Origin of the sequence: Corallococcus sp. bb12-1, assembly GCF_026626765.1 — a bacterium.
Taxonomy (GTDB): Bacteria; Myxococcota; Myxococcia; order Myxococcales; family Myxococcaceae; genus Corallococcus; species Corallococcus terminator.
Window position 1 is genome coordinate 57,672 of record NZ_JAPNJZ010000005.1, and the last position, 114,997, is coordinate 172,668.

Consider the following 114,997-nt stretch of genomic DNA (forward strand, 5'->3'; position numbering starts at 1 on the left):
TCGACGATGAGCCGGTTCAGGTGGACCCAGACGAACGAGAGCGCCGGGCTCGCGCCCCAGTGGCCGAGCAGCCGATGCTTCACGTCCGCAGGCACCAGGGGCCTGTGCAGCAGCGGGTTGTCCTGGAGGTAGATCATCCCCACCGCGAGGTAGTTGCACGCGCGCCAGTACGCGTCCATCAACTCCACTTCCCTGGCGGTGAGCGGTCCCCCCCCCTGGGTCCGCTCCCTGGCTGGCGTGGAGGGCCCCTGGCCGTGCTCCCTGGCGGACAATGACGGCCCAGACTCTTCGGATGCTCCCGTCCCTATCGGGTGTGCCATGACATGTCTCCCATCAGTGTTGGGTATGGAGTGTTGAGTCGGGTTGGCCGTGGATGGAGGGAGGCTCCGCTGCCCGGGCGAAGCCCGCTTCGCCCTCCATGTCGCCGCTGTAGCTGCCCAGGGCCGCCGCGCTGTCGCACCCGGCGCGGCGGTGGAACATCTGCTGGGCGGCGGGCACGTGCTCGCGCCGGCCCCGCCAGACCTCCATCGCCTCGTCCTGCAGCGCGCGTCCGTAGGAGAAGCTCAGCTTCCAGGGCTTCGGGCCGCCAAGCGCATTGATGGCGTTGAGGTGCTCGGTGGCCAGGACAGCGTCTTGTCCACCGGACAGGAAGACGACCCCGGGGACCGCGGGCGGCACATGGCGCGTCAGGGCGCGCAACGTCGCCTCCGCCACCTCGTCCACCGAGCCCTGTTTCGCGCAACGGAGGCCCGCGGTGACCATGTTCGGCTTGAGCAACATCCCTTCCAGCGACACCTGCGCGTCGAAGAGTTCGTTGAAGACCGCTTGCAGCACGCGCCCCGTCACGTCCTCACACTGCTCGAGCGCGTGCGCTCCCTCCATCAGGACCTCAGGCTCCACGATGGGCACCATGCCCTGCTCCTGGCAGAGGGCGGCGTAGCGCGCGAGCGCGTGCGCATTCGCGTGGATGCACTTCGCGGTCGGCAGCCCGTCGCGGAGGGTGAAGACCGCGCGCCACTTGGCGAAGCGCGCACCGAGCTCGCGGTACTCCTCGAGCCGATCGCGGAGCCCGTCGAGCCCTTCGGCGACGGACTCTCCCGGCGCGCCAGCCAGAGGGTGGACGCCGGTGTCCACCTTGATGCCAGGGATGATGCCGCGGCCAACCAGCAGCTCCAGCAGCGGGATGCCTGTCGAGCTCTCCTGCCGGATCGTCTCGTCCTGCAGGATGACACCGCCGATGAACGCGGCGATGTCGGGCGTACTGAAGAGCATCTCGCGGTAGGCGCGGCGGCTGTCCGAGGTCGACTCGATCGCGCGCGCGGTCAGGCGCTTCGTGATCGTGGAGACTGTCTCGTCCGCCGCCAGGATGCCCTTTCCATCAGCAACGATGGCTCGCGCGGTCTGGTCGAGCCCTGGCGTCGTCGGCATGTGTTCCTCCCATCCATCGCAAGTGAACCTGAGGGCGCCCTGATGCGCCGACAACTGGCGGGACGGCGCTCGGCCATGGGACTGCCTTGGAGCGCCGGGAAGGATGGTGCCGCTCCGTTGCGATGCCATCTTGAACCCTGGACCCAGCCGTCACCGACAACGCCCGGCGCGCGGCTGCCGCAGCGAGCGGGCGGATGCTGGAGACAGCCATGACCATCAAGTTGCTCATCGCGGACATCGACGGGACCCTGGTGACGCGGGACAAGGCCGTCACCGAGCGAACCCGCGAGGCTGTCGCCCGGCTGCGCGCCAGCGGCATCCTGTTCACCGTCACGAGCGGGCGACCGCCGCGCGGGATGGCAGGGCTGGTGGCCGCATTGAAGCTCACCGACCCCGTGGCCGCCTTCAACGGCGGCGTGTATGTCAAATCCGATCTCACGACGGTGCTGGAGCAGAAGACCCTTCCTCCCGCCATCGCCAGACAGGCCGTCGACTTCATGCTCCAGGCGGGCCTGGATGTCTGGGTATACCAGGGGGCGGATTGGTTCCTCCGCGGCCCCGAGGCATTCCGCGTGGCGAGAGAGAGGCGCAACGTCGGGTTCGATCCGGTCGTCATCGCGGACCTGCACGGCGTGCTCGACGCCCCCATCAAGATCGTCGGGGTGAGCGAGGACACCGAGCGGGTCGCGCGCTGCGAGGCCGAACTTTCCCGGCGACTGGGCACCGAGGCGTCGGCGGCACGTTCGACGCCCTACTATGTCGACGTCACGCATCCCGAAGCGAACAAGGGAATGGTCGTGCGTGAGGCCGCGCGCCTCCTCGGGCTTCCCCTCGAGCAGATCGCGGCCATCGGGGACATGGCCAACGATCTGCCCATGTTGACCACCGCCGGCCTTGGTCTCGCCATGGGCAATGCCAGCGCGGAGGTCCAACGCCTCGCACGCCACGTCACGCGCACCAACGAGGAGGACGGGTTCGCCTATGCGGTCGACGCCTTCATCCTGGGCCAGCCGCCCTTCGCCCGGACGAAGCTGGGGCTTCCGCCCCGCACGCGGGCCTGCCTCTTCGGTCTTGATGGCGTCCTCGCCCAGACCTCCAGCCTCCACGCCAGGGCCTGGAAGCAGCTGTGCGACTACTACCTGCGGCGGCGTGCGCGAGCCTCGGGGCAGCCCTTCATCCCCTTCGACCTGGTGCGCGACACCAGCCACTACTTCGACGGCAAGCCGCCCCTGGAAGGACTCCGCGCGTTTCTAGACGCCCGCGGCATCGCGTTGCCGGAGAGCACGGTTCATGCGCTGAACGACCGCAAGGCGGAGCTCCTGGTCGAACTGCTCCGGCAGGAGCAGGTGGAGACGTATGAGGGAACGGTCCGCTACGTCCAGGCGGCGCGCGCCGCTGGACTTCGGACCGCTGTCGTCTCCGCGAGCAGGCACTGCGCGGAGCTGCTCCAGTCCGCCGGCATCTCGGATCTCTTCGACGCGCGGCTCGGCGCCACGCCGCCCCCCGAGGTCTACCCCGAGGTCTACCTCGAGGCCGCACGGGCCCTCGGTGTCGAGTCCGAGGAAGCGGTCGTCTTCGAGGACACGCCTGCTGGCGTCGCGGCCGCACGGGCCGCCCATTTCGCCTATGTCATCGGCGTCGACCGGCTGGGTCGGCCCGCCGAGCTGCGCCGCCATGGCGCGGACCTCGTGGTGACGGATCCAGCCGCGCTCCTCGCTCAGGACGGCACCCCGCACTGAGGGGCGTGCGGCCCTATGACGCGTGCAATGCTTGCCTTCGAGGACGCGTCAGACATTCGAAGCGCCAACCTTGTGCGACGGGCGATATCCACATCGCCCTCGGGTCGGTGTCAGGCCTGGGGGAATGGACATCACCGTCAGCCCCGAGGGGCATTCGGACAGCTCGTACTTCCGCGCGTTCCCCGAAGTGCGGACCATCCCCATCCATCGAGGTGTCTTGAATGCTGGGGACGGGCAGCACCAGGCAGGGGATGAATCCGGGGCGTGCATCCTTCGTCGGCGCGTGGCCGCTGCTCGGCGTCCTGACGGCGCTCTCCGGATGCACGGTAGGGCCCAACTTCACGAAGCCCGAGGCCGTGGTGGCCAAGGAGTGGCGCACCCAGGGCGACCCACGACTCTCGACGCAGGCAGCGGTCGACACCCAATGGTGGAAGTCGTTTGGCGATCCGGCGCTTGATCGCCTCGTCGAGATCGCCTACCGGCAGAACCTGCCGCTGCAGATCGCGGGTCTGAGGATCGTGGAGGCGCGCGCCCAGTTGGGCATCCTCACCGGTCGGCAGTATCCGCAGCTCCAGGTGGCCACCGGCAGCGCCGCCGCGGTGGGACGCAGTGAGAACTCCGCCGCGGCCAACCTGGTGGATCTGGCCAATGTCGGCCCCATCGACCGCCACTACCTGGAATACCAACTGGGCTTCGACGCGCTGTGGGAGGTGGATTTCTGGGGCAAGTACCGGCGGGGCGTGGAGTCGGGGGCCGCCGGCCTGCTCGCGTCGGTCGCGGACTACCAATCCTCGCTCGTCGCGATCACCGCGGAGGTGGCGCGAACCTATGTCCTGGTCCGGACGTTCGAGATGCTCATCGATCAGGGCCGGGAGAACGTCAGGATTCAGGAGGAGGGCTTCCGGATCGCCCAGTCGCGCTTCAGCAACGGTGTCACCTCGGAGCTTGATGTGGCGCAGGCCGCGACCCTGCTGGAGAGCACCCGGGCCACCATCCCCCAATTGGAAGGCGGGCTGGAGCAGGCCCGCAACGCCCTGAGCACGCTCCTGGGCCAGCCCACGGGCGCCGTGGAGACCTTGCTGGCGGGACCCAGGCAGGTTCCGCTGGCGCCCGCGACGGTGGCCGTCGGCATGCCGGCTGAAATCCTGCGGCGGCGTCCGGATGTCCGCAGCGCCGAGCTGTTCGCCGCCGCGCAGTGTGCCCGGATCGGCATCGCCGAGGCGGAGCTCTATCCGAGCTTCTCCCTCTTCGGGACGATCGGGCTGGAGGCGAGCACCAGCGGCACGTCCTCCGGCAATCTCTTCTCCCTTGGCAGCCTGGCGTATTCCATTGGCCCCCGGATTGTCTTTCCCTTCCTGAACTACGGCCGCCTGAAGAATGGTGTGCGTGTCGAAGACGCGCGGTTCCAGCAACTGCTCGTCAACTACCGCAACACGGTGCTCAAGGCGGCCCAGGAGGTGGCGGACGCCCTGACGGGCTTCGTCAATGCCCAGAAGGCCATGGTGTTCCAGCAAGCCGCCGTGAAGGCCGCGCAGCGGTCAGTGGAGCTCGCCCTGGTGCAGTACCGGGAAGGCGCCGTGGACTACCAGCGCGTGCTGGACGCGCAACGCTCGCTCTTGCAGCAGCAGAACAACCTGGTCCAGACGAGCTCCTCCATCGCCACGAACCTGGTCGCCCTCTACAAGGCGCTGGGCGGGGGCTGGGAGGTCCGCCGGGATCAGCCCGTCGTGCCGGAACCCATGCAAAGCGAGATGGAGAAACGGACCGACTGGGGCGACATGTTGTCGAAGCCGCGGACGCAGGAAGTCAAGCACAGCTCGCAGCCCGGAAAGCAATAGAGAGTCCGCCATGCCCAAGTACCCGAAAGGGAAGATCAAGTGGGTCATTGGGTTGATCGCCATCGCGATCGCCGTGTTCATTGGCTTCAAGTACTGGAAGGGGAAGAAATCCGCGCTGCCGGAGGGAATCGTCTCAGGCAATGGCCGCATCGAGGCGAAGCTGGCGGATGTCGCCGCCAAGGAACCCCTGCGGGTGAAGGAAATCCTTGTCAACGAGGGCGACCTCGTCAGGCCGGGTCAGGTGCTGGTGCGGTTGGACACCACCACGCTGGAGTCCAGCCTGGCGGAAGCCAACGCGAACCTCGCGGCCACGCAGGAGAAGCTGGCGGTGGCCCAGGCGGGGATCGTCAAACAGAAGAGTGAGATAGAGCTTGCCACCATTGAAGCCGAGCGCGCTCGAAGGCTGGTGGCGCAGGGGGCCGGTTCGCAGCGGGATCTGGACGTTCGAGCGAGCCAGGTGGAGACCACCCGGGCCGCCCTGGCGGAAGCGGAAGCCACGCTGAAGACCTCCAGGGAGGAGATCGAGGTCGCGCGAGCCAATGCGGCGACGATCCAGACGCGCATCGCCGACGCGACGCTCAAGTCACCCGTGACGGGACGCGTCCTCTATCGCCTCGCCGAACCCGGCGAGGTGCTCGCGCCCGGCGGACCGGCGCTGACGCTGGTGAACCTGGAAGACGTCTACATGGAGATCTTCCTCCCGGCGAGCGAGGCCGCCCGCGTGAAGCTTGGCTCCGAAGCGCGCCTCACCGCCGACTTCGAGCCCGACCGTTCCATCCCCGGGTATGTCTCCTTCGTGTCCCCGGAGGCACAGTTCACGCCCAAGCAGGTGGAGACCAAGAGCGAGCGGGAGAAGCTGGTGTTCCGACTGAAGCTCCAGGTCCCCCGGGAGCTGGCCAGCCGCTACGTCGAGCGCATCAAGACAGGCATTCGCGGCGTCGGCTACGTGAAGGTGGACCCTTCCGCCACCTGGCCTACCAAATTGCAGAACGTCATCACGGCTGAATCCGAATCCCATTAGCCCGGTGACCCGGGAGGGCTCAGCCATGGTTTCATCCGCGTCTCCAGAATCGCCGGGCGGCTCCTCCAGGCTCGTGGTCTCCATCCAGGACGTGACCCACCGCTACGGCAAGGTGGTCGCGCTCGACGGCATCTCGCTCGACGTTCCCACCGGTATCATGGTGGGCATCGTGGGGCCGGACGGCGTCGGCAAGTCCACGCTGATGGCCCTGGTCGCCGGCTCCAAGAAGATGCAGCAGGGAAGGGTGAGGGTCCTGGACGGGGACATCGCCGACGCCCGGCACCGGCGCGCGGTGGGGCCGCGGATCGCGTACATGCCTCAGGGGCTGGGGAAGAACCTCTATCTGGAGCTCAGCGTCTACGACAACGTCGACTTCATGGCCCGGCTCTTCGGGCTGTCACCCGCGGAGCGCAAGGTGCGCGTCCCGGAGCTGCTTGAAGCCACGGGTCTGGGGAAGTTCGCGGAGCGCCCCGCCGGCAAGCTCTCCGGCGGAATGAAGCAGAAGGTGGGGCTGTGCGGCGCGCTGGTGCACGACCCGGACCTGCTCATCCTCGACGAGCCCACCACCGGCGTGGACCCGCTCTCCCGGCGGCAGTTCTGGAGCCTCATCGACGAGATTCGCGCCGGGCGCCCCGGCATGAGCGTCATCATCTCCACGGCCTACATGGACGAAGCGCAGCAGTGGGATTGGATTGTTGCCATGGACGCGGGGCGCGTGCTGGCGACAGGGACGCCCGCGGAGCTGATGGAGCGCACGGGGACCCAGGACCTGGAGCGATGCTTCATCGCGCTGCTGCCCGAGGAGAAGCGCAGGGGGCACAAGGAGATCACCATCCCGCCCCGTCCACCGGGCAAGGCGGAGCTGGCCATCGAGGCGGACGGGCTGACGTGCCGCTTCGGCACCTTCACCGCCGTCGACCACGTCACCTTGTCGATTGAGCGCGGTGAGATCTTCGGCTTCCTGGGCTCCAACGGCTGCGGCAAGTCCACGACCATGAAGATGCTGACGGGCCTGCTTCCCCCCACGGAGGGGACGGCGAAGCTCTTCGGCAGCTCCGTGGATGCCGGGAGCATGGAGGTGCGCAAGAACCTGGGCTACATGACGCAGGCGTTCTCGCTCTACGGCGAGCTGAGCGTCCAGCAGAACCTGGTCCTGCATGCCCGGCTCTACCATCTGCCGCCTGACAAGGCGAAGGCGCGCATCGAGGAGCTGGTCGAGCGGTTCGGACTGCGCGCGCACCTGGAGGCGTTGGCCGGGGACCTGCCCATGGGCCTGCGCCAGCGGCTCTCGCTGGCCGTCGCCGTGCTGCACGGGCCGCAGATCCTCATCCTGGACGAGCCCACGTCGGGGGTTGATCCGGTCGCCCGGGACAGCTTCTGGGAGCTGTTGATCGATCTGTCGCGCAAGCAGGGCGTCACCATCTTCGTGACGACGCACTTCATGAACGAGGGGATGCGCTGCGACCGCATCTCCCTCATGAACGCGGGGAGGGTGCTGGCGGCGGACTCCCCCCAGAAGCTCATCGAGGCGCGGAAGGCAGACAGCCTGGAGACCGCCTTCATCGGCTACATGGAGGATGCCATCGCCGAAAAGGCACGCACCGAGGGCAAGGACACGCCGCCCAAGGACGCGACGCCCGCCCGCGCGCCCGAAGCCTCGCCACCCCAGCAGCCCTCGGCCGCGCGACGCGTGGACCGGGCCGGCCTCCGGCTGCGTCTTGGCCGGATGCTCGCATACGCCCACAATGAGACCATCCAGATCCTCCGCGACAGGGTCCGGCTGGCGTTTGCCTTCGTCGGCTCGGCGGTGTTGATGCTCGTCTTCGGCTTCGGAATCACGACCGACGTCGAAAACATCCGCTACGCCGCGCTGGACATGGACCAGTCATCCGAGAGTCGCGCGTATCTTGAACAGTTCAGCGCGGCGAGACCCTATTTCGCGCTGACGCCGCCAGCCCAATCCTCGGACGAGGCGCTGCGCCGGCTCCAGTCGGACGATGTCTCGATGGTGTTGGAGATTCCGCCGCGCTTCGGTCTGGATTTCCGCCGGGGCTCCGGGCCGGAGGTGCTGGCGCAGGTGGACGGCGCCATGACCTTCCGTGGTGACACCGTCGAGCAATATGTGCAGGGGGTCCACAACCGGATGCTGCGGGATCCCGCGAGCGGCTTCCATTCGGCCAGCGCGCAGAAGTACACGGCCAACATTGAAGAGCGCTTCTTGTACAACCCAACGTTCGAGAGCGTCTATTCCATCGTGCCGAGTGTCCCGGCGCTGCTGCTGCTCCTGATACCGGCGATTCTCATGACGGTCAGCATCGTGCGTGAGAAGGAGCTGGGGTCGATCATCAACTTCTATGTCACGCCCACGGGCAGGCTGGAGTACCTGCTTGGAAAGCAGTTGCCCTACGTCGTCATCGGCATGGCCAACTTCTTCATCCTGACCGCCCTGGCGCTGACTGTCTTCGGTGTTCCCATCAAGGGCAGCTTCCTGATGTTGATGCTCTGCACGCTGTTCTATGTCGCGGCGACGACAGGCATCGGGATGGTGACGTCGACCTTCACGGGCAGCCAGGTCGCGGCCGTCTTCGTCACGGCCATCCTGACCATCGTGCCGACCATCCAGTTCTCCGGCCTGTTGCAGCCCGTCTCCACGCTGCAGGGCGGGGCCGGTCTCGTCGGTTCCATCTGGCCGGCCTCCTATTACATGCACGCCAGCCTGGGCGCCTTCACCAAGGGACTGGGGGCGGGCCTCCTCATGCGGGATGTCGCCTTCCTGGCCGCGTGCGTCCCCGTCCTCCTGGCCATCAGTGTCATTGGCTTGAGAAAGCAGGAGAAATAGAGGTGAACTCACTGCTGAACATTCTGTGGCTCGGGCTCAAGGAGCTTCGCAGCCTGTTGAGCGACGCGGTGCTGGTCGTGTTCGTCGTCTATGCGTTCACCCTGGCCATCTATGTCCAGGCCACGGGGACGTCGAGCGAGGTGAACAACGCATCGATTGCCTTCGCTGACGAGGACGGGTCCGCGTTGTCCAAGGAACTGCTCAACGCCTTCTATCCGCCCCGCTTCAAGCTGCCGGAGCTCATCTCCCCCGATGAGGTGCAGGCGAACATGGACAGGGGCCGGTTCATGTTCGTCGTCGTGATTCCGCCCCGCTTCGAGCATGACCTCCGCGCGGGGCGCAGCCCGGACATCCAGGTGAACATCGACGCGACCGCCATGCAGCAGGCGGGCATCGGCTCTGGCTACATCAAGAATATCGTCAACGACCGGATCTCCTCCTTTCTCAGGCGCACGGAGGCGACAGGACCGAAGCCCGTCAACCTGGTCATTCGCAAGCTCTTCAACCCCAACGGGGTCTCGTCCTGGTTCAAGAGCGTGGTGGCCATCATCAACCAGATAACCCTGCTGACCGTCGTCCTGACGGGGGCCGCGGTGATCCGCGAGCGCGAGCACGGAACGCTGGAGCACCTGCTGGTGATGCCGCTGACCTCGTTCGAGATCGCGATGGCGAAGGTCTGGGCCAACGGCCTGGTGATCCTCGTCGCGACCGGGGCCTCGCTCCTCCTGATCGTGCACATGGTGCTGAAGGTGCCGTTCGCCGGCTCGGTGGTGCTGTGGTTCGTCGGCGTCGTGCTCTACCTGTTCTTCGCCACGGCGCTCGGCATCTTCCTGGGGACGATTTCACGTTCGATGGCGCAGTTCGCGCTGCTCATCATCCTCGTGGTCCTCGTGCTGATGCTGCTTTCGGGCGGGAGCACGCCCGTCGAGAGCCAGCCGAAGTGGTTGCAGTATGTGACGTACCTGCTGCCTGCCCGGCACTTCGTCAGCTTCTCGCAGGTCATCATCTACCGCGGCGGGGGGCTGGAGGCCGTCTGGCGTCAGTTCCTGATGGTGAGCGCGGTGGGTGTGGGGTTCTTCGCCTACAGCCTGGCGCTCTTCCGGAAGTCCATCGCGGCGAGCAAGTAGGAAGGGGGCGCGCCGGAGCGGGCTGGAGCCGAACGCCCCCGCCCGCCCCCGTCGCTCTCAGCAGTCGATCGTGTACTGCCTGGTGTTATCGCTCGGCGTGGTGACGTCGATGGTGTTGGAGCCGTTGAATGACGTGGTGAACGTCCCTTCGGTCGACTCCACCGTCACGGTTCCCGCCGAGGGGCACTGGTTGTCGCAGCGCTGGTAGCCCGAGACGGTCGCGGTCGCGCTGAAGTTGTTCCGCGTGGACCTCGACTGACCGTTCAAGGTGAAGCACCCGCTGCCCTCCACCCACGTGACCGTGCTCTCCGACGAGCGCGTGTCGAAGCGTTCCGGCGAGAAGCTGGTGGAGGTGATGGTCACCTTGCGCTGGCCCGCTTCGGGAGGGGAGCCGACGATCTGCAGGGAGAGGTTGTACGGCGCTCCGTTGATGGAGAGGTCGGTGGAGGTGGCCGCGATGGCGAGCTGCCCCTGGTTGTCCGAGAGCACCAACTGGACGTTGCCGGAGAGCTGATCGAGCCCGATGGGCGCTGTGCAGTTATCGAGGGCGTAGTTCACCGTCGCGCCCGTCGAAGTGGCGGTGGCACACCCGGCGGGCGTGAAGGTGGAGGAGGCGCTCGCCGCGAGCTGGGCGGCCGCCGCGTTCACGTCGACAGAGGTCTGAAGCTGCCCTCCGCCGATGCTTCGAGGCTGCACCGGGAGGCTGTAATACCAAGAGCCGTAGACCGGATCGACCCAGGCGTAGCTCCACGCCGCGTCGTACGCCCCGTAGTTCGGATCGTAGTAGGCGGTGTCGTAGTAGTAGGGATCGTAGTAGGTGTCGGCGCAGCCAGCGCTTGCGAGCAGCGACAGGAACCCCAGCGCCCGTTTCGTCTTCTTCATCTCGCCCCCCATCATGTTTGTCTTCAGAACGCGTGCTCACCCCAAGGTGGATGGACACGGGCAGCCGATGCACCGAGTCCTCTCGGGAAGTCGGAAGCGAGAGAAGGTGGAGCCCGGGGGCCAGCGGAAGAATTGAACGGCGGAATGGCCCGAGTGCGGGCTGGCGGTCATCCGCGTCACGTGCCTCACTCGCTCGAAGTCGAGGACACAGGTGACGAGGAGGCGAGCGCGGGGCTTGAGGGGAATGGGGCTGGGCAGGCGTGCCCAGCGCAGCGCACGGGTCAGGCCACTGGCCGGTCCGTGCGGGGCACGGACCGGCGGGTCCTCCGGAACGCGCAGGCTAGTACTTGAAGCCCAACTGGAGCGACAGGCCGGGGTACTGATCCACGGCGCCACCGGCGATGTACGGATCGCCCACGTCTGGGTTGAACTTGAAGAAGTAACGGCGCAGGTCCGCCTTGAGCCGCACGTCCAGGAAGCTGTTGAGCCGGTAGGCCACGCTGGCGCTGCCGGTGACGGCGCCCATGGACGCGTTGGGGAACCACGTGTCGGAGTTCAGCTCGCCCGCGCTCAGCGGGTGCAGGTAGCCCAGGCGGAAGTTGAAATCGAGCTTCTGCGTGAGCTCCGCGCGCAGGCCCAGCGTCAGGCCCGCGGTCTGGTACTCCACGTTGGGCAGGTCCAACGGCCGCTCGTCGTTCACCGGATCGATGCGGAAGGTGTTCATCCCGTAGGTGCCGGTGACCTCGAAGCCGTAGCGCTCCGCCTGGCCGAAGGGCATCACGTAGCGCAGGCCCGCCTGCCACTCGCGCGCGACGGTGGGATAGGACACGGCCCCCGTGCTGCCGGTGGACTTCAGGCCGAACGACTGGTCGATGGAGCCCGTGAGGCCCAGCCGCGCCAGGGCGCCCTGCTTGAAGCGCGCGAGCGGGTAGACCGTGAGGTCACCGGTCACCTGCGGCGCGCCCGGCAGCGCGAAGCCGCCCACGTCCAGGCCCAGCGTGTAGGGCCGCAGCACGCCGAACACGTCGTCCTTGTAGCGCAGCGAACGGCCGAAGAGCTTCAGGCCCACCGCGCCCTCCACGAGGGGCGGACGGCGCTCGGTGCCGGCGTACGTCTGCGGCTCCTCCGGCGCCTTCTCCTCGGGCTTCGGCGTGACAGCCACCGGCTTGCGCGGGGGCGTCCTGTCCTCGGTGACGGGCGTCTTCGCGGGCGGGGTGGCCGGCGTCGCGGGCGTCGTCTCCGCGATGGGCGTCGCGGGCTTCAGCGGGGGCTCGGGCTCCACGGGCTTGGGCGGGGCGACGACGGCTTCCGGGGCGCGGCTCTTCTGGAGGCCCTTCTCCAGCGCCGTCCACTGGCGCTTCACGGACGCGGGCACCAGCTTCGCCGTCGCAGGACGGGCCGCGGCGGGCGAGGCCAGGGCCTTGCCATCCTTGCCGTTGCGCACGGTGAGGCGCACCTGCTGCTTCTTGCCCGTGGTGGACGTGTCCGCGACCAGGAGGGCGCTCAGGCCCAGCTCGCTGGCCACGGCGGAGGCGCCGGCGGTCATGGTGGGGTCCTGCCCCAGGCGCGAAGCGGCGCTGCGCACGGCGGACTCGGGCACGATTTCATAACGGGCCGGGCGGCGGGCCAGCTCCGCTTCCAGCGCATCCCGCGCGGCTTCCGCGTGCGGACCGGAGGCGACCACCGCGACGCGGCGCACGTCGGCCTGCTTCGCGGACTTCTTCTTCGCGGACTGCGTCGTCTTCGCCGGCTTCTTCGGCGCGGCGTGGGCGACAGGCCCCAGGAGGAGGGCGGCGCCCAGCAGGGCGGTGATGGAGCCGAAACGGGTGCGCGTCTTCAAGGCGAGCTCGGCTTTCCGTTGACCAGCCACTCTTTGAGGCAGGCGGACTCCGCCTCGCTGAGCGGGTTGCCCTGCGGCATCTGCGTTCCGCAGCCGGGGGTGGGCGTCAGCTTCTTCAGGAAGAGCGAATTGGCCGGATTGGCGCTGTCCGCCATCGGCACCGCGCCGCACGCCGCGCTGGAGGTCGTCGTGTACAGGCGCCCCGGCAGACCGGGAGCCTGCAGGTCCAGACCCGCGCCAATCTCCTTGCTGGAGGTGGAGTGACACGCGAAGCACTGCGCCTGGATGATGCCCGTGGCGGTGGTGCTGGTCGCGCAGGCACCGCCTGTGCCCCCGGTGAAGCGATCGGGATCATCGAGCCCGCCAGCACAGCCGGCGGAGGTGGCGAGGAGCGCGACCGCGAACAGCGAGGCCAGCGGGGCGCGGTACGGACGACGGGCGGCGGATGGGTTCGCGAACAAGACGACCACGTGGGCAAGAGGGGGAGCCAACAAGCGCCGCAGCCTAACCGGCCCGAGCGTGACTGTGCACCCCTCAACGGATCCGTTCTCGCTCCCGTGACACCCGCTCCCCGGCCTGCCTGCCCGACCCGGGTGGGCCGGTGTCACACCCACCTCACCACGAGGGCGCTCCAGACTCCGTAAGGCCCCGGTGCTACCGGCGCTTCTTCAGGAAGCGGGAGAGGCGCACCTTCCCGAAGCGGCCACCGAACAGGTACCAAGTGAGCACCGCGCCGAAGAGCGCCGCCGCCACCGCGATGCCCACGATGCCCAGCACCGGCACGTTGCCGTACATGGGCGGCCGGGGCGCGAAGGCGATGAAGGCGCCCACGATGAAGCCGCACGCGCACAGGCCCAGGAAGGCGATGACGGCCACGCTGCGCAGGTTCTCGTTGAGCTTGTCGAACTGTTCGGCGCGCACGGTGACGCTGAACTTGCCCGTCTCCAGGTCCAGGAGGATCTGCGACAGCTGCGTGGGCAGGTCCTGCGCCATGGACTGGAAGCGCAACAGCGTGCGCATCAATCCGCCCTGGAGCTGGCTCGGGTCATAGCGCCCGGCGAGCAGCTCCTTCGCGTACGGCAGCGCGACCTCCAGGATGTTCATCTCCGGGTAGAGGCTTCGCAGCATGCCCTCCGTGGAGATGGAGGCGCGCGACAAGAGCGCGTACTCCTTGGGGATGCGGATGCGGTACTTCACCGCCAGGTCCAGCAGGTCCCTGAGCAGCGTGCGCGCGTCCACCTGGCCCAGGGTGGTGGGCAGGTGCTGGCCGAGGATGGACTCGATGTCGTTGCGAAAGCCCATCAGGTTGGCGCGGGCGTCGGGCACGCCCACCCGGTAGAGGATGCGCGCCACGGAGTCGCTGTCCTTGAGCGCCACCGCGAGGCACAGCATCACCAGCGTCTCCTGCATGGGGCGCGTGAGCCGGCCCACCACGCCGAAGTCCAGCAGCGCCAGCCGGTGGCCCTCCATGAGCAGCAGGTTCCCGGGGTGCGGGTCGCCGTGGAAGAGGCCGTCGTCGAAGAGCTGGCGGAAGCTGGCCTCCAGGATGTTCTGCGCCAGCTGCTTGCGCTCCGCCTCCGTCAGCACCGCCGGGTTGATCTTCTCCCCCCGGATGAACTCCAGCGTGAGCACGGTGCGGCTGGAGAGCGCCGCGTGCACGCGGGGGATCTTCATGTACGGGCGGTCCTGGTGGGTCTCCAGGAACGCGCGGATGTTGGAGGCCTCGTTGACGAAGTCCAGCTCCTCGTGGATGGCCCGGTCGAACTCGTCCACGATGCCGGAGGGCGTGTAGATGCCCGTCTCCTCCACCACGGCCTCCAGGAGGCGCGCCAGCGAGCGCAGCACGCCCAGGTCCGCGTCGATGCGCTCGGCGATGCCCGGCCGCTGCACCTTCACGACGACCTCCTCGCCGTCCAACGTCACCGCGCGGTGCACCTGGGCGATGGACGCGGCGGCGAGCGGCTCCGGGTCCACCTGCGCGAACAGTTCGTGCACGTCCTTGCCCAGCGCGTCGCGGATCTGCGCGTGGATGGCCTCCAGGGGGATGGCCTCCACGTGGTCCTGGAGCGTGGCCAATTCCTCCACGAACTCCGCGGGCAGCAGGTCCGCGCGGGTGGACATCACCTGGCCCAGCTTGATGAACGTGGGGCCCAGCTCCGCCAGGAAGAGGCGGAAGCGGCGCGCGGTGGACTCGCGCTGGGTCTCCGGGGAGACCTCCACCTTCTCCTTGCGGCCCAGCATGCGCCACACGCCCGCGCGCTCGGCCACCTCGCCGAAACCATGGCGGGCGGCGATGACGGTGATCTGCCGGATGCGGTTGAGGTCCTGGAGGTTCATGGCGAGCGGTCTGGCGCGACCGAGGGTCGGGCCACGTAGCGCAATAGCACGTACCCCACCACGGCGGAGAGCAGCGAGCCGGTGAGGATGCCCAGCTTGGCCTCCGCGAGCAGCGCCGGCTGTCCACTGAATGCCAGTCCGCCCACGAACAGGGCCACCGTGAAGCCGATGCCGGCCACCACCGCCACGCCGTACAGTTGCGCGAGGCTCGCGCCCGCGGGCAGGGGGGAGACGCCCGCCTTCACCGCCGCCCAGGTGAAGAGGAAGATGCCCACCTGCTTGCCCACGAAGAGGCCGGCGATGATGCCCAGGGGCAGGGGATTGAGCAGATCCGACAGGCCCATGCCGGACACGTCCACGCCGGAGTTGGCCAGCGCGAACAGCGGCACGATGCCGAACGCCACGAAGCCGTGCCACAGGTGGACGAAGCGGTTGAGCGGCGGCTCGATGTCCTCCAGCGCCTCCTCGATGTGCAGCAATTGCGCGCCGCGCTGACCTTCGTCATCCGGCTGCGCCACGAGCCCCTTGATGTAGTCCGCAAGTTCCTCCAGCACCTCGCGTCCCGGGCGGGTGGGCCGCGCGGGGATGAAGAGGCCCAGCACCACGCCGGACAGCGTCGCGTGGATGCCCCCGTGGTGCATGGCGTACCAGAGCGCCACGCCCGCGAGCGCGTAGGCCAGGCCGTTGCGCACGTAGAAGCGGTTGAGCGCCCACAGCACCGCGCACACGCCCACGCTTGCCGCGAGCCACTCCACATGGAGGCCGGTGCCGTAGAACACCGCGATGACGAGGATGCCGCCGATGTCGTCGAAGATGGCCAGCGCGGTGAGGAACACCACCAGCCCGTGGCCCACGCGCGCCTTCACCAGCGTGAGGCACCCGATGGCGAACGCGATGTCGGTGGCCATGGGGATGGCCCAGCCGCCCTGCGCGGGGGTGCCGTGGGTGAAGGCCAGATAGAGGGCGGCGGGCACCACCATGCCGCCCAGCGCGGCGATGAGGGGCAGGAGCGCTCGGGAGAAGGTGCGCAGCTCGCCCGAGGACAGCTCGCGTTTGATCTCCATCCCGACGAGGAAGAAGAACAGCGTCATCAGCCCGTCGTTGATGAGTTCACGGAAGGTGAACCCCCCTCCGTGGCCCGCGGCCTCCAGGCGCAGGGGCGCGTCGAACACGGCCGCGTAGGAGCCGGCCCAGGGGGAGTTGGCCCACGCGAGCGCCGCCACCGCGCAGAGCGCCAGGAGGATGCCGCTGCTGGCCTCCAGGCGGAAGAACGCCTGCACGGGGGCGAGCGCGACCTGGAAGAGCGCGGGAACGGGCGGGCGGTTCGGCTTCGAAGAGGAGGTCGCCATGTCGGCGGGCAGCCTGCCGGGGGATGGTGGGGCTGCAAACCGTTTTCGGAGCAGGGCGTCTGGAAATGTCGGACAGGGGTGGTAGGCAGACTCCCCAGGTAGGGGCTCCGGTTCGTTGATCCGGGCGTAGGGTCGTGGGAGAAGGTCGGGGATGGCGGTGACACAGCAGATGAAGACAGGCAAGGCGGCGGAGGTGGTGCTCGCCGAGGACGAAACGACCCCGGACGTCGGGACGAATGAAGCACCCGCTGGGGCGCGGGAGATCGCGTCCCTGACGCCGATGATGCGCCAGTACCTGGAGGTGAAGGCGCTGCATCCGGACACGGTGCTGTTCTTCCGGATGGGCGACTTCTACGAGATGTTCTTCGAGGACGCGGTGAAGGCCTCGGAGCTGCTCCAGATCACCCTGACGGCGCGGTCCAAGGGCGCGGACAAGGTCCCGATGTGCGGGTTCCCGTACCACTCGGCGCGCCGGTACATCGCGAAGCTGATTGAACATGGCCTGAAGGTGGCCATCTGCGAACAGGTGACGGAGCCGGGCGCGGGGCCGGGCATCGTGCAGCGGGAGGTGACGCGGGTCATCACGCCCGGCATGGTGCTGGACGACGAGGTGCTGGAGCCGCAGGCCAGCAACTTCCTGGCGGCCGTGTGCTGGAGCGAGGGTGGTTTCGGCGCGGCGCTGCTGGAGGCGTCCACCGGCGAGTTCTACACCTTCGAGGCGGCCAGCCTGTCGGAGCTGGTGGAGGGCCTGTCGCGCGTGGAGCCGCGCGAACTGCTGGTGCCGCAGGGCCAGCGCGAGGCGCCGGAGGTGGTGCAGGTGTGCCAGCGGCTGTCGCGCGCGCCGGCGGTGGCGGAAGGGGAGGGCGCGGCCTTCGAGCACACCCGGGCGGCGGCCTTCCTGCGCACGCACTTCAACGTGCAGTCGCTGGCCGCGTTCGGGCTGGACGGCTCAGCGCTTGCCACCGGGGCGGCGGGGGCGGCGCTGCGCTACCTGAAGGACACGCAGAAGACGGCCGCCGCGCACGTGGACCGGCTGTCGCGGCAGGAGAAGTCCGCGTGCCTGGTGCTGGACGAGTCCTCGCGGGGCAACCTGGAGGTGCTCAAGAGCCTGCGCGACGGTGGGCGCAAGGGGTCGCTCCTGGGCGTGTTGGACCGGACCGCGACGGGGCTGGGGGCGCGGAAGCTTTCGCGCTGGCTGTCCGCGCCGCTGTGCTCGCTGCCGGAGATCACCGCGCGGCTGGATGCGGTGGAGGAGCTGGCTGGCAAGAGCGTGTGGCGCGAGGAACTGGTGGCCACGCTCAAGGAGGTGGGCGACCTGGAGCGGCTGTGCGGCCGGCTGTCGCTGGGCGCGGGCAACGCGCGCGACTTGCGCGCGCTGGGGTTGTCGCTGTCGCAGCTTCCCCGGCTGGGCGCGGCGCTGGCGCGGTGTGACGCGGGGCTGCTGAAGTCCCTGGCAGGGCCGCTGGGGGCGCTGCCGGAGCTGGCGGACGTGCTGCTGCGGGCGGTGACGGATGAGCCGCCGGTGGTCCTCCGCGACGGTGGGTTCATCCGGCCGGGCTTCCACGCGGAGCTGGATGAGGTGGTGGCGCTGTCCACGTCCGGCAAGGACGTGCTGCTGCGCATCGAGCAGCGGGAGAAGGAGCGCACCGGCATCAGCTCGCTGAAGATCCGCTACAACAAGGTCTTCGGGTACTACCTGGAGGTGACGAAGGCGAACCTGCACGCGGTGCCCAAGGACTACATCCGCAAGCAGACGACGGTGGGCTCGGAGCGCTTCGTCACCGAGGAGCTGAAGGAGTACGAGGAGAAGGTCCTCACGGCGGAGGAGCGCCGCACGGTGCTGGAGTTGCAGCTCTTCGAGGAGCTGCGCGCGCGGGTGATTACCTGGGCGCCGGCCATCCGTTCCGCGGCGGAGGCGGTGGCCACGGCGGACGCGCTGGTGTCCTTCGCCCGGTGCGCGGCGGAGTACGGCTACACGCGGCCCCAGGTGGACGACACGGAGGGCCTGAGCATCACGGGCGGCCGGCACCCGGTGGTGGAGCGGATGCTGGGCGCGGGCGAGTCCTTCGTGCCCAACGACGTGCGGTTGGATCCGGAGGACGCGCAGCTGTTGATCATCACGGGCCCGAACATGGCGGGCAAGAGCACGGTGATGCGGCAGGTGGCGCTGACGGCGCTGATGGCGCAGGCGGGCTCGTTCGTGCCGGCGAAGTCAGCGCGCATCGGGTTGTGCGACCGGATCTTCACGCGCGTGGGCGCGGCGGACAACCTGGCGCGAGGGCAGTCCACGTTCATGGTGGAGATGACGGAGACGAGCCACATCCTCCACCACGCGACGCGCCGCAGCCTGGTCATCCTGGATGAGATTGGGCGTGGCACGTCCACGTATGACGGTCTGTCCATTGCGTGGGCGGTCGCGGAGCACATCCACGACAAGGTGGGGGCGCGCTCGCTGTTCGCGACGCACTACCATGAACTGGTGGACTTGGCGCGCGAGCGGCCCCGGGTGAAGAACCTGTGCATCGCGGTGAAGGAGCAGGGCGGCAGGGTCATCTTCCTGCGCAAGCTGATTCCGGGTGGGGCCAGCCGCTCCTACGGCATCGACGTCGCGAAGCTGGCGGGCCTGCCGCCGGAGGTGGTGTCGCGGGCGCGGGAGCTGTTGCAAAACCTGGAGTCCGGCGAGCTGGATGAGGCGGGGCGGCCCCGGGTGGCGGTGCGGTCGTCGCCTAAGCGCTCGCCCGTGAACGCGGGGCAGCTGGGGCTGTTCGGAGGCGTGGCGCCGGTGGCCGTGCCTCCTGCGCCTCCCGTGCACTCGGAGGTGCTGGAGGCGCTGCGGGCAGCGTCGGTGGACCGGATGACTCCGCTGGACGCGCTCAACCTGCTGGCGAAGTTGCAGCGGGAGCTGGGCTCTTCCTGAGTCGTGACGCACGCAGCAGCCTTTGGGGCTGCTGCGTGTGGGACTTCGTGCTCAGGGGAAGGCCTGTTGCCTTCATGTCTCCGCGAGAATGGGCTGCAACAGTCCCGCATGGTCCAACAGTTTCCGGACCTGTGCGGCGAGCGCGACATGCTCCGGATTGGTGACCGTGAAGCGCTCGGGGGTCAGGATGATGAGCGTCCCCAGCGCCTCCACGGGTTCAACGCGTACGGGAGCCGGCAGCGGGGGCACCGAGCCCCTCTGCGTTCGCGAGCTGCCGCGTCCAGCGTGCCTTTCCACGCCAGAGCAGCCTGTGACGACCAGGGTCAGACACAACAACATGAGGCTCGCGCGCATTGTTCACCCAGGCCTTCCCTCAACGGAGAGGGAAGGTTCGTGACGCACGCAGCAGCCTTTGGGGCTGCTGCGTGTGGAGCTTCATGGGTTCTTGATCAGAACTCGTAGCCGCTCATGGTCACGCTTCCGCTCACGCCATAGGCATGCGCGCCGACCCGCTCTCCCGACTCGAACCGGATGCCCCCCTGGAGTGAGATGCCGCACGGCACGCTCACATAGGATGAACCGGGTGTCAGCGAACAGCCGGGAACCATCGCCCGGGTGGCGCTCAAATCCTGATAGATGTAGGGGCTGATGGGCCCCACCCGCAAGCCGATGGCGGTGCTATTCGAAATCACGATGATGTCGGTGATGACGAGGGTCTTTCCCGCGGGCACCGTATAGAGCGGTGTGATGTTGGTGGTGTTGCCGTTGAATGAACCGGAGAACGACTTGACGGAGCTTCCCCTGCCCGAGGACTCCGCCACCGCACCGGCAGGTCCCTGGGGGCCCTGTGCTCCCTGGACGCCGGTATCGCCCTTGAGCCCCTGAGGGCCCTGGGCCCCGGTGTCCCCCTTGGGGCCCGGTGCGCCCTGCGCCCCTGAAGGCCCGACCGGACCCGGGGCCCCAGCGGCGCCGTCCGCGCCCGCTGCGCCAGCGGGCCCTTGAGGACCTGCGGCTCCGGGAGCACCCGCAGGCCCCGTGTCTCCCTTTGGCCCCGCAGGGCCTCCCGTTCCGATGCTGACATTGAAGCGGTCGTAGCCAGACGCCGAGGGGTCCAGGGCCGTCACCGTCAGGAGATAGGTGCCGGGAATGACCGCCACCGGCGCCGGCAGCTTCGCCACGACCGTCGTCGTGCCGTGGCTCAGGATGATGAGCCCGGAGCCAGAGAGGTTGACCCCTGGCGCCGTGTTGCCGAAGTCCTGGCCGAAGATGGTGATCTCCTGGTTCTCCAGATCGACGGTGACGCTCTTGATGACGAGCGGTGGCGTCTGCGCGCTACCGGTGCGTGGGAATACGGTCAGGGCTGTCAGCAGGCACAACATCGCCAATCGGGCGGCTCGCATGGTGTCTCCGGGATGAGCGGGGAAAACCAGTTGTCGCGCGTATGCACGGAAAGTTGCCCTGATTCTGGAATGCTTGTGATTGTGGGGTGATTCCGACCCGAGCCCTGCCGCGTCGAGGCGCCGCGCTACGGAAGGGGCTGGCAGGAGCTCAGCACGGGGGTTGTTGGCGCATCGCCGGTGAACTGTTGCTTCAACCAGGCCAGGGTGCCGGGGATGTCATCGCCCAGCACCCCGAAGTGATCCGCCACCGGGCATCCGACGTAGTCGATCGTCGCGCCCTGTCGGGCGAGCCCCAACTTCACGAGCACCGTCTGGGCCGGGTTGACGCGCTCGTCCTGCGCTCCCTGGACGAGCCGCACGGGCACGGTGATCTGAAGCGTGCTGGGGTCCATGGCTTCCAGTTGCGCGTTCAGCTCTGTGAATACGGGTGACTCCTTCATCACGAAGTCCTTTGGAACAATGCCTCCCCAGGACGTCTCCTCACTGAGCTCCACGCGGCACTCGGTGTCGACCCGCTCGTAGAGTTTCACGGCGTCCTCGGAGAGGAAGTCCGTCAGCTTCACCTTGGAGGGATTGCCCTCGACGGCACCGGTCAGGAACAGGGGCATGAACGCGGAGTCGGGGCTCTTCTCCTCCCGGCCGGCACCCGCGTGGAACAAGAGCCGCATGGCGGAGGCGGGCGCGTAGGCAATCACGCCCACCAGCTCCAGGCCTTCCTCCTGGGTCAAACGCGTGGGTGCCCGCGCCGCCGCGAACAGCGCGGCCTGTCCTCCCTGGGAGTGCCCGACGATGGCGAACTTCGTCGACAGCTTGTTCCCGTGAAGCTTCTTCGCGGCGCGCACGATGTCGAGCGTCCCGTACGCCTCGGAGTTGCCCAGGACATAGGGATGACGGCCCGGCGTCCCCAGCCCCTCGTAGTCCGTCATCACGACGGCCCAGCCCTTCTTGAGGAACTGGTTGAGCAGTCGGTGCGGCGCCTGGTTGAAGTAGTGGGCGGACGCGCCGATGGCGTCTCGCGAGGGTGCGCACTTGTCCGCGATGCCCAGCGTGCCGTGGGCCCAGGTGACGATGGGCCAGCCCCCCGTGGGCGCGGGGCCGTCCGGCAGCGCGATGATGCCCGACACCGCGACGGGCGCCTCCCCGACGCTTCCGCTGTTGGACAGATAGAGCACGCGCTCATTGGAGCCCGCGGACTCCAGCGCCGCGGGGCCGGTGAGCTTCTCATGCGCGATGACGTAGCCCGCCGGCTCCGTGGGAAGGGGGGAGGGCGGTTGGTAGAAACTGGGAAGCTCGTCGCTGGAGTGGGGACCCTGGTGCGATGGGGGCGCCTTGACGCAGGCAGAAGGCGTGAGTGCGAGTGTGGCGAGAATCCAAAGCGACCGCTGAAACCGAGACATCATGACTCCACGGTGGGGCCGCGTATCGAAGAGGTCGGACAGGGAAGGCGGGCGGCAGGAAGTGCGTGGAGTAGCAGGGGGCATGGGGAGTCAGCCAGCAGTCATGGCGGCGCGTCCCCTTCTTCGAGAAGAACGGGGGTGGGGTCGAGCCGGCCCTCCCTGTCCCGAGGAGGGCTCCCATGATTCCAGACCCGCCTGAATAAGGGCGCCGAGGGGCCGGTCGGTGTTGAGGAAGAGCAACGACGCTCTTTCAGGCAAAGGCAGATCTGATGAGTCTTCTGAGACATCTTGCTGTATCCAGGTGGTATCCCCCTTCGGTGTCGACACTGCTGGCGCTGGCGGTCGTGGGGTGCGGACCGGCTCCCTCGGCGGAACAGCCTTCGCCTGAAGGCAGCGCTCCTCTTTCGACCCGCGCCTCGGCGCTCAACACCGGCAGCGTGACGCTCACGCCCGTGGCGGACGCGTACGTCACACCCGATGCGCCGGACAGCAACTTCGGGCTCAATACGGCGTGGATCGTGAATCGCCAGTACGCCCAGGCGTACCTGAAGTTCGACCTGAGCAGCCTCCCCGCGAACGCGCGCATCACGTCCGTCAGCCTCACCGCGCAGGCCTACGATGGCTACGCCTACGGTGGGGATGGCAACGTCTACACGAGCTTCGTCGCCGACGATTCGTGGTCGGAGACGGGCATCACCTGGAACAACAAGCCCGCGGCCTCGGGCACCCCGTCGGGCGAGTGGTTCCTCTGGTACAATCTCACGCCCGAGGACAAGCTGGGCGTCAACTCCAACCCGGCGCTCATCCCCGTCGTGCAGGGCGAACTGGACGGCGACAAGTCGTTGAGCTTCCGGCTGCACTCGCCGGGATACAAGACGCGCTACCGCTCGCGTGAGTATTCCAATGCCAGCCAGCGTCCGAAGCTCGTCATCCAGTACGAGCTCGCGGATGTCGTCACGGTGCTCGAACCGGAGGCGGACGCCTGGGTCAGCGGGAGCTCCTGGCAGCGCACCACCAACTTCGGCGGCACGGACGAGCTGGGCGTCTACTACGGCTGGCCCGAATTCTCGTTCCTGCGCTTCAACCTGGGCAGCATTCCCTCGGGCGCGGTCATCAAGTCCGTGAAGTTCTCCGCCACCGCGCGGCGTGGAGCGTCTCCCGGGGGCGACGGCAACACCTACGCGTACCTCGTGCCCGACAACTCCTGGGCTGAATACAGTGTGACCTTCGACACCCAGCCGTCCATCTCCGGCTCGCCCCTGGGCGCGTGGTTCCTCTGGTTCCCTGGGAACGCCTCCGAGCCGTACGAGCAGGTGGGCGTCAATGACAGTCCGGAGTTGATCCCCGCGGTGCAGGGGGCGTCGGACGCCACCGACCGGCGCATCTCCTTCCGCATCTCCAGCCCCGGCTACATCAGCTACTACCACTCCCGCGAGAGCGGGGACGCCTCCAAGCGTCCGCACCTTGAAGTGACGTACACGCCGTGATTCACGGGCGGGCTCCGGACGCGGTGAGGGTTTGCGTCCGGTGCCTTGCCTGGCCCTGGGAGTTCAACGGATGGGGAGCCGTCCATCCCCGCTGTCGGTCATTTCAATCAACGGGTAGGCTCCACGCACCCATGCAATTCGCCATTCCCCATGCGCCCCGCCGTGTCCGTCTGGCCCAGGTTCCCGGGGCGGTGTCTCGGCTGGTGCACGGGGTGCTCGTGGCCCTGGGGGTGATGGCGTTCCTGGGGCTGGGCATCGGGTGGGCGGGGCGCTTCTTCGTGGAGGAGCAGCGCTTCGCGGCCCGCGCGGAGGAGGTGGCGGCGCTGGTGGCTCGCAGCCACGCACCGCCGGTGTCGGATCGCGAGGACGCGGAGGGCACGCTGGATGTGCTCTACACGTACGCGAACGTGGAGCACTCCGTGTCGGGTGTTCGCACCCGCGCGGACTTCGCGGCGGGCATGGGACACGGCTCGCAGGTGATGCTGCTGGTGGATCCGGAGCACCCGGGGGCACCTCGCGAGGCCGCTCATGCGCGTGCGCGTGCGTCCCGCATGGGGTGGCTGTCCTGGGGCCTCGCCCTGGGCGCCCTGGTGGCCGCCGCCGGCTTCGGCTGGGAGGTGCGGCGGTTGTGGCGCAAGGAGGTGGTGCCCCTGCGCCTGGGCGCCCTGGTGTGGCTCACCCCGGATGACGGCTCCCTGCCGGAGGGCAAGGGCGAGGCGGAGTTCCCCGCGCACTACTTCCGCCAGGACGTGAAGCAGCCTGTGCGCGCGCGCTGCCGCCCCCAGCGGGCCCCCGTGCGCAACGGCGGCAAGGTGCTGGCGGCCGTCGTCCCGAGCGAGCCCGGGTGGTGTCGGGTCATCGACGAAGAGCTGGCGCGTCAGTTGGGCTGGGTGCGCTGAAGCACGCGCGGACAGGGCCGAAAAGTTGCCGGGCTCCAGGCGCCGTGTGACACACGCCTGTAGCTGCAACGTCTGGAGGCCTTCATGCGCGTACGCTTCTCCCACCTCGTGCTGCCCGTGCTGATGCTCATGGCGCCGAACGCCGTCGGAGCCAGCAAACGCAACGAGGCCGAGGAGGCGTACCAGCAGGCCCGCCGCGCCTACTACGCGCTCAAGGACGACGCCTCCCGCCGCAAGCTGCGCCACCACTGGCTCAACGTGGTGCACCGCTTCGAGGCCGTTGCCAGCCACTACCCCAAGAGCGACCGCGCCCCGGATGCCCTCTTCACCGCGGGCGACCTGCTCCAGGAGCTGAGCCGCATCTCCTTCGTGGAGGGGGACCTCCAGTCCGCCATCAGCGACTACTCGAAGCTGCTGGAGGCGCACCCCAAGCACCGGCTCGCGGATGACGCGGCGCTGGCGCTGGCGCGCATCCACGTCAACCGCCTGGACAAGCCGGACGCCGCGCGCAAGGTCCTCACGGAGTCGCTGGCCACCAACCCCAAGGGCGACCAGGGCAAGGAGCTCAAGGCGCTGCTGGCCTCGCTGCCCGCGTCCAACAAGGCACCTTCCGTCAAGCCGACCGTGAAGCCGCTGCCCCCGACGAAGGGCCCCCAGGGCACCGCCGTCGCCGAGGCCACGGCGCAGGATCGCTCCGCCCTGGTGGACGCCATCACGAAGCTGGCTCGCGAGCCGTCGCCCGTGCTGACGCGCGTGGATCCGGTTGCCCCCGCGAAGGAGCCGGCGGTGGTCATCGCGGATGCGCCCACCGTCGCGGACAAGGCCATGGACGCGAAGGACGCCGCGAAGGCGCCCTCCGACGTGAAGGCCCCCGAGGCCGTGGCCTCCCTTCGCGGCACCGTGCTCCAGCCCCTGAAGCCCGACGTCCGCGCCGAGTCCCCGTCCGTGGCCACGAAGCTTCCGGCTCCGTCGACTTCGACGGACAGCGCCCAGGTGGCGACCGCGTCCCGGCCGGAGTCGAAGCATGTCGAGCCGGAGGTCGTCTCGTCGAAGCCACCTCGCGCCGTGACGGTGTCGCCCATGCCGGAGGCTCCGCGTCCGGTGACGGCGCCGGTGGACGCGCAGGTGGCGCAGGCCCGGCTCCGGGCGGTGGCGAAGCAGTCCCGCAACTCGGAGCTGACGCTGGCGGAGCAGTTGGGTCTCAAGGTGCGCCGCGTGGTCATCGATCCGGGCCACGGCGGGCACGACTCGGGCGCGGTGGGCAAGGAAGGGACGTTGGAGAAGGAGGTGGCGCTGGCCATCTCCAAGAAGGTCGCGGACGGCCTGCGTGAGAAGGGCCTGGAGGTGGTGCTCACCCGCGACGACGACACCTTCATCCGCCTGGAGGACCGCGCGAAGCTGGCGAACGAGGCGCACGGCGACCTGTTCATCTCGGTGCACTGCAACTCGGCGGCGACGCACAAGCTGCGCGGCATCGAGACGTACACGCTCAACACGTCCGCGGACCGCTACTCCATCCGCCTGGCCGCTCGGGAGAACGCTTCCTCCGAGAAGGGCATCAGCGACCTGCAGTTCATCCTGGCGGACCTGGCCACGAAGGCGAACACCGAGGAGTCGTCGCGGCTGGCGAAGTCCGTGCAACACAGCATGGTGACGGGCCTGTCCACGAAGTACGACGGCATCAAGGACCTGGGCCACAAGGAGGCGCTGTTCTACGTGCTGCTGGGCGCGAAGATGCCGGCCATCCTGGTGGAGACGTCCTTCCTGTCGCACGTGGAGGAAGAGAAGCGCCTGGCGTCCGAGCGCTACCAGGACGAAGTGGCGAAGAACATCGTGCTCGGAGTGGAAGAGTTCCTCGGAGACCGTCGCCGCGTGGCCAAGGTAGACTGACGCTCGCGTCGTCACCATGGCCGAGCAGTCTCCCCCGTCCGTCCCCCGTCCCTCGCAGGACCCGAATGCGCCCCCGTTCCAGACGGAGGCGGACCTGCGCGCGTGGCTGCGGGCGGAAGGACTGGAGCACCTCTCCCGTCTGAGCCTCGCGCTGCTCACCCCGCGCGTGGAGGCCGCGTACCTGCCGCAGGTGCGCGCCGTCATCTCCCGCCGCCGGCTGGTGGAGCTGCTGGCCTCGGATTCGCTCGACCGGTGGACGGCGGAGATGCTGCCCACGCCGCGCATGCGGGACCTGCTACCCAGGCTCGCCTGGCGCTACGTGGAGGATGAGCGGGCGGGCTTGGCCGAAGCGCGCGCCTCGCTGCCTGAACGCCTGGCGCCTCCCGCGGAGCCCCGCACGCACCGGGTCCACGGGATGTTGATCGCGTGGCGGGCCCTGGTGCCGCCGAGCGTGGCGCCGCGTCCGTCGCGGGCCCTGACGCTGGACGCGCTGGTGGAGGAGCCGGAGCCGCCGGGCTTCCGCCTCAAGGAGACGCGCATCTCCGAGCTGCCGGTGGGCCCGGCCCCCAGCGTCTTCATCCTTCCGGACACGCGGTTGGTGTTCAGTCCCACGGCGCTCGCGGTGGACTGCTCGTGTGGCGCGACGTTCTGCGTGCACCAGCTGGCGGCGGTGGACACCACGCTCCTCTGGTTGCGACAGCGCTGGACGGAGGCCTTCGGCGAGACGCTGGAGGAGCTGGTGCGTCCCCCGTGGGCGCGGACGCTGCGCGCGCTGGAGCGGGCGGTGGAGGAGAGCCCGGGCGGTTCGGGCGGGGTGGAGATCTCCTGGCGCGTGGACGTCATCGACGGCTACGGCGTGGAGGTGGCGCCCTACGTGCACCGGCGCACGAAGAAGGGGCAGCGCACGCTGGGCGCGAAGCTGGGCCGGCGCAAGCTGTTGCAGGAGTACGGCTCGCAGCTCACCGCGTCGGATTCGCGCATCGCCGCGCTAATGGCGGACAACGAGGCTCCGGCGTCTCGCGCGCTGTTGTTCGAGCTCATCGACCATCCGCGCATCTACCTGGAGGGGCTGGATCCGGACCTGCTCGTGCGCATCGAGCGCCAGAAGGTGGGGCTCGTCGCCGAGGACCGGGGCGGCACCGTCGTGGTGAACGCGGGCGTGGACGGCACGGCACTGCCTGCGGCGATGCTGGAGCGCGTGCGCAAGTCGCGGCCGGAGGAGGCGGTGTTCCTCTGGGATGAGGGACAGCGCCTGCTCACCGTGCTGGACGTGAGCCCGGAGGTGCGCGCGCTCACCACGGTGTTGCTGCGCCACGGCAACGCGTTCCCCCCGGAGAGTCACGGCGCGCTGTTGGAGCAGCTTTCGAAGTTCTCCATGCGCCTGCCGGTGGCCATGCCCCGCAGCGTGATGGGCGAATCCGTGGCACCCGGGCAGCTTCCGGTGCTTCGTTTGGAAGGACAGTACGGCGGTGCGGTGCGTCTGGAATTGCGCCTGCGCGCGCTGCCGGACGGGCCCGCGTTCCTTCCCGGCGAGGGCCCCCGTGACGTGCACGTGCGGCGCGGCACCGCGTCCTTCCATGCGGTGCGCGACTTCGTGAAGGAGCTGGCGGCGGCCACGGCGCTCCAGGCCCGACTGCCATTGCACTCGGCGGAGCCGCAGGAGCAGCCGTTCTGCTTCCTCTTCCACAGCGCGCAGGGCGGGCTGGCGGTGCTGGCCGCGTGCGCGGACTTCGAACCCCGGCCGGAGCTGGAGTGGGTGGGCGCCTCCATGCGGCTCGTGGAGAAGCGGGGCGCGCAGGACCTGAAGGTCGTGCTCCAGCGCAAGCGCGACTGGTTCGGCGTGCTGGGCGGGCTGGCGGTGGAGGGCGAACGGGTGGAGCTGGCGCGGCTGCTGGACGCCGCCCGGCGCAAGGAGCGCTTCGTCCAGGTGGATGCGAACACCTGGGTGGAGATCGAAGCGGCGCTGCGCGAGCACCTGGAGAAGCTGTCGGATCACACCTATGCGTCCCGCCACGGGCTGGAGGTGGGCCCGTCCGCGGCGGAGGCATTGGCGGGCCTGGGCTCCGCGGGCGCGGAGATCGAAGCCGATGCGTCGTGGAAGACGCTGGTGGAGCGCATCTTCGCGGCCAGGGAGCTGAAGCCCAAGGTGCCGACGTCGCTCAAGACGGAGCTGCGCGACTACCAGCACGAAGGCTTCCGCTGGCTCACGCGGCTGGCGTCGTGGAACGCGGGCGGGGTGCTCGCGGACGACATGGGCCTGGGCAAGACGGTGCAGGCGCTGGCGGTGCTGCTGGAGCGCGCGAAGCAGGGGCCCGCGCTGGTGCTGGCGCCCACGTCGGTGGCCTTCAACTGGCGGGACGAGGCGAAGCGCTTCGCGCCGTCGCTCAAGGTGACGCTCTTCTCCGAGACGGAGGACCGGGGCGGCACGCTGGAGCGGATGGGCCCCCGCGACGTGCTGGTGCTCAGCTACGGCCTGCTCACGCGCGACGTGGAGCGGCTGGCCGCGCAGCGCTTCGCCACCATCGTCTTCGACGAGGCGCAGACGCTGAAGAACGCGGCCACGCATCGCTTCCGCGCGGCCCGGGCGCTCCAGGGTGACTTCAAGTTCGCGCTGTCCGGCACGCCCCTGGAGAACAACCTGGGTGAGCTCTGGGCGCTCTTCGCCGTCGTCTTCCCGGGCCTGCTGGGCAGCCTGGAGGCGTTCCGCGCCCGCTTCGCCGCGCCGATTGAGCGGCAGGTGGACCCCACGGCCGCGCCCGCGCTGGCCCGGGTGCTCCAGCCGTTCCTCCTGCGTCGCACCAAGGCGCAGGTGGAGGCCCAGCTTCCGCCGCGCACGGACGTGCACGTGCCCGTAGTCCTGTCCGCCCCGGAGTGGACGCTCTACGAGGACGCGCGGCTGGCGGCCCTGTCGGACCTGGAGACGCGCAAGCCGAAGCTCAAGGAGCAGGAGCGGCGCATCGAGGTGCTGGCGGCCCTGACACGGCTGCGGCTGCTCGCGTCGCACCCCCGGCTGTATGACGCGGCGTCCAAGCTGGAGTCCTCCAAGCTGGAGCGCTTCATGGAGCTCATCCAGGAGCTGCGCGAGGAGGGGCACCGTGCACTCGTGTTCAGCCAGTTCACGTCCCACCTGGCGCTGGTGCGCGAGGTGCTGGATGCGCAGGGCATCGCCTACGAGTACCTGGACGGGCAGACGCCCGCCGGTTCCCGGGCCGACCGCGTGCGCGCCTTCCAGGAGGGCGACGCACCCCTGTTCCTGATCTCCCTCAAGGCGGGAGGCTTCGGTCTCAACCTGACGGCCGCCACCAGCGTCATCCACCTGGACCCCTGGTGGAATCCGGCCGTGGAGGACCAGGCGTCCGACCGCGCCCACCGCATCGGGCAGCAACGGCCCGTCACGGTGTACCGGCTGGTGGCTCGCGGGACGATTGAAGAGCAGATGCTGGCGCTCCATGAGCACAAGCGCGCGCTCGTGGCCGGCGTGTTGGAGGGCAAGGATGCCGCAGGGCGCCTGTCGACCCAGCAGCTGCTGGGACTGCTCGCGCAGCGGCTGCCGGCCATCGACGTGGAGTCCGACGCTTCGAAGCACTGAGCCGGTTTCCGGAAGACGCTTCCCTGGGTTTTTCCCGGGGCTTTCGCGCACCTGAACCGACACTGAACAAATATCGAGGTAGTTTCGGCCTTCCTTCGGACTGAACGGTCGAGCAGTCCTGGAGTTCTGATCGCGCCTGCCTACATGAAACAGTGATCAGGTGGGGAAGGGTGCCGCTTTCCAGCGAGCATCAAGATGTAGGGAAAACCATGTAAACACGCGCACGGCATTGGCAGTACCTACATGCTCGGATTACCAGTGAGTCGGCACCAACACCAAGACATGTCAAATTCAAACACATATCAGCAATGGTCGATTTTTGCGTGCCGCCTGCCTGTGTTTATTGCAATTGATTGCATTTAAATGCGTGAAACAAAATGTATCAATGTTTCATTGCGTATTCAGCGGGAAGAAGTGTCCGATGGGGCCGTTCCCATGGCCCACGGCGAGCGGGTAGCGCAGCGCGGCCGTGACGTACTCCTTGGCGAGCCGCACGGCCTCCAGCGGCGCACTGCCCAGCGCGAGCCGCGCGGCGATCGCCGCGGACAACGTGCACCCGGTGCCGTGCGTGTTCGGCGTCTCCACGGGCTCGACGGCGAGCGTCTCCAGGTGCGCTCCGTCGAACCACACGTCGGTGCCTCGCAGCGCGCCCTGCATGCCGCCGCCCTTCACCAGCACGGCCCGGGGGCCCAGGGCGTGGATGCGCCGGGCCGCTTCGCGCATGTCCTCCAGCGTTTCGATGTCCATCCCCGCGAGCAGCCGCGCCTCATGGCGGTTGGGCGTGAGGATCGCGGACAGGGGCAGCATCCGCGAGCGCAGCGCCGCGACGGCCGCGTCGTCGATGAGCTGCGAGCCCGCGCGCGACACCATCACCGGGTCCACCACGACGGGCCCCACCGGAAGGCTGCCCAGTTGATCCGCCACGGCGTCGATGATGCCCCGCTGGGCCAGCATGCCCACCTTGACCGCGTCCACGCGCATGTCCGACGCCACTGCGGACACCTGCGCGGTGACGGACTCGGGGGGCAGCAGGTCCACGCGGGTCACCCCGCGCGTGTTCTGCGCGGTGATGGCGGTGAGCGCGCTGGTGCCGTGGACCCGGTGGAAGGAGAAGGTGCGCAGGTCCGCCTGGATCCCCGCGCCACCGCCGCTGTCCGAGCCGGCGATGGTGAGGGCGATGGGGACAGGGAAGGGCGTCATGGCGCGGCATCCTACCGGGGCCCGCCAGCTTCGCGTCCCGGAAGAAGCGCACGCCGCGCCTCAGTGCTTCAGAACTGACCCTGGCGCGCCTGCTCGAAGCCCACGCGGTGCTTGAGGTACAGCGTGTCCAGCATGTGGTTGCTGATGGGGTTCGCGTTGCCGTCGGTGAAGCGGTGCACCACCGCGCCCTTGCCCGCGTCCTTGAGGAACGCCAGCGGATCCACGGAGCCGCCCAGGCCGGTGAGCGTGGGCACGGGGTCCGCGTTGTTGACGTAGTGCACGTACTTGGGGCCGTCCGGATACGTCGTGGACGCGGCGCCGAAGGTCTCCACGCTCAGGTGGCCCATCTTCGCCTCGACCTGCGCGGGGGACAGCCCGTCTTCAATGCGCAGCCGCTTCGCCACGTCGTTGAGCGCGCGCGCGGTGATGAGCCCGCCCTGGCTGTAGCCCACCAGGTGCACGTCGCGGCCGGCCTTCAGCTCCGAGTAGAGCGTGTCCGCCAGCGTGTCCACGGCGGGGTTCTTGCCCTTGTCCAGCTTGTCCGTCACGCACTGGCCCAGGTCCTTCACCAGGCCTTCGGTCGCATTGTGGATGCCCACGACCTTCGCGCCGGACGAGTCCGCCAGCGCCTGCATCTCGTTCACCTGACCCGGCGTCGTCGTCATGATGCCGTTGACGTAGAGGATCGTCTTGTCCGGGTTCGGGTTGTTCTTCGGCGTCACGCCGGGCACGTCACCCAGGTTCGTGCTGGCGGGCAGCGTCTTGCCACCCGCGCCCACGAACATGCCGTCCTGCGCGCGGTCCGGCTTGGGGCCACCGAAGAGGCTGGTGACTTCCCGAACCGTGGTGGCCTCGAAGACGCCCAGGCCCATCTCGACGAAGCGGGGGATGTCCTTGATGCCACCCACCACCGCGTCGATGACCCCACCCAGCAGGCCCTGGGGGCCCGCGGGCGCGGCGCCCGACAGCTTCGCGGCGGACTGCGGGGCCACGGTGTTCTGCCGGGACGGGGACGATTCAAACGAGGACTTCTGGAAGGCGGGCTGGTGGGGCGCGGGCTTCGTCGCCGTCAGCGGCTCCGCGGGCTTCCGGGTGGCGGGGGGCACGGCGAGAGGACGGGTGCGGTCGATCGTGCTCATGAAAACCTCCAGCCACCGGGGGGGACGTGGGCTCAGGTAGGTTATCCGCGCCTGCCTCAGGAAGTTGCGTGGCGTTGGCCCGGCCCCCTGGATTCCATGTCAGGCCAATAATGCGCTGTGTCAGGAATGGGTGCGCCGGGTGACGTGGATGTTGAAGTCGCCGGTGCCCAGGGTGCCCCACAACCGGAGCCAGAGCGGCAGGAGGGCCTCGGTGCCCCGGGCGGTGGTGATGTCTCCCAGGTCGATGACGTGCTTCCAGCCGAAGCCCTCCGTGAGGAGCTGCTTCACGCGGGCCTTGGCGTCCGCGTCGTTGCCGGACATGAAGACGTCGTGGTCTCCGGGCACGCGCGAGGGCTCCACCATCACGTGGCAGTTCATGGTGTTGAGCGCCTTGACCACCTTGAGGGAGGGGAAGGCGCGCTGAAGCTGTTCGCCCAGCGAATCGGTGGGGGCGGTGGACAGCACGGGCGGCATGCCCTTCGTGAAGTCGAGCGGATTGGAGACGTCCACCAGCACCTTGCCGCGCAGGGCCTCCTCGCCCGCGGCCTTCAGCACGTCCAGCGAGGCATTGCCCAGCGTGCAGTTGAAGAGCAGCTCCGAGAACGCGGCCGCATCCGCGAACGTCCCCTGCGACGCCTTGCCCCCGGCCTTCGCCACCCACGCGGCGGCCTTCGGGTTGTCCGCGGTGCGCGAGCCCATCCGCACCTCGTGGCCCAGTGCCACCAGCTTGCTGCCCAGCGCTTCACCCACCATGCCCGTGCCCAGGATCGCGATCCGCATGTCGACTTCCTCCGTGTGGCCAGAACGTTAATCGTCAACCCGGACGCGGGGTAAGCACATGGAGGTTGAATCATCATCAACTCCAGGTTGACGATGCCGCCCATGGACCTGTTCACCGGGGTGTTGCCGTTCCTCCACGTCGCGGAGGAGCGGAGCTTCCGCAAGGCGGCGGAGCGGCTGGGCGTCACCGTGGCGGCGGTGAGCAAGGCGGTGCGGCGGCTGGAGGCGGAGCTGGGCGCGCGGCTGTTGGAGCGCACCTCCCGGCACGTGGCCCTCACGTCCGAGGGCGCGGTGTTCCTGGAGCGCGCGAAGGAAGCCGTGGCCCAGTTGCGCGCGGCGCGGGAGACGGTGGCCCAGGCCCACCTGGCGCCCCAGGGGCCGCTGACGGTGTCGCTGCCGTTCATCCTGGGGCCGGTGCTGCTGCCGCGACTGGCGAGGCTCCAGGCCCGTCATCCCCAGCTCACGTTGCACGTGCGCATGAGCGACCGGCTGAGCCGACTGGTGGAGGAACAGGTCGACGTGGCCATCCGACTGGGGGACCTGGAGGACTCCAGCCTCGTGGCGCGGCGGTTGTCGAGCACGCGCTGGATGACGCTCGCGTCACCGACCTATCTGGCGCGGCACGGCACCCCTGAGCGCCCTGCGGACCTGGAGCGCCATGCGTGTCTGAAGTTCGTGGATCCGCGAGGGCTCACGCGCGAGTGGCGCTTCCTGGAGGCGCCGGGCGGCGCGGAGGTCACCCTGCGCACGAAGGCCGCCATCGACGTGGATCACGGCCCCGCGCTGCTGGAGCTGGCCGCCGCCGGGGCCGGGCTCTGCCAGGTGTTGGACTTCATGAGCGATGCGCGGATGCGGGAGGGCACCCTGGTGGAGGTGCTCGCGGATCACGCGGCCCAAGGCCCGCCGGTCCACGCGCTGTGCCTGCCGGGACGTCAGTCCGTGCCCCGCGTCCGCGCGCTGCTCCAATTGCTCACGGAGGAGCTGCGGCTCACGGCGTGGTGAGCGGGACCTTGGAGGCGGCAAGCCTCGGGGCGGCCGCCGCGTCGCCGACCTCCGCCTCTGGAATGGGAGCCTCCACGGCGGCTTCGTTGACCTCCTTGTAGAACCGGCGGCCGAAGACGACGCCCAGCACCAGCGACACGACCATGCCGACCGCGGCCACGGCGGTCATCACCGTACGCCCCTGCGCCAGGCCACTGCCGAACTGCGCGGTGAGGAAGGTGCCGGGGATGGTGCCCAGCACCACGCCCGCCACGGAGGGCCAGAAGCGCGCGCCGCTCGCCGCGCCCGCCGCCAGCATGATGTCCGTGGGGCACAGCGGGTTGATGCACGCGAGGAACGTGAACTGGAAGTCGTGGCGCTTCGCCGCCCGGGCGATCGCCGGGTACTTGCTGCCGGCCAGACGCTGCATCGGCCGGGTCCCCAGTTTCCGGGCGAGGAAGTAGAGCAGGGTGGCGGACAGGAAGCTGCCCGTTAGTGAATAGAGGGTCGCTGCGAGCGTTCCGAACATCATCCCACCCACCGCGGTGAGGACCTGTCCGGGCAGCAGCGTCAGGGGCCGGATCGCCAGGAAGCCCACGTACGCCACGGGCGCATAGTCGCCCAGGGGCAACAGCAGCTCGCGGATGGTGCGCTGATCGATGAAGTCCGGCCCCAGGAGCCGGAGCATCACCAGACCGCCGATGGACACGACCATGGGTGCGAGGATCCGCAGCCACGTCGACACCGCACTCCTGCCACTCGCCACCGCGACCTCCACCAAGAGCGCCGGACCGATGTGTCAGGCGTTGCGCACAAGGTGGGAACCGAGCAGGGAATCGGCAACGTGATCCGAATTGTTGTGAACATTGAGAGCGTCCTGCCGGGCAATCACCCGTCCAGTCCGGATGCTCAGCGTCCTCGACAAGCGCGCGGAATCCTTGGGGATTATGCATGCAATGTCAGGACAGAACGGCTGGCGGTGTACGGAGCTTGCTTGCATCGGGGCGCTTCCGTCCCAAGGTTTCAGGCAAGGGACACCGAGGCGCGGACGGGGTTGGTAGTCACCGAGAGGAGATACGGACATGTCGGACAAGGACAACAAGGGCAGCATGACGGTGGCCGAGGCGGGGCGTAAGGGCGGCGAGACTGTCCGCAACGAGCGCGGTCGCGAGTTCTACGAGACCATCGGCCGCAAGGGCGGCGCCACGGTGAAGGCCGAGCGCGGTCGCTCCTTCTACGAGGAGATCGGTCGCAAGGGCGGAGAGACCGTCAAGGCCGAGCGCGGTGCCAAGTTCTACGAGGAGATCGGCAAGAAGGGTGGCGACCGCGTCAAGGCCACCCGGGGACCGAACTTCTACGAGGAGATTGGCCGCAAGGGCGGTCAGAAGGTGAAGAAGCTGATCGAGGAGGGCAAGCGCGCGGCGCTGGCGGCCAAGATGGCGCAGGAGGCCGCCGCCGCGGGCGGAGCCGCACCCCAGCAGGAGGGTGCCGCCCCCGTCGTCGCCACCCCGCCGCCGGAGCCGACCACGCCCGGCAACGAGTAACGGGGGACAGGACGCGCGCTCTTCCGGTATGAGGGTCGCGTGTACCTGGTCATCACGTTCCTCGAGCAGGTGGAGACGACCGAGCGGGCGATCGGTCGGCTCCGGGAGTTTGGCATCCCGGAGCCGCTGGTCATCCGGGCGCGCAGCGCGGCTGCCGCCCTGTCCGCGGAGGTGCCGGTGTTCGCCGGCCTGCGCAGCCTCGCGCTGGGCGCGGACGAGGACCGCATCGTGCTGGTGAGCGTGCTGCCCCCCATCCCCGCGGAGGAGATGGAGCGGCTGATCCAGCGCGTGCAGTTGGAAATGGACGCGGACGATCCGCCCATGGGTCGCCTGGTGGCCTTGCCCGTGCTGGCGGCCCCCACCCACCGGCGTTGATGACGCGCGGGGGCGCGTGGGTGTAAGCACCCCTGGTGCAAGCGCTGCTCGTCTTCCTCATCGTCGCGGCGTTGTCGCTGCTCGCGTCGAGCCGTTCGCTGTTGGATCCAGCCCGCTTCCCGGCGCTGGCGCAGCTTGCGGCGAGCGGCCTCTTGTTCCTCATCTTCGGAGCCCTGCTGGGGCCGTCCGTGCTGGGCGTGCTCACGCCGGGCAACCTGGACTCGCTCCGGCCCCTGGTGGCGCTGGGGTTGGGGACGGCCGGCGTGCTCCTGGGACTCAACCTGGAGCCCCGGCTCTTGCGCCTGTTGCCCCGGCCCGTCTACGCGGCGGCGCTGGCGCACGCGGGCACGGCGTTCCTGTTCGTGGCGCTGCCGCTGTCGGTGCCGCTGCTGCTGTCCATGGGCCTGCGCCCCCTGGTGGCGGTGGGCGCGGCGGCGCTGCTGGGCGCGGCGGCGAGCCTGTCCTCGGGACACTTCGCGGTCCTGGGCTACCGCAACGGACGGCTGGAGCGTTCGCGCGGGCTGGGCGTCGCGCTGCTCACGATGATGGACGACGCGGTGGGGCTGGGCGTGCTCGCGTTGGGGCTCGTGCTGGGCGCCACCGGCAACGCGGCCGAAGGGCTGGGCCTGCTGGGGCTGGCGCTGCTGCTGGGCGTGGCGTGCGGCGCGCTCCTGGCGTTCCTCACCCATTCGCTGAAGGATCCGGCGGAGCAGACCACGGTGACGCTGGGCATGGTGGCGCTGGTGGGCGGCGCGGCGGCGTACCTGCGGCTGTCGGCGCTCCTGGCCGGCGTGGCGTGCGGCGCGACGCTGGCGCTGATGGGTGGACGCACGGCGGAGCGGGTGGCGCGGGCGCTGTCGCGGGTGGAGCGGCCCACGTACCTGGTGCTGGTGTTCATCGTGGGCTGTCACCTGCACGCGCGCGACCTGGCGGCCTGGGCGCTCCTGCCCGCGTTCGTGGGCCTGCGCTTCGTGGGCAAGGTGCTGGGAGGACGCTTCGCGCAGCGGCTCACGCAGGGCGTGCTCGATCTGCCTCCGCAGTTCGGCTACGCGCTCATCGCCCAGGGCGGCCTGGCGCTGTGCATCGTCGCGGAGTACGTGCTGCTGGTTCCGGGCTCGCTGTCGCAGCGGGTGCTGGACGTGGTGGCGGTGGGCGCGGTCATCAACGAGATGCTCGCGCACGGGGCCTTCCGGCACGTGCTGGCCGCGGAGGATCCGCCGCGCGAGGCCGGGCCTCCGTCCGCGACTCCAGGGGATGCACCGCCCGGGGATCCGCCCGTGGCGCCGGGAGCTGGCGCGGGGGTGGTGGCGTGAAGGGGTCCGTCTTCCGGCTGCTGCTGCTGATGGCGCTGCTCGCGGCCATCACCCAGGCGCAGGTGATGCGCGCGGACGCGGGCACGCCGGTGTTGCTGGCGGCGGGCGCGCTGCTGCTCTGTGGCCTGTTCGCGGGCAAGGTGGCCAAGGGCCTGGGCCTGCCCCGGCTCACCGGCTACCTGCTGGTGGGCGTGGCGGTGGGGCCCTACGCGCTGGGCTTCATCCCGGGCGCGGGCGTGAAGGGGCTGGAGTTGGTGAAGGGGCTGGCGGTGAGCCTCATCGCGCTGGTGGCGGGCACGGAGCTGCACCTGGGCCTCCTGCGGCGCGTGGGCGCGCGCGTGGCCGTGCTCTGCGCGGCGGTGTGCGGGGTCACGTTCCTCGTGTGCTTCGGGGCGACGTTCGCGCTCAAGCCCTTCCTGCCGTTCCTCGCGCCCATGACGCTGCCGCAGGCGCTGGCGGTGAGCGCGCTCTTGTCCACGGTGGTCGTGTCGTTCTCTCCCACGGTCACCATCGCCATCGTGCAGGAGACGGCCGCCAAGGGCTCGTTCACGGAGTTCCTGATGGCGCTGGTCATCATCGGGGACCTGTTCGTGATGGTGGCCTTCGGCCTGGCGGCGGGCATCACCCGGGCCACGTTCGGCGACGGGCTGGACGTGGCGGCGCTGGTGGGCGGAGTGGGGTGGGAGCTGTTCGGCTCGGTGGCGGTGGGCTGTCTGCTGGCGGTGGCCATGCTGCTGTACATGCGAGGCGTCAACCGCGAGCTGCCCCTGTTCCTCGTCGGCCTGTCGTTCGCGGCGGCGGAGGGCGGGGCGCGGCTGCACCTGTCGCCGCTCTTGGTGTCGCTGGCGGCGGGCGCGCTTATCGCGAACCTGGACGAGCGCGAGGGGCGGCGCATCCACCATGCCATCCAGCAGGCGGGCCTGCCGGTGTTCGCGCTCTTCTTCGCCGCGGCGGGGGCGGGCTTGAAGTTGGACGCGCTGGTGACGGTGGGGCCGGCGGCGCTGCTGCTCGTGGCCCTCAGGGGCCTGGCCATCTGGGCCGCGTGCAGGAAGTTCGCTCCCGCAGGGGATCCGCGCCTCAAGCGCTACCTGTGGATGGGGCTCATCTCCCAGGCGGGGGTGACGTTCGGGCTGGCGGCCCTGGTGTCGCGCACCTTCCCCACGTTCGGGCCGCAGGTGGAGGTGCTCATCATCGCGATGATCACCGCGCACGAGCTGGTGGGCCCGGTGCTCACCCGGCGCGCGCTGCTGGGCAGTGGCGAAATCCGTGCGGAAGAAGCGGGCGGCGGCGCATAGTTGGGGTTCGCCGCCGTCAGCCTGTCCCTGCCAGGAGTCGCGCCCGTCATGCCCCCCGCCGTCGCTCCCATCCTCGAGGTGGACGTGGACCACCCCTCGCCGCGCCACATCGCTCGCGCGGTGGAGGTGCTGGAGAAGGGCGGCCTCATCGCCTATCCCACGGATACCTATTACGGCCTCGGTTGTGACTTGAATGCGAAGAAGGCCATCGAACGGCTGTACCAGCTCAAGGGCCGCGACAAGAAGAAGCCCCTGTCGCTCTTGTGCCCGGACCTGTCCGACGTCGCCCGCTACGCGCACGTGAGCAACTTCGCCTACCGCGCGATGAAGGGCCTCACCCCGGGCGCCTTCACCTTCATCCTGGAGGCCACACGCCTGGTGCCGGAGGTGATGATGACGAAGCAGAAGCAGGTAGGACTGCGCGTGCCGGACGCCGCGCTGCCTCGCGAGCTGGCGAAGGCGCTTGGCCGCCCGCTCATCACCACGTCGGCAACACATACCGATGGTACGGTTTTGTCAGACGCCCGGGACATCAAGGCCGCACTGGGACACGGATTGGAGCTCATCCTTGACGGCGGCGTGACATTGAACGAGCCGTCCACGGTGGTTTCACTCATAGGCGATACGCTTGAAATTCTCAGGCAAGGCAAGGGTAGGCTGGAAGCCTGAAACCGAACCAGAGGGGGGAGCCTTGGCCGAGGGGGACCGTCCAGAAGCGCCAGTGATTGTCGACGTACCGGAGCGGGTGCCTGGGGCGCTCGCGCTGCTAGGGCTGTTGATGCTGCGGCCCATTGATCTGCATTACCGCCTGCGCGAGGCGGGCATCCGTTCGCCGGCGGGGCGCATTGGTCAGTTGTGGCGCGAGCAGGCGGAAGGAGGCCGCGCGGCCGGGGCCTTCGTCGGGCGGATGCTGCTCCTGCTGGTGGTGCTGTCGCCGGGCCTCACGGTGCTGGCCGGGCTGGGCCTGCATGTGATGGGCGTGCCGATGCGGGGCGTGTGGTTCATCTCCGCGGCGCTGTGTTCCGCGGTGGGGCTGGTGGTAGCGCTGGTGTCGGGGCTCGCGTCGGGCGTGCTGTTGGGGTCGCTGGCGAGCATGTCGATGCTGGCGGGGCTGCATGCCACGGCGGGCGGAGCTTTTGGACCGGAGTCCGGGGGCCTGGCGGCGATGGCGGTGGGCGTGTGCCTGGGCATCGTGTCCGGCCTGTCGGCGGGGAGCATCGGGGGGCTGGCGAATGGGCGCGGGCCCTCCGTGCGCAACGTGCAGGTGGCGGCGATCGCGACGAGCGTCGTGCCCATGTTCGTGTGGAGCGGCGCGGCGTCGGTGTCCTTCGCGGGCGCGGTGGCGGCGAGCGCGCTGGTGGCCTTCCTGGCGTGTGCCTTCCGGTTGCCGTTCTACGCGCTGGAGGTGCTGGCGCAGGCGGTGGCCTACGCGGTGGAGCGCTTCACGGGCCGGCCCACGCTGCGGTGGGTGCCGGTGCGGCACCACAACCTGAGCTACCTGCCGCACCCGTTCCTGGGCCGGCACCTGGCGTTGGCGGTGCGCTCCAGGCCCGCGGAGGTGCTGGCGGTGGCGGATGCGTGCCTGCGCTCGCCGGGCAACATCCTGGTGGGCTGGCCGTGGGTGGTGGAGGCGCTGGAGCGCGCGCATGCGCAGGAGGCCGCCGTCGAACCCCAGGCGTGAGGCCCTGGGGCCGACGGTGTCGTGCTACGGGGTCGCGGACTGGAGCTTCTCGACCTGGCTGACGACCTTCGCGCCCACGGCATTCGGGGCGTAGGTGACGCGCACGGTGTCGCCGGGCTTGATGGCGTCCAGGGTCGCCTTGAGCTCCTGCTTCGGGTTTTCGATGACGTAGGTCAACGGCGGGGCGGAGTTGGTGGCGCCCGACAGTTGGATTGACGTCTCCGACTTGCTCTTCACGGTGCCCTCCTTCGTCTTCGCGGACGTCGTCTGGGGAGCAGGCTGGGCCAGCGCTGACGTGCCCATGCTTCCCAGCGTCAGTACCGCCATCCACAGCCATCCTTGTGCGCGCATCATTCCTGCTCCTTGTCTTGGGTGGACGGAGGCAGGTCTTGTCATTGGCCCGCTCCGGTTGCAGCCAACGTTGCCCTGAAGCTCTGACAATTCCATCGTCGTCCGGTCGTGCGGTCCCCTCACGCAGGGACGAGGACCGCTCCGGACTGTATGAGACGATGCGCGGATTCCAGACGCCCCAGGGGTGAAGGTCGTGACGGTGGGAGGGCCGGGGAGTTGCTCGCGGGTGTTCCTTCGCTACCCTGTGGGGCATGGAAGGACTGCTCGACGCGTTCATCGCCTTCATCCGCGCGGAGCGGGGGTTGTCCGGCAAGACAGTGGACGCCTACGCCGCGGACCTCACCGTGTACTTCGCGGACCTGCGCGCGCGGGGCAAGGCGGACGCGGTCCGTGTCACCCAGGAGGACGTGCTCGCGCACCTGACGACGCTGGGCAAGCAGGGCCTGAGCCGCCGCAGCCAGGCGCGGCACCTGGCCGCCATCCGCGTCTTCCACCGCTTCCTCGTCGCGGAGCGGCTGGCGGACAAGGACCCCACCGAGGACGTGGACACGCCGAAGTCGCCTCGCAAGCTGCCCATCTTCCTCACGCTGGAGGAGGTGGAGCAGCTGCTGGCCGCGCCCGACGAGCGCACCGTCACCGGCATGCGCGACAAGGCGATGCTGGAGGTGCTCTACGCCACGGGCCTGCGCGTGACGGAGCTGTGCACGCTGGAGCTCAACAACGTGCAGCTCACCGCGGGCTACCTCATCGCGAGGGGCAAGGGCTCCAAGGAGCGCATCGTCCCGCTGGGTCGCGTGGCGATTGAGAAGGTCCAGACGTTCCTGTCGCTGTCGCGGCCGGAGCTGCTGGGCAAGCGCGACGCGAAGGCGCTGTTCGTCACCCCGCGCGGCGGAGGCTTCACGCGGCAGGGCTTCTGGAAGCTGCTCAAGCGCTACGCGCTGAAGGCCGGCATCCTGAAGCCGCTGTCACCGCACAAGCTGCGGCACTCGTTCGCCACGCACCTGGTGGAGAGGGGCGCGGACCTGCGGGCGGTGCAGCAGATGCTGGGCCACGCGGACCTGGCGACGACGCAGATCTACACGCACGTCAACGGCGCCCGCCTGCGCAAGGTCTACGACGAATTCCACCCGCGCAGCGACGCCTTCAAGCCGAAGCCCGCCGCGCGCAAGCGCCCGCCCACGGCGTGACGGATGCAGCGCGAGGGCGCGGTGGGATTCAAGGCCCGCGCCCCTTCAGCCTCGGAGGCACCGGCGGATCAGCAGGTCCCTGGTCGCGTGCCGTCGGAGCGACGAGCTCCTCCGTCACCTCCCGGACTTCGCGCTGGCTCAGCGCGGGGCCTCGGCGCCCGCCATAGGGCTCCACACGCAGCGCCACTTCGGGGACCTCGGTGACCGGGGCGCGCAGTGCGCTCGGTGCCGGGTGGGTGGGGAGCACGTCCGTCTGCCCACGTTCGAGGAGATCACAGACGGCGCGCGCCACTCGCGAGTTGTTCGGCAGCGCCCCGTGGCTCTCGGCGATGTAGTAGTGCGCCTTCACCCCGCTCATCTGGGCGAACTCCAGTGGCACCGTGCCATCCCCCTGACGGGAGGTCTGGTAGACGAACCGTCCCTGCGCGTCGTGGCGCAGGCCCACGGTCGTTTCCTGGTCCTCGCCGCAGATGATGAAGAAGTCCTCGCGCGCGCCCGCGAGCCCCTCACGCATCGGCGCCACCCCCTTGAGAAGGGCGTCTTGGGGGTGGAGGTCGTCGGGAGGCCATTGGGAGAGATCGTAGAGGTCCACCTCCGCCCAACGCTCCGGGGCAGGGAGCATCTGGGTCAGCCCCGGGAAGGTGGTGAAGAGGTCACGCGAGAGCTGTTCGGGGGTGTGCCGCAGGTCGAGCGCGCCAAGCTTGCGGACCACCGGATGGGTGGCACGCAGGGCCATCACCGAATCAAAGGATCCGAAGTTCGGGGTGCCGAGCATGACGAGCCGCGCATACGGCGCGCCCTGGCCAATGGCCGCGCGTGCGACGAGCCCGCCCATGCTGTGCGCCACCAGGTGCACCTTCTCTCCCGCGCGCTGTTGGAGCACGGCGGTCAGTTCAGCACCCAGTTCGGTGATGCTCCTGCGCCAGTCGAAGGCGTGAAAGCGCGCATCAAAGCCTGCCTGACAGAGCCGGAACTTGAGCGCGAGGTAGGCGAACAGCATCACCCCGAGCGCGGAGAGGCCATTGCCCGGAGTGGGAAGCTCCAACTGGGTCAGCCTGCCGGCGCCGATATCCACGGGGTCGAACCAGAAGACGTCATCGAAGGGGCCAAGCTTCCGCTCGCGGCCAATCTTCGAGCCCAGGAGGCCCGGAAGGATGAGGACCGGTGGGCCTCCGCGCAGCGTGCGGGAGGCGGTCACCTCGCGGGCGAGTCGGGTCAATTCGGCGTACTGCTCCGGTCCGAAGTAGTCCTCGAGCAGTTCCTGGTGGGCGCCGGTGACGAGCGCTTCTTCCACCTCCTCGTCGCGCAGCTCGAATCCGGACTGGCGGGTTGTGGCCATGTCTTCCTCCCCTGGCACCGCGCCAGCGCGATGACAGGGGAGGCTAGGGATTCCGGGCGGTGGGTGCAGGCCGCGCGCCGGGAATGTGCGGCAGTCACACCGGAAGCTGTCCCCAGGGGCGATCCGCTGTGTCAGCTTCGCGTCAGCCGCCGAGGACTCCGTGGCGCACCGCTACAGCCCGGTGCTCTTCAGGAGCAGGCGCGCGGGGCCGGGGAAGAACCCAGGCGTGTAGATGTTCGCGTCGGTGACGAACGCCGTGTTGCCACTGACGACCAGCTTGGGCCCGGTGGTGGGGCGGATGAAGAGGGGCAGGGTGAGCTGCGTCTCCGGCCAGCGCACCACGCCGCCCGTCCCGAACGCCGTGTCCAGATCTCCATTGGCCAGGAAGCGGAACAGCGCGGGTTTCGCGCGCACGTTGGCGTAGACGAGGATCTTCCCGTCGGCCTGGAGGGCCAGGCCACTGACGTCCACCACGTCGAGCACGTCCTCGGGGGCGGTGTATTCGCGCACGCCCTCAGGGCCGAAGGTGACGTCGGGCTTGCCCTCGGCCGTGTAGGCCACGAGCTTCATCACGCCGTAGCCGGTGCCGCCAATCTTCACGTCCTGCCGCTCGCCCGCGAGCAGGAAGCCGCCGCCCGGACGGGCCACCATCGCGTGGGCCCGGCCGCCCACGCTCTTCGCGAGCCCCGACGTGCCGAACGTCAGGTCCTGGTTGCCGGCGGGACGGATGCGCACCGTCGCGAAGTCGTCACCGCCGCCGATGACGATGCTCGTGCCCTGGATCACGATGCCCTGCGCGGACTCACCGTTCGTGTACGCGCCGCCGATCCAGCTTCCCGCGGGGCTGCCCGCGGACGTGAAGGAGGTGTCGAGCGAACCGTCCGCCTTGTAGCGGATCAGCGCGAAGTCCTCGTCCAGGCCGTCCGACTTCGTCAGGAAGCCGCCCACGTAGAAGCGCCCGTCCGCGAGCGGCAACAGGCTGTGCACCGCGCCCCGGAAGTCGACGCTGCCCTCTCCTCCGAAGTGCAGCCGGGAGCGGCCCGTCTTGTTGAAGCTGGTGTCCAACTGCCCGTTGGCGGTGAGCTTCACCACGGCGAAGTCGCGCGAGTCGGACTTCGCGCCGCCCTGGGCGAAGCCCGCGACCAGCAGGCTGCCATCCGGGAACACCGCCACGGTGTCCGCGCGGTCGTCCTGTTCGCGCTGCCCGGGTGCCAGCGTCCGTGCCGGCATCCGCCTGGGTGCCAGCGTCTGGCTTCGTGCCCGGATCCGGGTCGCCGTCGTCGCCGCCACAACCTCCGCTGCCCGCGACCAGGGCGCCCGCCGCCAACGCCAACACGAGACTCCAACCACTTCGCACGTCGCGCTTCATTCGAGATGTCCCTTCCGGGGTGACAGGGACTCATCTGGGCACCCCCCGCACCTGGGGGGCAAGTGGGCCCTGGGGCTGGGATGCAGGGCCTGCACTCAGGCGTTCGCGCTCGTCACCACGGCGCGCTCCAGCCGTCCCGCCGCCAGGTCTTCCGGGTGGATCAGGACGTAGACCCAGTTTGTTCCCCAATGGAAGCCCGCGGGGTTGTCGTAGTTGATGCGCCAGAGCTGCATGTAGGGGGTGTGCCCGGAAGGTGGAAGGGGGTCCTCCTGCTCATCCAGCACCGCGCTTCGGTGTCCGCCCAGCCGGTGCACCCCCGCTCCCAGCTCATCCATGAGGAAGCCATCAGGATCCCAGTCGCTCCAGTGCTCCTGGAGCTCCGCGTCCTCCGCCAGGAGCGGTGCATCCCAGGCCCTTCCCCCTGGCAGTGACCAGCCTGACTCGAACGACATCCGCGCTTCCCAGGGCCCCACACTCCGGGGAAGGGGGAAGGAACGGGCGCGGGCCTCGGAGGGAGCCGGATACCACCGGACGCGAAACGCCTGGGAGAAAGGCCCTCTGTTTTTCAGGTCGAGCGCGAAGAGGCCGTGGCGCGGCAGCTCCGGAGGCAGGTCCTGGATTCGCGCGAAGTGAAGCTGCCCGAGGAAGCGGAAGCCTTCCCACCGAAGGTCCGCCTCTTCCGCGTACGGAGCTCCGCCAAACTTGCTGTCGAGAATCCCGAGCACCGGCTGCGCGGCACGTTGCCCCAACATCCGTCGCAACCAGGAAGTCCGCAGGGGCTGTTTTGAAACCCGCTCCGTTCGGACGTACGTGCACCTGCGCGGGGCGTCGTCGAGGAACCGCTCGACGCGGTCCAACAAACCCCGCGAGCGAGCGCGGAGCAACCGTCGCAGGTCTTCCGGAAGTTCAGGGCGCATGTCGTTCCACGGGCCTGGCCGGTGGGCGCTCCGCGGGTCGGAGGCACGCAGCCGTCAATGGCGAGAAATCTGCCCCAGCTGGCTCCGAGGCCGCAAGGCGAAGGAGATGACGGTGGATGCCGCATCGGGTGATGCGAACACCTTGGGCTCACGTACTCACCCGGTCAGGACTGCTTCGCTTCAGCGCCCTGGAGCTTTGGCTGCTCCAGGAGCCCCAGCGCCTGCTCCGCCCCCATCGCCAGTGCGACGGCGCGCTCGCCCAGCGCCTCGGGAAGTTCGGGCTCCGAGGGATTGATGCGGATCAGTCGCGCACCGGGATGCTGTTGCACCAGGTGCTCCATCCGCCAGCGCACCACGGAAGGCGTGTTGAAGCCGGCTCCGATTTCGATCACGAGGATCCGCGACTTGGCTCCTTCATGCAGCCACTGGCGAAAACGCTGTGCCTGTTCGACGTACGGCGCTTCCACGAAGCCCGCGTCGAGGCGCACGTTCATGAAGACAGCCCCTCCACAGCGGGGACAGCGTGGGATGGCCTCCGCACCGTGAGGAGCGCTCGCAGCCAGGCCCGAGCGTCCATCGCATGCGATGCGCGCGCCCCCAATTCCTCGCGCAGCCGAGCCTCGGTGCCGTCGAGCCGGAGCTGTTCGCCCAGGTCCCGCAGCAGGGTCGGGTGTTCCTCCGGCGGGGCAGGGGAGGGAGGCGTGAAGGGCGTGTCGAGCGACACGAGCGCGCGATAGGCCTCGAGGGCCAGTGCTGGGACGGGAGAAGACACGATCACCTGGATGGAAAGGGGGAGGGCCCGACGGTCAGAACTTGCCGTTCGCGTTCTTCCACTGGTCGCGAGCGGGCACGGGTTCGATGACGTCCCAGTGTTCAGCGATCTTGCCGTTCTCGACGCGGAACAGGTCGTAGAACGTCGTGGGCTTGCCCCCGAAGCCGCCCTCGCTCAGCACCAGCACGAAGTTGCCTTCGCCCAGTACCTTGTGGACGCGGTCGTACTTCATGGTGACGCCCGCCTGGGCCATGGCCTGGAGCGCCTGTCCCAGTCCGGAGAGTCCGTCCGCGATCGCGGGGTTGTGCTGCACGTAGCGGTCCCCGTCGAAGTAACCCGCGAGCTTCTCCATCCGACCGTGGACCAGGATGTCGTCCACGAAGCCCGCCACGAGCTGCTTGTTGGCCTCGGTCTTGTCCAGATCGGTGGCCTCGGTGGGGCCGTCCAACATCGTGTGGCCACTCGGGTTCGGCTGGGCCGGCTTCTCCTGGAGGTTGTCCCAGTGTTCGACGATCTTCCCGTCCTCGAAGCGGAAGAGGTCGAAGCCAATTTTGGGACCGAAGAAGTCGTAGTCGGTGTGGGCGAAGACGATGTCGCCGTCCTGGAACACCCGCACGGTGTTCACCCTGGCGGAGCCCTTGGGCAGCGCCTGCAGGAGCGCGCCGAAGCCGGCGAGTCCGTCCGCGGCACCCAGGTTGTGCTGGCGGTACTTGTCCGGATGGATGACGGCGACGGGCGCCGCCTCCCCGGTCTCGATGGCCTTGAGGAGCGCGACGACCTGCTGCTTCTGTTGCCCTGAGGCGCTCGTCGCGGCAGGTCCGTCATCACGGGTCGGAGCGGTGGCGCAGGCGCTGATCGAGAGCGCCGCCAGCGTCAGGGTGGAGGTGAACGACTTCTTGAGGAGGGAGGACATGCGCTTCTCCAGGGGACCGCGAGGTTGAATTGAAACCAATGCTGTTACGAATAGGGGCAAAAAAAGCGCCCGCGCCCCGGTGCTAGGGGGCGAGTGCCTGGACTTCCTTGACGAGGTCCGCGACGGTCGTGCGTTCGAGGTCCTTCTCCAGCGCCAGTTGCGCCTCCTCGAAGTGGCCGCCGAGCGCGGACTGGATGGTGCTCCCCACGGGACAACGGGGATTCGGCGTGTTGCTGTGGAGCGGGAAGAGGGTGCTTCCTTCCACGGCGCGGTAGATGTCGCGCAGGGTGATGCCCTTGGGGGCGCGTGCGAGCAGCCAGCCCCCGCCCACGCCCACCTGCGCGGTGACCAGCCTGGCATCCCGCAGCAGTGACAGCAGCCGCCGGATGACGACCGGGTTGGTGTTCACGCTCCCCGCGATGTGCTCCGACGTCATCTGCTCTCCGCCTCCGTGGGCGAGCAGGGTGAGGATGTGGATGGCGACAGTGAAGCGGCTGCTGGTGTTCATCGACGGCCTCGAACTGTAACCAAGGTAGTTTCCAATCGGGCGGCGGTCAAGGCCCCCCTTCGACTAGGTCTGAGCGAGTGCCTCGCTGACGAGTGGCCGGGCCTGCTCACGGATATGCGCGGACAGACTCTCCTCTCCGGCAGGGTCCAAGGCCTGACACGCTGAAGGGAAGGTCAGTTCGAGGTCGACCCGGACATCCAGCTCCACCTCGCCCACCAGCAGGTCCGCGTCGCTCCTTCCGCACTTCGAGAGCGCGCTGGCGATCCGCGCCGGGTTCACCAGTCGCGAGGCCCAGTCCTTCAGCTCCGACAGGGACAACCGCTGCTGGGGATCCCACGGGGCGCTCTCATCGAAGCGGGCCTCGTTGAACTCCTCGATCTTCCGCTTCACGGCGGCGCGTTGGCTGGGCGACGACCGCTGTTCGCTCTTGATGACCAGGCCCTCGGCCCAGTTGTCAGGGATGGGCGGAAGGCCCAGCAGTGCTGGGAGACGGGACAGGGAGCGCGTGGGCACGGCCTCCATCTCCGAACGCGTTCCCCGGCGGACGACAGGTGGCGTCACCACTCCTGCCTTGCGGGCCACCTCTTCCACGTCCCGGTGGGGCAGGAACTCCCCCTCATCCTCGTCGGAGCGGGCGACCAGGATGTCGAAGAGGATCCACTGGAGATCGGGCGCATACCAGATGCCTGTCTGCACGGGGGCCATGCCGGGCACGGCAGGCACTTCCGGGTGGGGATAGCGACCGCCCACCAGTTCTCCGTAGAGGTAGAGCCGCTCGCCCTGAGCACAGACCGTCTGCGCAAGCGCCCGCGCCGCGCTGCTCAAGGGGAGGCGTAGCAACTGCCATCCGAAGAAGGGCTCTTCTTCGGTGAGCCAGGCCTTGCGCTTGCCGAAGTGGACCTGCTCATCCTGGACCCCCAGAACGAGCTGGGCCCCATGGAGCTTCTCCAGGGCCACCCAGCTTCCCGAAGCCCCTGTCTGGCCCCGGTTGTGACCCACCGCGGCCATCTTCAAATAGGGACGAAAGAGCATGGGCTCCACTACCGCCCATCAGGTCTCCCGGATTCAAGCCCGGTGGGAGGGGCGGGAGTCGTATCGTGCCCGGCTGCATCCAGCGCGGGCATCCCTGCCTGCGTCCAGGAACCGAGGTCCCCCGCCATGAAGTGGACTGTCCTGCTCTGTCCCGCCGTCCTTGTCCTGAGCGCCTGCTCGGAAACGCCCGACCCCGTGCCTGTCGAGCGGCGTCCGCTCAAGGCGGTCCTGTTCCCCTACATCCCGGATTCGGCGGGGGACCAGTTCGCGAGCCTCAAGCAGCGGCTCGAGTCCGACTTCGAGCGGGCCCACGAGGACATCGACCTGGAGGTGGTGTTCGACGCGAACCTGGATGTCTATGACCTGGACGAGGGGGGCACGTTGAACCAGCTCCTGGGCACGGGGACGGGGGCCGCGCAGTTGGTGGAGGTGGACACGCTGGTGTTGGGCTCGCTCGTGTCGAAGGGGTGGATCCAGTCCGTCACACAGGAGGCGGGCGTCGTGCATTCCGCGGCCGAGGAGGCCGTCCGCGTGTCCGGTGAGAGCTACGGCGCGCCCACGTACCTGTGCACCAACGTCGTGTACTCGCGGAGCACGAACATCCGGTCCGCCACCGACAGCGCCTCGCTGGTGCGAATCCTCCGGGAGGTCTCCGCCGGCAAGCGCCCGCTGGCGACGAACTTCGACGGAAGCTGGACGCTGCCGTCCTCGTACATCGACGCCTGGGCGGACACGCATCCCGGGGATGCGCTCGCCAGCGCCATCTCCCTGCCACTGGACGCGAAGACGGTGGGGGCCTTCGAGGAGGTCGTCGACAGCTGCGCGAGCGAGACGGGCGCCAATCCGTGCCTGGATGGCACCTACGCGGACAACACGGTAGCGGAAGAGGCCTTCGCCCAGGAGCAGGCCAACGGCTTCATGGGCTACACCGAGCGCCTGTTCTACATCCTCCAGGCCCAGCCCAACATGCCGCTGCCGGAGGTCATCTCGGTGCCGCTCGGCACGGGCTCGGCCCCGGCGGTGTTCGTGGACGCGCTGGTGCTGAATGCGAACTGCACCGGGACGTGCGCGGAGGACGCGCGGGCCGTCACCCGGTTCATGCAGGCCCCGGAGACGCGCAGCCTCATCGCCTTCAGCAAGGATGGCCCCGAGGGCACCCGGCCCCGCTACCTGCTCCAGGCCAACCGCGCCTTCTACCAGCAGGAGCCCGCGCGCTCCGACCCGATGTACCAGAAGTACGAGCCCATCCTGGGGGGCGCAAGGTCCTATCCCAACCAGCGCTTCCCCGAGAACCGCAAGGCGCTCCAGGCCGCGCTGCTCGAAGACCTGCAGTAACAAGGCGGGGCGGGTTCAGCTCATCAGGTCGAGGGCGTCAGCGGCTCCCATCGCCAGCGCGATGGCGCGCCTGCCCAACGCGTAGGGAGGCTCGGGCTCCGAGAGGTTGATGCCGAGGACCGGGTGTTCCTCCGTTGGAGCAGGGGAGGGCCGGCGCGACGGTCAGAACTTGCCGTTCGCGTTCCTCCACTGGTCGCGAGCGGGCACGGGTTCGATGACGTCCCTGCGTTCAGCGATCCTGCCGTTCTGGACGCGGAATAGGTCGTAGAACGTCGTGGGCTTGCCGGCGAAGCCGCCCTCGCTCAGCACATTGTGGACGCGGTCGTACTTCATGGTGACGCCCGCATGGGCCATGGCCTGGAGTGCCTGTCCCAGCCCGGAGAGGCCGTCCGCGATCGCCGGGTTGTGCTGCACGTAGCGGTCCCCGTAGAAGTAGCCCGCGAGCTTCTTCATTCGGCCGTGGACCAGGATGTCGTCCACGAAGCCAGCCACGAGCTGCTTGTTGGCCTCGGTCTTGTCCAGGTCGGTGGCCTCGGTGGGGCCGTCCAGCATCGTGTGGCCACTCGGGTTCGGCTGGGTCGGCTTCTCCTGGAGGTTGTCCTAGAGCACCGAACAGGTTAGGTCACGCCGCGAGCTGGTAGCGCGCGGCGACCTCGAGGTTTTGGACGACCGCGAGTCGCCTGAGGTCAAAGAGGTTGCGGCGCGTGCCTCGATAACGGGCCTTCGGGCCCTGGCGGTTGGCGAGATGTGCCAGGCAATGCTCGACGCCGACACGTTCGCGGAGTTGTGCGCGGCCCGCGCGCGACTGGAGACGTGAGCGAAGACGCTTCTGGAGCCGCTCGTCGTCACCCATCGTGACGTTGCGCCCCCTTCCGGACGCGGCCTGGGTACAACTCGAGCGCAGCTTGCACGGCCCGCTGGCTTCCGGGTCGTAGTGCACGACGGCGCCGGGCTCGAAGGGCTCCACCTCGCCAGCAGGGCACGTGAGGGTGCCGTCGCGGATGTTCACTTTGAAGTCGCGCCTGCCGAAGAGTCCGGGCCTCGCGCTGGCTCCTCGCCACGGCCGGCAGACGACGTCGCCGCCGCTCTCCAGCACGTCTTCGGCCATGGTGCTGTTGAGGTACGCCCTGTCGATGAGGAGGACATCGGGGAAGAGCTCCTGGTGGGCCATGTCTTCCTGCAGTGCAAGGGTCGCCTCCTCTTCGGGGCGGTTGGCTGGCGTCACGGCGCAGGCGACCACGAGGTCGGTGTCGAGGTCGGTGCCGACGTGCTGCTTGTAGCCATTGAATCGCTTGCTCTTGCTCTTGCGCCCGTGGCGCATGTCGGCGTCCTCGATGGAGATGCGCCTGTCGGCCGCCACGCCCTGTCGAATCTGAACGCCGCCCTCGGGGCGCGGCTCAAGGTCCTGCGCCTTCACCTGCGCGAGCGCTTCGATGTAGCGAGTCAGCGGAGCCGCGACGCACGACTTCGACTGCTTCGCCACCCAGGCCATGAGACGGTCGAGCTGCCGGCCCAGGCGATTGAGTGCGTCGAGCTTCGCGTCGGGCGCGCTCCAGTCGATATCGAGGCCGGCCTTGATGCTGCTCGCCAGCAGCAACGGCGCATCGGCCTGCTGACACACCTCCTCGACGTCGGTTCCGAGCGCGAGCGCCATGCCCTCGGCCACCTTGCGGCCTGCGTGGCCGAGAAGGTTGAGGGTGTCCTCAACCCGCCCGGCCCCTTCTAAAGGGCGGCTATCCACCCCCACTCGCAGCGTCTTCGGCGTCTTCTTCGGGTCGAACCCCTTCGTCCGCTTCGCTACCTCGACGGTGCGCTCCAGCAGCCGGCGGTCCATCTCTGTCGCGATGAGTCGCTCCCTGAATTGCTGCAGCCCGCCCTGGGAGAAGGCTGGCTCGTCCTCGTCCGCACCGAGTCGGTCCAACACCATTCGCCACCGGCTGTCGGTGCCCGAGAGGCACACGGCTTCGGCGTCCGAGGTCTGCGTGTAGGCCTGCACCAGCAGCGCCATGCACATCATCGCGGGCGACTGCGGCGTTTGCCCCTGGCCCGTCTGTCGGTACATCGCTTCGAGCTCGTCCTGAAAGGCCTCGTCGAACAACTCGTGCCGATGCTCGCGCAGGAAGACGAAGAGCTTCCTGCTCTTCCCCGCGAGCTTCAGCAGGCGCTGCTCCCGGGCGCTCTGCTCCACAGTCGGCTTCCAGCGTTCCATGAGCCACCTCCGTGAGGTGGCGACCTGATCACGCGGCGCCAGCCCACGTCGATCGCTCGCGCAAGTACTCGACTTTCCTCGGGCGGAAACCTGATCGGCGCTCTAGTGCTCGACGATCTTCCCGTCCTCGAAGCGGAAGAGGTCGAAGCCAATCTTGGGACCGAAGAAGTCGTAGTCGGTATGGGCGAAGACGAAGTCGCCGTCCTGGAACACCCGCATGGTGTTCACCCTGGCGGAGCCCTTGGGCAGCGCCTGCAGGAGCGCGCCGAAGCCGGCGAGTCCGTCCGCGGCACCCAGGTTGTGCTGGGTTGAGTGTACTTGTCCGGGTGGATGACGCGCGAGCGGCGCCTGGCTCGCGACTACGAGCGTCACGAGCACTCATCCGAAACCTTCATCCACATCGCGATGACTGGCCTCATGTTGCGCCGCCTTGCATAGCAGCCCAATTCAACAGCACTAAAGGCCGACACGCCGAATGGAAGGCCTGCTCACGGTTGACCCGGACTTCCTCGGTCAGAGCAGACAGAATCGGGTGAGCCCTGGCCAGGACCCCATGGTGCATGAGCTTGAATGTGTCTAAGATGGAGGGTGGGGAGGAGATGATGGCGGACCCCTCAAGGGGCATGCTCGGAGGTGCCGCATCATGGCTTCGCACTGACCTATGTGGGCGCTGAAGAACCACACGGCGTATGCCGCTGAACGCAACTGGACGCGCGACAAGGATGGATTGCATTGGTGGCTCGTCGCTGTCAGGGCAACGTTCGACATCGCGCCCGGGGGGCGACTCGTCCTCGCGGATGCGCAGCCAGTTCCCGTGATGATGCCGGAATACTTCGGCGAGTTCGGCCAATCGAGCCTGCGCCATGACTCGGACCTCCTGGCCATGAAGCCAGGCACGGACGTGCTGGTCCATGCGCATGCGCACGCTCCGAAAGGCAGGCCCGCCGAGACGGTGCCCGTGTCGTTGCGTCTGGGGCAGCTCCACAAGGTACTGGTCGTGCATGGAGAGCGCACCTTCGTCAGGGGAATACTCGGGGTGGTGCAGAGTAGACCCCAGCCATTCAAGACCCGTCCGATTCGATATGAGTTCGCGTTCGGTGGTCACGATGTGTCCGACCCCGACCCCGGCAAACATCGCCTTGACGAGCGAAACCCAATCGGCTGCGGATTCGGAACCCGAGATGGCCATCTCGTCGGCAAGCCGGCCTGCACTCTTGAGTATCCAGCGGGGGACCCGGCAAAGATGGGCCCGGCGGGATTCGGACCCATCGACTCTTCCTGGCTGCCGCGGCGCAAGCTCGCGGGAACCTACGACGTACGGTGGGCACGGACGAAAAAGCCACTGCTGCCGGATGACCATGAACCCGCCTTCGCGCTGAGTGCTCCCGCAGACCAGCGGACAGGGAGACCTTTGGTGGGCGGAGAGCGTGTCGAACTCACGAACATGACACATGAGGGAGTGCTGCGCTTCGAACTTCCCAGCATCTTGATCGGCCTCACCACGCACATAGGCAGCCGGCGCCAGGAGCACGGTGCACGCCTGACCACGGTCCTCGTCGAGCCTGAAGAGCGGCGGCTCAGCCTGGTGTGGCAGGGGGCGCTGCACGTTCCAGCCCCGGACGCGGACTACCTCGACACGACGGAGATTGCCGAGCGGAAGGGCACGACATGACCGCCGAGGTCGAGGTGGTGGCCGTCGGTGCGCGCACTCCCGTCGGATATACTGCTGAGAGTAGTGCGGCGGCCGTGCGCGCAGGCATCTCCCGGTACGCCGAGTACCCCTTCCTCAGTGCACAGGGTGAGCCGGTCGTGGTCGCTTCTGACGGTCTGCTCGACCGGAAGCTGGAAGGGCGAGAACGGCTCGCGCCCCTGTTAGAAAGTGTGCTCGGACAGGTGGAGGAAAAGCTGGGCCCAGACGTCGTCCAGGGGTGCCGGATCCGGCTGTTGCTCGCGCTGCCCGAGGCGCGTCCCGGATTCTCCGAGGACGACGCGGTGTGGATTGCCAGCGCCATGAAGGCCCGATTCCGAGGGATGGACGCTCACACGAATGTCATGACGATCGGACGTGGGCACGCCGGAGCGATGCTCGCCATCGAGCAGGTGGCGAGAGAGAGCTCTAATGGAAGGGATGCCCTGTTCCTGGTGGCCGGCGCCGACAGCTACCACCACGCAGAGACGTTCATCTGGCTGGAGCGGGGCCGCCGGTTCGCGCAGCCGGGGGTTCGCGGCGGCTTCACCCCTGGCGAGGGAGCCGGGTGCCTCGCGCTGATGAGTGCGGGGCTGCGCCGCAGATTGCGGCTCCCCCGGCTGGCTGTCGTGCGTGGAGTGAGCACCGCTCAGGAACGCCAGCTGCGCGATAGCAGCACGGGCTCGTTTGGCGTCGGAATGGCACAGGCCGTGGAAGGTGCCATGGCGGGACTCGACCTGCCTCGCGAAGGCATCGACGACCTGTACACGGACATCAATGGCGAGCGATATCGCAGCGAGGAGTGGGGCTTCGCAGCGTTGCGGACGCCGTCAGTTTGGAAGTCCGCCGGCTACAGGGCCCCGAGCGACTGCTGGGGCGACGTGGGCGCTGCGTCTGGAGTGCTCGGAGGTATCCTGGCTGTCCGGGCTTTCGCACGAGGCTACGCGCGTGGCCCTCGGGCCATGGTGCTGGCAGGTTCTGATGGCGGGCTGCGCGGCGCGCTGGCCTTGCAATCACCGCAAGTGGAGTGAAGAGGAGGGAGCGATGACGAAGGTCTCAGTGAATGCGCCCAAGACTCCGGTCACCGAAAGCAGTAGTGGGGTTGCCGCAGCGACACTGCCCAACGTGTGCAAGATGCCCGGCCCCCCGGCACCCTTCGTGCCGACGCCGCTTCCCAACATCGGCAAGAGCGGAACGGACCCCAAGAAGTATTCGAAGACCGTGACGATAGATGGAAAGAAGGTGGCGATCCGGGGATCCACCTTCGGCTCCATGGGCGACGTGGCCAGCAAGGGGACGGGGGGCGGCATCGTCTCCGCCAACGTGGAGGGCCCGACGAGCTTCGTAGGCCCCGGGTCGATGGATACGAAGATCGAGGGAAAGAACGTCCAGTTGCTGGGCGACCCCATGCTCAACAACTGTGGGCCGGGCGGAAGCCCAGCCAACGCGGCGACAATGATGGGTGTGATCCAGGTGAGTGGACTCGTCACGATCGTCGACGGAAAGGACGTCTGCCCTGTCTGCAGGAAGACCCATGGCGCACTGGAAGAGACCCCCACGACGACCCTGGACGCCGCGCAACTGGCCCGGAAGCTCGGGCAGAAGGTGCGGACCAGTAACTCCTCCTTTCCTCCGACCATGCTCGGCGTGGTTCAGTGCAAATGCGGCAAGAAACAGAAGTACGCCGACCAGTCGGGCAGTACGCACTGGCAGCTCTACCAAAGCGTGAAGGAACTCGGCTGGGGCGCACCTGCCAGGGAGTCCGTGATCGATCCCGCGACTGGAAAGCCTGAAAAAAGCCAGAAGAACCGGGTCCGCGACTTCCTCCTGGAACGACACAGAAGCCAGGAGAAGGTGGTTCAGAACGCATGGGCAAGGGCCCATGTGCGCTTCGATAAATACACGAAGCGCGAGGCGTCGAACGCTTCCTATCCGCCGGGGTCCTGTGCTGCCCCCAAGGCGCTCATGCTCGTGTTGCAGGACAACGCCCATCCTGGGGCCATTACCGAGCGCTGGTTCCACCCCGAGAAGCTTTCGACAAGCGGGGAGATCAAGTACCTGGATGCAAAGAGCGGCAAACCGAACGAGCGGAAATTCGCCCATGGGGAAACCGTCCCCCCGTGTGGTGCGTGCGAGCTCATCATTCCCCTGCTGCTCTGCCCCGGAGATGAGAAAAAGCAATGTCAGCACACGTGAAAGAGTCTGAACTGGAGTCGCTGCTCCTGAGAGTCGTACCGGGGCTCGCGGATCAGTGGCAGGGGGCTACACCCGACGAAATCGAGCAGATTGAGCACCTCGCCGGGCGCCCCCTGCCTTCATTCTATCGGTGGTTCCTGTCCCGCATGGGCAACAGCATGGGGCGCCTGGCCTATCCGACCCTGGACTTCTCGGCGCAGCGTGCACTCGCCTGTCACGCGGAGAAGTGGGTTGCGTCCGAGCCACGGTTCCTCTTCATCGCGTACAGCTCCGACGAGGTGATGCCTCTGCATGCCTTCTATGACCTGGAGGCACCAGCGCGTGCGGATGCGCTGGTGACGGTGCGGGACGCCCTGGGCAATGAACAGCACGACCGATTCGAGACCTTCCGCGAGATGCTGGCGTGGGGCGCCTTCCTGCAGTTTCGGGTCGGCATCATGCCGCAGCAGTGTGAGGGCATGATCACCGGAGAGCCCGCTGGACTTCTCTCTCGGCTCGACCCCGTGATGAACCGCCTCGGCTTCACGCAGCCGGTGCCTACGGGCACCTATTGCAGGCTGTATGAACGGGCCGATGCCGCCATGATCTGTAGCAGCCCTCCGAGCGCGGATTTCGAGGGGAGCCAGGTCTTCACGCTCGGCGGCGGCGATGAGGGGACACTTCGGAGGATCTTGGGTGAGATCGCCACCGAGCCCTCTCTGGAGGTCGAAGTCGACGAGTGGACGCCGAAGCTCGGGTGAACGGCTCATCTCCCGCTGGGTGCCGTCACCTACGGCGGCACAGCTCAGCCCCCGCCCATCAAATCCCCCAGGTTCAGCCCGTACGGATCCGTCGTGGTGCGCCGGGGGGAAGAAGGCTCCACGGCCCCGTCCGCCAGGGGCGCCACGCGGATGAGCCCCGCCTCCATCAGCCGGTACACCGACCGCGACGCGGCCAGCTCTCCCATCGCCGCCGTGCGCAGCGCCTGGCGGATGCTCCGGCTGCCTCGCAGCTTCGAATACAGATACAGATCATCCGCCGTCAGGTCCGCCGGGGCAGGGCGGGGGATGGGTTCGAACACCAGCCTCCCATCCAGCGCGAACAGCTCATCACTCAACGCCAGCGTCAGCCCCACCTCCGCCTCGCGGTACAGCGCGTGCGCCTCCGGCACCGGGCCCCGCTCCAACACCTGCGCCGCCAGCGCCACCGCGTGGTCGTACTTGCGCGACGACAGGAACGCCCGCACCAGCGCCAGCAGCTCCGTGAACTCCGTGGACTCACCCACCTGCGGACCCTTCGCCCGGTGCGGCGCCAGCGCGCCCCGCCGGTACAGGTGCAGCACCCACCGCGCGGCGAACAGCGGGGCTTCCCTCGCGCTCGCCAGCAGCTCACCCAGCGTGGCCCCTCCAGCCGCCAGATCCAGCAGCACGTCCTCCTCCTCGGAGAAGGTCTCCACCGCGAACTCGCGGAACACGCGGAACGTCGTGTCCAGTCGGGGGAAGATCTCCCGGAACACCGCCCACTCGCGCAGGCGCGCCACCGCGTCCCGGTGCAGCGTCCCCATGGGCAACCGCAGCCCCACCGCCCGAGCAGACAGCGGCAGCCCCGGCGTGAACTCCACCTCGCCCGACTCCCAGGCGTAGCAGTCGAACAACGCCTCGCGCGCCTTGTGCTCCATCGCCTCGATGAGCTGCGACAGCTCCACGAAACAGCGCTGCACCAGGAAGGTGCCGTAGGGCAGGTTCGCCCCCTCCGCCGCCTCGAACGCCGCCGCCGCCCGGGGCGCGTCCAGGATGCGCAGGTTCACCAGCACCTGCGCCAGATGCTCTCTTGGCTCCGTGGAGGCCACCCCCACCAGGTGCCCGTCCCGCAGGTAGAACTCCCGGCGGACCGCGCCTCGCTCCACCCGCAGCGTCCCCTCCAACCCTGGCGCCGTGTAGAGCGGCGGCAACACCAACTGGAGCCGGTAGCTGGCCAGGTTTCCTGTGAACGCTTCCATCCGTGGGCGCCCTCCAAGGCGGGCTGATGCATCCGTCACCCACAGGGTAGCGACAGACCCGAGCCCTCTCAACCCCCCGGAACTGCTCGCATTTTCCTGGCCGGCGGCATTATTCCAGTGAAGGACCCGGCTTGGATGTCGGGCGTTCGCCACAGGGCGCCGCCGTCAACGGAAGGTTGCAGGGGCGCGGCGGGTATGCGAACGAGCCGTGTCCTCCACCCGTCAAAGGAATCGCAATCCCCATGCGCATTCTCTCAGGTGTCCAGTCGTCCGGAAGGCTGCACATTGGCAACTATTACGGGGCCATGCGGCAGTTCGTGCAGCTCCAGGATCAGGGCGAGGCCTACTACTTCATCGCCAACTACCACGCGCTCAACACCGTGCGGGAGCCGAAGCTCGCGCAGGAGCTGACGCGCGAAGCGGCGCTCACGTACCTGTCGCTGGGCCTGGATCCGAAGAAGGCCGTCCTCTTCCGCCAGAGCGACGTGAAGGAAGTCGCGGAGCTCTACTGGATCCTCGGCACCGTGGTGCCGCAGTCGAACCTGGAGCGCGCCACCAGCTACAAGGACAAGGTCGCGCAGGGCATCAGCCCGGACTTCGGCCTCTTCGCCTACCCGGTGCTGATGGCCGCGGACATCCTGCTCTACAGCGCGGACGCCGTGCCGGTGGGCAAGGATCAGATCCAGCACATCGAGTTCGCGCGCGACTGGGCCGTGAAGTTCAACACCCAGTACGTCCCCGGCTACGACCCGGCGGATCCGGACGGCAAGGAGCGGGGCCACTCGCCCGGCATCCTCAAACTGCCCGCCGCCTACATCCAGGAGTCCGCCGCGACGGTGCCCGGCATCGACGGGCGCAAGATGTCCAAGTCCTACGGCAACACGCTGGAGCTCTTCGGCGACGAGAAGGACCTCAAGAAGCGCATCATGTCCATCAAGACGGACTCCACTCCGGTGGAGGCGCCCAAGCCCACCACGGACGCGCCGCTCTATGACCTGCTCAAGCTGATGCTCCCGGCCTCCGAGTTCGCGGAGGTGGACGCGACCTGGAAGGCCGGCGGCAAGGGCTACGGCGACTACAAGAAGAAGCTGCTGGAGGCGTTCCACACCACCTTCGGCCCCGCCCGCCAGCGCCGCTCGGAGCTGCTCGCGGACCCGGGGGAGCTGGAGCGCATCCTCCAGGACGGCGCCCAGCGCGCCCGCGCCGAGGCCACCCGCCTGATGGACCAGATCCGCAGGGCCGTGGGAATCCCCTGAACACGCGTTCCTGTTCGAATGTTTGACCCACCTGGAAGGCACTGTTAAGGAGGTCTGTCCCCCCCGGCACGCGCTAAAGGCCGGAAATTCGGGCCCTTGCGAGATGACGAAGCCCCTCCCAACCCCCCCGAAGGACGCCGTCCGGTGAGCGAAGGTCGTAAGCCACCACCGCCTGACGACCTCCCACCGGACCCGGACGGGGAGGGGACGCCGCGCACACCCGCCGATGCCTTCCGGGTGGCGCTGCCCAATTTCGAGGGGCCCCTCGACCTGCTGCTCCATCTCATCAAGGAGCATCGGGTCGACATCTTCGACATCCCGCTGGCGCTCATCACGGGGAAGTACCTGGAGTACCTGGAGCGGATGCGGGAGCTGAACCTGGACATCGCCGGGGAGTTCCTGGTGATGGCCTCCACCCTGGCGCACCTGAAGAGCCGCATGCTCCTGCCCCGGCAGGACGCGGCCCAGGTGCCCGAAGGGGCGGACGCGCTCGCGGCGGTGGAGGAGGCGCAGGACCCCCGCGCGGAGCTGGTGCGCAGGCTCCTGGAGTACCAGAAGTACAAGGACGCCGCCGAGCACATGGCCAAGCAGGACATCCTGGACCGGGATGTCTTCACGCGCCGGGTGCCGGTGGAGGCCGTGCCCATCCCGGACGATGAAATCGGGCTCCAGGAGATCTCGGTCCTGAAGCTGGTGGAGGCGCTCGACCGGGTGCTGGAGCGCCTGACGCCCAAGGTGCAGCACGAGGTGGTGCTGGAGCGGGTGAGCCTGTCCGAGGCCATCCTCCGGCTGGCCGACCGGCTGCGCAAGGACGGGCAGGTGGTGTTCGAGGCGCTGTTCACGGAGGCGGCCACGCGCCAGGAGGTGGTCATCACCTTCATCGCCATGCTGGAGATGGTGAAGCGCCGCCTCATCAAGATTTCCCAGGCGGAGCCCCTGGGTCCCATCCAGGTGATTCCCAACGGGGACGCGCTGGAACAGCTGCGCCCCACGGAGGTTGACGAGAGTGACTACCGGTAACGGTCCCGACGACGGTGACGAGACGCCCGCCCCCGGCACGCCCGGAGGCCCCGGCCAGTTCTCCGAGGAGGAGATCGCCGCCGTCACCGGCCCCGGTCCCGACGACGCGGAGCTGGACGGGGTGGAGCCCGCCGCCATCGAGGAGGACTCGGACGACAACGTCCCGGACCTCCAGAGCTCCTTCGAAAAGCTCGTCTCCAAGAGCCGCAACCTGTCCGCGGACCGCATCCGCACGGTGCTGGAGAGCGTGCTTTTCGTCGCCGAACGGCCCCTGTCCGTGGACGAGCTGTACCAGGCGACCGGCATCCACCGGGAAGCCATCACCCAGGCGCTGGATCAGCTCTCCGGGATCCACAGGGAGGGCATCAGCGGCATCGTGCTGTACGAGGTGGCGGGCGGCTGGCAGTTCCGCACGGACCCCCATTCCGCCGAGTACGTCCGGCGCTACCTCCGGGTGAAGCCGCAGCGTCTGACGCGGGCCGCCGTGGAGACCCTGGCCATCATCGCCTACCGGCAGCCTGTCACCCGGCCGGAGCTGGAGGACATCCGCGGCGTGGACTGCGGCGCCGTCTTGAAGGCCCTGATGGACCGCAAGCTGGTGAAAATCCTGGGCAAGCGGGAAGAAGTCGGCCGCCCCATTCTTTATGGAACCACGCGCGAGTTCCTGGAGTTCTTCGCGCTGAAAGACCTGTCAGCGCTCCCCACGCTGCGGGAATTCCATGAATTGACCCAGGAGCACCGGGACATCGTGGAGAAGGAAGTGGCGCCGCCAGTACCCGTGGCGTTGGGGACGGTCCAGGCGCTGTCGGACCCGGGTTTCACGAAGCGGATGGAGAAGAACGAGGCGGCCAGTGAGGCCGCCCTGGAGGAGCTGGAAGAGGCCATGGCCGCCGCGGAGCGGACCCAGAAGGTCAGTTCCAGCGCCCTGGAAAGCCCCCCATCACCCTTGAAGGGTGATAGCGAGGGCCCCAAGCCCGAGTGACGGGCCGAATTGGAATGGAAGAAGGCTAAGGCATGGCGGCGGAACGTTTGCAGAAGTACCTGGCTCGCGCGGGAGTGGCATCGCGCCGGCACGCAGAGGAACTCATCACCAGCGGTCGGGTGGGAGTCAACAACGAGACGGTGACGGAGCTGGGCAGTCGTGTGACGCCGGGCGAGGACCTGGTCACCGTGGATGGGAAGCTCGTCACGCCGCCGGAAGAATCGTCGTACTACCTGCTCTACAAGCCCATCGGCGTCGTGACGACGCTGTCGGATCCGCAGGGCCGTCCGACCGTCGCCAACTACGTGGAGGAGACGGGCCGTCGCCTGTTCCCCGTGGGCCGCCTGGACTACGACGCGGAGGGCGCGCTGCTCTTCACGGACGACGGAGCGCTGGCGCACAAGCTCACGCACCCCAGCTTCCAGGTGCCGCGCACGTACCTGGCGAAGGTGAAGGGCGTGCCGGACATGCCCACGATTGAAAAGCTGCGCGGCGGCGTGCGTCTGGAAGACGGCATGGCGACGCCCGTGTACGTGGGCATCTTCGAGAAGGTCGAGCGCAACACCTGGCTGAAGATCGTCGTGGCCGAAGGCCGGCCGCACCTCATCAAGCGCCTGTGCGCGGCGGTGGGCCACCCGGTGGTGCGCCTGTTCCGTCCGGCCTACGCGGGCATCGGCGTGGAAGGCCTGCGTCCCGGCCAGCTGCGGCAGTTGAAGCTCGCGGAGGTGACGCAGCTCAACGAGGTCGCGGAAGGTCGCGCGCAGCCCGCGGAAGCGGAGATGAAGCTGCCGCCGCGCCGCCACGGCCGTGCCGCGCCGGGCTTCGACGGTCCGGACGACGACGATGTCGAGCTGTCCATGGACGACGAGCTGCCGCCGCCTCCGCGCAAGTCCGCGGCCAAGGCTGCCAAGGCGGACCGCGGGGACAAGAAGGCCCCCACGGGTCCGAAGACCCGCGAGGCCCGTCCGGAGCGCAAGGAGTGGAAGGGCGTGCAGGACGGTGGCACGCGTCCGCCGAAGTTCGCGGTGCGCGGTGCGACGCTGCCCTCCGAGGGCGAGGACATGGAGGAGGGCTTCGATGACTCCGACGTGCCGACGTTCGACGATGAGGGCGAGGAAGTGACGGAGCCGAAGGCCGCTGCGGGCCGGGGTGCTCGCGCTTCCGAAGGCAAGCCCGCGGGGGCTCGCGGCGCTGGTGGTGGTTTCGGCAAGCCGGCCGGTGCGGGTCGTGGCGGGGACGAGGGTGCTCCTCGGGGCCGCTTCGCGAAGTCGGACGGTGAGCGCGCGCCTCGTGCGGGTGGCTTCGGCAAGCCGGCCGGTGATCGCGCGCCTCGGACGGGTGGCTTTGGCAAGCCGGACGGTGAGCGGGCTCCTCGTGCGGGTGGCTTTGGCAAGCCTGCCGGTGGCAGCCGCTTCGGCGGTGACGAGGGTGGTGCTCCTCGCGGCCGTTTCGCGAAGTCGGACGGCGATCGCGCGCCTCGGGCCGGTGGCTTCGGTAAGCCGGCGGGTCGCTTCGGCAAGCCGGACGGTGAGCGGGCTCCTCGTGCTGGTGGGTTCGGCAAGCCCGCGGGTGGCAGCCGCTTCGGTGGCGACGAGGGTAGTGCTCCTCGCGGCCGTTTCGCGAAGTCGGACGGTGATCGCGCTCCCCGGTCCGGTGGTTTCGGCAAGCCGGCGGGTGATCGCCCGCCTCGTGCAGGTGGCTTCGGTAAGCCGGCCAGTGGCAGCCGCTTCGGTGGTGACGAGGGCGGCGCTCCTCGCGGCCGTTTTGCCAAGCCGGACGGTGATCGCGCTCCCCGGTCCGGTGGCTTCGGCAAGCCGGCCGGTGATCGTCCGCCTCGCGCGGGCGGCTTCGGCAAGCCGGCCGGTGGCAGCCGCTTCGGTGGTGGCGAGGGTGGTGCTCCTCGCGGCCGTTTCGCGAAGTCGGACGGTGATCGTGCGCCTCGGGCCGGCGGCTTCGGTAAGCCGGCGGGTCGCTTCGGCAAGCCGGACGGTGATCGTGCGCCTCGGGCCGGCGGCTTCGGTAAGCCGGCGGGTCGCTTCGGCAAGCCGGACGGTGATCGTGCGCCTCGGGCCGGTGGCTTCGGCAAGCCGGCGGGTCGCTTCGGCAAGCCGGACGGTGATCGCGCGCCGCGCGCTGGTGGGTTCGGCAAGCCGGCGGGTCGCTTCAGCCGTGACGAGGGCGGTGCTCCCCGTGGCGGCGCCCGGTTCGGCAAGCCGGCCGGTGGGGCTCGCTTCAGCAAGCCCGCGGGTGGCAGCCGCTTCGGTGGTGGTGAAGGCGGTGCTCCTCGCGGCGGTGCCCGGTTCGGCAAGCCGGCCGGTGGGGCTCGCTTCGGCAAGCCCGCGGGGGCTGGCGCGTCGCGCGGCGAAGGCCGTCCCGAGCGTCGTGAGTGGAAGCCCCGTGGCGAGGACTCCGGCAGCCGGGGTCCCCCGCGCGCCAGCCGTGGTGGCGTGGGCCGTACGCCCCGTTCCCCGAGTGCGAGCGCGAGCCGCTCCGGCGACTCCGCCCGGCCCACCGGCGAGCGCATCGTGCGCGCCGGCATCCGCAAGGGTCCTCCGGGCGAGGGGGGCGGCGCCAGCAAGGGCGCCGGCTTCTCCAAGGGTCCCCGCCGTCCTCGCTAGGACATCCATCCTCCCGGGTCGTGCCGTCGGTGGGCGGCCCGGGGGGGCGTTGATATAACCGCCGCCTACCTCCACCGTCCGCCTCTCCGGGAGAACGATGCGACCCAGCGTGCGCCCCCTTTTCCTCGCCCTGGCCCTGCTCGCCGGGTGCAACGGCAACAGGGATCAGCTCCTCGCGGAGATCCAGGACTCCCGTCCGGAGATCCGCGCCGCGGCCGTGAAGAAACTGGCCGACCAGAACAACGCGGACGACCTGGTCCTCTTCACGCGCGCGGCCAAGGACCTCTCCGCCATCGTCCGCGGTGAGGCCGCGGGCGCGCTCGGCGAAAGCCAGGACCCCCGCGTGGTGGACCTGCTCGGCGAACTGCTCGAGGACGCGGACGAGTCCGTGCAGGGCAAGGCAGCCCTGGCGCTCGCCAAGGTGAAGAGCGACAAGGCCAAGGCCTACCTCACGCTCCAGTACGGACGCCGGGGCCGCGCCACGCGGCAGATCATCGTCCAGGCCCTCAAGAGCGCGAACGTCCCTGGCGCCATGGCGACCGTCGTCGCCGCGGAATCCAAGGGCCTCTGGGAGCGCAACCTCCTGGCCCTCACCGAAGGCGCGCTCCCGGAACGCGTGGGCGCCGCGGAAGAGCTGGGCAAGAGCGGCCGTTCGGAGGCCATCAACCGGCTGCTGCCCATGGTGCGCGACAGCCAGGTCATCCTCGCCGCCGCCGCCGTGCGCGGACTGGGCGACGCGGGCGATCCCCGCGCCGTGGCGCCCATCGCGCTGCTGCTCGACGAAAGCTTCCCGGAGCTGCGCGAGTCCGCCATCAGCGCGCTGATGAAGCTGCAGGATCCGACCTCCGCCACGCGGCTCCAGGCGGTGGCGGTGGAGAAGAGCGCGGTGAGTCCGCTCGCCACCGACGCCATCCTGACCTTCCAGCGCACGCCGGCCACGGACGCCGCGCTGTGCGCCATCGCGCTCGACGGCGCGCGGGCGGAGGCCGAGGAAGCAGGCCGCGCCATGCGTTCGCGCGGCGGCTGCCCGGCGGATCCCATCGCGGACCGCCTCTCCCGGCCGGCCTCCGCGGCGTCGGGACTCCAGGCGGTGGTGGGCCTGGGCCCAACGGCGAAGGCGCTGCTGCCCAAGGTGACGCCGTGGCTCAACCAGCCGGACGTCGCGCTGCGCACGCTCGCGGTGGAGGCGGTGACGAGCGTGGGCGATGCCTCCGTGGCCCCCGCGCTCCAGAAGCTCTACGAGCAGGAGGTCGCCGGGCTCGCGACGCTGCGCGCGGACTGGGTGCCGACCGCGCTGCCCCTGAAGTACAGCGCGGAGCTGGATCCGGCCGCCCCGCGTCCTGCGTCGAAGAAGGAGGACAGCAAGGCGGGCAAGCACGCGCAGCTCTTCGACCGGCTCCAGGCGCTCAACGTGGCGCGGGCGAAGGGGGCAGGGCGCGCGGTGGTGGCTCCGCGCGTGCCTTCCGAGCTGAGCGACGACGTGGATCCCTCGAAGCTCGAACCGTTGGCCAGGCTGCTGACGGGGCTGGGCGCGGTCAAGGCTCCCGGCGCGCTGGAGGTGCTCAAGGGCTACACGAACGACGCCAGCCCCGTGCTGCGCGCGGCGGCCCTGGTGGGACTCGCGTACGTGGGGCCGGAGGGCGTGGAGATCACGCGCACGGCGCTGCTGGAGCCCGACCGCGAGCTGCAGAAGACGCTGGCGTTGGCGCTGGCGGAGCAGGGCGAGAGCGGACAGGTGGCGCTGGTCGCGGCGCTGCCGAAGATGGGCAGTGAGAAGCTGGTCGTCCTGGATGCGCTGACGCGCGCGGGCCCGCCGCCGGCCTCCACGTCGGAGATGCTCCAGGTGGTGGTGAAGGAGGGTGGGGCGGAGGCGGCGCTCGCGGCGATCCTGCTGGGCCGGATGGGCGCGAAGGACGCGGTGCCCACGCTGCTCAAGTCGCTCGACGACTCCAACAGCGTGGCCCGGCGCGACGTGCTGCTGGCCCTGGGCGCCATCGGCGACGCGAAGTCAGCGGAGAAGGTGGGACGCGACCTGTACCACGACCTGCCGGAGATCCGCGCCGCGGCGGCCACGGCGCTGCGCAAGATGAACACGGGCGCGGAGGCCGAGCCGCTGGATGCGCTCAAGGGTGACTACTTCCGCGAGGTGCGGAACGCCGTGGGCGCGACCCCGACGAAGGACGACAAGGTCGCTGGCGGAGCGCGGTGAATGGAGCTGCGCGCGCTCAAGGACAAGGCGACCGAGGCCTTCACCAAGGGCCGCTTCTCCAAGGCCGCGGAGCTGTACGAGGACTACTGCCGCGCTGAGCCGAAGGACCACCAGAGCCGGCTGCGCATGGGGGACGCCTGGTCCAAGGCCGGTCAGCGCGACCGCGCCGTCACCGCGTACCAGTCCGCCGCGGAGGGCTTCGCGAAAGAGGGCTTCCTGCCGCGCGCCATCGCCGCGAGCAAGCTGATCCTCGAACTGGATCCGGCGCACCAGGGCGTGCAGCAGATGCTCGCGGACCTGTACGCGCGAAGGGGCACACCGGCCACGTCCCGGGCGAAGCCGAAGGATGGCGCGCCCGCGACGCCGCAGGACACGCCCAGCCTCATCACCCAACGCGAGGTTCCGCCCGGCGCCGTCGGTCTGGCAGGGAAGGGCGCTGCGTCGGGCCTTCCTCCCACGGGGTCGCCGGGTCCGGCCTCCGCCGATGCGGCAGGCACGACGGGCTGGGCGTCCGCGCCGAGCGCGGTGCGAACGACTCCCGCGCCGCTGGAGGCAGGAGGCGCGTCGCTCGACCTGTCGGATTCGCTGCCGCCCGAGCTGGCCCTGACATCCGCGGCGTCCACCGAAGCGCGAAGCCCCCCGGTGCCCGAAGACACCGAGGTGGTCCTCTCCGTCGAGGTGGAGGTCGAGCCCCAGCATGACGAGCCCGGCTGGGACCTGACGCCCGAAGCTCCGTTGGAACCGGAAGCCTCCAGCTCCATCAACCCCATCCCCCCACGGGACACCGCCGAGAGCCAGCTCCCGGTGCCCCCCGCATCCACGCCTTCCTCCGTTGCCCGGGACCGCCAGCCTCCAGGCATGTCCGTCCGCGTCGCACCGCCGCGAACCCCGCCGTCCCCCGCCTCCATGCCCGAGCTTCCGCAGATCCGGACCCCCAGCGGACGCTGGCAGGCCCTCGCATCCCCCATCACCGGGCCTGACGTGCCCGCCGCGACGCCCCCGGCCGCCGCCGCGCCCAGGCCGTCCGCGCCTCCCGGCATGCGTCCCCGCCGCACCGACGCTGCCGCCACGCCGACGGCCCCCACGCCCGCCGCTGGCGCCACGGTCGCGCCCACCACCGCCGGTGCCCCCGAGCCCTGGCGCGCGTCCCTGCGTGTCTCCAGCTTCACGGAGCTGGAGATTGAAGCGGACTCGCTGCTTCACGCGGTGGAGCTCGCGGCCCAGCGCGGGGTCGCCGACGGCGCACCGGAGGAGGAGCCCGTCTACGAGCTGACCGAGGAAGCCGGGCCCGCCGCCGGAAGCTGGGACGCGCTGCCGTCCATCCCGCTCTTCTCCGACCTGCCGCGCGAAGCGTTCATCCAGCTCTTCGAACGCTGCCCGCTGCGCCGCTTCGGCCCCGGCGAGCGCATCCTCGCGCAGGGCAGCCACGGCGACGCCTTCTACGTCATCTGCGAAGGCAGCGTGCGCGTCTTCCGCGAGGACAACGGCCACCGTCAGGACCTGGCCACGCTGGAGGGCGGTGCCTTCTTCGGCGAGATGGCGCTGCTGTCCGGCGCCCCGCGCGCCGCGTCCGTGGAGTCCGCGTCCGACGACACGCAGGTGCTGGAGATCTCCGCGTCGGTGCTGGCCACGCTCTCCCACAGCCATCCGCCCGTGGCCCAGGCCCTCAAGAAGTTCTGCCGCGAGCGCCTGCTCACCAACGTGATGAACGGCTCCGCGTTGTTCCGCCCCTTCAACCGCAGGGACCGGCGTGGCCTGGTGGAGCGCTTCCGCGCCCGCGACGTGGAGCGCGGCGACGTCATCATCCGCGAGGGCGACGCGACCGACGGCCTCTACGTCGTCCTCTCCGGCGAGGTGGACGTGCTCAAGAACGGCCACGTGCTGTCGCGCCTGAAGGAAGGGGACCTCTTCGGAGAGATCTCCCTGCTCCAGAAGACGCCGGCCACGGCCACGGTGGAGGCCGCGCGCCACACCACGCTCCTGCGCCTGCCGCGCGAGGACTTCGACTCGCTCATCTCCAGCCACCCGCAGGTCCTGATGCTCGTCTCGGACCTGAGCGATGAGCGCCTGCGCCGCACCCAGCGCCTGCTGGACGCCGCGACGGACGCCGCCGGTCTTCCGCTCGAAGACGACGAGGACGACCTCATCCTCGTCTGACGGCGTCAAGGAACCCGACCCCACGGGTCTGCCTGGCGCCCCTCTCCCCGAGGACCGACCATGCGATGGGGCAGGACAGCGGGTTGTGGCCCCCAGGAGCGCCCGCTATCCTCACGGGCATGGCTGGAGGCGGGGCGCCGCACGCGATAGCGGGACTGGGGCCCGACGATATCGCCGAGCTGGAAGCCATCGGCTCGCAGCCCGGCTACGACGTCTTCCTTCCCCAGGCCCGCGCGCTCGAAGGTGCCGTGGAGGAGTGCCGCTCCAACATCGCGCTCTCCTTCCACAACACGAAGCGCGGCGTGGACAGCGTGCTGGCCCACGAAGCGGAGGTGGCCACGCTGCCGGGCGTCAACGTGGAGCACCTGCGCGAACTGCCGCTGCTCGCCCAGGGCCTCGCGTGGGCCGCGTTGCAGGTGCAGCGCGACATGCGGGCCAGCGCCTTTGGAGCCCTCTTCGAGCGGGCCCAGCACCTGCGCCGCAAGCTGCTCAAGACCGCCGAGGCGCTCGCGGAAGCCGCCTTCCTCACCCCCGCCGACGTGGAGGCCAGCCGGGGCGAGGGCCACCGCGATGTGGTGGGGGACTGCCTGGGACTCGTGGCGCTGTTCCGGCGCAACGAGGCGAAGCTCACCGGCCGCTCTCCGGTGACGCCCGAGGACGTGGACGAGGTGGAGCGCGTCGCGGAGCAACTGCGCGCCCTGCTCGCGTCCCCCGGCGAAGCCCGCGAGCACGAATCCTCGCCGCTGCTCTTCGAGGCCACGGAGGTGAGGGATCGCTTCTGGACGCTCCTCACGAAGCGCCACGACTTGCTCTGGCGCTGCGGCGCGTGGCTCTTCGGCCGGGACGTGGACATGCACGTGCCGCCGCTCCAGTCCCGCCACCCGCTGGTGCGCGCCGTCGTCCCCACGTCCATCGAACGCGGGCCGCAGCAGACGCTCCGGCGCATGGACTCGCGGCCGCAGAGCGCGCCCGCGCCGGAAAGCAGCTCGATGCGCTCCAAGGTCCGCTTCATGGTGAAGGTCGGCTTCGACTTTCCCTCGCGCTAGACACCCATGCCTTTCGACGTGAAGGACATCCTCCGGCAACTGGACGCGGGCTTCGCGCACGAAGGCGGCGCGCCGCCCTGGTGGCAGGAGAGCTGGGAGGATCCGGAAGGGTTCGCCACCGCGCTCTCGGAGGCCCACGCGGGCCGGGGCGTGCCTCCTCCCAAGAGCCGTCCGGGCCAGCAATACGACTTCTTCCACGACCTGGTGGTGCGCCACGTGGGCCTGGAGCGCCCCGCGTTCCGCACCCACGCGCGCATCCAGGGCTGGCAGAACGTGGGCTTCCGCACCCTGCACGACCTGGCCGCGCGCCGCGCCAGCGAGTGGGCGGAGCAGGGCGTGGAACCGGGCGCGAAGGTGTGCCTGGTGTACGGCGTGGGCCAGGAACTGCTTGTGTCGCTGCTGGCCACGCTGCGGCTGGGCGGCTGCTTCACGCTCCTGCCGCCCCTGGGCCCGCGCGCCATGGCTACCCGGCTGGAGGCCCTGACGCCGGACTTCATCGCCGCGGAGCCGCACCAGCTCCCCATCCTCCGGGGCCACGAGAAGCTCCTGCTCAAGAGCCGGGGTGGGGGAGCGCCCGGCTTCACCTCGCACACGTACAAGCCCGGGGACGTGGTGGGGCTCATCTTCTCCCCGCTGGTGGATCCGCCGCACACCCCCGTGTCCCTCACCGCCGAGGACGCCTGGAAGGGCGCGCTGGGCGACGGGATGCTCACCTTCGGGCTCGCGCCGGGAGACGTGCTCGCGGCGCCGGACTTCCCGGTGCTCCAGCACCTGCCGGCCCTGCTGTTCGCCACGCTGCTCCGGGGCGCCACCTACCTGCACCTGGACATGGCGGACCTGGAGCACAACCCGGCGCCCCTCTTGGAGGCCCCGCTGCGCGCCCTGGGCGTGACGCCGCGCCTCCGCGACCTCTTGCTCAAGCACCGCGTCGGGGCGATGCGCAACGTGCTGCACTGGTTCCGCGACCCGGAGGAGCCCTACGACGCGCAGGCGTGGCGCACGTGGGTGAAGCAGTGCGGCCTCCAGGCCGTGCCGTCCTCCAACATCCTCATCGACGCGGCGGCCGGCGGCGCGGTGCTCGTGTCGTCGCGCGGGGTGAGTGATCCGCACGCGGACGTGCACACGGAGGTCTTCCCCGTCCCGGGCCGCGCGTGGACGCTGAAGGACCCGAACCAGAGCGGGCAGGGCGCCCCGACGGACGTGGGCGCCTTCACGCTCCTGCCCGACAAGGGCCGTCCTCCTGGCCACGTGCTGCTCGCGCGGATCCGCTCGCGCTACCACTACGGCGGCACGCAGGGCTTCCGGCACGATGGCCGCACCTACCCGGCGAAGGAGGTGACGGCCGCGCTGGAGGGTCTGCCCTTCCTCATGGGGACCAGCGTGGTGCCGGTGTCCACCGGGGGGCTCGCCAGCCAGTCGCGATTCATCCTCCTGGCGTTCACCGGCCATGAACCCGCCCCCCCGGAGGGCGAGCAGGAGATCAAGCGGCGCATCGAGATGCTGCTGGGTGGGGACTTCCTCCCCGACCGGATCGAGTTCTTCCCGCTCTTTCCACACCGCAAGAAGGGCGCCGTCGACGACGCGTGGTGCGCCTCGCAGTTCTTCACCGGCGCGCTGCACCGCAAATCGACGGACCCGATGTTCCAGGCCCTCACCGCGCTGCGAGGACGGCTGCTGGAAAGCGCGGGCAACCCGGGCGAAGATGGCCCGTCGTCAACAGGCTGAAAGGGGCAGGACATGGGTGTCCAGGTCGTGATGGGCGCGATGCTGCAATGCAGCTTCGGGGTGGCGCCCTCGTCGCTGATGGTGCTTCCCACGAACAAGGTGATGGCCACGACCCCCGCGGCGAACATCATGGACAACAAGCCGTTCATGAACGTGCTGCCCTTCGGCATGTGCTCATCCATGGCGAACCCCATGGTGGCCGCGGCCACCGCGGCGGCCCTGGGCGTCCTCACCCCCATGCCCTGCATCCCCGCCACCGCGGCGCCCTGGGTGCCCGGGTGCCCCAAGGTGCTCATCGGCAACATGCCGGCGCTGGAGAGCAACTCCAAGTGCATGTGCAGCTACGGCGGCGTCATCCAGGTCGTCTCCCCCGGACAGATGGTGGCCATCGATGGGTGACGCGGCGCTGGCCATCGAAGCCGTCGACTTCACGCTGCTCGACGCGCCCTTCACCGGCACGCCCGTGCCCATCGATGAGACGGAAGGGCCGGATCCGCGCATGGAGGCCATCACCGGCCTCGTCGCCAAGGGCTCCTACGCGGACGCGGCCCGCGCGGCCGAAGCGCTGCTGCGCTCAGGCGTGCGCGACGTGCGCCTCCTGGGGCCGTACCTCTTCGGCCACTTCGTGGCGGACGGCATGAAGGCGCTGCCCGTCCTGTTCCGCTCCCTGTCGCGCAGCCTCACGGAGAACTGGGACGCCTTCGGCCCCCCGGGCAAGAAGCCCATCTTCGTGGACACCGGCCTGCGCTGGTTGCTCAAGATGATGAGCAAGACCCTGGAACACCACACGCGCCTCAAGGACGCGCAATGGCAGGCGTGGAACGCCGCCGGCAACCGCGAGCCCATTGAAGAGGCTTTGCGGATGGGCGACCCGCTCATCGCCGCCCTGGGCGCGCTGCCCAAGAGCGCCTGTGTGGACCCCCTCCGCACGCTGCTCGGCACCCTGCGCTCCCACGCCCAGGGCGTGCCGTACCTGCCCCCGCCCGAGGATCCCCAGGCGAAGGCGCTCGCGCTCGCCCCGGACGAGGAGGACGACGACGACGAGGATGACGGCGACGACGAGGAGGTCCGCCCCGCCGCCAAGGCCCGCCGCCGCGCCGCCGTCCCGGAAGCGGACGCGGGGCCGTCCCTGCCCATGTCGCCCGCGCTCGCGCAACTGGTGCGCAAGCTGTCCGCCTTCGAAGCGCTGGTGGCGAAGGAGGACTTCGTGAAGGCGAGCGTCATCGCCGTGGACGTGCTCGCCACCGTGGAGCGCTTTGATCCGCGCGTCTACCTGCCCATGCTCTTCTCCGGCTTCTTCAACGGCCTGAGCCAGCATGCGGACGCCATCGAACCGATGCTGCACGGCACTGAAACCCTGGGCTTCCGCGCCCTGGATCAGCTCTACCGCGTGGACCTGGACGCGTTCCTCGTCTCCCCGCCGCGCCAGGCGCGCAACCCCGGCTACGAGGAATAGCGTCTGTCTCCCCCCATGGAAGCGGAGCGCGAACAGCCAGGCCGCAAGCTCACCGTCGAGGAGCGCATCAGCGAGCGCATCCGCAGCTTCGACGTGCCCGCGCTGTTGGATCTGCTCGCCAAGGAAGGCTACGGCGACGCGGAGGTGGAGTTCCGCAGCCACCGCAGCACCCTGCACCAGCAGCACCTGGTGCACGCCATCGAGTTCACCCGCCAGCCGCGCAAGCGCGTGGTGATCACCGTCAACCTGGGCCTGCTCAGCCTCCAGACGCCGCTGCCGTCCTTCCTCTTCCAGGCCATGGACCGGCTGGAGCACGATGTGATGGCTGACTTCCTGGGTTACTTCGACCACCTGCTACTGCGGACTCGCTTCGCGGGTCAGTTCCCGGATCGCGACGAATCCCTGCTGCCCGGTTGGGAGCACTCCACCGCCCACCGCCTGCGCCTGTTGCGGCTCGCGTGCCCCAGCAGCCTGCACTGGCTCTTCGCCAAGGTGTTCCCGGAGGCGGAGGTGGTGGTGCGCCGCGAAACGCGCCGACAGCGCATCGAATCCAAGGGCATCCGCCTGGGCGCCGCCGCGCTCGGGGATGGCAGCGCCGTGGGCGGCTTCGCCACCGTGCCGACGGGCGGCGTGGAGGTCCGGCTGTTCCTCGACGAGCCGATCTCCGGCGCCGGCATCCCCTGGGCCGTGGAGGCCCGACGGCGCCTCAACACCCGCATCTTCCCGAGCCTCGCGGAGACGCCGCTCGCGCTGGCGGTCATCCTCGCGCTGCGTGATCAGTCCAGCCACGCGAGGCTCATCAAGGGCAGCCACCTGGGCTACGAGCCGCTGGTTGGCGGTCCGGAACAGACCCAGGAGGTCCTCCTGTTCTCGGGGGACACCGCCCAATTGCGATCAACGGATCCCCGGTAGACCTGAGATGTCGCTTGGTTGACTGGAATTCCTGATCGCGCCTAGGCTGGAATTGTTCACAAGCAGGGCGTACTCCCGGAGCGGTTCCAGTAGTACGGGGGGAAGGAAACGCACTGCGAATGTCAGGGAGTCACCGTGGCCATTCAGGACCTGCTTCCCAAATCCCGCATCACCCTCACGTACCGCACCACCATCAACGGAGAGCAGGAGACGGTGAACCTGCCGTTGCGCCTGTTGGTGATGGGCGACTTCTCCCTGGGGTCCTCGGAAGACCGCAAGAACGACCTGGAGACGCGCCGCCTGCGCTCCATCGACGGGAAGAACCTGGATGAGCTGATGAAGGACATGAAGATGTCCGCCAGCTTCCAGGTCCCCAACCGCATCAACCCGGATGTGGAGTCGGAGCTGAACGTCCAGCTGCCCGTGGACAGCATGAAGTCCTTCCACCCGGACGAGGTCGTCAAGCACGTGCCGAAGCTCAAGGCGCTGCTGCTGCTCAAGACGCTCCTGGTGGAGATGCAGTCCAACATCGACAACCGCAAGGACCTGCGCCGCGAACTCTACGATCTGTTCTCCAAGCCGGAGGCGCTCAAGGAGCTGCTCACCGAGCTGAAGGGCTACGAGAGCATGCGCCTGCCTTCCGGTGAGACCGCCGCGAAGCCCGCGGATGCGTCCGCCGCCGCCCCCGCCGCGGGCAAGCCCACGGGGGCCGCCGCCGCGACCGCCGCCGTCGCCGCCACCGTCGCCGCCGGGGCCAAGCCTCCGGCCGCGTCCTGATCCTCCTTCCTCCCTTCTGACTTCTAAAAGGACTCCGCCATGGCCGAGACCACGTACCTGAAGCGCCTGTTCACCAGCGTTCGACTGGATCCGCCCCAGTCGTCCGAGCCGATGATCCTCAGCAACTTCGGCGCCGTCGTCGACGAGCAGCAGGTCACCCTGGAGAGCCGCTTCCTCTCCAGCGTCGCCGCGCTGCTCCAGAACGTCGCGCCGGTGGAAGGACCGGACACCACCACCCGCTTCGACAAGGGGCAGGTGCTGGACGTCATCAGCCGCATCGATCGCATGATCGACGCGCAGATGAACGAGATCATCCACAACGAGACCTTCCAGAAGATGGAGTCGTCGTGGCGCGGCCTGGAGGACCTGGTCAACCACACCAACTTCAAGGCGAACATCGCCATTGACGTGCTGGACGTGGCGAAGGAGGAGCTGGCGGAGGACTTCGAGAACAACTCGAGCAACATCTTCGCCGGTGCGCTCTTCGACAAGGTCTACATCCAGGAGTACGACCAGTACGGCGGCCGTCCCTTCGGCGCCATCGTCGGCCTCTACGACTTCTCCTCCACGCCCGCGGACCTGACCTGGCTGCAGCGCATGGCGAAGGTGTCCAACGCGGCGCACGCCCCGTTCATCTCCGCCGTCAGCCACACGTTCTTCGGCTGCGAGACCATCGAGGAGATGGAGGCCATCAAGAACCTGGAGGGCGTGCTCGCGCACCCCCGGTTCGGCCGCTGGAACGCGTTCCGTGAGACGGAGGAGGCCGCCTACGTGGGCCTGACCTTCCCGCGCTACGTGCTGCGCCTGCCCTGGCACCCGGACAAGAACCCCTGCGACGTCCTCAACTTCACGGAGACGGCGCGCGGTGAGTCGGAGAAGTACCTCTGGGGCAACTCCGCCATCCTGCTCGCGCGCAACATGGTGAAGGCGTTCGAGATCTCCGGCTGGTGCCAGTCCATCCGCGGCCCCAAGGGCGGCGGTCTCATCTCCGGCCTCCCGGTGGACACGTTCTCCCTGCGCGGCCAGGACGAGATCAAGGCCCCCGTGGAGATCGCGATCCCGGACTACCGCGAGTACGAGTTCGCGCGCTCGGGCTTCATCCCGCTCGTGTACCGGAAGGGTTCCAGCGACGCGACGTTCTTCAGCACCCAGTCCGCCAAGGTCGCCAAGACGTTCAAGGACCCCAAGGACTCGGAGAACTCGCAGCTCGTCACGAACCTGGCCTACACGTTCTCCATCACGCGTCTGGCGCACTACGTGAAGTGCATCATGCGCGACAACATCGGCAACACGGCTGACGCGGACTACATCCAGCGCCAGCTGGACTCCTGGTTGTCCAACTACGTCACCACCGTGGCGAACCCGGACGACCTGACCGTGCGCCGCTTCCCGTTCAAGGCGAGCAGCGTCGTCGTGTACCCGCGCCCCGGCGAAATCGGCTGGTACGACTGCAAGCTGGCGGTGCTGCCGCACATCCAGTTCGAAGGCCTCAACGTGGAGCTGATGCTCGAGTCGCGGCTCGGTTAAGCCGCACCCCCATTGGGGCAGGTGAGAGCCTGCCCTTCACCCTGGAGTGACAGATGCCCCAGTTTTTGCGCAGCCTGGACGTGTATCAGGGCTTCAACTTCAAGAAGGACAAGCAGACCCCGGTTGGCTACATCACCGCGCTCACCATCGGTGGCGTGGCGCTGAAGGCCGACCAGGAGAGCATCAAGGATCCGGAGAACCCGGACGCGAACATCGCGGACAAGGTCGTCGCGGTGCTCAACCACTACCAGTGGGACACGGGCGTGACGGACGCCATGTACTTCTCTGGCCAGGTGTCGGTCGCCAACAAGCAGGCCGTGGCGGAGATGTTGCTGGGCAAGTTCAGCAACATCGAAGTCGTCGTGAAGTACGTGGTCTACGAGTACGACCCGCTCGGCAAGAAGTACTTCAAGTCGAACTTCCTCGACGCGGAGATCAAGGGCCTGCTCGAGAAGAACGGCGATGAGCTGAACATGTCCGTCGCGGACAACGAGTCCCGCGAGGTGCAGTCGCCCAAGAACTACACGTTCAACATCGGCGTGAAGCCGCAGGCGCTGGAGCAGTCGCTGAACCTGGCCACGTCTTCGACGAAGAAGTTGGCCAAGAAGTGGGGCGTCACGGAGACGGCCAGCTAGCATCCAGTCCCGGTAACAAGTCGCGCCCGGGCCGGGAGCACCCTCGCTCCCGGCCTTGCTGGCGCGAAAGAAGAGAACAAGGCGCATGCAGCGGTACAAGCTCGCACGGGTCCGCTGGCACGTGGGCCAGACCCTCCTCCCCGAGCACTTCATCGCGCAAGAGGACGCGCTGGACGCCGAGATCCGGCTCCATGCCAACCTGTCCGGCCTGCCGTCCCACGGCGTCGCGTACCTTGCGTGGAACGAGTCGCTCCTGCTCGGCGGCAGCCTGTCCATCTCCGCCCTCACCGTCGTCACCAAGACGGGGGAGCTCCTGGACGTTCCCGGCAACGCCGTCATCGCGCCCCTGTCGCTGGACGCCATCGGCAAGTCGGAGTTCATCATCTACCTGCACGTGCTGAAGGAGACCGTCAGCGCGGAGGGCATCCGCCTGTACGCGGATGATCCGCCGGTGCTCCAGCGCGTGCTCAGCAAGCTGCAGTTGTCGTCGGAGCCGGTGATGGACGGGGCGGTGGCGTCCTTCGGGCTGGCGGCCGTGTCCCAGGACGAGGACGGCGCGTGGCGCACGTCGCCGGACTGGGTGCCCGCGCTGCTGCTCGTCGGGCCCAATCCCTTCCTGGAGAAGCTGCTCTCCACGCTGGATGACCTGCTCGACCAGGTGCGCCAGCAGCTGCTCACGCACATCTCGGACACGTACCTGCGCACGGACCGGCTCACCAACGCGCGCCGGGCACTCTTCGAAGTGCACCGCCTGCTCGCGCTGCGCAAGGACATGTTCCGGCAGGTGTTCGTGCACCCGTACCACCTGTTCGACGGGCTGCGCCGACTGTACTTCGAGGCGTGCTGCTACCTGGAGATGCTCCCGGACGACCAGATGCCGGTGTACCAGCACGAGGACCTGGCCCAGGGCCTGGGCGGGTGGATCCGCCTGCTCACCCGCAGCTTCCAGCCGGAGGCCACGCGCTCCACGCACAAGGCCTTCCAGGTGAAGGACGGACAGTACGTCTGCTCTCCGCTGCCGCCGGAGGTGAGCTCCGCCAGCGAAGCGTACCTGCTCGTGCAGCGCACCAAGCCGGGGGAGCGCACGCCCATGGACGGCGTGAAGCTGGCAAGCCCTTCGCGGCTGCCGCTGGTGCGCCGTCAGGCCTTGAAGGGCGTGCCCTACACCCACGTGCCGTACCCGTCGTTCCCGCACGCGCTGGGGCCCGAAATCGATTGGTACCTGCTGGGCAAGGGCGAGGAGTGGCAGCACGCGCTGCGCGAGGACGGCGTGGCCTTCTACGTGACGTCGGCGCTCAAGGGTGCCCAGACGTCGCTGTTCTGGCGGAGGAGCTGACGCCATGGCGCGCGCACCCTTCCTGGACAAGTTCGCGTCCCGCTCGCAGAAGCCCAAGGTCCGGGACAGTCTGGAGCACGTGATGCGCAACATCGAGGCCGTGCTCAACACGAAGAAGGGCTACGGCTTCTTCATGCACGACTTCGGCCTGGGCGGGTACACGGAGAAGCTGGGCACGCGCGAGCTGGTGGAGGCGCTCACCGCCGAAATCCAGCAGGAGATCACCCAGCACGAGCCGCGCCTTTCGGGCCCCGAGGTGAAGCTGCGCGGCCGCGACAGCGGGCTGTGGCTGCACTTCGACTGCAAGGGCACCTTCGACGACGTGCCGTGCCACCTGCGGCTCGTCTTCCACTCGGTCACCGGTCAGGTGCGCGTGCACGTGGAGGAGACCTGATGGCCCACGCCGAACGGTTGGACTTGAGCCTCACGCTCACCATCGCGGGCACGGCGCACGCCATCGCCCCGGCGGACATCCTCGCGTTCGAGCTGGACCTGCACGGGTGGGGGCACGAGGGCCGGGTGGAGTTCCGCGTCCTCGACGAGACGGCGCACGGCGGGCAGAAGCAGGACAAGGTGCTCGCGGACTTCCTCAAGCCGGACCTGGTGGAGGTGGCGCTGGAGCTCAAGGCGGTGCACTCCGACACGGCGACGAAGCCCACGTACACGTCGCTCAAGGTGAAGGGGCTGGGGCTGGACAAGGCCCTGGCGGAGGAGACCGTCGCCCAGGCGAAGGGCGCGGCCATCACCTACCGGCACTACACCGTGCGTTTCGTGGACCCGGCGCGGCTGTTGTGGACGCAGCACTTCCCGTGCGCGCTCTACACGAAGAAGACCGTGCAGGACGTGCTGGACGCGCACAAGGGCGACAAGATCGCCCTCGCGAACGACTGGGACGCGGAGCTCGCGGCCACGTGTCCGCTGCTTTTCTTGGGACTGTCCCCGGAGTCGGGGGCCAGCTTCTACGACTTCGTCGTCTGGTTCGTGAACGCGCGCAACGGCGTGCTCGCGTACGACTACACCGCGCAGGGCTACCAGCTCCGGGCGAAGAAGGACGCCACCGGCACGCCGCTCAACCTGCGCGCGGAGGACGTGGACACCGTCACGGTGGTGTTCCCGGAGGTGGTGCGCCACGACGTGGCCATCCTCAACGCCGCCGCGGAGAGCCCGAAGAACCAGGCCATCACCAACGCCCAGGCCGTCACCGGCGTCCGCCAGGACGTGCTGTTGCGCACGGACATCGCGGACGACGTGCAGAAGCGGGTGACGCTGGAGACGGCGCGCCTCAAGGTGCGCGGGCTGGAAGTGGACCTGGACTGGAACCGCTTCCCCACGGTGGCGTTCGCGCCCGGCGCGCTGGTGAAGCTGCCCCAGACGGCCGGGTGGGTGGCGTCGGGCGTGCCCGGCACGGACACCTTCCGGGTGCGCCGGATGATGCTCAAGGCGGAGCCGCTGCCCGTGGAGGACACCGACGGGGAAGGGGACGAAGAGGAGACGCGCCGCCCCAAGCCGGAGAGCCGCTTCCTCTTCACGTTCACCACGCGGCTGGAGCGCAAGGACGAGCTGCACGTGGACCTGCCCGCGTTCGTGACGCCGGTGTACCCGCGCTTCGTCGAAGGGCTCATCGTCAGCGAGGTGGGCGAGCAGAAGGACGAGACGTGGCAGGCGTACACCGACGACGTCACGTCCCTGGACAGCTACCAGGTGAAGATGCCGCTGTTCGCCAACCAGATCATCAAGGTGCCCTTCAACGCGAGCCTGCTGCCCGGTCACTTCTACTTCCCGGCCTACAAGGGTGCTCGTGTACTGGTGGCGCTGGACTTCCAGCGCGCGTGGCTCAAGCGCCACCTGGACTGGCGCGCGGGCGCTCGGCTGCCGTCAGACGGGCAGGGCGTGCACCTGCTCGTGGGCAAGACCACGGAGAATGGCACCTCCATGCGCCACTTCTACGACGACAACAAGCCGGTGCTCCGGCTCATGCGCACGAACGACACCGACACGGAGAAGATCGAACTGAAGGAAGGCACGCTGCTCATCCTGGTGAAGGAAGAACCCGCGTGAACCGAGCCGCGGACGGGGAGGACTGATGGGAACGCTGGTTTGCAAGATTGAGCTGGACAAGGTGAAGGGCATCACCGTCCAGGTCGACAACGCGGACGATCAAATCACCCAGACCGTGGTGATGGATGGCACCAGCATCACCATCACGGTGAAGGGCCCCCAGGAGACGAGCACCTACGTGCAGAAGCAGGACAGCATCGTCGTCACGGTGAAGGACCTGACCTTCGACACCGACACCATCACGATGAAGTCCAAGGGCGTGTCGCAGTGGACCAGCCAGGACACGCTGACGGTGAAGAGCACGAAGGACATGACCTTCAACACCAGCGCGAAGCTGACCCAGACGGCCACCAGCGACGCGAAGCTGTCCTCCAGCGCCAACGTGAACATCGAGGCGACGTCCAAGCTGGCCATGAAGGGCAACATGGGCGCGGAGTTGGTGACGTCCGGCGGCGAGGCGAAGGTGGACGGCGTGACGCTGAAGCTCGCCGGCAAGACGACGGCGGAGATGTCCGGGGCGATGACGAAGGTGACTGCCACCGGGAAGCTGGACCTGGAGGCCAGCGGCATGGCCAACCTCAAGGGCTCCATCACCAGCGTGGGCGGCGCGCTGGTGAAGCTGGGCTGACGCGATGCACGGATTCCTTTGTGACTGACGTACGGCGGGAGAGCGGGCGGTGAAGGATTTCTCGGAGAAGATCTACCTCGATTTCTTGTCGGAGCTGGACGGGCTGGAGCGCTTCCGGCAGCGCTTCCAGGAGCGACATCCCGCCGCCCCGTTGGACCGCGAAGACCCGGACGTGCGCCGCCTCATCGAGGCGATGGCGTACTTCTCCGTGCAGACGCGGCACGCCACGCTGCACAACCTGCGCTCCACCTGGCGCCGGCTCTTCGCGGGCTTCTTCGACTTCCTGCTGGAGCCCGTGCCCGCCGCCGCCATGGCGCAGGCCGTGCCCACGGACAAGATGGTGGAGCCGGTGCTCCTCACGCGGGGCACCGAGCTGCGCCTGACGCCCGCGGAAGGGGTGGCGGGCTCCTTCCGCCTCCAGCGCGACCTGCGCGTGCTGCCCATCTTCCACAAGGGCACGGACGTGGTGCCCCAGGTGAGGAGCGGCCACCGGCTCATCCTGCGCTTCGAGTCCCGCTTCGCGCGCAAGGACGCCATCGACGTGCTCAGCCTGCACGTGCGTCACCTGGACGAATACCGCTCGTCGCTGGCGGTGTTCCACGCGCTGCGCAAGCACATCCAGCAGGTGAGCGTGGTGTACGACGAGTCCGCGGACGAGCACTCCGTGGGCAGCCCCTGCGAGGTGTCCTTCAACCGGGATTCGCCCGCGCCGGACGACGGCTCCGCCTACGCGCACCCGTTCCAGCGGCTGCGCGCCTTCTTCCAGTTCCCGGAGCAGCAGCTCTTCGTGCACGTGAAGGTGCCGCCACCGCGCGCCAGCTCCTGGATGAAGTTCTGCCTCTGCCTGGACCTGGACAAGGACTGGACGGTGGGCAAGTCGCTGCACCCGGACTTCTTCCAGCTCTTCACCGTGCCGGTGGTGAACCTCAAGGCGGAGCCCGCGCAAGTCGTGGTCGCGGACGGCACGCGCGCGGAGCACCCCATCCTGAGCATGAGCGCGGGGCGCGAGTTCAGCCTGCACTCGGTGACGGGCGTCTTCGAGATGACCAAGGCCGGGCTGTCGCCGCTGCGCCCGGCGTTCCTGCCCGGCAAGGGCCCCAGCTACGAGGTGGACGAGACCTTCGATGAGAAGCACACGTCCCGGCAGAGCCTCATCGTGCGCATGCCGGAGGCGTTCACCGCGCCCCGGAAGATCGTCCTGGAGGCGCTGTGGCACCAGCCGCAGTTCTCCTCGCAGGCGGCGGGCAGGGTGGAGGTGTCGGTGCCGGGCCGGCACATCGAAGGGTTGAAATGGCAGACGGTGGGCAGCCTGCAACCCCACCGCGACAGCGTGCTACGGGATGACGTGGAGGCCCTGACGCAATTCCTCGCATGGAAGGCGAAGGCCACTCTGGGTCGGGACGAGGTGGTCGCCCTGTTGGGTCACCTCGGGACCCCCGCGGAGAGCCCGTTCCGCCGAGTCCTTCCCTGGCTCAAGGAGTTGAAGTTCAGTGTCGTGCCCGACAGCGCCATGAAGGGCTCGGGGATCCGCCACGCCTACGAGGCCGTCATGGAGCCGTTCGACTTGAGCTTCGAGCCTGTCGTCATCTGCTTTCTTGAGCAGCTGCGGGACCTGCTTGATGCTTGGAACAACGAGGCCTCGGTTGAATTGAAGGCCTCCGTGGCGGGACTGGGACCGCTGCAGCTTCCGACGTAGCACTCAACCAACCATGAAACTGGAGCATTGGAATTCCCTCCTGGCCGCGCAGCGACGCGTACGCCAGCTCCTCGATCGGGCGCTGCCCGCCGAGCCCGCCCCCGGCGCGCGCCGTCCGCAGGGCAGGGTGGGGCAGGAAGCGCTGGGCCACCTGGAGCAGGCGCTGCTCGTGGAGCTGGAGCGCCTGCGCGCGGCCTTCGGAGAGGATCAGCGTCCGGACGAGGTGGAGGATCTGATCCGCCCCTTCGCCTACTTCCTGGACGAATGGGTGCTGCGCCGGCTGTCGGACGCGGAGCAACATCTCTGGCCGCTCCTGCAGCAGAACCTGTTCCAGGTCGACTCGGGTGGCGACCTCTTCTACGACTTCGTGGAAGAGAAGTTGCGTCGCAACGACACGCCGCCCATCGTCTTTGAAATGATCCGCTTCTGCCTCGCCGCTGGATTCACCGGCCGCCTCGTGGGGCAGCCCGAACGGATCCGTGAGTTCAAGGACCGCATCTCCGAACGCATCCCGCAGCCCGCGTCGTTGATGCTGCCCGCGCCCGTCGTGCCCGTGGGTCCGCCCACCGTCTATGACTTCCCGGTGCGCTACTACGCGGTGACGGCCGCCATCGTGCTGGGGCTGCCCGTGCTCCTGTGGTGGGCTTCCAATTGAGGCCCATCGTGACGCGGGACGGTCGCGCGCCGGTCGCGAACCTGGAGGAGGCGGACGGCCCGTCCCGCCGACCGGGCATGCCCATCGCGCCCACGCCTCCCGCGCCGAAGCCGGTGGCGCTGCTGGAGGTGTTGTCGCAGCGGGTGGACGCGGAGCTGGGCTCGTGGCGCGAAGGCGTGCAGCCGCTCCTGCATGACGTGCGACAGGCGCTGCTCGCGCTGGATCCGCCCGGGGACGCGATGCTCCCGTCGCCCCGGGAGCAGCAGAAGCTGCGCGCGAAGGCGACCGCCACGCTGGAAGAGGCGGAAGATGTACTGGAGGCGCTGCAGCTGGGTGCGCGCTCTGGTGGACGGGGAAGCGGCTGACCGTGGGCGCGCTCCAGTCACTCCTGGCGGCCTTGAAGGCCCATTGGGTGCTCACGTTGGGCATCGTGATGGTGCTTGTCGCCATCGGTGCGGGCGCGTGGTTCTGGTGGCGCAAGCAGCGGCAGCCCTCGGCCCTCGCGGGAGGGCAGAAGCCGCTGGCGTCGGGCCAGCTGCTGGCCATCCGGAAGAAGTTCCTGAGCAAGCTGCCGTGGCGCTACCGCGCCTCCGTGCGGGACTTCCCCACGCTGGTGGTGCTGGGGCCCGCGGGCAGTGGCAAGTCGGAGCTCATCAGCACGGAGGTGGACTGGAAGCGCCAGGAGCGCCAGTTCATGCCCAGCCTCACGGATGATCCGTTGCTCCAGATCTACCTGGGGCCGGACGTCGTGGTGCAGGAGGTGTCCGCGCCCGTGCTGGAGGACGACTCCCGCCACGCCCGCGCCGCCCTGCGCCGGCTGTGGAAGGCCAGCTTCGGTCGCCGGCACGTGGGCCGGATCGTCATCGTCCTGGACGTGCGGTGGTTGCTGGACAAGTCGCCGGATGAGGTGAAGCGCATCACCCAGCTGCTGCGCGGCAAGGTGAACCTGCTGGCGGAGGTGTGCCAGGCGTCCGTGGAGACGCGGCTGTCGCTCACGCACATGGACTCGCTGGAGGGCTTCACGGACTTCGCCCAGCTCTTGCGCAAGCACGGCGTGCCGTTGGAGCTGGCGGTGCCACCTCCGGGCAGGGAAGAGGAGCTGTCGCACGCGCTGCAACCGCTGGAGAAGTACCTGGCGCTGGGCCTCACCACGCTGTCGCCGGAGGCCTTCGAGCGGCTGGCGTCGTTCTATTCGCGCGGCGGCGAGGCGTTCGCGGTGCTCGCGCGCTTCGTGTCCACGCTGGTGGAGAGCGGCTCGTTGGTATTCCCGCTGAAGCTCGAGCGCGTGTACCTGTCGTCACGCGTGGCGGACGAGCGGGCCGCGGGCGCGCTGGCGGTGCATGCGGGTCAGCCGGCGGATCAGCTGATCGCGCACTACCGGTGGACGCATCTGAAGCGGTGCGCGGCCATCGTCGCGGTGGGGTGTCTGCCTGTCGTCCTGGCGTATGCGCACTTCTACCGGCTGCTCCTGGTCGCGCAGGCCCGGCTGGACTCGTTCCAGGTCACCGTGCAGCGGCTGGAGGAGCGCAACCAGAGCGTCTCCGGCTCCGTGGTGGAGAGCCAGACGAACGAAGCCGTGAAGGCGATGGAGGCCCTCTGGGGCGCCACGCGCTACTGGCCGCCCCTGGCGCACAGCTTCACCGACGAGTGGGCGGAGCTGCGGGCCCGGCTCGCGCGCAGCATCCGGATGTCCTACCTCAAGCCGTTGCTGGAGCGGTGTCAGGACCAGTGTCGGCGGTGCGCGGCGCGGGTTCCTGGCTGCCAGCCCGCGCCCACGTTCAACGCCCGCGCGACGCGCGCCACGCCCCTGGCCCAGGGGGCGGAGCATGAGAACTGCAGCCAGGAGACGCTGTGTCGTCCCGAGCAGGCGCTGTTCACGCTCGGCATCCTCTACGCGTCGCGCAACGAGGACCTGGGCCGGTTCGTGCTGCGCAGCGTGCACGGGACGCACAAGAAGAAGCTGGACTGGACGGCGGAGGCCTACGGGTTGACCCTGTCCAACGCGGATCCGGAGAACGCCTGGCTGGAGTCCATGGGCCTGGCGGAGCCGATGATCGCCAACTACGTCATCGCCAGCGACAAGCCCTTCGACGAGAACGTGCCGTGGACCCGCTGGCCCTTCGTGTGGCTGACGATGGACGGCCTGCTGGGGCCGTGGCGCGAACACTTCATGAACCTCCAGGCCGTCCTGGAGGCGAAGGAGCTGGATCTCCCCCGGTGGTACGCGCTGCGCGATGAGCGGGAGCACCTGCGGGCTTCGCTGGAGCGGAGCACGCCCTACAAGTCCGCCCGGCAGGTGATGGACCTCATCAACGCGTCCGACGCGGAGCCGGACGCCAGCCAGTTGAAGGGCGTGGGCAGCCTGCTGGACTCGCTGGACTGGATGCGCGCGAACCGCCAGACGCTGGAGGCCATCCTGCGCATGGAGGACGAGGCGGACACCGCGCTGCGCGCCGCCGAGCGGATGACCCCCGCGGAGCTGCTCACCCGCGCGGACGGCCTCTTCTCCCCCAGCGATGGCGACGCGCGCTATTCCGTGGAGGTGCTCAAGCGCGACTACGTGTTCCGTCCGGTGGACGTGTCGAAGCAGCTCCTGGACAAGGTCCTGCGCCACTTGAAGGAGACGGGCCGCTCGCCGTTCATGGGCCAGACGTTCAACCCGGGCACGGGCGAGGTGGCCTCCGAGGTCGCCTCCGAAGGGGCAGGGGACGACGACACGGAGTTCGCCAGCGGGCAGATGCCGGTGGTGGGCAAGGTCCTGGGCAAGGCCGCCTTCGACGCGCAGCTGAGCCCGTTGGTGGACGAGTTCACCGAACGCCTGGCCAAGTCGAGCTTGTCGCGCGAAGAGGCCGTGGAGCGCTCCACCTTCGTGCAGAACAAGGTGCAGGCGTTCGCCAGACGCTACGGCCAGGACCTCTACGCCAGCTACCGGGGCTACCGCTTCCGCACGTCCCGGGGCGCGCTGACCACCGACCTGGCGATGCTGCTCCAGCCGTCGTCCGCGCTGGAGGCGATGCTGCGCGACGTGGCGAGCCGCGCGAGCGTGGGTCCGCTGGACAGCGAGTACTACGCCCCGATGCGCGACGCGGTGGCGCCGTTCAAGCCGGTGGTGCAGTTGATGACGCCGGACAAGAGCGGCGCCCTGGCGGAGCTGGCGGCCTACACCACGCTGGTGTCGCAGCTCCAACAGGAGCTGTCCGGGGTGAAGCCCGCGCCGGTGAAGCCCGCCGCGCCCAAGGACGGCGCTGGGCCTGGGGCCCCGTCCGCGACGACGGCGGCGGGGGGCTCGCAGCTGGCGGAGATGATGTCGCCGCTGGGGCGCGTGGCGCTGAGCATGTTGATGGAGGAGGAGGATTCGTACCTGCGCCGGGTGGATGCGTGGCTGGATCAGCACGGCCTGGTGGGCGAGTTCCGGCTGCCGTTCCGCCAGCCCTTCGTCGTCGTGCGCAACCGGGGCCGCGCGGAGCTGGAGCGCGTCATCGCGGAGCAGTGGGCGTACCAGGGCCGGCGCACGCTGGAGCCGCTCGTCAGGCGCTACCCCTTCAACCCCAGCGCGTCGCAGGAAGTGGACCCGGTGGAGCTGGAGGTGCTGCGCCGCAAGGACGGCGCCTTCTGGCAGTTCGTCACCCAGGTGCTGTCGCCGGTGGTGGAGGAGCGCGGCACGGACTGGTCGCTGCGCTGGCCGCTGAAGTCGCGGATGCTCCTGCCGCCGCGCATGCTGACGTCGCTGGGCCAGTTGGGGCGCCTGTCGCGGCTCCTGTGGGATGACGAGGGCAAGGCCCGGACCATCAACATGCAGGTGCGGCCATTGCCGCTGCCCACGGCGCCCACGCCGGACAGCTTCGTGACGCTGTCCTATTTGAAGTGCGGTGGGGCGTCGTCGTTCGGGTTCAACCAGCGCCCGGCGTGGGGTGAATTCCCGCTGAGCTGGTGGAGCCCGCAGCCGTCGTCCATCGGCGTGGAGCTGCGCTCGCCCGCGCGCGAGGGCAAGCGCTACCGCTCCATGGAGATGTCCGAGTCGTCGTGGAACTGCTTCCGCCTGCTGGAGTCCGCCACGCTGACGGATCAGCAGAACGTGGTGTGGGTGCTCCCGGGGCGCGGGCTGGCGGCGAACGAGAAGGTGTTGGAGATCAGCTTCGGTCTGCGTGGTGAGCCGTGGTCGCCATTCCGTGGGGTGGTGCCATGAAGGGCAGGGGCATTCGGTTGGCGGCGGGCCTCGTCGCGGCGGTGGTGGGCGGCAGCTGCGCGTCCCCCAGCCTGACGGTGAACATCAAGGCCCCGGCGGGCACCAACCAGGGCCGGCCGCTGTACATGCTGATCCGCACCGTGTCGAAGACGACGATGACGGAGGGCTACGCGGACGTCGCGGCCAAGGTCATCAGCCCGGACGACTCCGTGTTGCAGACGGTGGTCATCTACCCGAGCCGCACGAAGCAGGTGAAGATCCCCCTGCCTCCGGAGCAGGCCGTGGCGGTGAGCTTCCTGTTCACCACGCCCAATGGCGCCTGGCAGGCCCTGCTGGACGTGCCGGTGCCCAGGACGGTGGACATCGAGCTCCAGGAGAGCCGGATCCGCACGGACCTGCCCCGGCAGATGTCCACCCAGGAGTCCGCGCCGACGGCGCCTGAAGTCCCCGCGCCTCCCAAGGCGCCCGCCGCGCCGAAGGCTCCCGAGCCGCCGATGTCGCTCGCGTCCCCGTTGTAGCCCGCTGCGTCAGGTGGCGAGCGCGTCCAGCTTCGGGCCCAGCGCCTGGAGCGCCGCCGTCACGCGTCCGTTCACCGCGGTGACGGGCTTCGCGAAGGCGCCGGCCTGGAGCTGGGTGCCAATCGCATCGAGAGGGGAGAGCAGCTGCGGCTTCGACGCGGTGGCGTTGGTGGTGACGGCGTCCACCTGCGTCTGCGCGCCCGTCTTCAGGGCCTCCGCTCGCTGCTTGAAGGCCGCCAGGGCCTTGTCCACCTGGCCCACGATCGTCTTCTCCGCGCTGGCACGGGCCGTCTCCAGGGACTTCAGCGCGGCCGTCACCGACGTGTTCGTCGCGCCCAGGTGCGTGTCCAGCTGGCCCTTCGCGGATGTCACCTGGCCTTCGGCCGCCGTCCGCGTCGTCTTCATCGCCTGGACGGCCGCGTCGATGCCGGTGCCTACCTGGGTGTCCAGGGCCTTGAGGCGCTCGGGGATCTGCGTGTCCAGGGGCTTCACCTGCGCGGCCACCTGCTGCTGCATCGCCTGGACCTGCTGCACGCCCTGATCGCGCGCGGTGTTGATCTGCGTCACGCCCGTGGCGATCACCTGCGCCACCTGGGCCGTGGCCTGCTCGATGGCCTGGAGCACGGACTGGGTCAACGTGCCCATCTGCGTCACGACCTGGTTCGTGGCCGTGTCGATCTGCGTCTGCGCCTGGGTCTGCACCGTCTCCACCTGCGAGACGATGGTCTTCTGCACCGTCTGGAGCTGGGTGCCCACCTGGGAGGAGATAGTCCCCAGCTGCGTGGTGATCTGCTTCACCACCTGGCTGATGCCCTGCACCGCCGGGTTCACCAGCGGCTTGGGCAGGTCCGCCGCGGGGATGGCGTCCAGCAGGCCCAGGGCGCGCTCCAGCAGGGCCTCCAGGGAGCCCACGAGCTGCTGGAAGAGCGTCTGCAACTGCTCCAGCTTCTGGGGCAGCAGGTCGAACAGCGCCATCACCTGTTGCTTGAGCGCGCTGATGCTGGCCACCAGCGTGTCCAGCGTCGTGAAGGCCGCGTCCAGGGTCTGCTTCAGCGGCGCCTTCAGCGTCTCCACCGCCGTGAGCGTGCCCTTCACGAGGCTGTCGATGGTGGTGCTCACCTGGGTGATGGCCGCCTCGATGCGCTTCTGCACCTGGTCGATGAGCTTCTCCACCGCCTCCAACTGCGCGGCCACGGTGGCCACCTGGCCCGCCACCGTCTTGCCCAGCGTCTCCAGCGTCCCGGACGCCTGCGTCTTGCCTGCCGTCAGCGAGGGCGCCACCTGGGTGTCCACCGGGTCCACGATGCCGGCCGCCGCCGTCGCCGCCGCCTTCACCTGGGCCACGAGCGACTTCCGCTGCGTCTCCAGCGCGGTCTGTTGCTGCTGGTGCGCCTGCTGCGTCGTCTTGCTCGCGCCGGCGATCTCCTGATGCAGCGCGGTCAGCGCGCGCACCGGGTCGTTGATGGCCCCGTCCAGCGTGCCGGTGAGCTGCGTGCTCCGCCCCGTCGCCGCGTCGCGCGAGGTGGCCAGCCGCACGAGCACCGCCGCGAGCGCCGCCGCGAGCGTCGTCCCCACGCCCTGGAGGTCCTGGGAGAGCTGCGCCTTCGTCTGGTCGATGAGCGCGTGGCCCTGCGCGCGGCGGGCCTCCGTGTCCGCCTTGGAGCCCTTGCGCGCGTTCAGCTTCGCGTCGAAGGACTTCTTGTCCGCGTCGCAGCGCTGGGCCACCTGTTGCTGGAGCGCGGTGAGCTGGCCCTGGGACGATTCGGCGGACGCCTTCGCCTGGGACTCGAACCCCTGGCTCTTCGCCGCCGCTTCCTTGCCCAGCGACTCCGCTGACGTGCGGGCCTTCGTGCCCGACGCTGTCAGCGCCTGCTGGTAGCCCTGTACCTCCGTGGCCAGCGCCTGGATGCGGGAGGAGGGGTCCAGCACCTTCACGTTCACCGCGTTGACCTGCGTGAGCAGCTTGCCGACGGTGCCGTCCACCGTCGGGCGCAGCGTGGCGACGAGCGTCAGCACGCCCTGCGCCAGGGCCTCCACCTCGCTCTTCGCGGTGGTGAGGCGCGGCGTCACGCCCGAGCCGAAGCCCTGCACGGTGGCCTTGTGCTTCGCGACTGCAGCGCGCAGCTCGTTCATTTCAGGGCCCCCAGCGCGGCCTTGGCTTCGGTGGCGGCCCCGGAGAGCGCGCCCGTCTGTCCATCCAGGCCGTTGAGCGCGCCCGTCAGCTTCGTGCGGGATTCGGCGGCCTGGTCCTTCACCTTGGCCTCCGCGGCGGCGAGTGCCGCGCCCGTCTCTTCCGACGCCGCGTTGAGCTTGGCGTTCACCGCCGCGGTGGAGGCCGTATAGGCGGCCGTCGTCTCGCCCACCGCACCCTCCACGCCCGAGGTGAGATCGCCCTTCGCGGTCTCCACCTGCGGCGTCACGTCGTAGGTGGGCGTGGTGGGGGCGCCCCCGGGCTCCTCCTTCGTCTGGATGAGGAGGCGGCCCTCGGAGATGCGGATGATCTCCGTGTCGTTCGAGTTCACGCGTCCCAGGTTCCACACCGGCTTGGCGTCCTGGTAGTCGTGCGTCATCGCCGTCTGGTTCTTGCCGTTCTTTCCGAAGAGCAGCTGATCGCCCTGGCTGTCCTGGGGCATGCGCACGCCCTCGCCCCAGTCCAGGTAGCGGTGCAGGGCCGCGTGATCGAAGTGCAGCGCCACCAGCGCGCGCTCGTTCTTGTACGGGGGGAAGTAGAACGTGCCCGGGAACAGGCCGGGCTCCGCCGGCACGCTCACCGTCTTGTTCCACAGCGGCACCGTCACGCGGTAGTTCGTCACCGACGTCTTCGGATCATCCACCTGGAGGTAGATGCGGTCGTTCGCTTCGCCGCCGGGGCTGTGCACCTTGCCCTCGACGTAGATGGGGTAGTGCGGGGGCCGGTACGCGGACAGCTCCGGCACCGGATCCGACTTCTGCTCCAGGAGCACGGACAGGGTGACTTCGTAGCCCGCCATCGCCTCCTGCTGCCCGTCATGCGGACCGGCCTGGCGCCCCACGCCGTCGAAGGACAGCCCGCGGATGCGCAGGTCCTCGTTCAGGCCGGTGAGGTCCGGACTCCAGAGCGGCCCGTCCAGCTTGAGCAGCGCCCCCGGGTGCAGCGCGATGGGGGGCACGTCCAGGAACGTCAGCCGCAGGCGCCGCTTGCGCAGGCGCAGGCGCTCCTTCTCCAGCGACTGGCGCTTTTCGGCCTCCGCGGCGATGGGTGTGCGCACCAGCATGTCGTGGCTGACGCCCGCCACCGCCTGGGCCTGGGGCAGGGCCACCGTGGTCGGCGCGGCCCCGAAGCCGTTGAGCACGCGGGTGCCGTGCCGGATGACCGGGGGCAGCTCCACGTCCACGCGCTCCACGTGCTTGCGGCTGAGCGCGGTGACCTTGCCCGTCGCCGGCTTCTTCGCGGAGAACGTGTACGTGTCCTTGGGGCTGTCGTACGTCAGTACGCCGCCGCGCGTGTCCACGAACCAGAGGACGAAGTCATGGAAGCTGGCCGACGGATGGTCATCCCCGATGCCCAGGCACACCATCGCCAGCTTCGACTCCAGCGCGTCCCAGTCATACGTGAGCAGCAGGCCGCCCAGCTTGTGCAGGTCCAACAGCTCCGACACCTTCTTGCCGGTGTGCAGCTCCACCGGGCGGTGCTGCTTCCACAGCACGCGCGCGGGGTCCGCGAACTCCACGGTGTACTTGCGGAACATCACCGCGACGCCGTCCTTGAGGCCGTGCGCCGAACCGCTGACGCTCTTCTCCATCACGATGCCCTGCACCAGCAGCGGTGCGGGCGGCGGGTCGTACACGCCGGACAGGGCCAGCCGGATGCGGATGAGGTCGGGCTTGCTGAAGGCGGTGAACAGCTTCGCGTCCGCCTTCTCCAGCGACGTCCAGAACGTGAGCGAGCCGGTGAACCCGGAGGGCGCCATCCGCAGCGAGAAGGCCTGCACCTGGCCGCCGGGGATCGTGAACGCCTGATCCCCCGCGGTGACGGTCAGCTCCAGCTTCAGCTTTTCGAGGAACGGGGAGGGGGGCGCCATGGCGTCTCTACCGGGCCTTCGCCTGGACCTCCTCGCGCGTCAGTGCACCCCGGGCCTCCAGCGCATCCATCATCGCGCGCATCACCCGGGCCTGCTGCGCCACCATGCGCTCCAGGTCCGCCACCTGCTGCGTGAGCGCCTCCACCTTCGACGTCAGCTCCGTGTCGCGCGGCGCCGGCCCATGGGCCCTGGGCGGCGGGGTGGGGGCCACGGGCTCCGCCTGCTGGGGCGGGGCCAGCTCGAAGGTGGACTCCTCCATGCCGAAGCTCAGGGGCGTGGCGGCCGTGGAGGTGATTTCGCCGTGGTAGTGGTGCCGGATGGCGCGCTCGATGGATGACGCGGTCGCGACCACCACCTGGAGCCGCTGGCCCGCGTGGAAGCCCAGCTCCTGGAGCGACTCCACGTTGGTGGGATCCGAAGTGGCCACGGTGAGCGTCTTCGACGCCGGGTCCACGCTGATGGGGAAGACGGTGTAGCGCTCGGCGATGTCCACGCGCAGCGCCTGGATGGCGAACGGGGAGGGGACGTGCCTGTCCAGGTCCACGGTGGGGATGGCCAACTGCCGCGACAGGGCGTGCACCATGGAGTTTTCGTCCACGCAGCCCATCTGCACCAGGGTGAGGCCCAGGCGCCCGCCCCACTTGCGCTGTTCGGCGAGCGCGGTGCGGAGCTGGGTTTCAGTCAGGAGTCCGGCGTCCATCAGGATCTCCCCAAGCCGACGCTTGCGGTTGGGGCCCGGGCCGGGGGGAACGGAAGGGGGAGCGGTCACGGCCCGGCAGCATAGCAGCCAGCCCCCGCTCCTGGGCCCCTGGTGGGTCGCAAACGGGCCCCTGGCGCGGGGATGGGGTAGCCTTACCACCATGGTGCGTAGCCCTCTTTTCGCGGCAATCCTCCTGGCCTTCACCGTCGGTTGCGCTTCGCAGCGTCTCTCCGGCGCGGATCTGGATCGGGTCCACCGGCCGGCCTTCATCTCCCGCATCGAGGACGGCGCGGGGCCCAAGAGCCTCGTGTTCCGCGAGGACGGGGCCTACTCCAGCAAGCTCAAGAAGCTGGAGGACAAGGAGGCGGACCGGCGGCTCACCGTGAAGTTGCAGCAGGCGGTGACGCGCTTCGAGCTGTCGGAGCGCCTGCGCGTCACGACCCTGTCGCGCCTGCCGGAGGAGGCGCCGTGGACGGACGCGGTGGATCCGGCCCGGGTGGCCACCGCGCTGGAGAGCTTCCTCGTGGAGGAGGTGCCCGCCAACGCCCCGGACTATGACTTGATGGCCCCGCTGGGCGCGGACACCATCGTGGAGTTCGTCATCCAGGACTTCGGCATGCGCAGCGAGGACGGCCGCGCCGGGGCCTACCTCAAGGGTTACGGGCGCATGTTCCGGGTGGACGGCCGCGCGGAGCTGTGGCGCCGGCCCTTCGACATGGACGCGGTGGACCAGGGCGCGCCGCACCTGGATCCGTTCAAGGTCGGCAAGGAGCCGGAGCTGTTCCGCCTGGCGATGACCGCGCTCCTGGACAAGGTGGCGGACATGTTCGTGAAGGACCTGACGCCGCAGAACCGCAAGGGCGCCGCGCCCCTCGGTGACACGGCCGTGGACACCGGGCCCTCCACCGTCACGCCCTCGGCCGCGCCGCTTCCGACCCCGCCCGAGCGTCAGCTTCCGCCGGGCGAGCTGCCGGATCCGGACGCGTAGGCCCTGCGCCTCAGGGGAACAAGGCGTGCTCCGCGAGGAGCACGCCCAGTCCGACGACGAAGCTGACGAGGGTGACGGGCACGCCCACGCGCAGGTAGTCGAAGAAGGTCATGCGCACCTTGCCGCGCGCGGCTTCGAAGACGATGAGATTCGCCACGCTGCCGACGAGGGTGAGGTTGCCCGCGAGCGTGGAGCCCAGGGCGAGCACGTGCCACGCCAGCTCCGGCTGCTGCATGGCGGGCACCCACGCCCGGGCGAGCATCACAAAGGGCACGTTGCTGAAGAGGTTGGAGGCCACGAGCGTGAGGAACGCGAAGCCCAGCGTTTCGCGCCACGGGGGCCCGGCCATCAGCGGGGAGAACACCTGGCGGATCTCCTCTGCCCAGCCCTCCTTGTTCACCCCGTACACGACGACGAAGAGGCTGGCGAAGAAGAGCAGCAGTACCCAGTCCACGCGCTCCAGCGCCTCGCGCGAGTCGTGCCCGGACAGCGACATCACCAGCACCCCGCCCGCGAGCGCGCTCCAGCTCATGGGCAGACCCGCGAAGAACGCCACCACCACGCCCATCAGCACCCCGAGCGACAACGCGAGCAGCCTGCGGTCCACGTCGATGGGGGGCGGGTGCGTGTCGAAGCGCGCGACGGGCAGCTCCTTGCGGAACAGGTACAGGAGCGCGAGCGCGACGATGGCGGTGGAGAGCAGGGCGGGCAGGGCCATGTACCCGGCGAAGCGTGCGTAGCCCAGGCCGGACGCGCCCTGGATGAGCATGTTCTGCGGGTTGCCGGTGAAGGTGGCCACGGAGCCGCTGTTGCTGCCCATGCACACCGCGAGCAGGTAGGGGACCGGAGGCAGGCGCGCGTCCTCCACCACCACGAGCACCAGCGGCGTGAGGAACAGGCACACGGTGTCATTGACGAGGAACGCGGACAGCACGGCGCTGACGAAGGTGACGGCCACCAGGAGCACGCGGGGCGTGTGGGCCACGCGCAGCGTCTTGGCGCCGGCGGCGCGGAAGAAATTCGCCTGGGACAGGTACGCGGCCAGCAGCATCATCCCCAGCAGCAGGACGAGCGTGTCCATGTCGATGGCCTGCTGGTTGCGGTCCGCGCTGTGGCCGAACACCTCCGCGGGCGTGACGACCCCCACGACGACCATCAGCGTGGCGCCCAGCAGCGCGCCTCCGGGACGGTCCAGTTTGAGGAAGGGCAGCCGTGCCCCGGCGATGAAGATGTACGTGAAGAGGAAGATCGCGAGCGCCACGGGCGCGGGACACTAGGTCGCCGCCGTCAGGCAAGTCGAGGCAGGCGACTCGTCGCGGCTCCAACGACGGGGTAGGGACGAGCCTTGCTCGGACGAAGGACGCGTTCGGGATGCATGTCCCCGTCCTTGGCGGCGCGCCACGAAGGCCCGCTCCGGTCTATCCAGAAACGAAGTCCAGGGGACGCCCCGCCGGCTGTTGCTCGCCAGAACCTGTCCGACAGTCGGACAGGTTCGCTCGATGCGCCACTCCTTGGGGGCTCCATTCACCAAGACCTCCATGGGGTGAATCCACACAGTGGGCGGGGCAGCTGCTCCCGTGGCCCCCGATGTCGCGGCGAAGACCTTAAAAGTTCTGGAGCTGTGGACTTTTAAGGTTCATTGCGTTCAGACTCACAGGGGCCCTGTCGCTCTTGCCCCTTGAGGAGTCATGTCCACCTCCACCACCGACGCGCGGGTGAGCACCCGGCCGGCACCGCGTCGAAATACCCTCCCGCCCACGCCCGACACGCCGAGGCCCCTCTTCACCGTGGATGGCATCCGCTATGAGGCCATTCGCGAGTTGATGCTGATGCAAACGGGGGAGCTGCTCCTGCTTGCCCGGCGCTACTCGGAGAAGGGCAACGCACTCCCCGGCCTCTGCTTCGTCCGCCGGTTGGCCAACCCCTCCACCTTCATGCGCCGCACGCGACTCGGGGAGGAGATTCAACTGGCCTTCCGCCTCCGCCATCCCGCCATCGCGCAGGTGTTCCACCGCAAGGTGCACCTCGACGCCCTGCACGTCGTCATGGAGTGCGTCGAGGGGCCCTCGCTGGAGACGCTGGTGAGCGCGGGCGTGGCGCGCGGCCGGCCTGTCTCGGAGGCCTTCGCCCTCTACGTCGGCGCGGAGCTCGCGGAGGCACTGCACCACGCGCACACCTTGACGCGAGAGGACGGTCAGCCGCTGGGCATCATCCACCGCGACGTCAATCCCCGTCATGTCTACGTGGGGACACATGGTGAGGTGAAGCTGATGAACTTCGGCGCGGCCTACTCGCTGGTGATCGGGCGGGAGCAGTCGCCCGCAAGCCTCGTCCGGGGCGACGTGGCTTATGCCTCGCCCGAGTACCTGGAGCGACTGCCGCTCACGCCCCGCTCCGATGTCTTCAGCCTGGGCGTGCTGTTGGTGGAACTCTTCACCGGCAAGCACCCCTTCGACGTGCAGGATGTGCCGCGCAGGCCCCCGGGGCTGCTCCCCCTGTACACGGAAATCATCCCCTCCCTGCCGCTGACGCAGATGCGGGTGCTGCTCGCGAGCTTCGGCCCGGAGGAGGTGGAAGCCGCCGTGAAGATGCTTTCTCCCGACGTGAAGGAACTCCTGCACGCAGCGCTTCGCGCAAACCCGGACGAGCGCTTCGCCACGGCGGAGGCCCTGCGCGATGTCATGCGGGTGGCCCTGGCGAGACGACACCCGGGTTATGGGCGCCAGGAGGCCGCCGCGGAATGGGCCCGGGTGCTGGCCGAAGGCAGCGTGCTTCGCGACGTGGTGGAGTTTGGAGAGGGCGGCCTCTTCCAAGAGGGCCTGGAGGCGCACGAACTGGACGCACGGGGAAGCAAGTAGCGCGGGTCAGCGCGCCAGCGCGGAGGCGATATGGAGGAGGGCGTCCAGGTCCTCCTCCTCCAGCTTCTGGGCGAGGTGGAGGAGGCGGCGCAGCTTCGGTCCCTCTTCGGCCTGGGGCTGCGAATCCTTTCGCCCGCTGGCTTTCGGCGTCAGGCCCATCAACGTCTCGGGTGACACCCGCAGTTCCCGGCAGAGACGGTAGAGGGAGGGGACGCTGGGCAGCATCTTGCCGCGCTCCAGACGGCTGTAGACGGGGTGCACCAGCCCGATGCGTTCAGCGACCTCGGCCTGCGTCAGTCCCAGGTGCTCGCGGGCGGCGCGTGCCGCCGTGCCAATGGTGATGGCCAGTTCTTCATTCATGGAGGGCCTGTAGCGTAACCGAGAAGTCCGAACCCGGGCCGTCAACGGGCCCGAAGGAAGGATGCCATGAGACCACCGCCCGCCATCTGGGCGCCCGGGGCCCAGGTGCTGGGCTACACACTGGAGCGGCAACTGGGGCAGGGTGGCTTCGGCACGGTGTACCTCGCGCGGTGTGAAGGACAGCCCTGCGCGGTGAAGATGCTGCACCTGCCCCGCGTGGGCGATCGGGCGGAGCGCGAAGTCTCCATCCTCGCCCGCCTGCATCACCCCAACGTGGTGAAGATCCTGGGCCATGGCTACTGGCCCGTGGCGGAGCCTCACTTCGCCGTCATCGCCATGGAGTACGTGGATGGACGCCCGCTGGACGCGTGGGCGGGGGAGGAGAACCCCACCGCACGGCAGGTGGCGGACGTGGTGCTGGGCGTGGCCCGGGCGCTCGCCGCCACCCACGCGGACGGAGTGGTGCACCGGGATGTGAAGGAAGCCAACGTCATGGTGCGCACCTCGGATGGCCTCGCCAAGTTGGTGGACTTCGGCATCGGCGACTACGAGGGGGCGCGCTCCTTGACACAGGACATCCTCCCGCCAGGGACGCTGAACTACCGCTCGCCGGAGGCGTGGAGGTTCCTGCGAAGCCACCGGGACGTGCCGGGCGCCCGCTTCACGGCGGGCCCTTCGGACGACTTGTGGGCACTGGGCCTGGTCCTCTATCGGTTGCTGACGGCACGCGTTCCCTTCGACGGTCCGGATCCCCACACGTTGACGGAGGCCATCCTCAACCTTGCGCCAACGCCGCCACACGAAGCGAATGACCGCGTGCCCCGGGCCTTGGGTGACGTGTGCACGCGGCTGTTGGAGAAGACACCCGAGGCACGTACGCCGAGCGCCCAGGCCGTCTGTGCCTCATTGGAGGAGGCGCTGCGCGATGCGGATGCGACGTGGGAGCTGCCGCTCTGCGATGCCTACGACGAAGACTCCGCGACGACGGAAGGCGGTGGAGACAGCTTCGAGAAATGGCGGCATCAGCCACGGCACCGGCCCCGCAGGGGCAAGCGGGCTTCTCCACGGAGGCAGCCGGCGCTGGCCGGGAACGCGGCCCTGGCCGCAGGGGGCGGAGCACCTTTTCAAGGCACGACGGTGCGGGTGTCGTCTTGGAGGGGCCGGCCCTTCCGCGCCTGGGCGGTGCTGGCCCTGGTGCTGTTCGCGATGGGGGCTGTGCTCGTGCGGTGGGCGCCACGTACTTCGGGTCCCGCGCCTGCCCGTCAGGAAGTAGCGCCTTCTGGCAAGTCGCCTCAAGGTGGTCTGGCCGCAGCTCCTACCGGGCCGGAGGCCATCGCCGCGGCCGTCGCTCTTCCCGCGATGCTCCAGGAGGATTCAGCCACCGTGATGATTCAGACGACACAGACCCCGCTCCCCCAGCACCCGTCGAAGCCCATGAAGAAGGGCATGAGCGTCATGGCCCGTGCGGTGGGAACCGTCGCGGCCTGCGCGACCATCGGGTGCCCTGGTCCCCAGGTACGCCCCCCCCCCCCTCCCGAGCCATGTCCCGTGGGGGCCGTGAAGGCCATGGGGAAGCTGAAGATCGAGTTGGAGGACAAGCACCCTGCGCCTTTTGTCCTCAGTCGGCCTCACTTCATCTCGGTGCGTGAGGGTCCTACGGAGCTGATCCTGGCGGGCCCCTGGGCGGACATGCCGAGCAATACGGTGCTTTCAGGCAGGCTCATCGTGAGGGACCGCGTCTATGGGCGCCTGACGTGGGCGACGACGCCGAAGGGCGACAGCTTTCCCGTGTGCATGGAGGTCTACGCGGAGGAAGGGGCGCGAGGAATGGCCCGTGAGCCCGGAGACGATTCGCCCTCCAGTGCCCGCATCTTCACGGTCGCATACGTGAAGGCAGTCGGTGGGTTCGAGTAGCAGACCTGTCCGGGAGCCATCGTCGAGTGCCTTCTTCTTCCTTCGTCGTTCTGTTGGGATTCCTGTTCGCGAGCGGAGCCGCTGTCGGTCAGGCGGAATTCCCATCCACCGTGCCGGGGGCGCGTCGCATTGAACTGGCCCCTGACGAAACCCCACCCCCATCCGAGATCGCGGTGAGCCCAGGGCTGTCCTCTGGCTTCTATTTCGATTCAGACCTGCTGCGCGAAGGCATCGAGTTGGAAAGCCGGGAGCGCTTCTCGCTGGTGGATGTGGGGCAGGCCACCCTCCGATTGGTTCCTTCATCGCGCGTGAACCCTGGTGAGACGTTCCGGCTGGTCGTGCGCTTCAAGGATGGGGCGTCGCCGGTGAGTGCCTCCTTCCTGCTGCGAGCCCATCCCGCGAAGGCGGAGCCACTCGTCGAGATCTACCGTGGGAAGCGGACGATTGAGACCTACCAGCAGGAAACCAGGGAGGCTCACGCGAAGCTGCTGAGTTGCCAGGGCGAGAACGCGCGGTTGAGCGCCGAGCACGATGCTCCAGCGGGCCTGACGGGGCTCATCTCCACGGGAGCACTGGATGATTCGGGAGTGGCTGGAAGGGTCGTGACCAGGGACGTTGCCCTGACTGTTGGGAACGTTCTCGAAGCAATCCTGGTCAAAAGCTACCGTTCCAAGAAGGGCGTTGCCGTGGAACTCATGCTGGTGGTGAGGTCAGGCGCTCAGCCATGGAGCGCGAAGGGCGCATTGCTTCGAGGCAAGGCTGGAGCGGACTTGAAGGTGCTCCGTGTGTGGCAGGAGCAACCCATCGCTGTGGGAGAGGCCCGGCGCATCGTGGTCGAGGCCGAGGCCCCGACCACTGCTGCCCAGGGAGCCTTCTCGCTCAAGCTCTGGGAGGAGGAGGGCCCGCGCACCGTCACGATCAGCAACGTGACGTTCCCATGACGTTTCTCGGCTTTGCTTCGGTGAGGAGTCGATGACCGGTGAACGTCCCTGGCATGGGAACTGGAGGGTTCGCTTGCAGGAGCGCGTCCGTGAGCGCGGTTATGGTTCGCTGACAGCGTTCGCCGCAGCACGTCCCACCGCCTCCCTGGTCACGCTGGCCGAGGAACTTGGCAAGGAGGACGTCGCTGGCGTGCAGGTCTTGGGCGGGTTGCTCGTGGAAGCGGAGCAACGCAAGCAGGTCACCCGCTTTGTTCGCGATGTGTTCGTGCGTGAGTTCTCCGGGGGCCTGCCCGAGGGGTGGCCAGCCGTACTGGACGACGCGAACCGGTTCAGGGTCGCCAAGGTGCTCGGGCTCTGGAGTGGCTACACCCCGGAGACCCACCAGGAGCGCGCCGATCAGGTCATGGCGGCGCTTCGCGCCTCGCCACCGCCGCCAGGCTGGCGCCCATTGGGGCCCGACGACACGCTCCTCCACATGCTCCTGCCGGACGACGAGGCCTGACCGGCCCCCGGCAGAGGTGCTCAGCAATAATCCGTACTTGAAACCAGGAACATGAAACCGGAGTGCGTCAGGAACGGTCACCCGCCGGGTTCCAGGGGGCGCGTGACGCGCGTTGTCCTTCCCGGTACACGTCTGTACAGTGCCCGGCCCTATGAAGCCCGAGAAGGAAACCGAGGCTTTTTCCGGCCCGCGTCGCACACCGTGGTCGGGAGTTCGCGGGCTGGATGCCGTGCTCCAGGGCTGGCGGACGGACCGGCAGGTGTGGCCGAACATGGTCCACGACGCCGTGACGCCCGCTCGGGCCGGGGTCTTCGCGCCGCTGCCGGAAGACCTGGCGCCGCAGGTGCGGGACGCGCTGCGCAAGCGGGGCGTGGAGCAGCTCTTCTCCCATCAGGCGGAGGCCTTCGAGCGGGCCCGGGACGGGGAGAGCCTGGTCATCGCCACGCCCACCGCTTCCGGAAAGAGCCTCTGCTACAACCTGCCGCTGTTGGACCGCTTCGCGCGTGAACCGGACGCTCGGGCGCTCTACCTGTTCCCCACGAAGGCCCTGTCGCGCGATCAGGAAGAGTCGCTGCGGGCGTTCATGCGCGAGGCGGGCCTGGGCCACGGCGCCATCACCTTCGACGGCGACACGCCGGGAGATGCACGGCGGGCAGCCCGGGAGCGCGCGGGCGTGGTGCTCACCAACCCGGACATGCTGCACACGGGCATCCTTCCGCACCACGCGAACTGGGCGCGGCTGTTCGCGAACCTGCGCTACGTGGTCATCGACGAACTGCACACGTACCGGGGCGTCTTCGGTTCACACCTGGCCAACGTGCTGCGCCGGTTGCAGCGGGTGGCCCGGTTCCACGGGGCGTCCCCCACGTTCATCCTGGCGTCGGCGACCATCGGCAATCCGAAGGCGCACGCGGAGCGGATGCTGGGGCGCGAGGTGGCGCTCGTGTCGGAGAGCGGCGCTCCGTCCGGCGAGCGGCGCGTCCTCGTCTACAACCCTCCGGTGGTGAACGCGGAGCTTGGCATCCGCGCCAGCTACCTCAAGAGCGCGGTGCGGCTCACGTCGGATCTGGTGCGCGCGGGGGTGTCCACGCTGCTCTTCGGGCAGTCGCGCAACAACGTGGAGGTGATGCTCAAGTACCTGCGCGACCGGTTCGTGGAGGAGAAGCTGGACCCGGCGCTCATCCAGGGCTACCGGGGCGGCTACCTGCCTGGCGCCCGGCGCGCCACCGAGGCCGCGATGCGCGCGGGCGAGGTGCGGTGCGTGGTGGCCACCAACGCGCTGGAATTGGGCATCGACATCGGGTCGCTGGACGCGGTGGTGTGCGCGGGCTACCCGGGCTCCGTGGCCGCGCTGTCGCAGCGCTTCGGACGGGCAGGGCGCCGGGGCATGGGGAGCCTGGCGCTGCTCGTCACGTCGAGCGCCCCGCTGGATCAATACTTCGCATCGGATCCGAAGGCGCTCACGGGCGCGCCGGTGGAGCACGCGCGCATTGATCCGGACAACGTGGAGATCCTCGTGCAGCACCTGAAGTGCGCCGCCTTCGAGCTGCCCTTCGAAGAAGGGGACGCGTTCGGGGACGTGCCGGTGGAGAACACCACGGAGGCCTTGGACTTCCTTACGCAGCATCAGGTGGTGCACCCGTCGCAGGCGGCGGAGGGCGGGCGGCGGATGTTCCACTGGTCGTCGGACGCGTACCCGGCGCACCACGTGTCGCTGCGCAGCGTGGGTTGGGACAACGTGGTGGTCATCGAGCGCGGAAGCGATCGGACGCTGGCGGAGATGGACTTCCGCTCCGCGCACACGCAGTTGCACGAGCAGGCCATCTACCAGCACGACTCGGAGCAGTATCAGGTGGAGCTGCTGGACCTGGAGAACCACAAGGCGTTCGTGCGCAAGGTGGCGCCGGACTACTTCACCGACGCGATGACGAACGTGCGCGTGAGCGTGATTCAAGAGGACCAGGGCGCGCCCGTGGGCCCGACGCTGCACGCGGGGCTCGGCGAGGTGTCCGTCATCGAGAAGGTCGTGGGCTACAAGAAGATCAAGTACCACACGCATGAGAACGTCGGTTACGGCGACGTGCGGCTGCCGGAGATGCAGATGCACACCACGGCGCTGTGGCTGACGGTGCCGGAGGCGGTGGTGCGGTCCATGGACGCACCCCGGCCGGCGGTCATCGATGCGCTGCGTGGATTGGGTTCGGCGCTGCGCACGGTGGCGTGCGTGGGGTTGATGAGCGACCCGCGCGACCTGGGCCGGACGCTCGGCAGCCGGGATGAGCCGGACGGTCCGCCGCGCAAGGAGGGTGGGGTGGGCTTCGAGCCGACGCTGTTCCTCTACGACAACGTGCCCGGCGGCGTGGGGCTGGCGACGCGGCTGTACGATCAGCGCGAGGAGTTGCTGCTGCGCGGACGCAAGCTGCTGGAGTCGTGTCCGTGCGAGGACGGGTGTCCGGCGTGCATCGGGCCGGCGGCGGGTGGGCAGCCGGGGAGCGCTCCGGTGGGAACGCATCCGCGCAAGCGGTTGGCGCTGGACCTGCTGGCGGCGCTCGGCGTCGCTGGGGTGCAGTGAGGAGCACGGACGGCGCATGGACCTGAAGCGCAAGCTGTCGCGACTCACCAGCGCGGGCCCCGGAGGCTCGCGTGGGACGCCCGTCCCGGTGAACACCGTGGTGGAGGCGCGGGCGGAGGTCATTGCTCCGGCGGTGGAAGAAGCTGGGACGACCACCCTCGCGGAGGTGCTGGTGGAAGCGCTCCGCAAGCGCCTCTCGATGGAGGGTGAGGAGCCCGTCCTCGATGTGAACCGGACGGACGAGGTCCGCACTTCGGGCCCCGGCGCGCTCCAAGAACACGGCGGAGAGCACTCCAGTCTCGTAGACCTGCGCGAGGAAGCGCGGCGTCGGTTCGCGGCCCGGAAGGCGGGCGTCGCGGACGCTCCGGTGGATCCCCGGGTGGAGTCGCTGCGCCAGATGCTGTCGTTCTGGGCGGAGCGACAGGGCACGGCCTCCGCGCGGCGGGCGGTGGCCCCGGTGCCCGAGCCCCGGGCGCTGCCGGTGGAGGCGCGCACGACGTCGTTCGGCACGGTGCATGTGGCGGAGCAGGTGTATCCGCCGGAGCATCACCACGGGATGGCCCCGGTAGCGGCGGCGCTCGACGTGGAGGCCCGGCTGGTGGCGAGCCTCGCGCTGCATCCGGAGCTGGAGTCGGTGGACTTCACGCGGATGCTGATGCTGGACACGGAGACAACGGGGCTCGCGGGCGGCACGGGCACGGTGCCCTTCCTCGTGGGGCTGGCGTGGTTCGAAGGCCGCTCCCTTCGCGTGCAGCAGCTCTTCCTCCGGCGCATGGGTGAAGAGGCGCCGATGCTGCGGCTGCTGGCCGAGCGCATGGCGTCGTCGTCCTGCCTCGTCACGTACAACGGCAAGAGCTTCGACTGGCCGCTGTTGCGCACGCGCTTCGTGCTCAACCGGGTGCCGGTGCCGAAGGAGCTGCCGCACCTGGACCTGCTGCACTGCGCGCGGCGCGTGTTCAAGCACCGGGGCGAGGGCGCGCGGCTGGTGCACCTGGAGTCCAAGGTGCTGGGTCATCACCGGGTGGATGACGTGGACGGGGCGCTCATCCCGGAGCTGTACTTCCGCTTCCTGCGAGGCACGGACGGCTCGGAGCTGGTGCCGGTGCTGGAGCACAACCAGAAGGACCTGCTGTTGCTGGCGGCGCTGCTCGGCGACCTCGTGCGCCGCTTCCGGGCAGAGGGGACGGAGGCCCAGGATCCGCGCGACCTGCTCGGCTTCGCGGTGGTGGCGGAGCGGGCAGGGGACGCGGAGCGGGCGCTCGCGTTCGCGAAGGCGGCGGCGGAGGGCGGAGGAACTCTGGGCATCGAGGCGCTGGTGGTGGCCTCACGCCTCTGCCGAAGGGCCGGCGACTGCGAGTCCGCGGTGGCGCACCTGCAACGGGCGCTCACGTTCGCCCGGCCTGGGCAGGGCGCGACGCTGCACCTGTCGCTGACGAAGCTCTACGAGCATTCGCTGAAGGACTTGTCCCGGGCTCTGTACCACGCACGCCTGGCCGCCCCGGTGGAGCTGCCCGCGGACCACCAGCTCCGGCTGGAACGGCTGGAGCGCAGGCTGTCGCGTCAGGGCGCCTGAGCGTCAGGCATTCCCGCGTCGGGTGGTCCCAGGAAGGGCAGGGCGCTTGGACGCTTTGGCTCGAACGACGGAGACATCCCGGGCTCCGCCTTCTCGATGACGCCGCCATTGGGAGGGGCGATATACGGCTCCATTCCATCCAGAACACGTCGGAGAATGCGCCCATCGCGACTGATGGCGTATCGCGCCCCGGAATCGAATCTCGGGTGCGTGCGCCCACATGCGGAAGGATCCTCGTCGATTCGAACGAAGAGGATGTCCTCGCGCTGGATGACCTGGAAGACGTGCGACGCCTGTTGGTCGGTACACGGCAGGTCGGCTCGACCCGGTGGCAGGAAGTCGTTGGCCGCGAGGAGCAGCGCCCGGAGGACGGAGCCGTCCATCACGAAAGGTTGTCCTGGTACTCCGACGCGCAGCGGTGCCTGCTCTGAGAACTGGGGAAACACGATCGAGCGGTCATCCCCCACGGGAACAGATGCAGTGCCGATGGTGGCGCGACTACATCCGAGGGCCGCGAGCCCCAGCAGCAACGGCGCATATCGCTTCATCGTCCGCGCTTCTCCATGACGAAGGCCCATGCTCCTAGTTGCGCACGATGCGATAGCGCGTGTCGTCTAACCATTCGACCCGACCAATGACTTGCCGTCCCCAGTCGCTGTCCTTTCGAAGCCACCGCAACAACTCACCCGTTGCTGGGATGTACTGGAAGAACCCATCACAGGGAGGGCTCTCCAAGCTACTGGAGTGGGAGAAGAAGGCGACGATAGAGAGCGGAATCACACCCGCCTGCGTGTTGACGGTCACACCGTGCTCGACCGCCATGGCGACGATGAACCGGATGTCGCGGTCCGACAGCACGTTGTCATAGGGATGGTTGTGCAGGACGAAGACGTAGCCCAGGCTTCCCGGGGAGTAACGAGGATCATCCACGGTGGCTGGCAGGTCGCACGTGCGCTTGTGCGATTCGTCCTGCGGTGCTCCAGCTGCGAGCATGCTCATCTCGAACTTCTGGTCCGGCGTGTAGTACAGCCAGGCGCAGTACTCGCGGGAACGCTGCCAGCGCAGTGAGAAGTTCTGTTCGGTAGGTCGTCCCGCAGTGGCTCTCGGCTTGCCCAGGATGAGGGGACACGCGGCCCTCAATGCGTCCGAGAACGTGTCGAACGGACCGAAAGACGGCATGGGGCCGGGGATGCTCGTCAGCGGGGCCCCTTCGGCTCTCTGGACAACACCCGGAATCGGCCGCGTGGATGCGCATCCCAGCACCAGGGCCGCCAGGAGCGCGGCGAGACGGCTGGCGGCCGGAGCCAATCGTTCACGGCAGCGCATGGTGCAGCCCGGGGAACCACGCGACGAGCAATCGCTGCGTGCCCAGCTTCACCCTGGCGCTGCCGGTACTCCCGTCCTGGTAGAGGCGTGACCGCCCGTCCCGGATGAAGGCTCGCGCCGGCGCGTGCGCACGCACCAGCACGGCGCCGTCTCCCCCTGTCGCCAGCTCGGACTTCCTCGCCCGTGCGTACTGGAGTGACGCCTCCGGAGCCTCCACCTTCTCGATGACCGCCTCGAGGGCCGTGGGCATGCCCTCCATCCGGTACTCCAGCGTCATCCCCGGGGCCAGCTCCGACCGGTACTCCCCCGGAAGCAGCACGTGGAGCGACGGCAACGCTTCCGGATCCCTCACCGCCACCACCGGCTGGCCCGCCGCTACCTCCGCCCCTCGCTCCGCCAACAGGCGGCCCACCGTCGCCGCCTGGAGCGCCGTGAGCTCCACCGGACCCGACGCCGTCTCCAGCCGCGCCAGCACCTGTCCGACCGTGACCTTCTGACCCAGCCCCACGTCCACCGACACCACCTTCCCGGGGGCGGGCGCCGGGACCTCCACCCATTCGCCCTTCTCCAGCAGCACCGTGCCCCTGGCCGTGCGATCCATCCGCACCATCGACGCCAGGACGAGCAGCGTGGCCACCGCCCCCACCGCGCTCCACGCCCACGCTCTGCGTGAAAAGGAGGCCGGCTTCGGGGCGGGCGGAGGGACTGCCGACGGGGAGGGGATGGGCCTCGGATCCATGCCCTCGGAAGGATGATCCATCCGGGCGCCCCCACGCCAGGACAGGATGGAACGTTGAATTCACGGCGAAGCCCTCAACCCGGGGGCGAACAGGAGGTCCGCTGCAGGCCTGTGGCGCCCGCCTGCACCCTCTACAGCGATGTATCCCTGCATCGTCCGGAGGCCACCTTGTGCCATGCTGCATGGCGACTCGTGGATTCCTCCTTCCTCAAGATCGGATCACTCGTCCTCGCCGGACTGCTCGCCCCGGGTGCGCTCGCGGCGGAGACGACGCGTGAGGAACAGGCGCGCGCGGAGCTGGAGCGTCAGCTTCGCGCCATGGTCCCCGAGTCCCCCGCCGAAGTGCAGCTGCTCTTCGAGGGCTTCAAGGCCGAGGAGGGCTACCGGCTCGTGGAGAGCGACTTCCTCCTGGATGGCGAACCGCTCGCGGTGCCGTCCATCGAGGAGCTCAACGCGCCCGGCGTCCACCGGCTCGCCGTGATGAAGGTCGAACCGGGGGAGCACACCCTGGTGTCGCGCGTCACGTACACCAACGGCTCCTGGAGCCTCTTCAGCGAGTCGAACGGCTTCCTCTGGAAGATCACCGCGTCCGTCGGCTTCCAGACCGAGCGCGGGCTGCGCGTCGCGGTGAAGGCCTCCCCCCGCGTCGTCCCCAACGCGCCGGATCCGCGCCTCAAGCTCAAGCTCACCCATGCCGTCACCGTGGAGATGATCAAGCCTCCGCAGGACGAGCCTGCCGTGGCCGTGAAGGTCGACGCGGGCGCTCCCGTGAAGGTCGTCCAGCCCGCGGCGCCTGACGCTGGCGTGAAGCCCACGACCACGGTCGTCTCCGTGACGCCGCCCGTGGAGCGCACGCCGATGCCTACGGGCCGCCTGCGCCTCCAGGTCACGTCCAAGAAGCCCACCGCCGCCACCGCCTTCGTGCGCGGCCCCGGCGAGCCGCTGAAGCTGGTGGTCCCCCGCAGCAAGCCCCACGAAGTGCCGCTGTCCGCAGGCGCGTACACCGTGGACCTCATCGCCGACGGCTTCCTCGCCCAGACGCGCCAGGTGGAGCTGGCCGCTGGCGCGGACGCCTCGCTGGCCTTCGCCCTGGTGCCCGCCCCCAAGGCCGCCAAGGCCGCCAAGGTGCTCGAGAACCACGTGGAGCTGCCCCAGCCCCTGGGCTTCGAGGAGATGAAGCCCGTGCCCACGAAGTCCACGCTCGCGGGCCTGGACCTGCTCGTGGACCTGCTCGTGCGCGACCCCAAGGCCCGCCTGCGCGTCGAAGGCCACACCGACGGCCGCGAAGTCCCCGCGCCCGCCCGGCAGGGCCTCTCCGACGCCCGGGCCCGCGCCGTCGCCGACCTGCTCATCCGGGCCGGCGTGGCCCCCTCACGCATCGAGGCCGTGGGCGTGGGCGACCGCAGCCCCAAGGCCCCCAACCTCATTCCCCGCGGTCGTGATCTCAACCGCCGCGTGGAGCTGGTGCTGCTGCGCCCCTGAGTCCCGGCAGCCCGGCGCCGTCGCGCTTGAGGTTGTCAGGGGGCTCTTCTAGCGTCCGGCCACCTCGCTTCGCCCCCTCGGGAGAGACGCGCCCATGCCTCGGTACGAGTTCACGGAAGGCAGCTCCAGCAAGTTCTGGGAGATCACCCTGGAGGACTCCACGCTCACCAAGCGCTGGGGCCGCATCGGCACCGACGGCCAGGAGAAGGTCGAGGACTTCGAGTCCAAGGCCGAGGCGAAGAAGGCCTACGCCGCCCAGGTGAAGGAGAAGGAGAAGAAGGGCTACGCGCTCGTCGCGGGCTCGGGGGCCGCTGGCGGTGACGCGCCGGCCCCGGTCTCCGCGTCCGACCCGGCCCTGGAAGCCGCCATCCTCGCCGCGCCCGACGACGTGAAGGGCTACCTCGCGTACGCCGAGTGGCTCAAGGGCAAGGGCGACCCTCGCGCGGAGCTCATCCAGCTCCAGCACGACACGCTGGAGGCGTCCTCCGCCTCCGCCACGCTGATGCGCAAGCGGGCGGCGAAGTACATCGCGGAGCACGCGGATTCGCTGCTGGGCGATGAGCTGACGGAAGCCATCTCCGGGGAGGCGCTGAAGCTGGAGTGGCACCTGGGCTTCATCCGCGAGGCCCATCTGGGTCAGGTGGACTTCGACTCGGACGAGGACATCCCCGAACTGCTGGGCCTGCTGCTGGCCCACCCCTCCGCCCGCTTCCTGCGGAGCCTGACCCTTGGCATGGCCTGCTTCGACGGCGAGAACGAGTACCACGACGCGCTCAAGGTGCTTGGCAAGTCGAAGCCGCTGACGACGCTGCGCCACCTGTTCATCGGCGACTTCGAGTACCCGGACGACACGGAGATCTCCTGGACGCACGTGGGCAACCTCCAGCCGCTCTACAGCGTGTTCCCGCAACTGCGAGAGCTGTGCGTGCGCGGTGGCGAGGTGGAGCTGGGGAAGATCGATCTGCCGGAGCTGCGGTCCTTCACCGTGGAGACAGGCGGCCTTCCGCTCAAGGCGGTGAAGTCCATCGTGAAGGCGCAGTGGCCGAAGCTGGAGGCGCTGGAGATCTGGTTCGGTTCGGACAACTACGGCGCGGGGGGCGGGGTGAAGGACATCCAGCCCCTGCTCGACGGCGAGGGCGTGCCGAACCTCCGCAAGCTGGGTCTGCGCAACTCGGATTTCACGGATGCGCTGTGCGAGGTGCTGCCCAAGGCCAAGGTGGTCGCCCAGCTCCAGGAACTGGACCTGTCCATGGGCGTGATGACCGACGCGGGCGCACAGGTGCTGGTCACGAACGCGAAGGCCTTCCAGCACCTCAAGACGCTGGATGTCTCCAACAACTTCCTGACCCAGGCCGGGCAAAAGCTGGTGGCCACCGCCGCTCCTTCCGTGGTGCGCGGCAACCAGCGCGAGCCCTACGACGAGGACTCTCGCTACGTCGCCGTGGGCGAGTAGTCCCTCCCACGCCCATGTCCGCCGCGCCGCCGTTCCTGATCATCGGCAACCCCGGGAGCCGGCGCGTCACGCTCTTCCAGGAGGCCCTGCACCACGCGGGGCTTCCTCCCGCGCACGTCGAGTCCTGGGAGACGGTGGCCCGCGATCCGGACGTCCTCCTGGAGCTGCCCGACGCGGAGCGCATCGTCCGCATCGACGCGGCGGGGGAGGACGCGGACGTGGAGCGCGCGTTCCTCAAGCGCGGCCACGCGGCTGCGCTGACTTCCGGCTGTGAGGTCGTGACACCGGAGCAGGTGGACGCCCTGCCTCCCGAGCATGGCCGCGTGCTGTGCCCCCGGCAGCACCACCTGGGCTTCCTGCGCGTGCTGGAGGACCTGACGCAGCGCTTCGCCCGGCGTCCGCACTGGCGCGTGCTGTCGAAGCCCTCGGCCATCGCGGACCTGTTCGACAAGCGCATCACGTCGCGCCGGTACGCGGCCCTGGGCATCCCCGTACCTGCGTTCCTGGACGGCATCGACACGCCGGAGGCCCTGCGCACGGGCATGCGCGAGGCGGACTGGCGCGAGGCGTTCGTGAAGCTGTCCTGTGGCTCGTCCGCATCCTGCCTCGCCGTGTACCGGCCGGGGCGCTCGGCGGGCTCCGCCGGTTCGCTGCTCACCAGCCTCCACCGGGGGCCCACCGGGTGGTTCAACTCCCTCAAGGTGCGGCGCGTGTCGGAGGCAGGGGAGGTGGACGCGGTGCTGTCCTTCCTCCTGCGCGAGGGCTCGCAGGTGGAGGAGGCCCGGCCCAAGGCTCGGCTGGGCGGGGACATGTTCGACTGCCGCATCCTCACGGTGCGCGGCGAGCCCGCTTTCACCGTGGTGCGCCAGAGCCGCCTTCCCATCACCAACCTCCACCTGGGCGGCTACCGGGGCGACCTGGATGACTTCCACGCGGCGGTGCCTCGTCGGGAATGGGAGGCGGCGCTGGAGAGCTGCCGCGCCGTGGCCCGCGCGCACGACTGCCTCCACGTGGGCATCGACCTGATGTTCGAGGAGTTCTTCCACGGCCACCGCGTGCTGGAGGCCAACGCCTTCGGGGACCTGCTCCCCGGCCTCACGCGCGACGGCCTGTCCGTCTACGGCTGGGAGATCCGCGAAGCACTGCGCTGACTTCCTCCGCTCCACAACCGGGAGGTCGGCACGCGCTCCAGCAGCCCGGAGCCGAACACGCGATCCATCTCCAGGTACTCCAGGTGCACGTAGCCGATGTGGCAACCACACGTGTCCTTCGAGCACGCGCGCGGCTTCAGCGTCTGTTCGAAATCCGGCGCGTACACGTTGCCCAGCGGCTCCTTGATGAAGTGGCACCGGTAGGCCGTGCCATCCCCGTCCACGGAGATCACGGACTCGCCCGCGCGGCACGCCATGCCCCGGCTGGGGTGACGGGTGTTGTTCACCGGGAACAACGGGTCGATGCGGGTGAAGCGCTCCACGTCCTCGGCCGAGTACGCGTCCAGGCCGTCCTTCACCGCGTTGATCCACAGGTACGTGTCTTCCGGCAGCTCGCGGCGCAGGGCCTCCGCCTCATCGGCGAAGCGCCGGAAACCCACCATGCCCGCGCTGTGACGCACGCCGCGTTCACTCAAGCGTTCGCACTGCGCCAGGAAGCGCGCGCGCTTCATCCACTCCGGGTGGTACGTGGCCCAGATGCCCAGCTTGTCGGTGCGGCAGTCGGTGAGCCAGTCCAGCCGGCAGGAGAGGTTCGTCTGCACCGCCGCGCGCTCCACGTGGGGCAGGTGCGTCAGCCGGGCCAGGGCCTGCTGATACCAGGGCCAGATGAGCGCCTCGCCCCAGGGCGTGAAGAAGACGGACACGGTGTCCTGCGTGCGCGACTCCACCCACTGAAGGAACCGCTCCAGGTCCGCGCGGTCCTTCGTCAGCTCCTCCTCGCTCTGCTTCCACTTGCCGAAGGGGCAGTACTCGCAGCCGTAGTTACAGCCGGACAGCGGGCCCCGGTAGAGCACGGTCAGCTTCATCGCCAGGCGTACTCCTGCTTGCGCTGCTGCACGGCTTCGGAGTCCAGCCACGGGCCAATCAGATCCGAGCGCTCCACGCCCGCGTCCGTGAGCTGGAACACGCCGCCCACGTCCCGCGCGAGCCCGTGCGCCTCCAGCTCCGCGAGCATCGGGAAGTCCTCGCGCGCGTCCGTACCGAAGCGCTGGCGGTACGCGCCCGGACACACGCCCTCGGCCAGCAGCGACAGCACCAGGTGCCGGTGGCGCTGCTCGGCCTCATCCAGCTTGAACCCGTAGCGCACCTCCCCGAAGGACGCCGTATCGCGTTCGATGTACGCCTGGATGATGCCGCGCACCTCGCGCGAGGCGACCGCGTACTCGGACGAGTAGTGCACGTCGCCCGCGTACGAGCGCGCCCCCACGCCCAGCCCCACCATGCCGTCCTCCTGGCAGCGGTACACCGCGCCCCGGGCGGCCGGCGCGTGCTTCGCGCGGAACATCCGCATCGACACCTGCGTGTAGCCCTGCGCCAGGAGGAAGTCGCGGCCGGTGCGGTACAGCGACAGGCGCAGGTCGTCCCAAGCGCGCGACTTCTTCCCCAGGAACGTGAGGGGCCGCACGTAGAGGGGGTAGAGATACAGCTCCTCCGGCGTGTACCGCAGCGCCGCCTTCAGCGAGTGCAGGAAGGTGTCCGGCGTCTGGCCCTCGATGCCGTAGATGAGGTCCAGGTTGAGCGTGGGGAAGCCCGCGCTCCGGAGTAGCTCCAGCGTGGCCTCCACCTGCGCCGTCTTCTGCGGCCGCGCCACCGCCGCGACCTCCGACTCCAGGAAGCTCTGCACGCCCATGCTCACCCGGTCCACGCCCCGGGCCTTGAGCACCGCCACCTTGGCCGCGTCCACCGTCTCCGGCGACACCTCCACGGACATGGGCACGGCGCGGGGATCCACGCCCAGCTCCGCCGCCAGGTCGAACACCGTCTCCAGGCCGGGGACGTCCAGCAGGGTGGGGGTGCCTCCGCCAATCGCGGCGCGCGCGAACGTCGCCGGCCCCAGCGCCTCCTTCACGCGGCGGGCCTCGCGCTTGAGCGCGGACAGCCACGCAAGGACGACGTCCTCCTTCGGGCCCGCGGCGGTGAAGAGGTTGCAGAACCCGCAGCGCATCTCGCAGAAGGGCACGTGCAGGTAGAGGAACAGCGCGTCCCGATGCTCCTTCGCCCAGACCTCCTCCAACGGGAGCGCGGGCGTGAAGGGGCGGTAGGCCGTCTTGTGCGGGTAGCCGTAGAGGTACGCCACATAGGGCGTCCCTTCGAGCATCGACTCCAGGCGCGTCATGGCGCGGAGTCTAGCGGCAGCACGAACTCGCCATACGGAACAGTCCACACCACCGGGTGCCCCAGCCGGTGCCCCGAGTAGCCGTCCTCGCCATAGGCCGTCCCATGGTCCGAACACACGATGCAGAACGCCGGGCCCCGCCGCCGCAGCGCCTGGAACAGCCGGGGCAACTGGCCGTCCACGTACGCCAGGGCCGCCGCTTGCGTCTCTCGGGAGTCCTCCGTCGCCCCGGGCACGTAGTGCCGGTTCGGCTGGTGCAACGCGGAGATGTTGATGAACAGGAACACCCGCTGCTCCCGGGGCAGCGCGTCCAGGATGTTCACTGCGAGTGATGCCTGATTTTCCGTGGATTGGGGGTCTGTCACCCCCAGCCCCGGAGCCCAGTGCGACTCGGCGAAGAGGCCCGGGAGCACGCGGCCCAGGGGGTTCTTCAGGTTGAAGAACCCCACCCCACCAATACACACCGTGTGATAGCCGCGCCCGGCGAGGCCGGTGACGATGTCGGGCGCGTCCAGCACGCAGGTGCCCGGGGTTGTCGTCTCGCTGCCCTCGAAGCGCAGGGCGAACGGGCGCGGGTGCCGGCCGGGCGTGGCGGGGGTGGGGAAGAAGCCCGCGAAGAAGGCCTGGTGCGCGGCGTAGGTGAAGCTCCCCGGGCTGTGGCGCTCCTCCCACCGGCCTCCGGGCAGCAGCGCGCCGAGCGTGGGCGTGCGACCGCCCTCCAGCGCTTCCCGGGCCACGTCGTACCGCAGCGTGTCCAGCGTGAGGAAGAGCAGGTCGTGCGTGCCGACCAGCGCGTTCAGGTCATGCATGCGGAGCCTGGGCCGGGCAGGGGGCCCGTGACGTCAGGGCACCCGCTTCCGGTCCGGGACATGGGGACTACGAGATGCTCGGCGCCGGCTCGAACTGGGGCTGGGTGGCCGCGGGGGTCGGCGTCGGGGCCGGCGTCGAGGCGAGCGGCCGGCGCGAGCCGTCCGGGTTCTGGGTCGCGTTGAACAGGGTCGTGGCGAACACTTCCTGTCCCCGCTGCGACAGGGAGCGGAAGGCCTGATCCATGGGGCGCTGACCACCGGCCATGTCCGGCCCCAGGGTGCGGCCCAGCAGCTCACGCGCCTGCGACTCGTTGAGGCGCACTGAGTACGGGGAGCCGTCGTTCATCGCCGCGTCGTCGCCGGAGAAGGCGCCCCGGGCGATGCGCGCGGCGTTCGGATCCGTGAAGGTGAGATCGTAGTTCGTCTCCGCGGGCTGCCCGGGCCGCGTCGTGGTGGTCGCACGCACGGAGTCGTTGATCCGCGTGTCGCCCTGGCCGGTGCCGTCCGGGTTCACCCGCAGGTCGGTGGACTGGGTGCTGCCCGCCACGTTGCGGTCCGTCTGGCGCACGGTCTGGTTGCCGTCGCCGTCGCCCGTGAGGTTCGTCTGGCGCGCGGAGGTGGCCACCTCACGGCCCATCACCCGGCCCGAACGGTTCTGGTCCAGGCCGTCCGTGGTGCGCACGTTGCTCACGCCGGGACCGTTCGCGCTCGGCAACTGGCCGGTGCGCAGGAAGTCCTGGTACGCGGCCCGGCCCTCCGGCTGGGTGATGTTGAAGTCCGCCGTCTGGGTGCGCTCCAGCCGCTGATCCTGCCGGCCCTCCAGGCCCCGGGCGTTGGCCGCGTCCTGCTGGCGGCCCTGGGACGTCACGGTGGCGCGCAGGGTGTCCGGCGACGTGCGCTCCAACTCATAGCGCTGCGTCTGGCTGCGGTCGTACGACGCGCCCAGCCCCAGCTCCCGGCCCGCCCGGCCCGGACCCGCGGGGACGCTCGCGTTGAAGCCCGCCTGTCCGGAGACCTCCGCCCGGGCGCGCGTGCCCACCGGCCACGTCTCCGGGGCGGCGGGGTTGGGCAACTGGCCGGCGCGCATCGCGTCCGTCGCGGCCTGGCGGGGAACTTCCACGCGCACGCTGCCATTCGCGCTGAACGAACCCGACGCCGACAGCCGCCCGCCGCGCGGCGTGGAGCCCCGGTTGCCCACCTGGCCCTGCGCCTCCATCACGAAGTTGTCACCCTCCGTCCGCACGCTCGCGCGGCCCGACGGACGCAGCGCCGCGGCGGGCGTGAAGGAGGACCGCTCACGGTCGGCGCGCGCGGCGGCGGCCAACTGCGCGGTGTCGACCTGCTGCTCGGCGGGGGCCTGCGACTCGGCGGCGGGGCCCTGGCGCTCGACAGGAGCGACCGGCGTACGGGGCAGGGCCGGCGAAACGGGGCGATTGGAGATGGAAGTCATATGCAGAGTTTATCGGACCTTCCGACCTGATTGTTTCCGCTCAGAGTGTAGGACTCACACTCCTGAAAGATGAGAGTTCCCCGGCCCTGCACACACCTGGGCCCACTCAGGGAGGACGCCCGCAGCGCAAAAAGCACGCCCTGTTGCAACTCAATGGCATGACTTGAAATACGGCCTAAATGCGTATTACAGGTTTGTCTCAACTTAAAGGGAGTGCCGACATGCGGAACATGCGGAAGCGGTTCTCGACGTCCCCTCGTAGCTGGCAGCCGTTCACGGCGCTGGTCCTGGGTTGCACCCTCGCGGTTCCGGCGGGCGCGTTCGCGGCGGACCGGACGCCCCCGGCGGCTTCGCGGGCCGTGGCGGCTCCGGGCGCGGCGGTCGTCACGGCGCTGAAGGCCGGTGGCAGCACGCTGGCGACGGCGTCGGGGCTGGTGTTCCACCAGACGGCGCGGCCCGTGAGCG

The 114,997-nt window shown here is 69.1% G+C and carries 96 protein-coding genes and 1 pseudogene (2 of these 97 only partly in view); 58 read left to right on the forward strand and 39 right to left on the reverse strand.

Features of this window, described 5'->3' with window-relative positions:
- Together OV208_RS09580 and OV208_RS09585 are read right to left on the reverse strand one after the other, a co-directional pair.
- Positions 1-320 carry the 5' portion of a phosphoketolase gene (locus OV208_RS09580; protein WP_267573528.1) on the reverse strand. Its footprint begins 2,152 nt before the window's first position, so the window shows 320 of its 2,472 coding nt (coding positions 1-320); its start codon is at positions 318-320; the stop codon falls past the left edge of the window.
- 13 nt (positions 321-333) lie between these two features.
- Positions 334-1,428 carry a class I fructose-bisphosphate aldolase gene (locus OV208_RS09585; RefSeq protein ID WP_267573529.1) on the reverse strand — a complete coding sequence of 365 codons (1,095 nt, stop codon included), beginning with the start codon at positions 1,426-1,428 and terminating at the stop codon, positions 334-336.
- A gap of 209 nt (positions 1,429-1,637) precedes the next feature.
- Between OV208_RS09585 and OV208_RS09590 the strand changes: the two genes are divergently transcribed.
- The 5 genes from OV208_RS09590 (at position 1,638) to OV208_RS09610 (ending at position 9,992) form a co-directional block, all read left to right on the forward strand.
- Positions 1,638-3,167 carry a Cof-type HAD-IIB family hydrolase gene (locus OV208_RS09590; RefSeq protein WP_267573530.1) on the forward strand — a complete coding sequence of 510 codons (1,530 nt, stop codon included), beginning with the start codon at positions 1,638-1,640 and terminating at the stop codon, positions 3,165-3,167.
- A gap of 251 nt (positions 3,168-3,418) precedes the next feature.
- Positions 3,419-5,005, forward strand: a complete 1,587-nt coding sequence (locus OV208_RS09595) for an efflux transporter outer membrane subunit (RefSeq protein WP_267573531.1) — start codon at positions 3,419-3,421, stop codon at positions 5,003-5,005.
- A gap of 10 nt (positions 5,006-5,015) precedes the next feature.
- Positions 5,016-6,026 (forward strand): HlyD family secretion protein, encoded by a 1,011-nt coding sequence (locus tag OV208_RS09600; protein ID WP_267573532.1) that lies wholly within the window; start codon positions 5,016-5,018, stop codon positions 6,024-6,026.
- Positions 6,027-6,051: 25 nt separating this feature from the next.
- Positions 6,052-8,865 carry a ribosome-associated ATPase/putative transporter RbbA gene (gene rbbA / locus OV208_RS09605; RefSeq protein WP_267573533.1) on the forward strand — a complete coding sequence of 938 codons (2,814 nt, stop codon included), beginning with the start codon at positions 6,052-6,054 and terminating at the stop codon, positions 8,863-8,865.
- 2 nt (positions 8,866-8,867) lie between these two features.
- Positions 8,868-9,992 (forward strand): ABC transporter permease, encoded by a 1,125-nt coding sequence (locus OV208_RS09610; protein WP_267573534.1) that lies wholly within the window; start codon positions 8,868-8,870, stop codon positions 9,990-9,992.
- A 57-nt stretch (positions 9,993-10,049) separates the two neighbouring features.
- Here OV208_RS09610 and OV208_RS09615 read toward each other — a convergent pair whose 3' ends face one another.
- The 5 genes from OV208_RS09615 to nhaA all read right to left on the reverse strand — a co-directional run bounded on the left by OV208_RS09615 (position 10,050) and on the right by nhaA (position 16,400).
- On the reverse strand, positions 10,050-10,874 hold the full coding sequence (locus tag OV208_RS09615) for a hypothetical protein (RefSeq protein WP_267573535.1): 825 nt from the start codon (positions 10,872-10,874) through the stop codon (positions 10,050-10,052).
- Positions 10,875-11,214: 340 nt separating this feature from the next.
- Positions 11,215-12,714, reverse strand: coding sequence for a hypothetical protein (locus tag OV208_RS09620; RefSeq protein ID WP_267573536.1), 1,500 nt, complete (start codon positions 12,712-12,714; stop codon positions 11,215-11,217).
- Positions 12,711-13,175 (reverse strand): hypothetical protein, encoded by a 465-nt coding sequence (locus OV208_RS09625; protein WP_267573537.1) that lies wholly within the window; start codon positions 13,173-13,175, stop codon positions 12,711-12,713. Before OV208_RS09625 ends, OV208_RS09620 begins: the two co-directional genes overlap by 4 nt.
- Positions 13,176-13,368: 193 nt before the next feature.
- Positions 13,369-15,051, reverse strand: a complete 1,683-nt coding sequence (locus OV208_RS09630) for an ABC1 kinase family protein (protein ID WP_267573538.1) — start codon at positions 15,049-15,051, stop codon at positions 13,369-13,371.
- A complete protein-coding gene (nhaA, locus tag OV208_RS09635; RefSeq protein ID WP_267573539.1) occupies positions 15,048-16,400 on the reverse strand; it encodes a Na+/H+ antiporter NhaA in 1,353 nt (450 codons plus the stop codon). The genes OV208_RS09630 and nhaA overlap by 4 nt, the downstream gene beginning before the upstream one ends.
- Positions 16,401-16,551: 151 nt before the next feature.
- On the opposite strand from nhaA, the gene mutS reads away from it, so the two are divergent.
- Entirely contained in the window at positions 16,552-19,317 is a 2,766-nt protein-coding gene (gene mutS, locus OV208_RS09640) for a DNA mismatch repair protein MutS (protein ID WP_267573540.1), read from the forward strand.
- A 72-nt stretch (positions 19,318-19,389) separates the two neighbouring features.
- On the opposite strand, the gene OV208_RS41220 is transcribed toward mutS, so the two are convergent.
- The 3 genes from OV208_RS41220 to OV208_RS09655 all read right to left on the reverse strand — a co-directional run bounded on the left by OV208_RS41220 (position 19,390) and on the right by OV208_RS09655 (position 22,117).
- Positions 19,390-19,671 carry an Imm52 family immunity protein gene (locus OV208_RS41220; RefSeq protein WP_324291361.1) on the reverse strand — a complete coding sequence of 94 codons (282 nt, stop codon included), beginning with the start codon at positions 19,669-19,671 and terminating at the stop codon, positions 19,390-19,392.
- Between the two features lie 95 nt (positions 19,672-19,766).
- Positions 19,767-20,717, reverse strand: coding sequence for a hypothetical protein (locus OV208_RS41225; RefSeq protein WP_324291362.1), 951 nt, complete (start codon positions 20,715-20,717; stop codon positions 19,767-19,769).
- 125 nt (positions 20,718-20,842) lie between these two features.
- The gene (locus OV208_RS09655; RefSeq protein WP_267573542.1) at positions 20,843-22,117 is read right to left on the reverse strand and encodes an alpha/beta fold hydrolase; all 1,275 of its coding nucleotides are present in this window, start codon (positions 22,115-22,117) and stop codon (positions 20,843-20,845) included.
- A 314-nt stretch (positions 22,118-22,431) separates the two neighbouring features.
- On the opposite strand from OV208_RS09655, the gene OV208_RS09660 reads away from it, so the two are divergent.
- The 4 genes from OV208_RS09660 (at position 22,432) to OV208_RS09675 (ending at position 29,979) form a co-directional block, all read left to right on the forward strand.
- Positions 22,432-23,601: a DUF7594 domain-containing protein gene (locus OV208_RS09660; protein WP_267573543.1), complete on the forward strand. Its 1,170-nt coding sequence runs from the start codon at positions 22,432-22,434 to the stop codon at positions 23,599-23,601.
- Positions 23,602-23,732: 131 nt separating this feature from the next.
- Complete coding sequence (locus OV208_RS09665) at positions 23,733-24,500, forward strand: DUF3592 domain-containing protein (RefSeq protein WP_267573544.1); 768 nt, start codon at positions 23,733-23,735, stop codon at positions 24,498-24,500.
- Between the two features lie 84 nt (positions 24,501-24,584).
- A complete protein-coding gene (locus tag OV208_RS09670) occupies positions 24,585-26,390 on the forward strand; it encodes an N-acetylmuramoyl-L-alanine amidase (RefSeq protein WP_267573545.1) in 1,806 nt (601 codons plus the stop codon).
- A gap of 16 nt (positions 26,391-26,406) precedes the next feature.
- The gene (locus OV208_RS09675; protein WP_267573546.1) at positions 26,407-29,979 is read left to right on the forward strand and encodes a DEAD/DEAH box helicase; all 3,573 of its coding nucleotides are present in this window, start codon (positions 26,407-26,409) and stop codon (positions 29,977-29,979) included.
- A gap of 390 nt (positions 29,980-30,369) precedes the next feature.
- Here the strand turns inward: OV208_RS09675 and thiD are convergent, their stop codons facing one another.
- From thiD to OV208_RS09690, 3 genes are all read right to left on the reverse strand, one after another.
- Positions 30,370-31,179 (reverse strand): bifunctional hydroxymethylpyrimidine kinase/phosphomethylpyrimidine kinase, encoded by an 810-nt coding sequence (gene thiD / locus OV208_RS09680; RefSeq protein WP_267573547.1) that lies wholly within the window; start codon positions 31,177-31,179, stop codon positions 30,370-30,372.
- 68 nt (positions 31,180-31,247) lie between these two features.
- The gene (locus tag OV208_RS09685; RefSeq protein WP_267573548.1) at positions 31,248-32,318 is read right to left on the reverse strand and encodes a hypothetical protein; all 1,071 of its coding nucleotides are present in this window, start codon (positions 32,316-32,318) and stop codon (positions 31,248-31,250) included.
- 120 nt (positions 32,319-32,438) lie between these two features.
- A complete protein-coding gene (locus OV208_RS09690; RefSeq protein WP_267573549.1) occupies positions 32,439-33,098 on the reverse strand; it encodes an NADPH-dependent F420 reductase in 660 nt (219 codons plus the stop codon).
- Between the two features lie 102 nt (positions 33,099-33,200).
- On the opposite strand from OV208_RS09690, the gene OV208_RS09695 reads away from it, so the two are divergent.
- Positions 33,201-34,100: a LysR family transcriptional regulator gene (locus OV208_RS09695; RefSeq protein ID WP_267573550.1), complete on the forward strand. Its 900-nt coding sequence runs from the start codon at positions 33,201-33,203 to the stop codon at positions 34,098-34,100.
- Here the strand turns inward: OV208_RS09695 and OV208_RS09700 are convergent.
- On the reverse strand, positions 34,087-34,824 hold the full coding sequence (locus OV208_RS09700) for a TVP38/TMEM64 family protein (RefSeq protein ID WP_267573551.1): 738 nt from the start codon (positions 34,822-34,824) through the stop codon (positions 34,087-34,089). The genes OV208_RS09695 and OV208_RS09700 overlap by 14 nt on opposite strands.
- Positions 34,825-35,161: 337 nt before the next feature.
- Between OV208_RS09700 and OV208_RS09705 the strand changes: the two genes are divergently transcribed.
- The 6 genes from OV208_RS09705 to OV208_RS09730 are packed head-to-tail and all read left to right on the forward strand — an operon-like array spanning position 35,162 to position 40,287.
- Entirely contained in the window at positions 35,162-35,623 is a 462-nt protein-coding gene (locus OV208_RS09705; protein WP_267573552.1) for a general stress protein, read from the forward strand.
- A 39-nt stretch (positions 35,624-35,662) separates the two neighbouring features.
- Positions 35,663-35,998, forward strand: a complete 336-nt coding sequence (locus OV208_RS09710) for a hypothetical protein (protein ID WP_267573553.1) — start codon at positions 35,663-35,665, stop codon at positions 35,996-35,998.
- 35 nt (positions 35,999-36,033) lie between these two features.
- Positions 36,034-37,311, forward strand: a complete 1,278-nt coding sequence (locus OV208_RS09715; RefSeq protein ID WP_267573554.1) for a sodium:proton exchanger — start codon at positions 36,034-36,036, stop codon at positions 37,309-37,311.
- The gene (locus OV208_RS09720; RefSeq protein WP_267573555.1) at positions 37,308-38,606 is read left to right on the forward strand and encodes a cation:proton antiporter; all 1,299 of its coding nucleotides are present in this window, start codon (positions 37,308-37,310) and stop codon (positions 38,604-38,606) included. The genes OV208_RS09715 and OV208_RS09720 overlap by 4 nt, the downstream gene beginning before the upstream one ends.
- A gap of 48 nt (positions 38,607-38,654) precedes the next feature.
- A complete protein-coding gene (locus tag OV208_RS09725; RefSeq protein WP_267573556.1) occupies positions 38,655-39,275 on the forward strand; it encodes an L-threonylcarbamoyladenylate synthase in 621 nt (206 codons plus the stop codon).
- 22 nt (positions 39,276-39,297) lie between these two features.
- Complete coding sequence (locus OV208_RS09730; protein ID WP_420715000.1) at positions 39,298-40,287, forward strand: hypothetical protein; 990 nt, start codon at positions 39,298-39,300, stop codon at positions 40,285-40,287.
- Between the two features lie 24 nt (positions 40,288-40,311).
- On the opposite strand, the gene OV208_RS09735 is transcribed toward OV208_RS09730, so the two are convergent.
- The gene (locus tag OV208_RS09735; protein ID WP_267573557.1) at positions 40,312-40,614 is read right to left on the reverse strand and encodes a hypothetical protein; all 303 of its coding nucleotides are present in this window, start codon (positions 40,612-40,614) and stop codon (positions 40,312-40,314) included.
- A gap of 275 nt (positions 40,615-40,889) precedes the next feature.
- Between OV208_RS09735 and xerD the strand changes: the two genes are divergently transcribed.
- Positions 40,890-41,825, forward strand: a complete 936-nt coding sequence (xerD, locus tag OV208_RS09740; RefSeq protein ID WP_267573558.1) for a site-specific tyrosine recombinase XerD — start codon at positions 40,890-40,892, stop codon at positions 41,823-41,825.
- Positions 41,826-41,853: 28 nt separating this feature from the next.
- Here the strand turns inward: xerD and OV208_RS09745 are convergent, their stop codons facing one another.
- The 8 genes from OV208_RS09745 to OV208_RS09780 all read right to left on the reverse strand — a co-directional run bounded on the left by OV208_RS09745 (position 41,854) and on the right by OV208_RS09780 (position 48,675).
- Positions 41,854-43,164: a lipase family alpha/beta hydrolase gene (locus OV208_RS09745; RefSeq protein ID WP_267573559.1), complete on the reverse strand. Its 1,311-nt coding sequence runs from the start codon at positions 43,162-43,164 to the stop codon at positions 41,854-41,856.
- 171 nt (positions 43,165-43,335) lie between these two features.
- Positions 43,336-44,394, reverse strand: coding sequence for a delta-60 repeat domain-containing protein (locus tag OV208_RS09750; protein ID WP_267573560.1), 1,059 nt, complete (start codon positions 44,392-44,394; stop codon positions 43,336-43,338).
- 234 nt (positions 44,395-44,628) lie between these two features.
- Entirely contained in the window at positions 44,629-45,285 is a 657-nt protein-coding gene (locus OV208_RS09755; RefSeq protein WP_267573561.1) for a DUF1963 domain-containing protein, read from the reverse strand.
- Positions 45,286-45,614: 329 nt separating this feature from the next.
- Positions 45,615-45,944, reverse strand: a complete 330-nt coding sequence (locus tag OV208_RS09760; protein ID WP_267573562.1) for a hypothetical protein — start codon at positions 45,942-45,944, stop codon at positions 45,615-45,617.
- Entirely contained in the window at positions 45,941-46,222 is a 282-nt protein-coding gene (locus OV208_RS09765) for a hypothetical protein (RefSeq protein ID WP_267573563.1), read from the reverse strand. Before OV208_RS09765 ends, OV208_RS09760 begins: the two co-directional genes overlap by 4 nt.
- A gap of 34 nt (positions 46,223-46,256) precedes the next feature.
- Entirely contained in the window at positions 46,257-47,135 is an 879-nt protein-coding gene (locus OV208_RS09770) for a nuclear transport factor 2 family protein (RefSeq protein ID WP_267573564.1), read from the reverse strand.
- 82 nt (positions 47,136-47,217) lie between these two features.
- Positions 47,218-47,643 (reverse strand): Rrf2 family transcriptional regulator, encoded by a 426-nt coding sequence (locus OV208_RS09775; RefSeq protein WP_267573565.1) that lies wholly within the window; start codon positions 47,641-47,643, stop codon positions 47,218-47,220.
- Positions 47,644-47,706: 63 nt separating this feature from the next.
- Positions 47,707-48,675 (reverse strand): RNA ligase family protein, encoded by a 969-nt coding sequence (locus OV208_RS09780; RefSeq protein ID WP_267573566.1) that lies wholly within the window; start codon positions 48,673-48,675, stop codon positions 47,707-47,709.
- Positions 48,676-48,801: 126 nt separating this feature from the next.
- Between OV208_RS09780 and OV208_RS09785 the strand changes: the two genes are divergently transcribed.
- Positions 48,802-50,010 carry a hypothetical protein gene (locus tag OV208_RS09785; RefSeq protein ID WP_267573567.1) on the forward strand — a complete coding sequence of 403 codons (1,209 nt, stop codon included), beginning with the start codon at positions 48,802-48,804 and terminating at the stop codon, positions 50,008-50,010.
- 162 nt (positions 50,011-50,172) lie between these two features.
- Here the strand turns inward: OV208_RS09785 and OV208_RS09790 are convergent, their stop codons facing one another.
- The 3 genes from OV208_RS09790 to OV208_RS09800 all read right to left on the reverse strand — a co-directional run bounded on the left by OV208_RS09790 (position 50,173) and on the right by OV208_RS09800 (position 52,597).
- Positions 50,173-50,562 (reverse strand): hypothetical protein, encoded by a 390-nt coding sequence (locus OV208_RS09790; RefSeq protein WP_267573568.1) that lies wholly within the window; start codon positions 50,560-50,562, stop codon positions 50,173-50,175.
- 70 nt (positions 50,563-50,632) lie between these two features.
- Entirely contained in the window at positions 50,633-52,219 is a 1,587-nt protein-coding gene (locus OV208_RS09795; RefSeq protein WP_420715001.1) for an IS1182 family transposase, read from the reverse strand.
- Between the two features lie 102 nt (positions 52,220-52,321).
- Positions 52,322-52,597: a nuclear transport factor 2 family protein gene (locus OV208_RS09800; RefSeq protein ID WP_324291363.1), complete on the reverse strand. Its 276-nt coding sequence runs from the start codon at positions 52,595-52,597 to the stop codon at positions 52,322-52,324.
- Here OV208_RS09800 and OV208_RS09805 point away from each other — a divergent pair.
- The 5 genes and pseudogenes from OV208_RS09805 to OV208_RS09825 form a co-directional block, all read left to right on the forward strand.
- A pseudogene (locus OV208_RS09805) lies at positions 52,544-52,657 on the forward strand (IS5/IS1182 family transposase); the annotation flags it as partial. The gene OV208_RS09800 and the pseudogene OV208_RS09805 overlap by 54 nt on opposite strands.
- Positions 52,658-52,880: 223 nt before the next feature.
- Positions 52,881-53,891 carry a DUF2169 family type VI secretion system accessory protein gene (locus OV208_RS09810; RefSeq protein WP_267573570.1) on the forward strand — a complete coding sequence of 337 codons (1,011 nt, stop codon included), beginning with the start codon at positions 52,881-52,883 and terminating at the stop codon, positions 53,889-53,891.
- Positions 53,888-54,937 carry a hypothetical protein gene (locus OV208_RS09815; protein WP_267573571.1) on the forward strand — a complete coding sequence of 350 codons (1,050 nt, stop codon included), beginning with the start codon at positions 53,888-53,890 and terminating at the stop codon, positions 54,935-54,937. Before OV208_RS09810 ends, OV208_RS09815 begins: the two co-directional genes overlap by 4 nt.
- A gap of 13 nt (positions 54,938-54,950) precedes the next feature.
- Positions 54,951-56,102 carry a DUF4150 domain-containing protein gene (locus tag OV208_RS09820; RefSeq protein WP_267573572.1) on the forward strand — a complete coding sequence of 384 codons (1,152 nt, stop codon included), beginning with the start codon at positions 54,951-54,953 and terminating at the stop codon, positions 56,100-56,102.
- Complete coding sequence (locus tag OV208_RS09825; RefSeq protein ID WP_267573573.1) at positions 56,087-56,842, forward strand: SMI1/KNR4 family protein; 756 nt, start codon at positions 56,087-56,089, stop codon at positions 56,840-56,842. Before OV208_RS09820 ends, OV208_RS09825 begins: the two co-directional genes overlap by 16 nt.
- A gap of 44 nt (positions 56,843-56,886) precedes the next feature.
- Here the strand turns inward: OV208_RS09825 and OV208_RS09830 are convergent, their stop codons facing one another.
- Entirely contained in the window at positions 56,887-58,080 is a 1,194-nt protein-coding gene (locus OV208_RS09830) for a DUF4388 domain-containing protein (protein WP_267573574.1), read from the reverse strand.
- A gap of 242 nt (positions 58,081-58,322) precedes the next feature.
- Here OV208_RS09830 and trpS point away from each other — a divergent pair, with 242 nt between their 5' ends.
- The 23 genes from trpS to OV208_RS09945 all read left to right on the forward strand — a co-directional run bounded on the left by trpS (position 58,323) and on the right by OV208_RS09945 (position 87,477).
- On the forward strand, positions 58,323-59,336 hold the full coding sequence (gene trpS, locus OV208_RS09835) for a tryptophan--tRNA ligase (RefSeq protein WP_267573575.1): 1,014 nt from the start codon (positions 58,323-58,325) through the stop codon (positions 59,334-59,336).
- A gap of 144 nt (positions 59,337-59,480) precedes the next feature.
- A complete protein-coding gene (locus OV208_RS09840) occupies positions 59,481-60,356 on the forward strand; it encodes a segregation and condensation protein A (protein WP_267573576.1) in 876 nt (291 codons plus the stop codon).
- A complete protein-coding gene (gene scpB, locus OV208_RS09845; protein WP_267573577.1) occupies positions 60,343-61,338 on the forward strand; it encodes an SMC-Scp complex subunit ScpB in 996 nt (331 codons plus the stop codon). Before OV208_RS09840 ends, scpB begins: the two co-directional genes overlap by 14 nt.
- 32 nt (positions 61,339-61,370) lie before the next feature.
- Positions 61,371-63,956: a pseudouridine synthase gene (locus OV208_RS09850; protein ID WP_267573578.1), complete on the forward strand. Its 2,586-nt coding sequence runs from the start codon at positions 61,371-61,373 to the stop codon at positions 63,954-63,956.
- Between the two features lie 97 nt (positions 63,957-64,053).
- Complete coding sequence (locus tag OV208_RS09855; RefSeq protein WP_267573579.1) at positions 64,054-66,165, forward strand: HEAT repeat domain-containing protein; 2,112 nt, start codon at positions 64,054-64,056, stop codon at positions 66,163-66,165.
- Entirely contained in the window at positions 66,166-68,322 is a 2,157-nt protein-coding gene (locus OV208_RS09860) for a cyclic nucleotide-binding domain-containing protein (protein ID WP_267573580.1), read from the forward strand. It abuts the gene before it with no gap.
- A 65-nt stretch (positions 68,323-68,387) separates the two neighbouring features.
- Complete coding sequence (locus tag OV208_RS09865) at positions 68,388-69,368, forward strand: hypothetical protein (protein ID WP_267573581.1); 981 nt, start codon at positions 68,388-68,390, stop codon at positions 69,366-69,368.
- 6 nt (positions 69,369-69,374) lie between these two features.
- The gene (locus OV208_RS09870) at positions 69,375-71,093 is read left to right on the forward strand and encodes a long-chain fatty acid--CoA ligase (protein ID WP_267573582.1); all 1,719 of its coding nucleotides are present in this window, start codon (positions 69,375-69,377) and stop codon (positions 71,091-71,093) included.
- A 12-nt stretch (positions 71,094-71,105) separates the two neighbouring features.
- Positions 71,106-71,492: a DUF4280 domain-containing protein gene (locus tag OV208_RS09875; RefSeq protein WP_267573583.1), complete on the forward strand. Its 387-nt coding sequence runs from the start codon at positions 71,106-71,108 to the stop codon at positions 71,490-71,492.
- Positions 71,485-72,549, forward strand: a complete 1,065-nt coding sequence (locus tag OV208_RS09880; protein ID WP_267573584.1) for a type VI secretion system protein IglI family protein — start codon at positions 71,485-71,487, stop codon at positions 72,547-72,549. Before OV208_RS09875 ends, OV208_RS09880 begins: the two co-directional genes overlap by 8 nt.
- Before the next feature lie 15 nt (positions 72,550-72,564).
- Entirely contained in the window at positions 72,565-73,461 is an 897-nt protein-coding gene (locus OV208_RS09885; RefSeq protein ID WP_267573585.1) for a hypothetical protein, read from the forward strand.
- 135 nt (positions 73,462-73,596) lie between these two features.
- The gene (gene tssB / locus OV208_RS09890) at positions 73,597-74,238 is read left to right on the forward strand and encodes a type VI secretion system contractile sheath small subunit (protein WP_267573586.1); all 642 of its coding nucleotides are present in this window, start codon (positions 73,597-73,599) and stop codon (positions 74,236-74,238) included.
- A gap of 39 nt (positions 74,239-74,277) precedes the next feature.
- Positions 74,278-75,765 carry a type VI secretion system contractile sheath large subunit gene (gene tssC, locus OV208_RS09895; protein ID WP_267573587.1) on the forward strand — a complete coding sequence of 496 codons (1,488 nt, stop codon included), beginning with the start codon at positions 74,278-74,280 and terminating at the stop codon, positions 75,763-75,765.
- Between the two features lie 53 nt (positions 75,766-75,818).
- Positions 75,819-76,400, forward strand: coding sequence for a hypothetical protein (locus OV208_RS09900; RefSeq protein WP_267573588.1), 582 nt, complete (start codon positions 75,819-75,821; stop codon positions 76,398-76,400).
- A gap of 85 nt (positions 76,401-76,485) precedes the next feature.
- Positions 76,486-77,736 carry a type VI secretion system baseplate subunit TssK gene (gene tssK, locus OV208_RS09905; RefSeq protein WP_267573589.1) on the forward strand — a complete coding sequence of 417 codons (1,251 nt, stop codon included), beginning with the start codon at positions 76,486-76,488 and terminating at the stop codon, positions 77,734-77,736.
- Positions 77,737-77,740: 4 nt separating this feature from the next.
- Positions 77,741-78,130: a GPW/gp25 family protein gene (locus OV208_RS09910; RefSeq protein WP_267573590.1), complete on the forward strand. Its 390-nt coding sequence runs from the start codon at positions 77,741-77,743 to the stop codon at positions 78,128-78,130.
- A complete protein-coding gene (locus OV208_RS09915) occupies positions 78,130-79,794 on the forward strand; it encodes a hypothetical protein (RefSeq protein ID WP_267573591.1) in 1,665 nt (554 codons plus the stop codon). The genes OV208_RS09910 and OV208_RS09915 overlap by 1 nt, the downstream gene beginning before the upstream one ends.
- 25 nt (positions 79,795-79,819) lie before the next feature.
- Positions 79,820-80,422 carry a hypothetical protein gene (locus OV208_RS09920; protein WP_267573592.1) on the forward strand — a complete coding sequence of 201 codons (603 nt, stop codon included), beginning with the start codon at positions 79,820-79,822 and terminating at the stop codon, positions 80,420-80,422.
- A 49-nt stretch (positions 80,423-80,471) separates the two neighbouring features.
- Positions 80,472-82,118 (forward strand): type VI secretion system baseplate subunit TssF, encoded by a 1,647-nt coding sequence (locus tag OV208_RS09925; protein ID WP_267573593.1) that lies wholly within the window; start codon positions 80,472-80,474, stop codon positions 82,116-82,118.
- Between the two features lie 13 nt (positions 82,119-82,131).
- Positions 82,132-82,773, forward strand: a complete 642-nt coding sequence (locus OV208_RS09930; RefSeq protein ID WP_267573594.1) for a DotU family type IV/VI secretion system protein — start codon at positions 82,132-82,134, stop codon at positions 82,771-82,773.
- A gap of 8 nt (positions 82,774-82,781) precedes the next feature.
- Positions 82,782-83,138: a hypothetical protein gene (locus OV208_RS09935; protein ID WP_267573595.1), complete on the forward strand. Its 357-nt coding sequence runs from the start codon at positions 82,782-82,784 to the stop codon at positions 83,136-83,138.
- A 2-nt stretch (positions 83,139-83,140) separates the two neighbouring features.
- Positions 83,141-86,959, forward strand: coding sequence for a type VI secretion IcmF C-terminal domain-containing protein (locus OV208_RS09940; protein ID WP_267573596.1), 3,819 nt, complete (start codon positions 83,141-83,143; stop codon positions 86,957-86,959).
- On the forward strand, positions 86,956-87,477 hold the full coding sequence (locus OV208_RS09945) for a hypothetical protein (protein WP_267573597.1): 522 nt from the start codon (positions 86,956-86,958) through the stop codon (positions 87,475-87,477). Before OV208_RS09940 ends, OV208_RS09945 begins: the two co-directional genes overlap by 4 nt.
- Before the next feature lie 9 nt (positions 87,478-87,486).
- On the opposite strand, the gene OV208_RS09950 is transcribed toward OV208_RS09945, so the two are convergent.
- The 3 genes from OV208_RS09950 to OV208_RS09960 are packed head-to-tail and all read right to left on the reverse strand — an operon-like array spanning position 87,487 to position 92,238.
- Positions 87,487-89,610, reverse strand: coding sequence for a hypothetical protein (locus OV208_RS09950; protein WP_267573598.1), 2,124 nt, complete (start codon positions 89,608-89,610; stop codon positions 87,487-87,489).
- Complete coding sequence (locus tag OV208_RS09955; protein WP_267573599.1) at positions 89,607-91,538, reverse strand: hypothetical protein; 1,932 nt, start codon at positions 91,536-91,538, stop codon at positions 89,607-89,609. Before OV208_RS09955 ends, OV208_RS09950 begins: the two co-directional genes overlap by 4 nt.
- A gap of 7 nt (positions 91,539-91,545) precedes the next feature.
- Positions 91,546-92,238: a general secretion pathway protein GspE gene (locus OV208_RS09960; protein ID WP_267573600.1), complete on the reverse strand. Its 693-nt coding sequence runs from the start codon at positions 92,236-92,238 to the stop codon at positions 91,546-91,548.
- A gap of 160 nt (positions 92,239-92,398) precedes the next feature.
- Here OV208_RS09960 and OV208_RS09965 point away from each other — a divergent pair, with 160 nt between their 5' ends.
- Positions 92,399-93,226, forward strand: coding sequence for a hypothetical protein (locus OV208_RS09965; RefSeq protein WP_267573601.1), 828 nt, complete (start codon positions 92,399-92,401; stop codon positions 93,224-93,226).
- A 10-nt stretch (positions 93,227-93,236) separates the two neighbouring features.
- Here OV208_RS09965 and OV208_RS09970 read toward each other — a convergent pair whose 3' ends face one another.
- On the reverse strand, positions 93,237-94,487 hold the full coding sequence (locus tag OV208_RS09970; protein ID WP_267573602.1) for an SLC13 family permease: 1,251 nt from the start codon (positions 94,485-94,487) through the stop codon (positions 93,237-93,239).
- Positions 94,488-94,914: 427 nt separating this feature from the next.
- On the opposite strand from OV208_RS09970, the gene OV208_RS09975 reads away from it, so the two are divergent.
- A complete protein-coding gene (locus OV208_RS09975) occupies positions 94,915-96,084 on the forward strand; it encodes a serine/threonine-protein kinase (protein ID WP_267573603.1) in 1,170 nt (389 codons plus the stop codon).
- A gap of 6 nt (positions 96,085-96,090) precedes the next feature.
- On the opposite strand, the gene OV208_RS09980 is transcribed toward OV208_RS09975, so the two are convergent.
- The gene (locus OV208_RS09980; RefSeq protein WP_267573604.1) at positions 96,091-96,444 is read right to left on the reverse strand and encodes a helix-turn-helix domain-containing protein; all 354 of its coding nucleotides are present in this window, start codon (positions 96,442-96,444) and stop codon (positions 96,091-96,093) included.
- Positions 96,445-96,510: 66 nt separating this feature from the next.
- Here OV208_RS09980 and OV208_RS09985 point away from each other — a divergent pair, with 66 nt between their 5' ends.
- The 5 genes from OV208_RS09985 (at position 96,511) to OV208_RS10005 (ending at position 103,946) form a co-directional block, all read left to right on the forward strand.
- On the forward strand, positions 96,511-98,358 hold the full coding sequence (locus tag OV208_RS09985; protein ID WP_267573605.1) for a serine/threonine-protein kinase: 1,848 nt from the start codon (positions 96,511-96,513) through the stop codon (positions 98,356-98,358).
- A gap of 26 nt (positions 98,359-98,384) precedes the next feature.
- The gene (locus tag OV208_RS09990) at positions 98,385-99,299 is read left to right on the forward strand and encodes a DUF2381 family protein (RefSeq protein WP_267573606.1); all 915 of its coding nucleotides are present in this window, start codon (positions 98,385-98,387) and stop codon (positions 99,297-99,299) included.
- A 31-nt stretch (positions 99,300-99,330) separates the two neighbouring features.
- On the forward strand, positions 99,331-99,801 hold the full coding sequence (locus tag OV208_RS09995; protein ID WP_267573607.1) for an NUDIX hydrolase: 471 nt from the start codon (positions 99,331-99,333) through the stop codon (positions 99,799-99,801).
- A gap of 151 nt (positions 99,802-99,952) precedes the next feature.
- Positions 99,953-102,373: a DEAD/DEAH box helicase gene (locus OV208_RS10000; RefSeq protein ID WP_267573608.1), complete on the forward strand. Its 2,421-nt coding sequence runs from the start codon at positions 99,953-99,955 to the stop codon at positions 102,371-102,373.
- Positions 102,374-102,389: 16 nt separating this feature from the next.
- Positions 102,390-103,946, forward strand: coding sequence for a ribonuclease H-like domain-containing protein (locus tag OV208_RS10005; RefSeq protein WP_267573609.1), 1,557 nt, complete (start codon positions 102,390-102,392; stop codon positions 103,944-103,946).
- On the opposite strand, the gene OV208_RS10010 is transcribed toward OV208_RS10005, so the two are convergent.
- Genes OV208_RS10010 through OV208_RS10020 form a run of 3 tightly spaced genes read right to left on the reverse strand, consistent with a single transcriptional unit; the run spans position 103,934 to position 105,909 of the window.
- Complete coding sequence (locus tag OV208_RS10010; RefSeq protein ID WP_267573610.1) at positions 103,934-104,494, reverse strand: hypothetical protein; 561 nt, start codon at positions 104,492-104,494, stop codon at positions 103,934-103,936. The two genes, OV208_RS10005 and OV208_RS10010, sit on opposite strands and share 13 nt — an antisense overlap.
- Before the next feature lie 34 nt (positions 104,495-104,528).
- Positions 104,529-105,272: a hypothetical protein gene (locus tag OV208_RS10015; protein ID WP_267573611.1), complete on the reverse strand. Its 744-nt coding sequence runs from the start codon at positions 105,270-105,272 to the stop codon at positions 104,529-104,531.
- A complete protein-coding gene (locus OV208_RS10020) occupies positions 105,259-105,909 on the reverse strand; it encodes an acetyl-CoA carboxylase biotin carboxyl carrier protein subunit (RefSeq protein WP_267573612.1) in 651 nt (216 codons plus the stop codon). Before OV208_RS10020 ends, OV208_RS10015 begins: the two co-directional genes overlap by 14 nt.
- Positions 105,910-106,203: 294 nt before the next feature.
- Here OV208_RS10020 and OV208_RS10025 point away from each other — a divergent pair, with 294 nt between their 5' ends.
- From OV208_RS10025 to OV208_RS10035, 3 genes are all read left to right on the forward strand, one after another.
- Entirely contained in the window at positions 106,204-107,493 is a 1,290-nt protein-coding gene (locus tag OV208_RS10025; protein ID WP_267573613.1) for an OmpA family protein, read from the forward strand.
- A gap of 94 nt (positions 107,494-107,587) precedes the next feature.
- Positions 107,588-108,946, forward strand: coding sequence for a WGR domain-containing protein (locus OV208_RS10030; RefSeq protein WP_267573614.1), 1,359 nt, complete (start codon positions 107,588-107,590; stop codon positions 108,944-108,946).
- A 14-nt stretch (positions 108,947-108,960) separates the two neighbouring features.
- Complete coding sequence (locus OV208_RS10035; RefSeq protein WP_267573615.1) at positions 108,961-110,097, forward strand: STM4014 family protein; 1,137 nt, start codon at positions 108,961-108,963, stop codon at positions 110,095-110,097.
- Here the strand turns inward: OV208_RS10035 and OV208_RS10040 are convergent.
- The 4 genes from OV208_RS10040 to OV208_RS10055 all read right to left on the reverse strand — a co-directional run bounded on the left by OV208_RS10040 (position 110,064) and on the right by OV208_RS10055 (position 114,532).
- Positions 110,064-110,963, reverse strand: a complete 900-nt coding sequence (locus tag OV208_RS10040) for an STM4011 family radical SAM protein (protein WP_267573616.1) — start codon at positions 110,961-110,963, stop codon at positions 110,064-110,066. The genes OV208_RS10035 and OV208_RS10040 overlap by 34 nt on opposite strands.
- A complete protein-coding gene (locus OV208_RS10045; protein ID WP_267573617.1) occupies positions 110,960-112,273 on the reverse strand; it encodes an STM4012 family radical SAM protein in 1,314 nt (437 codons plus the stop codon). Before OV208_RS10045 ends, OV208_RS10040 begins: the two co-directional genes overlap by 4 nt.
- Complete coding sequence (locus OV208_RS10050) at positions 112,270-113,082, reverse strand: STM4013/SEN3800 family hydrolase (RefSeq protein WP_267573618.1); 813 nt, start codon at positions 113,080-113,082, stop codon at positions 112,270-112,272. The genes OV208_RS10045 and OV208_RS10050 overlap by 4 nt, the downstream gene beginning before the upstream one ends.
- A 67-nt stretch (positions 113,083-113,149) precedes the next feature.
- Positions 113,150-114,532 (reverse strand): hypothetical protein, encoded by a 1,383-nt coding sequence (locus OV208_RS10055; RefSeq protein WP_267573619.1) that lies wholly within the window; start codon positions 114,530-114,532, stop codon positions 113,150-113,152.
- A 221-nt stretch (positions 114,533-114,753) separates the two neighbouring features.
- Here OV208_RS10055 and OV208_RS10060 point away from each other — a divergent pair, with 221 nt between their 5' ends.
- Positions 114,754-114,997, forward strand: the start of a protein-coding gene (locus OV208_RS10060) for a S8 family serine peptidase (protein WP_267573620.1). It continues 2,063 nt past the right edge of the window; only the first 244 of its 2,307 coding nucleotides appear in the window; it begins with the start codon at positions 114,754-114,756; its stop codon lies beyond the right edge, outside the window.

Bases quoted from the DNA above. Each gene is read 5' to 3' on its own strand.
- OV208_RS09705 (WP_267573552.1), top strand. From the start codon at position 35,162: ATGTCGGACAAGGACAACAAGGGCAGCATGACGGTGGCCGAGGCGGGG.
- xerD (WP_267573558.1), top strand. From the start codon at position 40,890: ATGGAAGGACTGCTCGACGCGTTCATCGCCTTCATCCGCGCGGAGCGG.
- OV208_RS41220 (WP_324291361.1), bottom strand. From the start codon at position 19,671: ATGCGCGCGAGCCTCATGTTGTTGTGTCTGACCCTGGTCGTCACAGGC.
- thiD (WP_267573547.1), bottom strand. From the start codon at position 31,179: ATGACGCCCTTCCCTGTCCCCATCGCCCTCACCATCGCCGGCTCGGAC.
- OV208_RS10055 (WP_267573619.1), bottom strand. From the start codon at position 114,532: ATGACTTCCATCTCCAATCGCCCCGTTTCGCCGGCCCTGCCCCGTACG.
- OV208_RS09885 (WP_267573585.1), top strand. From the start codon at position 72,565: ATGGAAGCGGAGCGCGAACAGCCAGGCCGCAAGCTCACCGTCGAGGAG.
- OV208_RS09670 (WP_267573545.1), top strand. From the start codon at position 24,585: ATGCGCGTACGCTTCTCCCACCTCGTGCTGCCCGTGCTGATGCTCATG.
- OV208_RS09615 (WP_267573535.1), bottom strand. From the start codon at position 10,874: ATGAAGAAGACGAAACGGGCGCTGGGGTTCCTGTCGCTGCTCGCAAGC.
- OV208_RS10040 (WP_267573616.1), bottom strand. From the start codon at position 110,963: ATGAAGCTGACCGTGCTCTACCGGGGCCCGCTGTCCGGCTGTAACTAC.
- OV208_RS09930 (WP_267573594.1), top strand. From the start codon at position 82,132: ATGAAACTGGAGCATTGGAATTCCCTCCTGGCCGCGCAGCGACGCGTA.
- OV208_RS09785 (WP_267573567.1), top strand. From the start codon at position 48,802: ATGAAGTGGACTGTCCTGCTCTGTCCCGCCGTCCTTGTCCTGAGCGCC.
- OV208_RS10005 (WP_267573609.1), top strand. From the start codon at position 102,390: ATGGACCTGAAGCGCAAGCTGTCGCGACTCACCAGCGCGGGCCCCGGA.
- OV208_RS09865 (WP_267573581.1), top strand. From the start codon at position 68,388: ATGGGGCAGGACAGCGGGTTGTGGCCCCCAGGAGCGCCCGCTATCCTC.
- OV208_RS10015 (WP_267573611.1), bottom strand. From the start codon at position 105,272: ATGCGCTGCCGTGAACGATTGGCTCCGGCCGCCAGCCGTCTCGCCGCG.
- OV208_RS10045 (WP_267573617.1), bottom strand. From the start codon at position 112,273: ATGACGCGCCTGGAGTCGATGCTCGAAGGGACGCCCTATGTGGCGTAC.
- OV208_RS10030 (WP_267573614.1), top strand. From the start codon at position 107,588: ATGCCTCGGTACGAGTTCACGGAAGGCAGCTCCAGCAAGTTCTGGGAG.
- OV208_RS09665 (WP_267573544.1), top strand. From the start codon at position 23,733: ATGCAATTCGCCATTCCCCATGCGCCCCGCCGTGTCCGTCTGGCCCAG.
- OV208_RS09630 (WP_267573538.1), bottom strand. From the start codon at position 15,051: ATGAACCTCCAGGACCTCAACCGCATCCGGCAGATCACCGTCATCGCC.
- OV208_RS09815 (WP_267573571.1), top strand. From the start codon at position 53,888: ATGACCGCCGAGGTCGAGGTGGTGGCCGTCGGTGCGCGCACTCCCGTC.
- OV208_RS09600 (WP_267573532.1), top strand. From the start codon at position 5,016: ATGCCCAAGTACCCGAAAGGGAAGATCAAGTGGGTCATTGGGTTGATC.
- OV208_RS09850 (WP_267573578.1), top strand. From the start codon at position 61,371: ATGGCGGCGGAACGTTTGCAGAAGTACCTGGCTCGCGCGGGAGTGGCA.
- mutS (WP_267573540.1), top strand. From the start codon at position 16,552: ATGGCGGTGACACAGCAGATGAAGACAGGCAAGGCGGCGGAGGTGGTG.
- tssC (WP_267573587.1), top strand. From the start codon at position 74,278: ATGGCCGAGACCACGTACCTGAAGCGCCTGTTCACCAGCGTTCGACTG.
- OV208_RS09825 (WP_267573573.1), top strand. From the start codon at position 56,087: ATGTCAGCACACGTGAAAGAGTCTGAACTGGAGTCGCTGCTCCTGAGA.
- OV208_RS09945 (WP_267573597.1), top strand. From the start codon at position 86,956: ATGAAGGGCAGGGGCATTCGGTTGGCGGCGGGCCTCGTCGCGGCGGTG.
- OV208_RS09585 (WP_267573529.1), bottom strand. From the start codon at position 1,428: ATGCCGACGACGCCAGGGCTCGACCAGACCGCGCGAGCCATCGTTGCT.
- OV208_RS09880 (WP_267573584.1), top strand. From the start codon at position 71,485: ATGGGTGACGCGGCGCTGGCCATCGAAGCCGTCGACTTCACGCTGCTC.
- OV208_RS09975 (WP_267573603.1), top strand. From the start codon at position 94,915: ATGTCCACCTCCACCACCGACGCGCGGGTGAGCACCCGGCCGGCACCG.
- rbbA (WP_267573533.1), top strand. From the start codon at position 6,052: ATGGTTTCATCCGCGTCTCCAGAATCGCCGGGCGGCTCCTCCAGGCTC.
- OV208_RS09810 (WP_267573570.1), top strand. From the start codon at position 52,881: ATGTGGGCGCTGAAGAACCACACGGCGTATGCCGCTGAACGCAACTGG.
- OV208_RS09790 (WP_267573568.1), bottom strand. From the start codon at position 50,562: ATGCTGGACGGCCCCACCGAGGCCACCGACCTGGACAAGACCGAGGCC.
- OV208_RS09775 (WP_267573565.1), bottom strand. From the start codon at position 47,643: ATGAACACCAGCAGCCGCTTCACTGTCGCCATCCACATCCTCACCCTG.
- OV208_RS10010 (WP_267573610.1), bottom strand. From the start codon at position 104,494: ATGAAGCGATATGCGCCGTTGCTGCTGGGGCTCGCGGCCCTCGGATGT.
- OV208_RS09655 (WP_267573542.1), bottom strand. From the start codon at position 22,117: ATGATGTCTCGGTTTCAGCGGTCGCTTTGGATTCTCGCCACACTCGCA.
- tssK (WP_267573589.1), top strand. From the start codon at position 76,486: ATGCAGCGGTACAAGCTCGCACGGGTCCGCTGGCACGTGGGCCAGACC.
- OV208_RS09595 (WP_267573531.1), top strand. From the start codon at position 3,419: ATGAATCCGGGGCGTGCATCCTTCGTCGGCGCGTGGCCGCTGCTCGGC.
- OV208_RS09690 (WP_267573549.1), bottom strand. From the start codon at position 33,098: ATGCGGATCGCGATCCTGGGCACGGGCATGGTGGGTGAAGCGCTGGGC.
- OV208_RS09920 (WP_267573592.1), top strand. From the start codon at position 79,820: ATGGGAACGCTGGTTTGCAAGATTGAGCTGGACAAGGTGAAGGGCATC.
- OV208_RS09745 (WP_267573559.1), bottom strand. From the start codon at position 43,164: ATGGCCACAACCCGCCAGTCCGGATTCGAGCTGCGCGACGAGGAGGTG.
- OV208_RS09830 (WP_267573574.1), bottom strand. From the start codon at position 58,080: ATGGAAGCGTTCACAGGAAACCTGGCCAGCTACCGGCTCCAGTTGGTG.
- OV208_RS09900 (WP_267573588.1), top strand. From the start codon at position 75,819: ATGCCCCAGTTTTTGCGCAGCCTGGACGTGTATCAGGGCTTCAACTTC.
- nhaA (WP_267573539.1), bottom strand. From the start codon at position 16,400: ATGGCGACCTCCTCTTCGAAGCCGAACCGCCCGCCCGTTCCCGCGCTC.
- OV208_RS09590 (WP_267573530.1), top strand. From the start codon at position 1,638: ATGACCATCAAGTTGCTCATCGCGGACATCGACGGGACCCTGGTGACG.
- OV208_RS09965 (WP_267573601.1), top strand. From the start codon at position 92,399: ATGGTGCGTAGCCCTCTTTTCGCGGCAATCCTCCTGGCCTTCACCGTC.
- OV208_RS09675 (WP_267573546.1), top strand. From the start codon at position 26,407: ATGGCCGAGCAGTCTCCCCCGTCCGTCCCCCGTCCCTCGCAGGACCCG.
- OV208_RS09735 (WP_267573557.1), bottom strand. From the start codon at position 40,614: ATGGCGGTACTGACGCTGGGAAGCATGGGCACGTCAGCGCTGGCCCAG.
- OV208_RS09860 (WP_267573580.1), top strand. From the start codon at position 66,166: ATGGAGCTGCGCGCGCTCAAGGACAAGGCGACCGAGGCCTTCACCAAG.
- OV208_RS09820 (WP_267573572.1), top strand. From the start codon at position 54,951: ATGACGAAGGTCTCAGTGAATGCGCCCAAGACTCCGGTCACCGAAAGC.
- OV208_RS09870 (WP_267573582.1), top strand. From the start codon at position 69,375: ATGCCTTTCGACGTGAAGGACATCCTCCGGCAACTGGACGCGGGCTTC.
- OV208_RS41225 (WP_324291362.1), bottom strand. From the start codon at position 20,717: ATGCGAGCCGCCCGATTGGCGATGTTGTGCCTGCTGACAGCCCTGACC.
- OV208_RS10000 (WP_267573608.1), top strand. From the start codon at position 99,953: ATGAAGCCCGAGAAGGAAACCGAGGCTTTTTCCGGCCCGCGTCGCACA.
- OV208_RS09695 (WP_267573550.1), top strand. From the start codon at position 33,201: ATGGACCTGTTCACCGGGGTGTTGCCGTTCCTCCACGTCGCGGAGGAG.
- OV208_RS09685 (WP_267573548.1), bottom strand. From the start codon at position 32,318: ATGAGCACGATCGACCGCACCCGTCCTCTCGCCGTGCCCCCCGCCACC.
- OV208_RS09910 (WP_267573590.1), top strand. From the start codon at position 77,741: ATGGCGCGCGCACCCTTCCTGGACAAGTTCGCGTCCCGCTCGCAGAAG.
- OV208_RS09995 (WP_267573607.1), top strand. From the start codon at position 99,331: ATGACCGGTGAACGTCCCTGGCATGGGAACTGGAGGGTTCGCTTGCAG.
- OV208_RS09980 (WP_267573604.1), bottom strand. From the start codon at position 96,444: ATGAATGAAGAACTGGCCATCACCATTGGCACGGCGGCACGCGCCGCC.
- OV208_RS09960 (WP_267573600.1), bottom strand. From the start codon at position 92,238: ATGGACGCCGGACTCCTGACTGAAACCCAGCTCCGCACCGCGCTCGCC.
- trpS (WP_267573575.1), top strand. From the start codon at position 58,323: ATGCGCATTCTCTCAGGTGTCCAGTCGTCCGGAAGGCTGCACATTGGC.
- OV208_RS10035 (WP_267573615.1), top strand. From the start codon at position 108,961: ATGTCCGCCGCGCCGCCGTTCCTGATCATCGGCAACCCCGGGAGCCGG.
- OV208_RS09780 (WP_267573566.1), bottom strand. From the start codon at position 48,675: ATGCTCTTTCGTCCCTATTTGAAGATGGCCGCGGTGGGTCACAACCGG.
- OV208_RS09950 (WP_267573598.1), bottom strand. From the start codon at position 89,610: ATGAACGAGCTGCGCGCTGCAGTCGCGAAGCACAAGGCCACCGTGCAG.
- OV208_RS09955 (WP_267573599.1), bottom strand. From the start codon at position 91,538: ATGGCGCCCCCCTCCCCGTTCCTCGAAAAGCTGAAGCTGGAGCTGACC.
- OV208_RS09915 (WP_267573591.1), top strand. From the start codon at position 78,130: ATGGCCCACGCCGAACGGTTGGACTTGAGCCTCACGCTCACCATCGCG.
- OV208_RS09795 (WP_420715001.1), bottom strand. From the start codon at position 52,219: ATGGAACGCTGGAAGCCGACTGTGGAGCAGAGCGCCCGGGAGCAGCGC.
- OV208_RS09875 (WP_267573583.1), top strand. From the start codon at position 71,106: ATGGGTGTCCAGGTCGTGATGGGCGCGATGCTGCAATGCAGCTTCGGG.
- OV208_RS09770 (WP_267573564.1), bottom strand. From the start codon at position 47,135: ATGTCCTCCCTCCTCAAGAAGTCGTTCACCTCCACCCTGACGCTGGCG.
- OV208_RS09750 (WP_267573560.1), bottom strand. From the start codon at position 44,394: ATGCCGGCACGGACGCTGGCACCCGGGCAGCGCGAACAGGACGACCGC.
- OV208_RS09985 (WP_267573605.1), top strand. From the start codon at position 96,511: ATGAGACCACCGCCCGCCATCTGGGCGCCCGGGGCCCAGGTGCTGGGC.
- OV208_RS10050 (WP_267573618.1), bottom strand. From the start codon at position 113,082: ATGCATGACCTGAACGCGCTGGTCGGCACGCACGACCTGCTCTTCCTC.
- OV208_RS09760 (WP_267573562.1), bottom strand. From the start codon at position 45,944: ATGAACGTGCGCCTCGACGCGGGCTTCGTGGAAGCGCCGTACGTCGAA.
- OV208_RS09755 (WP_267573561.1), bottom strand. From the start codon at position 45,285: ATGTTGGGGCAACGTGCCGCGCAGCCGGTGCTCGGGATTCTCGACAGC.
- OV208_RS09725 (WP_267573556.1), top strand. From the start codon at position 38,655: ATGCCCCCCGCCGTCGCTCCCATCCTCGAGGTGGACGTGGACCACCCC.
- OV208_RS09855 (WP_267573579.1), top strand. From the start codon at position 64,054: ATGCGACCCAGCGTGCGCCCCCTTTTCCTCGCCCTGGCCCTGCTCGCC.